This window comes from Peribacillus sp. YIM B13477 (assembly GCF_042787955.1).
Classification (GTDB): Bacteria; Bacillota; Bacilli; order Bacillales; family DSM-1321; genus Peribacillus; species Peribacillus frigoritolerans.
Map to the genome: position 1 here is coordinate 518,300 of NZ_JBHZPD010000002.1, position 115,343 is coordinate 633,642.

At 41.2% G+C, this 115,343-nt stretch carries 118 protein-coding genes, 2 pseudogenes and 1 riboswitch (1 of these 121 cut by a window edge); of the genes and pseudogenes, 44 read left to right on the plus strand and 76 right to left on the minus strand.

Annotated features, from left to right (window positions below; all coding sequences use genetic code 11):
• Positions 1–304 precede the first annotated feature (304 nt).
• The 5 genes and pseudogenes from ACFX4H_RS09225 to ACFX4H_RS09245 all read right to left on the minus strand — a co-directional run.
• Positions 305–515 (minus strand): annotated as a pseudogene (locus ACFX4H_RS09225) (transposase); the annotation flags it as partial.
• Positions 516–726: 211 nt separating this feature from the next.
• Positions 727–1,929 carry an FAD-dependent monooxygenase gene (locus tag ACFX4H_RS09230; protein WP_377435018.1) on the minus strand — a complete coding sequence of 401 codons (1,203 nt, stop codon included), beginning with the start codon at positions 1,927–1,929 and terminating at the stop codon, positions 727–729.
• Positions 1,930–2,052: 123 nt separating this feature from the next.
• Positions 2,053–3,165 (minus strand): cupin domain-containing protein, encoded by a 1,113-nt coding sequence (locus ACFX4H_RS09235; protein ID WP_241636765.1) that lies wholly within the window; start codon positions 3,163–3,165, stop codon positions 2,053–2,055.
• Positions 3,166–3,195: 30 nt separating this feature from the next.
• Positions 3,196–3,687 (minus strand): DinB family protein, encoded by a 492-nt coding sequence (locus tag ACFX4H_RS09240; RefSeq protein ID WP_377435020.1) that lies wholly within the window; start codon positions 3,685–3,687, stop codon positions 3,196–3,198.
• 1 nt (position 3,688) lies between these two features.
• Positions 3,689–4,636: a fumarylacetoacetate hydrolase family protein gene (locus tag ACFX4H_RS09245; protein ID WP_377435022.1), complete on the minus strand. Its 948-nt coding sequence runs from the start codon at positions 4,634–4,636 to the stop codon at positions 3,689–3,691.
• Between the two features lie 381 nt (positions 4,637–5,017).
• Between ACFX4H_RS09245 and ACFX4H_RS09250 the strand changes: the two genes are divergently transcribed.
• Positions 5,018–5,776 carry an IclR family transcriptional regulator gene (locus tag ACFX4H_RS09250; RefSeq protein WP_063577066.1) on the plus strand — a complete coding sequence of 253 codons (759 nt, stop codon included), beginning with the start codon at positions 5,018–5,020 and terminating at the stop codon, positions 5,774–5,776.
• Positions 5,777–5,830: 54 nt separating this feature from the next.
• Here the strand turns inward: ACFX4H_RS09250 and ACFX4H_RS09255 are convergent, their stop codons facing one another.
• The 8 genes from ACFX4H_RS09255 to argC form a co-directional block, all read right to left on the minus strand.
• The gene (locus ACFX4H_RS09255; RefSeq protein WP_034314546.1) at positions 5,831–6,010 is read right to left on the minus strand and encodes a YjzC family protein; all 180 of its coding nucleotides are present in this window, start codon (positions 6,008–6,010) and stop codon (positions 5,831–5,833) included.
• A gap of 647 nt (positions 6,011–6,657) precedes the next feature.
• The gene (gene argF, locus ACFX4H_RS09260) at positions 6,658–7,617 is read right to left on the minus strand and encodes an ornithine carbamoyltransferase (RefSeq protein ID WP_048686903.1); all 960 of its coding nucleotides are present in this window, start codon (positions 7,615–7,617) and stop codon (positions 6,658–6,660) included.
• On the minus strand, positions 7,614–10,733 hold the full coding sequence (locus tag ACFX4H_RS09265; protein ID WP_377435025.1) for a carbamoyl-phosphate synthase (glutamine-hydrolyzing) large subunit: 3,120 nt from the start codon (positions 10,731–10,733) through the stop codon (positions 7,614–7,616). Before ACFX4H_RS09265 ends, argF begins: the two co-directional genes overlap by 4 nt.
• Positions 10,726–11,808, minus strand: coding sequence for a carbamoyl phosphate synthase small subunit (locus tag ACFX4H_RS09270; protein WP_095391871.1), 1,083 nt, complete (start codon positions 11,806–11,808; stop codon positions 10,726–10,728). Before ACFX4H_RS09270 ends, ACFX4H_RS09265 begins: the two co-directional genes overlap by 8 nt.
• An 81-nt stretch (positions 11,809–11,889) precedes the next feature.
• Entirely contained in the window at positions 11,890–13,041 is a 1,152-nt protein-coding gene (locus tag ACFX4H_RS09275) for an acetylornithine transaminase (protein WP_377435027.1), read from the minus strand.
• A complete protein-coding gene (gene argB / locus ACFX4H_RS09280; protein ID WP_063591834.1) occupies positions 13,038–13,811 on the minus strand; it encodes an acetylglutamate kinase in 774 nt (257 codons plus the stop codon). Before argB ends, ACFX4H_RS09275 begins: the two co-directional genes overlap by 4 nt.
• A gap of 12 nt (positions 13,812–13,823) precedes the next feature.
• Positions 13,824–15,056 carry a bifunctional ornithine acetyltransferase/N-acetylglutamate synthase gene (argJ, locus tag ACFX4H_RS09285; protein WP_063591835.1) on the minus strand — a complete coding sequence of 411 codons (1,233 nt, stop codon included), beginning with the start codon at positions 15,054–15,056 and terminating at the stop codon, positions 13,824–13,826.
• A 16-nt stretch (positions 15,057–15,072) separates the two neighbouring features.
• Positions 15,073–16,110, minus strand: coding sequence for an N-acetyl-gamma-glutamyl-phosphate reductase (argC, locus tag ACFX4H_RS09290; RefSeq protein WP_063591836.1), 1,038 nt, complete (start codon positions 16,108–16,110; stop codon positions 15,073–15,075).
• Between the two features lie 234 nt (positions 16,111–16,344).
• Here argC and ACFX4H_RS09295 point away from each other — a divergent pair, with 234 nt between their 5' ends.
• Positions 16,345–17,034: a Crp/Fnr family transcriptional regulator gene (locus ACFX4H_RS09295; RefSeq protein WP_034314560.1), complete on the plus strand. Its 690-nt coding sequence runs from the start codon at positions 16,345–16,347 to the stop codon at positions 17,032–17,034.
• 237 nt (positions 17,035–17,271) lie between these two features.
• Here ACFX4H_RS09295 and moaA read toward each other — a convergent pair whose 3' ends face one another.
• From moaA to ACFX4H_RS09310, 3 genes are all read right to left on the minus strand, one after another.
• The gene (gene moaA, locus ACFX4H_RS09300) at positions 17,272–18,285 is read right to left on the minus strand and encodes a GTP 3',8-cyclase MoaA (protein ID WP_241636775.1); all 1,014 of its coding nucleotides are present in this window, start codon (positions 18,283–18,285) and stop codon (positions 17,272–17,274) included.
• Positions 18,286–18,392: 107 nt separating this feature from the next.
• Positions 18,393–18,701, minus strand: a complete 309-nt coding sequence (locus ACFX4H_RS09305; RefSeq protein ID WP_377435030.1) for a metal-sulfur cluster assembly factor — start codon at positions 18,699–18,701, stop codon at positions 18,393–18,395.
• An 88-nt stretch (positions 18,702–18,789) separates the two neighbouring features.
• Entirely contained in the window at positions 18,790–19,578 is a 789-nt protein-coding gene (locus ACFX4H_RS09310) for an alpha/beta fold hydrolase (protein WP_328137047.1), read from the minus strand.
• 216 nt (positions 19,579–19,794) lie between these two features.
• On the opposite strand from ACFX4H_RS09310, the gene ACFX4H_RS09315 reads away from it, so the two are divergent.
• From ACFX4H_RS09315 to ACFX4H_RS09325, 3 genes are all read left to right on the plus strand, one after another.
• On the plus strand, positions 19,795–20,610 hold the full coding sequence (locus ACFX4H_RS09315) for a Cof-type HAD-IIB family hydrolase (protein WP_034314568.1): 816 nt from the start codon (positions 19,795–19,797) through the stop codon (positions 20,608–20,610).
• 103 nt (positions 20,611–20,713) lie between these two features.
• A complete protein-coding gene (locus ACFX4H_RS09320; RefSeq protein WP_164468789.1) occupies positions 20,714–20,866 on the plus strand; it encodes a hypothetical protein in 153 nt (50 codons plus the stop codon).
• Positions 20,866–21,057, plus strand: a complete 192-nt coding sequence (locus ACFX4H_RS09325; RefSeq protein ID WP_034314570.1) for a DUF3813 domain-containing protein — start codon at positions 20,866–20,868, stop codon at positions 21,055–21,057. The genes ACFX4H_RS09320 and ACFX4H_RS09325 overlap by 1 nt, the downstream gene beginning before the upstream one ends.
• Positions 21,058–21,106: 49 nt before the next feature.
• On the opposite strand, the pseudogene ACFX4H_RS09330 reads toward ACFX4H_RS09325, so the two are convergent.
• Together ACFX4H_RS09330 and ACFX4H_RS09335 are read right to left on the minus strand one after the other, a co-directional pair.
• A pseudogene (locus ACFX4H_RS09330) lies at positions 21,107–21,355 on the minus strand (KGG domain-containing protein); the annotation flags it as partial.
• Between the two features lie 136 nt (positions 21,356–21,491).
• A complete protein-coding gene (locus ACFX4H_RS09335) occupies positions 21,492–22,334 on the minus strand; it encodes a YitT family protein (protein ID WP_034314573.1) in 843 nt (280 codons plus the stop codon).
• Positions 22,335–22,490: 156 nt separating this feature from the next.
• On the opposite strand from ACFX4H_RS09335, the gene ACFX4H_RS09340 reads away from it, so the two are divergent.
• The 5 genes from ACFX4H_RS09340 (at position 22,491) to ACFX4H_RS09360 (ending at position 26,178) form a co-directional block, all read left to right on the plus strand.
• On the plus strand, positions 22,491–23,357 hold the full coding sequence (locus ACFX4H_RS09340) for a DegV family protein (RefSeq protein ID WP_377435033.1): 867 nt from the start codon (positions 22,491–22,493) through the stop codon (positions 23,355–23,357).
• 68 nt (positions 23,358–23,425) lie between these two features.
• Complete coding sequence (locus ACFX4H_RS09345) at positions 23,426–23,557, plus strand: DUF3941 domain-containing protein (RefSeq protein ID WP_082196697.1); 132 nt, start codon at positions 23,426–23,428, stop codon at positions 23,555–23,557.
• A 104-nt stretch (positions 23,558–23,661) separates the two neighbouring features.
• On the plus strand, positions 23,662–24,153 hold the full coding sequence (locus tag ACFX4H_RS09350; RefSeq protein ID WP_034314577.1) for a YajQ family cyclic di-GMP-binding protein: 492 nt from the start codon (positions 23,662–23,664) through the stop codon (positions 24,151–24,153).
• 221 nt (positions 24,154–24,374) lie between these two features.
• A complete protein-coding gene (locus ACFX4H_RS09355; RefSeq protein ID WP_377435035.1) occupies positions 24,375–25,268 on the plus strand; it encodes an SDR family oxidoreductase in 894 nt (297 codons plus the stop codon).
• A gap of 130 nt (positions 25,269–25,398) precedes the next feature.
• Positions 25,399–26,178 carry an MBL fold metallo-hydrolase gene (locus tag ACFX4H_RS09360; protein ID WP_377435295.1) on the plus strand — a complete coding sequence of 260 codons (780 nt, stop codon included), beginning with the start codon at positions 25,399–25,401 and terminating at the stop codon, positions 26,176–26,178.
• Between the two features lie 37 nt (positions 26,179–26,215).
• Here ACFX4H_RS09360 and ACFX4H_RS09365 read toward each other — a convergent pair whose 3' ends face one another.
• The 4 genes from ACFX4H_RS09365 to ACFX4H_RS09380 all read right to left on the minus strand — a co-directional run bounded on the left by ACFX4H_RS09365 (position 26,216) and on the right by ACFX4H_RS09380 (position 32,265).
• Positions 26,216–27,259, minus strand: a complete 1,044-nt coding sequence (locus tag ACFX4H_RS09365; RefSeq protein ID WP_034314582.1) for a LacI family DNA-binding transcriptional regulator — start codon at positions 27,257–27,259, stop codon at positions 26,216–26,218.
• Positions 27,260–27,587: 328 nt separating this feature from the next.
• The gene (locus tag ACFX4H_RS09370) at positions 27,588–29,237 is read right to left on the minus strand and encodes a glycoside hydrolase family 13 protein (RefSeq protein ID WP_034314585.1); all 1,650 of its coding nucleotides are present in this window, start codon (positions 29,235–29,237) and stop codon (positions 27,588–27,590) included.
• A 79-nt stretch (positions 29,238–29,316) separates the two neighbouring features.
• Positions 29,317–30,852 carry an alpha-amylase family glycosyl hydrolase gene (locus ACFX4H_RS09375; RefSeq protein WP_377435037.1) on the minus strand — a complete coding sequence of 512 codons (1,536 nt, stop codon included), beginning with the start codon at positions 30,850–30,852 and terminating at the stop codon, positions 29,317–29,319.
• A 150-nt stretch (positions 30,853–31,002) separates the two neighbouring features.
• Complete coding sequence (locus ACFX4H_RS09380; RefSeq protein ID WP_237752155.1) at positions 31,003–32,265, minus strand: extracellular solute-binding protein; 1,263 nt, start codon at positions 32,263–32,265, stop codon at positions 31,003–31,005.
• A 355-nt stretch (positions 32,266–32,620) separates the two neighbouring features.
• On the opposite strand from ACFX4H_RS09380, the gene ACFX4H_RS09385 reads away from it, so the two are divergent.
• Positions 32,621–34,372, plus strand: a complete 1,752-nt coding sequence (locus ACFX4H_RS09385; protein WP_034314594.1) for a glycoside hydrolase family 13 protein — start codon at positions 32,621–32,623, stop codon at positions 34,370–34,372.
• 43 nt (positions 34,373–34,415) lie between these two features.
• Here ACFX4H_RS09385 and asnB read toward each other — a convergent pair whose 3' ends face one another.
• Positions 34,416–36,263, minus strand: coding sequence for an asparagine synthase (glutamine-hydrolyzing) (asnB, locus tag ACFX4H_RS09390; RefSeq protein ID WP_377435039.1), 1,848 nt, complete (start codon positions 36,261–36,263; stop codon positions 34,416–34,418).
• Between the two features lie 284 nt (positions 36,264–36,547).
• On the opposite strand from asnB, the gene ACFX4H_RS09395 reads away from it, so the two are divergent.
• Positions 36,548–37,114 carry a DUF2777 domain-containing protein gene (locus tag ACFX4H_RS09395; protein WP_063591845.1) on the plus strand — a complete coding sequence of 189 codons (567 nt, stop codon included), beginning with the start codon at positions 36,548–36,550 and terminating at the stop codon, positions 37,112–37,114.
• Positions 37,115–37,171: 57 nt separating this feature from the next.
• Here ACFX4H_RS09395 and ACFX4H_RS09400 read toward each other — a convergent pair whose 3' ends face one another.
• From ACFX4H_RS09400 to ACFX4H_RS09415, 4 genes are all read right to left on the minus strand, one after another.
• Positions 37,172–37,516: a YisL family protein gene (locus tag ACFX4H_RS09400; RefSeq protein ID WP_377435041.1), complete on the minus strand. Its 345-nt coding sequence runs from the start codon at positions 37,514–37,516 to the stop codon at positions 37,172–37,174.
• Positions 37,517–37,622: 106 nt separating this feature from the next.
• The gene (locus tag ACFX4H_RS09405) at positions 37,623–38,831 is read right to left on the minus strand and encodes a DUF418 domain-containing protein (protein WP_377435043.1); all 1,209 of its coding nucleotides are present in this window, start codon (positions 38,829–38,831) and stop codon (positions 37,623–37,625) included.
• A 40-nt stretch (positions 38,832–38,871) separates the two neighbouring features.
• Positions 38,872–40,146, minus strand: a complete 1,275-nt coding sequence (locus ACFX4H_RS09410) for an MFS transporter (protein ID WP_249597021.1) — start codon at positions 40,144–40,146, stop codon at positions 38,872–38,874.
• 282 nt (positions 40,147–40,428) lie between these two features.
• Positions 40,429–42,021, minus strand: a complete 1,593-nt coding sequence (locus ACFX4H_RS09415; protein ID WP_377435045.1) for a long-chain-fatty-acid--CoA ligase — start codon at positions 42,019–42,021, stop codon at positions 40,429–40,431.
• A gap of 223 nt (positions 42,022–42,244) precedes the next feature.
• Between ACFX4H_RS09415 and ACFX4H_RS09420 the strand changes: the two genes are divergently transcribed.
• The 6 genes from ACFX4H_RS09420 to ACFX4H_RS09445 all read left to right on the plus strand — a co-directional run bounded on the left by ACFX4H_RS09420 (position 42,245) and on the right by ACFX4H_RS09445 (position 44,210).
• Positions 42,245–42,466 (plus strand): spore germination protein, encoded by a 222-nt coding sequence (locus ACFX4H_RS09420; protein ID WP_034315507.1) that lies wholly within the window; start codon positions 42,245–42,247, stop codon positions 42,464–42,466.
• A gap of 21 nt (positions 42,467–42,487) precedes the next feature.
• The gene (locus ACFX4H_RS09425) at positions 42,488–42,694 is read left to right on the plus strand and encodes a spore germination protein GerPB (RefSeq protein WP_034314608.1); all 207 of its coding nucleotides are present in this window, start codon (positions 42,488–42,490) and stop codon (positions 42,692–42,694) included.
• Positions 42,695–42,776: 82 nt separating this feature from the next.
• Positions 42,777–43,388 (plus strand): spore germination protein GerPC, encoded by a 612-nt coding sequence (gerPC, locus tag ACFX4H_RS09430; protein WP_249597019.1) that lies wholly within the window; start codon positions 42,777–42,779, stop codon positions 43,386–43,388.
• Entirely contained in the window at positions 43,378–43,557 is a 180-nt protein-coding gene (locus ACFX4H_RS09435; protein WP_063591851.1) for a hypothetical protein, read from the plus strand. The genes gerPC and ACFX4H_RS09435 overlap by 11 nt, the downstream gene beginning before the upstream one ends.
• Positions 43,558–43,562: 5 nt before the next feature.
• Positions 43,563–43,970, plus strand: coding sequence for a spore germination protein GerPE (locus ACFX4H_RS09440; RefSeq protein ID WP_034314612.1), 408 nt, complete (start codon positions 43,563–43,565; stop codon positions 43,968–43,970).
• Between the two features lie 21 nt (positions 43,971–43,991).
• Complete coding sequence (locus ACFX4H_RS09445; RefSeq protein ID WP_034314616.1) at positions 43,992–44,210, plus strand: spore germination protein; 219 nt, start codon at positions 43,992–43,994, stop codon at positions 44,208–44,210.
• Positions 44,211–44,256: 46 nt separating this feature from the next.
• Here ACFX4H_RS09445 and trpB read toward each other — a convergent pair whose 3' ends face one another.
• From trpB to ACFX4H_RS09470, 5 genes are all read right to left on the minus strand, one after another.
• Positions 44,257–45,420 (minus strand): tryptophan synthase subunit beta, encoded by a 1,164-nt coding sequence (gene trpB / locus ACFX4H_RS09450; protein ID WP_063591852.1) that lies wholly within the window; start codon positions 45,418–45,420, stop codon positions 44,257–44,259.
• 129 nt (positions 45,421–45,549) lie between these two features.
• Entirely contained in the window at positions 45,550–49,284 is a 3,735-nt protein-coding gene (gene addA, locus ACFX4H_RS09455; protein WP_377435047.1) for a helicase-exonuclease AddAB subunit AddA, read from the minus strand.
• The gene (addB, locus tag ACFX4H_RS09460; RefSeq protein WP_377435049.1) at positions 49,277–52,774 is read right to left on the minus strand and encodes a helicase-exonuclease AddAB subunit AddB; all 3,498 of its coding nucleotides are present in this window, start codon (positions 52,772–52,774) and stop codon (positions 49,277–49,279) included. Before addB ends, addA begins: the two co-directional genes overlap by 8 nt.
• A gap of 188 nt (positions 52,775–52,962) precedes the next feature.
• Positions 52,963–53,526 (minus strand): signal peptidase I, encoded by a 564-nt coding sequence (gene lepB, locus ACFX4H_RS09465; RefSeq protein WP_034314624.1) that lies wholly within the window; start codon positions 53,524–53,526, stop codon positions 52,963–52,965.
• A gap of 33 nt (positions 53,527–53,559) precedes the next feature.
• Positions 53,560–54,174 (minus strand): TVP38/TMEM64 family protein, encoded by a 615-nt coding sequence (locus ACFX4H_RS09470; protein ID WP_034314626.1) that lies wholly within the window; start codon positions 54,172–54,174, stop codon positions 53,560–53,562.
• A 288-nt stretch (positions 54,175–54,462) separates the two neighbouring features.
• On the opposite strand from ACFX4H_RS09470, the gene ACFX4H_RS09475 reads away from it, so the two are divergent.
• Entirely contained in the window at positions 54,463–54,831 is a 369-nt protein-coding gene (locus ACFX4H_RS09475; RefSeq protein WP_034314629.1) for a YhjD family protein, read from the plus strand.
• A 530-nt stretch (positions 54,832–55,361) separates the two neighbouring features.
• Here ACFX4H_RS09475 and ACFX4H_RS09480 read toward each other — a convergent pair.
• Positions 55,362–55,595 (minus strand): hypothetical protein, encoded by a 234-nt coding sequence (locus ACFX4H_RS09480; RefSeq protein WP_241636793.1) that lies wholly within the window; start codon positions 55,593–55,595, stop codon positions 55,362–55,364.
• Positions 55,596–56,427: 832 nt separating this feature from the next.
• Between ACFX4H_RS09480 and ACFX4H_RS09485 the strand changes: the two genes are divergently transcribed.
• Both ACFX4H_RS09485 and ACFX4H_RS09490 read left to right on the plus strand, forming a co-directional pair.
• Positions 56,428–57,267, plus strand: a complete 840-nt coding sequence (locus ACFX4H_RS09485) for a ComEC/Rec2 family competence protein (RefSeq protein ID WP_034314634.1) — start codon at positions 56,428–56,430, stop codon at positions 57,265–57,267.
• Complete coding sequence (locus ACFX4H_RS09490) at positions 57,268–57,486, plus strand: DUF3006 domain-containing protein (RefSeq protein WP_057275817.1); 219 nt, start codon at positions 57,268–57,270, stop codon at positions 57,484–57,486.
• A 93-nt stretch (positions 57,487–57,579) separates the two neighbouring features.
• Here the strand turns inward: ACFX4H_RS09490 and ACFX4H_RS09495 are convergent, their stop codons facing one another.
• Positions 57,580–58,143: a competence protein ComK gene (locus ACFX4H_RS09495; RefSeq protein ID WP_034314639.1), complete on the minus strand. Its 564-nt coding sequence runs from the start codon at positions 58,141–58,143 to the stop codon at positions 57,580–57,582.
• Between the two features lie 315 nt (positions 58,144–58,458).
• Here ACFX4H_RS09495 and ACFX4H_RS09500 point away from each other — a divergent pair, with 315 nt between their 5' ends.
• Positions 58,459–58,695 carry an IDEAL domain-containing protein gene (locus tag ACFX4H_RS09500; RefSeq protein ID WP_048680068.1) on the plus strand — a complete coding sequence of 79 codons (237 nt, stop codon included), beginning with the start codon at positions 58,459–58,461 and terminating at the stop codon, positions 58,693–58,695.
• A 53-nt stretch (positions 58,696–58,748) separates the two neighbouring features.
• Here ACFX4H_RS09500 and ACFX4H_RS09505 read toward each other — a convergent pair whose 3' ends face one another.
• The 7 genes from ACFX4H_RS09505 to ACFX4H_RS09535 all read right to left on the minus strand — a co-directional run bounded on the left by ACFX4H_RS09505 (position 58,749) and on the right by ACFX4H_RS09535 (position 66,294).
• A complete protein-coding gene (locus ACFX4H_RS09505) occupies positions 58,749–59,558 on the minus strand; it encodes a YitT family protein (protein WP_048677994.1) in 810 nt (269 codons plus the stop codon).
• A gap of 142 nt (positions 59,559–59,700) precedes the next feature.
• A complete protein-coding gene (locus ACFX4H_RS09510) occupies positions 59,701–60,966 on the minus strand; it encodes a M48 family metallopeptidase (RefSeq protein WP_048677995.1) in 1,266 nt (421 codons plus the stop codon).
• A gap of 247 nt (positions 60,967–61,213) precedes the next feature.
• Positions 61,214–61,915: a LuxR C-terminal-related transcriptional regulator gene (locus ACFX4H_RS09515; RefSeq protein WP_377435051.1), complete on the minus strand. Its 702-nt coding sequence runs from the start codon at positions 61,913–61,915 to the stop codon at positions 61,214–61,216.
• A gap of 187 nt (positions 61,916–62,102) precedes the next feature.
• Positions 62,103–62,630 carry an HD domain-containing protein gene (locus ACFX4H_RS09520; RefSeq protein WP_034314654.1) on the minus strand — a complete coding sequence of 176 codons (528 nt, stop codon included), beginning with the start codon at positions 62,628–62,630 and terminating at the stop codon, positions 62,103–62,105.
• A gap of 175 nt (positions 62,631–62,805) precedes the next feature.
• Positions 62,806–64,350, minus strand: coding sequence for a fatty acid--CoA ligase family protein (locus ACFX4H_RS09525; protein WP_377435053.1), 1,545 nt, complete (start codon positions 64,348–64,350; stop codon positions 62,806–62,808).
• Between the two features lie 178 nt (positions 64,351–64,528).
• On the minus strand, positions 64,529–65,518 hold the full coding sequence (gene lplA / locus ACFX4H_RS09530) for a lipoate--protein ligase (RefSeq protein WP_377435054.1): 990 nt from the start codon (positions 65,516–65,518) through the stop codon (positions 64,529–64,531).
• Positions 65,519–65,559: 41 nt separating this feature from the next.
• Positions 65,560–66,294 (minus strand): MBL fold metallo-hydrolase, encoded by a 735-nt coding sequence (locus ACFX4H_RS09535; RefSeq protein ID WP_377435056.1) that lies wholly within the window; start codon positions 66,292–66,294, stop codon positions 65,560–65,562.
• A 172-nt stretch (positions 66,295–66,466) separates the two neighbouring features.
• Here ACFX4H_RS09535 and yhfH point away from each other — a divergent pair, with 172 nt between their 5' ends.
• Positions 66,467–66,595: a protein YhfH gene (gene yhfH / locus ACFX4H_RS09540; protein WP_065310849.1), complete on the plus strand. Its 129-nt coding sequence runs from the start codon at positions 66,467–66,469 to the stop codon at positions 66,593–66,595.
• Between the two features lie 158 nt (positions 66,596–66,753).
• Here the strand turns inward: yhfH and ACFX4H_RS09545 are convergent, their stop codons facing one another.
• The 3 genes from ACFX4H_RS09545 to hemE all read right to left on the minus strand — a co-directional run bounded on the left by ACFX4H_RS09545 (position 66,754) and on the right by hemE (position 69,649).
• On the minus strand, positions 66,754–67,329 hold the full coding sequence (locus ACFX4H_RS09545) for a TetR/AcrR family transcriptional regulator (protein ID WP_034314661.1): 576 nt from the start codon (positions 67,327–67,329) through the stop codon (positions 66,754–66,756).
• A 262-nt stretch (positions 67,330–67,591) separates the two neighbouring features.
• Positions 67,592–68,527 carry a ferrochelatase gene (gene hemH / locus ACFX4H_RS09550; RefSeq protein WP_034314663.1) on the minus strand — a complete coding sequence of 312 codons (936 nt, stop codon included), beginning with the start codon at positions 68,525–68,527 and terminating at the stop codon, positions 67,592–67,594.
• A 78-nt stretch (positions 68,528–68,605) separates the two neighbouring features.
• Positions 68,606–69,649, minus strand: a complete 1,044-nt coding sequence (gene hemE / locus ACFX4H_RS09555) for a uroporphyrinogen decarboxylase (protein ID WP_377435058.1) — start codon at positions 69,647–69,649, stop codon at positions 68,606–68,608.
• Between the two features lie 252 nt (positions 69,650–69,901).
• Here hemE and ACFX4H_RS09560 point away from each other — a divergent pair, with 252 nt between their 5' ends.
• Complete coding sequence (locus ACFX4H_RS09560; RefSeq protein WP_034314668.1) at positions 69,902–70,417, plus strand: antibiotic biosynthesis monooxygenase family protein; 516 nt, start codon at positions 69,902–69,904, stop codon at positions 70,415–70,417.
• A gap of 169 nt (positions 70,418–70,586) precedes the next feature.
• Here ACFX4H_RS09560 and ACFX4H_RS09565 read toward each other — a convergent pair whose 3' ends face one another.
• Positions 70,587–71,213, minus strand: coding sequence for a phosphatase PAP2 family protein (locus ACFX4H_RS09565; protein ID WP_377435059.1), 627 nt, complete (start codon positions 71,211–71,213; stop codon positions 70,587–70,589).
• 94 nt (positions 71,214–71,307) lie between these two features.
• Between ACFX4H_RS09565 and ACFX4H_RS09570 the strand changes: the two genes are divergently transcribed.
• Entirely contained in the window at positions 71,308–72,522 is a 1,215-nt protein-coding gene (locus tag ACFX4H_RS09570) for a M20 family metallopeptidase (RefSeq protein ID WP_377435061.1), read from the plus strand.
• Positions 72,523–72,548: 26 nt separating this feature from the next.
• Here ACFX4H_RS09570 and ACFX4H_RS09575 read toward each other — a convergent pair whose 3' ends face one another.
• The 3 genes from ACFX4H_RS09575 to ACFX4H_RS09585 form a co-directional block, all read right to left on the minus strand.
• Entirely contained in the window at positions 72,549–73,253 is a 705-nt protein-coding gene (locus ACFX4H_RS09575; RefSeq protein WP_377435296.1) for an EcsC family protein, read from the minus strand.
• Positions 73,254–73,838: 585 nt separating this feature from the next.
• Positions 73,839–75,047, minus strand: coding sequence for an ABC transporter permease (locus ACFX4H_RS09580; protein WP_034314673.1), 1,209 nt, complete (start codon positions 75,045–75,047; stop codon positions 73,839–73,841).
• Positions 75,040–75,783, minus strand: coding sequence for an ABC transporter ATP-binding protein (locus ACFX4H_RS09585; protein ID WP_034314676.1), 744 nt, complete (start codon positions 75,781–75,783; stop codon positions 75,040–75,042). Before ACFX4H_RS09585 ends, ACFX4H_RS09580 begins: the two co-directional genes overlap by 8 nt.
• Positions 75,784–76,441: 658 nt before the next feature.
• Between ACFX4H_RS09585 and ACFX4H_RS09590 the strand changes: the two genes are divergently transcribed.
• From ACFX4H_RS09590 to ACFX4H_RS09600, 3 genes are all read left to right on the plus strand, one after another.
• Complete coding sequence (locus ACFX4H_RS09590; RefSeq protein WP_377435063.1) at positions 76,442–76,864, plus strand: HIT family protein; 423 nt, start codon at positions 76,442–76,444, stop codon at positions 76,862–76,864.
• A 221-nt stretch (positions 76,865–77,085) separates the two neighbouring features.
• Positions 77,086–78,189, plus strand: a complete 1,104-nt coding sequence (serC, locus tag ACFX4H_RS09595) for a 3-phosphoserine/phosphohydroxythreonine transaminase (protein ID WP_034314681.1) — start codon at positions 77,086–77,088, stop codon at positions 78,187–78,189.
• A 126-nt stretch (positions 78,190–78,315) separates the two neighbouring features.
• Positions 78,316–78,834 (plus strand): tryptophan transporter, encoded by a 519-nt coding sequence (locus ACFX4H_RS09600; RefSeq protein ID WP_034314684.1) that lies wholly within the window; start codon positions 78,316–78,318, stop codon positions 78,832–78,834.
• A 97-nt stretch (positions 78,835–78,931) separates the two neighbouring features.
• Here the strand turns inward: ACFX4H_RS09600 and yhzF are convergent, their stop codons facing one another.
• A complete protein-coding gene (gene yhzF / locus ACFX4H_RS26830; RefSeq protein ID WP_034314687.1) occupies positions 78,932–79,111 on the minus strand; it encodes a membrane protein YhzF in 180 nt (59 codons plus the stop codon).
• A 310-nt stretch (positions 79,112–79,421) separates the two neighbouring features.
• On the opposite strand from yhzF, the gene ACFX4H_RS09605 reads away from it, so the two are divergent.
• Positions 79,422–79,787: a YtxH domain-containing protein gene (locus tag ACFX4H_RS09605; protein ID WP_034314689.1), complete on the plus strand. Its 366-nt coding sequence runs from the start codon at positions 79,422–79,424 to the stop codon at positions 79,785–79,787.
• A 182-nt stretch (positions 79,788–79,969) separates the two neighbouring features.
• A complete protein-coding gene (locus tag ACFX4H_RS09610; RefSeq protein ID WP_034314691.1) occupies positions 79,970–80,548 on the plus strand; it encodes an HTH-type transcriptional regulator Hpr in 579 nt (192 codons plus the stop codon).
• A gap of 2 nt (positions 80,549–80,550) precedes the next feature.
• Here the strand turns inward: ACFX4H_RS09610 and ACFX4H_RS09615 are convergent, their stop codons facing one another.
• Positions 80,551–80,877 carry a DUF1878 family protein gene (locus ACFX4H_RS09615; RefSeq protein ID WP_053534080.1) on the minus strand — a complete coding sequence of 109 codons (327 nt, stop codon included), beginning with the start codon at positions 80,875–80,877 and terminating at the stop codon, positions 80,551–80,553.
• 385 nt (positions 80,878–81,262) lie between these two features.
• Between ACFX4H_RS09615 and ACFX4H_RS09620 the strand changes: the two genes are divergently transcribed.
• Complete coding sequence (locus ACFX4H_RS09620; protein ID WP_377307421.1) at positions 81,263–81,649, plus strand: DUF3267 domain-containing protein; 387 nt, start codon at positions 81,263–81,265, stop codon at positions 81,647–81,649.
• A 108-nt stretch (positions 81,650–81,757) separates the two neighbouring features.
• Complete coding sequence (locus tag ACFX4H_RS09625) at positions 81,758–81,940, plus strand: hypothetical protein (protein ID WP_034314696.1); 183 nt, start codon at positions 81,758–81,760, stop codon at positions 81,938–81,940.
• Between the two features lie 111 nt (positions 81,941–82,051).
• Here ACFX4H_RS09625 and ACFX4H_RS09630 read toward each other — a convergent pair whose 3' ends face one another.
• Complete coding sequence (locus tag ACFX4H_RS09630; RefSeq protein WP_034314699.1) at positions 82,052–82,135, minus strand: YjcZ family sporulation protein; 84 nt, start codon at positions 82,133–82,135, stop codon at positions 82,052–82,054.
• Between the two features lie 185 nt (positions 82,136–82,320).
• Positions 82,321–82,404, minus strand: coding sequence for a YjcZ family sporulation protein (locus ACFX4H_RS09635; protein ID WP_034314701.1), 84 nt, complete (start codon positions 82,402–82,404; stop codon positions 82,321–82,323).
• A gap of 200 nt (positions 82,405–82,604) precedes the next feature.
• On the opposite strand from ACFX4H_RS09635, the gene ACFX4H_RS09640 reads away from it, so the two are divergent.
• Positions 82,605–83,471 (plus strand): peptidylprolyl isomerase, encoded by an 867-nt coding sequence (locus ACFX4H_RS09640; protein ID WP_034314704.1) that lies wholly within the window; start codon positions 82,605–82,607, stop codon positions 83,469–83,471.
• Between the two features lie 54 nt (positions 83,472–83,525).
• Here ACFX4H_RS09640 and ACFX4H_RS09645 read toward each other — a convergent pair whose 3' ends face one another.
• The 8 genes from ACFX4H_RS09645 to cysK all read right to left on the minus strand — a co-directional run bounded on the left by ACFX4H_RS09645 (position 83,526) and on the right by cysK (position 92,550).
• Positions 83,526–83,708 carry a sporulation YhaL family protein gene (locus tag ACFX4H_RS09645; RefSeq protein ID WP_312008979.1) on the minus strand — a complete coding sequence of 61 codons (183 nt, stop codon included), beginning with the start codon at positions 83,706–83,708 and terminating at the stop codon, positions 83,526–83,528.
• A 99-nt stretch (positions 83,709–83,807) separates the two neighbouring features.
• Positions 83,808–84,746 (minus strand): 3'-5' exoribonuclease YhaM, encoded by a 939-nt coding sequence (gene yhaM, locus ACFX4H_RS09650; RefSeq protein WP_241636804.1) that lies wholly within the window; start codon positions 84,744–84,746, stop codon positions 83,808–83,810.
• Between the two features lie 180 nt (positions 84,747–84,926).
• Positions 84,927–85,625: a (2Fe-2S)-binding protein gene (locus ACFX4H_RS09655; protein ID WP_377435065.1), complete on the minus strand. Its 699-nt coding sequence runs from the start codon at positions 85,623–85,625 to the stop codon at positions 84,927–84,929.
• Positions 85,618–86,442, minus strand: a complete 825-nt coding sequence (locus tag ACFX4H_RS09660; protein WP_034314715.1) for an ABC transporter ATP-binding protein — start codon at positions 86,440–86,442, stop codon at positions 85,618–85,620. The genes ACFX4H_RS09655 and ACFX4H_RS09660 overlap by 8 nt, the downstream gene beginning before the upstream one ends.
• A gap of 312 nt (positions 86,443–86,754) precedes the next feature.
• A complete protein-coding gene (locus tag ACFX4H_RS09665) occupies positions 86,755–87,168 on the minus strand; it encodes a hypothetical protein (protein WP_063591872.1) in 414 nt (137 codons plus the stop codon).
• 35 nt (positions 87,169–87,203) lie between these two features.
• On the minus strand, positions 87,204–90,224 hold the full coding sequence (locus tag ACFX4H_RS09670) for an ATP-binding protein (protein ID WP_377435067.1): 3,021 nt from the start codon (positions 90,222–90,224) through the stop codon (positions 87,204–87,206).
• 21 nt (positions 90,225–90,245) lie between these two features.
• Positions 90,246–91,448 carry a metallophosphoesterase family protein gene (locus ACFX4H_RS09675; RefSeq protein WP_377435297.1) on the minus strand — a complete coding sequence of 401 codons (1,203 nt, stop codon included), beginning with the start codon at positions 91,446–91,448 and terminating at the stop codon, positions 90,246–90,248.
• A gap of 178 nt (positions 91,449–91,626) precedes the next feature.
• Entirely contained in the window at positions 91,627–92,550 is a 924-nt protein-coding gene (gene cysK / locus ACFX4H_RS09680) for a cysteine synthase A (protein WP_034314721.1), read from the minus strand.
• Between the two features lie 309 nt (positions 92,551–92,859).
• On the opposite strand from cysK, the gene ACFX4H_RS09685 reads away from it, so the two are divergent.
• Positions 92,860–93,048 (plus strand): YhzD family protein, encoded by a 189-nt coding sequence (locus ACFX4H_RS09685; RefSeq protein ID WP_048677954.1) that lies wholly within the window; start codon positions 92,860–92,862, stop codon positions 93,046–93,048.
• A gap of 98 nt (positions 93,049–93,146) precedes the next feature.
• Here ACFX4H_RS09685 and ACFX4H_RS09690 read toward each other — a convergent pair whose 3' ends face one another.
• Positions 93,147–93,944, minus strand: a complete 798-nt coding sequence (locus ACFX4H_RS09690) for an enoyl-CoA hydratase (protein ID WP_034314728.1) — start codon at positions 93,942–93,944, stop codon at positions 93,147–93,149.
• A 93-nt stretch (positions 93,945–94,037) separates the two neighbouring features.
• The gene (locus ACFX4H_RS09695; protein ID WP_377435069.1) at positions 94,038–95,654 is read right to left on the minus strand and encodes a long-chain fatty acid--CoA ligase; all 1,617 of its coding nucleotides are present in this window, start codon (positions 95,652–95,654) and stop codon (positions 94,038–94,040) included.
• A gap of 248 nt (positions 95,655–95,902) precedes the next feature.
• On the opposite strand from ACFX4H_RS09695, the gene ACFX4H_RS09700 reads away from it, so the two are divergent.
• Together ACFX4H_RS09700 and ACFX4H_RS09705 are read left to right on the plus strand one after the other, a co-directional pair.
• Entirely contained in the window at positions 95,903–96,088 is a 186-nt protein-coding gene (locus tag ACFX4H_RS09700) for a hypothetical protein (RefSeq protein WP_377435070.1), read from the plus strand.
• A 104-nt stretch (positions 96,089–96,192) separates the two neighbouring features.
• Positions 96,193–97,071 carry a dimethylarginine dimethylaminohydrolase family protein gene (locus ACFX4H_RS09705; protein ID WP_249597002.1) on the plus strand — a complete coding sequence of 293 codons (879 nt, stop codon included), beginning with the start codon at positions 96,193–96,195 and terminating at the stop codon, positions 97,069–97,071.
• A gap of 195 nt (positions 97,072–97,266) precedes the next feature.
• Here ACFX4H_RS09705 and ACFX4H_RS09710 read toward each other — a convergent pair whose 3' ends face one another.
• The 9 genes from ACFX4H_RS09710 to ACFX4H_RS09750 all read right to left on the minus strand — a co-directional run bounded on the left by ACFX4H_RS09710 (position 97,267) and on the right by ACFX4H_RS09750 (position 103,455).
• Positions 97,267–97,662 (minus strand): hypothetical protein, encoded by a 396-nt coding sequence (locus ACFX4H_RS09710; protein ID WP_241636810.1) that lies wholly within the window; start codon positions 97,660–97,662, stop codon positions 97,267–97,269.
• 170 nt (positions 97,663–97,832) lie between these two features.
• Positions 97,833–98,477: a HoxN/HupN/NixA family nickel/cobalt transporter gene (locus ACFX4H_RS09715; protein WP_249597001.1), complete on the minus strand. Its 645-nt coding sequence runs from the start codon at positions 98,475–98,477 to the stop codon at positions 97,833–97,835.
• A gap of 20 nt (positions 98,478–98,497) precedes the next feature.
• The gene (locus ACFX4H_RS09720; protein WP_241636812.1) at positions 98,498–99,313 is read right to left on the minus strand and encodes an urease accessory protein UreD; all 816 of its coding nucleotides are present in this window, start codon (positions 99,311–99,313) and stop codon (positions 98,498–98,500) included.
• The gene (gene ureG, locus ACFX4H_RS09725) at positions 99,310–99,927 is read right to left on the minus strand and encodes an urease accessory protein UreG (protein ID WP_377435072.1); all 618 of its coding nucleotides are present in this window, start codon (positions 99,925–99,927) and stop codon (positions 99,310–99,312) included. Before ureG ends, ACFX4H_RS09720 begins: the two co-directional genes overlap by 4 nt.
• 48 nt (positions 99,928–99,975) lie before the next feature.
• Positions 99,976–100,662 (minus strand): urease accessory protein UreF, encoded by a 687-nt coding sequence (locus tag ACFX4H_RS09730; protein ID WP_176526321.1) that lies wholly within the window; start codon positions 100,660–100,662, stop codon positions 99,976–99,978.
• Complete coding sequence (gene ureE, locus ACFX4H_RS09735) at positions 100,655–101,101, minus strand: urease accessory protein UreE (RefSeq protein WP_098185191.1); 447 nt, start codon at positions 101,099–101,101, stop codon at positions 100,655–100,657. Before ureE ends, ACFX4H_RS09730 begins: the two co-directional genes overlap by 8 nt.
• Before the next feature lie 9 nt (positions 101,102–101,110).
• Complete coding sequence (gene ureC / locus ACFX4H_RS09740) at positions 101,111–102,820, minus strand: urease subunit alpha (protein WP_137017056.1); 1,710 nt, start codon at positions 102,818–102,820, stop codon at positions 101,111–101,113.
• Positions 102,821–102,824: 4 nt separating this feature from the next.
• Positions 102,825–103,139 carry an urease subunit beta gene (locus ACFX4H_RS09745; RefSeq protein ID WP_063577125.1) on the minus strand — a complete coding sequence of 105 codons (315 nt, stop codon included), beginning with the start codon at positions 103,137–103,139 and terminating at the stop codon, positions 102,825–102,827.
• A 13-nt stretch (positions 103,140–103,152) separates the two neighbouring features.
• Complete coding sequence (locus ACFX4H_RS09750; RefSeq protein ID WP_048687392.1) at positions 103,153–103,455, minus strand: urease subunit gamma; 303 nt, start codon at positions 103,453–103,455, stop codon at positions 103,153–103,155.
• 290 nt (positions 103,456–103,745) lie between these two features.
• On the opposite strand from ACFX4H_RS09750, the gene ACFX4H_RS09755 reads away from it, so the two are divergent.
• Positions 103,746–104,195 (plus strand): DinB family protein, encoded by a 450-nt coding sequence (locus tag ACFX4H_RS09755; RefSeq protein WP_377435075.1) that lies wholly within the window; start codon positions 103,746–103,748, stop codon positions 104,193–104,195.
• 294 nt (positions 104,196–104,489) lie between these two features.
• Here ACFX4H_RS09755 and ACFX4H_RS09760 read toward each other — a convergent pair whose 3' ends face one another.
• The 4 genes from ACFX4H_RS09760 to ACFX4H_RS09775 form a co-directional block, all read right to left on the minus strand.
• Positions 104,490–104,762 carry a transcriptional regulator SplA domain-containing protein gene (locus ACFX4H_RS09760; protein ID WP_222620128.1) on the minus strand — a complete coding sequence of 91 codons (273 nt, stop codon included), beginning with the start codon at positions 104,760–104,762 and terminating at the stop codon, positions 104,490–104,492.
• Between the two features lie 114 nt (positions 104,763–104,876).
• A complete protein-coding gene (locus ACFX4H_RS09765; protein ID WP_034315523.1) occupies positions 104,877–105,743 on the minus strand; it encodes a Cof-type HAD-IIB family hydrolase in 867 nt (288 codons plus the stop codon).
• A gap of 146 nt (positions 105,744–105,889) precedes the next feature.
• A complete protein-coding gene (locus ACFX4H_RS09770) occupies positions 105,890–106,246 on the minus strand; it encodes a YlbF/YmcA family competence regulator (protein ID WP_034314741.1) in 357 nt (118 codons plus the stop codon).
• Between the two features lie 73 nt (positions 106,247–106,319).
• Complete coding sequence (locus tag ACFX4H_RS09775; RefSeq protein WP_377435077.1) at positions 106,320–107,459, minus strand: DUF445 domain-containing protein; 1,140 nt, start codon at positions 107,457–107,459, stop codon at positions 106,320–106,322.
• A 136-nt stretch (positions 107,460–107,595) separates the two neighbouring features.
• On the opposite strand from ACFX4H_RS09775, the gene ACFX4H_RS09780 reads away from it, so the two are divergent.
• The 6 genes from ACFX4H_RS09780 to ACFX4H_RS09805 all read left to right on the plus strand — a co-directional run bounded on the left by ACFX4H_RS09780 (position 107,596) and on the right by ACFX4H_RS09805 (position 113,149).
• Positions 107,596–108,957, plus strand: coding sequence for a YheC/YheD family endospore coat-associated protein (locus ACFX4H_RS09780; RefSeq protein WP_377435079.1), 1,362 nt, complete (start codon positions 107,596–107,598; stop codon positions 108,955–108,957).
• A gap of 16 nt (positions 108,958–108,973) precedes the next feature.
• The gene (locus ACFX4H_RS09785; RefSeq protein WP_063591879.1) at positions 108,974–110,044 is read left to right on the plus strand and encodes a YheC/YheD family endospore coat-associated protein; all 1,071 of its coding nucleotides are present in this window, start codon (positions 108,974–108,976) and stop codon (positions 110,042–110,044) included.
• A gap of 3 nt (positions 110,045–110,047) precedes the next feature.
• Entirely contained in the window at positions 110,048–111,415 is a 1,368-nt protein-coding gene (locus ACFX4H_RS09790) for a YheC/YheD family endospore coat-associated protein (RefSeq protein ID WP_063591880.1), read from the plus strand.
• Positions 111,412–112,608: a YheC/YheD family endospore coat-associated protein gene (locus ACFX4H_RS09795; RefSeq protein WP_241636821.1), complete on the plus strand. Its 1,197-nt coding sequence runs from the start codon at positions 111,412–111,414 to the stop codon at positions 112,606–112,608. The genes ACFX4H_RS09790 and ACFX4H_RS09795 overlap by 4 nt, the downstream gene beginning before the upstream one ends.
• A 63-nt stretch (positions 112,609–112,671) precedes the next feature.
• Positions 112,672–112,875, plus strand: a complete 204-nt coding sequence (locus ACFX4H_RS09800; protein WP_034314751.1) for a YheE family protein — start codon at positions 112,672–112,674, stop codon at positions 112,873–112,875.
• 85 nt (positions 112,876–112,960) lie between these two features.
• On the plus strand, positions 112,961–113,149 hold the full coding sequence (locus ACFX4H_RS09805; RefSeq protein WP_034314753.1) for a hypothetical protein: 189 nt from the start codon (positions 112,961–112,963) through the stop codon (positions 113,147–113,149).
• 64 nt (positions 113,150–113,213) lie between these two features.
• Here the strand turns inward: ACFX4H_RS09805 and ACFX4H_RS09810 are convergent, their stop codons facing one another.
• Positions 113,214–114,038 (minus strand): MBL fold metallo-hydrolase, encoded by an 825-nt coding sequence (locus ACFX4H_RS09810; RefSeq protein ID WP_323602078.1) that lies wholly within the window; start codon positions 114,036–114,038, stop codon positions 113,214–113,216.
• A 283-nt stretch (positions 114,039–114,321) separates the two neighbouring features.
• Positions 114,322–114,426: riboswitch (SAM riboswitch) on the plus strand.
• Positions 114,427–114,495: 69 nt separating this feature from the next.
• Between ACFX4H_RS09810 and ACFX4H_RS09815 the strand changes: the two genes are divergently transcribed.
• A protein-coding gene (locus ACFX4H_RS09815) for a methionine ABC transporter ATP-binding protein (RefSeq protein WP_048687407.1) crosses the window boundary here: on the plus strand, positions 114,496–115,343 show its 5' portion. 169 nt of this gene lie beyond the right edge of the window; only the first 848 of its 1,017 coding nucleotides appear in the window; the start codon lies at positions 114,496–114,498; its stop codon lies beyond the right edge, outside the window.

Below are 115,343 nucleotides of genomic sequence, written 5' to 3' on the forward strand. Positions count from 1 at the left end.
TATACTTCTAATTCTCCCCATGTAAAGGAAAGTTATAAGAAATGCAGTAGTTTGGAAAATAAACGGAAAAAGCCTTTCTTCCATATAGAAGAAAGGCTCAGACTGTACAAATTTGGACGTTGATTGGAACGTAGGGCACTCGCTTTCCGCGGGCGGTCCGCCCTCGGCGCACTTACGCCTGTGGGGTCTCCCTTGGACTCGCTATTCCCGCAGGAGTCTCGCACACCCGCTCCAATCGACTATGTTTAAAATTTCAGATAGAACTCCTTTTGCCTACAGTCTTTTTTGTTTTAAAATAGAACTATTAAAACTTGAGGTGATGAGGATCCATCTTCTTTAAATTAATGGCAGCGAAAGTAAGCATCGCTTGCATCGACAATTTTTCAGGGTCCCCTTAAAGTAGTCCAACGCATACCATGCTTTTCTTTTGCATCTGCGAATACACGCTCAATCGTTTCTTTGCGTTTCGCATATATAGGTTTTACATCTTGATGATGACGCAGATGATCCACTTGGACATGGAAAGGTACTAATATGGCTTATCATAATGGCTCGAGAGCCCAAATCTCTTATCCTTTGGTCAAAATTTCAAGGGAATTTTAAAAGGGGTTCGGAATTTTTTAATTCCGAACCCCTTTTGCCTACAAACTGAGCCTTTCTTCATATAGAAGAAAGGCAGACCCATTTGTAACATGGATACATTCCTTTATGGATGAAACAAAATGGTTATGCTTTCACGGCCGTTTTATTGTAACCATGAAATTCATCGACGAATTGGAAATCCCTATCCGTCCGACCTGCAAGGATCGTATCTCGGAGCAGAATGCCTGCATCGGTCGTATTGTGGATGATTTCCCCCCACATTCTTGCACTTGTTTGAACATTAGCCGTACGTGGAATGCGTTCCTCCTGGTATTCCAAAAATGCCTGTTCAATGTCATTCCCATGCTTATGGAGCATATCAGACAAATAAGCTGCATCTTCTAAAGCCTGGCAAGCGCCTTGTGCCAAGTATTGAAGCATCGGATGTGCCGCATCGCCCATAAGCGTAATTCTTCCTTTTGTCCAATTATCAATTGGTAAACGGTCATACATCGGCCAACGGCGTTGTCTTTGAATGAATGAAATCGCATTCTGAACAAGCTCACAAGTTCCGGCAAATACACGGTCCATTTCTTCCGGTTTTCCCCATTGATCTGTTTTTTCGTTTTCTTCCGTATATTGAGAACTTTTGAAAACCACTACTTGGTTATAAAGTTCTCCCCTTCTAACCGGATATTGAACAAGATGAAGGTCTGGCCCAATCCACATGTATACATCATCTAAATCCCCATGGCTCGTAACCTCCTCCATCGGGATCGCTCCCCTGTATGCAACATATTGAGAGCAGACCGGCTGATCTTCCACAAAAAGTTTCCGTGCCTTGGACCATAATCCATCGGCTCCAACGACAGCAGTTCCTGAATGTTGGGACCCGTTGGCAGAAGTAACCGTCACTTCACCTTCATACTCTACTGTCTCAATAATGGTTTGATTCGTGACCAGTTCGATATACGGGTTCTTTTCACAGGCTTCAGCCAATACTTTATGCAAATCGGAACGATGCAAAACAACATACGGAGCTCCATATCTTTCTTTATAAACATCACCTAAATCCAAAGCGGAAAGCTCTTTTCCGGAAAAGGCGTCCATCAGCACCAATCTTTTTGGAAATACTGCAATATCATTGATTTTATCCATGACACCTAAACGCTGCAATACGTTGGTGGCATTTGCTGCAAGCTGAATCCCTGCACCAATTTCCCCAAATTCGGGAGCTTGTTCTAGAACTTTTACATACTGTTTTGTTTCTGCGATTCCTAAAGCAGTTGCCAATCCGCCAATTCCCCCACCGATAACGATGAATGGTTTTTTTTCTGTGTTCATCATCAATTCCCCCTATATTATTTGCTTTTAGCCAAATTGCGGATCACTACCATAGTAAGCGTTTTCATTCGAATGGCATTCATCTATTCACTAGTATCTTAGCTGAAGATTCCAAACCGATTATTTTCAAACCAAAACAGGCTTGAATTCACTTTCAACCTTTTGATACCCATTGTTTGTGTCTAATGCTTGTTGCTGTTCCAAATCGAATCTTTCCATTATTGGTATGTCGTTTACCGAGAATAAGTAAGAATCCGCTTCTGCAACGTGCTCATGCCATGCCCAATTCGGAACGACGAAATAATCTCCCTTGGACCAGTCAAAACGCACTCCATTAATGACCGTATATCCTGATCCTTGGTGCACTTGATAAATCGTGGAATGGGTATGGCGATGGGCTTTCGTATGGAAACCTTTAGGAAGTTTCTGCATCCATGCCCCCATCGTCGGATTGGCCGTCTGGCCATTTGATGGATTGATATATTCCACGGCAAAACCTTCATATGGATCCGGTTCGAAATTCATCAATCCTTCTATCGCTGCTTTGGTGCCCTTCCACTTGTAGTTGGCAAGCGGTGCCACTTGTGAATAACGGTCGGATACTGGACGAACCATTCCGCCTTGATAACGGAGCTCTGAAAAATTATCCGGCCGCTTAGGCGTTTCAATCCGATCTGGATATGGTTCAAAGAAAGTGCCGCCTATGGAATAGATGGTTGGGATATCAAGGGCATCCATCCAAATCATTGGTTTTTCCCCAACATGTCCATGACCATGCCATAAGTTTTTGGGCGTGATCAAAAAATCGCCTTCTTCCATGAAGATCCTCTCTCCCTGCACGATGGAGTATGCACCTTCACCATCCGTAATGAAACGAAGTGCACTTTGGGAATGACGGTGGGAAGGGGCCACTTCACCTGGCAACAGTAGCTGGACCGCTGCATAAAGCGTTTGTGTTGTCGAAGCCCATCCCCAAGGCTGGCGATAAGTAAGGCCAGGGTTTTGAAAATAAATCGCCCTGCGCTCCCCGCCTCGGTCAGGTGTGAAGATTTCAGCCGCTTCCATCAATTTTTTTGTCAAAAGCTCTTCTTTCCATAAATAAGCATGCGCATGGGGTTTAGGTTCATGGTCCATCAGAGCGGGAATGGCTTCCCACAGCGGCCCAAGGTTATACTGCTGAATATCCTTTGTAAAATCTTTTACGATTGTACTATTCATGTATTCCGATTTTTCAGCCATATTAATCCCTACTTTCTTTTTTATCTTGCCTCAATGGATTTTAGAAAGATTTCGCTTAATTTGATCATAATGTCCTAAAACATGCTCATCGATGAAGTGATCGACTATATAAGAAACTGGTTTGTTTCCGAATTTAGCGAAATTCCGGTGTGGCGATTCTTTGGATAGTGTTTCTTCATCTAAATTCCCGAGACCGCTCTCCACTTTATATTTAAGCTCCTCCACTTGCTTCATGACATCATCCACAGCAAGTTTGTCAGTATCGGTAACCGCCGCCAATCGGGCTGGATCTTGCAATCCACGCCCCCATCCGGCTCCAGGCATCGCTATTACAGTTTCCACTTCACCTAACCAATAAGGAATGGCTTCAGCTAAATGGGAAAGTATCTGCATGATTGACCATTCATCCTCTGCCGGTTTAAATCGGATCGTTTCTTCCGGTAGGTTTGCCGTTGTCTCAAGAATATGGTCGATGGATTGTTGCACTGATTGGATTGATGTCCCGATTTCCTGATAAGCCATTTTATTCTCCCTCCCCGACACGTCTCACACGGTTTTCAAGATAACCTATTTTGTCGATTTCGATTTTGACAACGTCACCATCTTTCAAGAACACTTGTGGATCACGGGCTACTCCTACCCCACCCGGTGTTCCTGTTAGTACGATATCACCTGGTTCAAGAGTCATTAAGTTCGATAGGAATTCAACTAGATACTTCACATCGAATACGAAGTTGGAAGTATTCGTTTTTTGGCGTTCTTCACCATTTACCGTTAATCGGACATTCAAGCCCGATGGATCGGACAGTTCATCGGAAGTGACTAACCAAGGCCCCATCGGAGCACTTCCTTCAACCGTTTTCCCTTGTAGCCACTCAAGTGTACGCCGTTGGATATCACGGTAAGTGACATCATTCGCAATTGTATAACCAGCTACATAATCAAGAGCCTCTTCTTTTGAAACATTACGTGCCCTTTGTCCGACAACAAAAGCGAATTCCGCTTCATAATCCAGTTGTTCCGAGATTGGGAAAAACGGTATATCATCCTGGGGACCGATAACTGTATTGGCGAACTTTGCGAATACTACAGGGAATGGCGGCAGTTCACGGCCCATTTCAGCTATGTGTTCACGGTAATTATGGCCGACACAAATAATTTTGCTTGGCTTTTGGACAGGGGCATCAAGCTTTATATTTTCAATTTCATGTACCAATTGATGTCTGAAGGAATCACGATTGTTAATAGCGTAGTCCGCAGCCTTTTGCGCGATGGAAAGGCTTTCATTCCCTCCCTGTAAAAACTCCTCCATTGTTGCAGGGACATAAGCGTCAGCAATTTGTTCACTGCGAAGTTTCCCTTCGCTTTCAAGTAGCGCTTGATAGGCATAGTTCAAGTCAACGACTACATTTTCCGGGTAAATTGCACCGATGCGTTTAAATCCTTGAATGCTGAACGTTACTAATTTCATATTCATTCTCCTTTATTAATCTGGATTTTTTTAAAACCTCTTTTTGATGCCAACATCCTAATTCTGTTGGATTTGCTTCGCAAACCAGAATTTGAATGACATACACCTTATTTATTTCACTTATAGATAACATTGTTCACTATTTATATAAATGATAACTTAATTTTCGGAATATTGTCAAGAAAGTATTGCAAATTTTTGTGCAAATGTTATCATCTACACCATTATCAGTACTGCGGAATCAAAAAGTTCATTATTCATTTAATAGGAACGTATATTGATAGCTTCAAGCAGATGGCGGTTTTTCTGCTGATTTTCATGTATATTTTACATATTCTGATATACTAGACCTAAATTAAAACAGATTAGGGAGATTGATTTATGGAAATCGTAAAATCCGGTTCGACGATTCAATCATTACAAATAGGGATGAGCATCATAGATTTACTTGCTTCCCACAGAACTCCTTTAAGATTCTCTGATATTCAGGAATTAACGGAGATAACGAAAAGTAACCTCTATAAGTATTTGAATACTTTGACTCAACTAGAGTTACTATATCGCGATAAGACAACCGGTATGTATCACCTTGGGAGCAAATTGATTCAATACGGAATGGCAGCGATAGGAAATGAGGATATAACGAGCAGAATAACTCCTTATTTACAGGAAATCAGTCACCATACTTCCTGCACGGTCCTTTTTTCCGTTTGGACATATGATGGACCAATCACGGCAAAAATATGGAATTCCAATCAAAACTTAAACATTGGGGCACAGTTAGGTACACGACTTCCGCCATCATCCTCTTCCGGAAAGGTATTCACTGTATTTCAGGATCCTTCCTTGACGGCGGAATGGATTGAAAAAGATCGTAATGTTACGGGCTCGTTCCTTAATGAAACGAATGAATATGATGAAATTCGGACATACAAAATAGCTTTTGCCAAAGAGCCTCTTGTACCATCCGTTTCCTCCATGTCCATTCCGGTTTTTAATTATAATTCGGAATTGTTGGGAGCAATCACTGCCGTTGGGTTCACCGAAAACATTCCTGATCATTATGAAGATTCTTTAAGCGTCTATTTAAGGAAAAGCTGTTTGGAAATCTCGAATATATTCGGTTATTCCGCTGAATAGAAAAAAAGCAGGAAGAAGGATGGCGACCATTCCTTTTTCCTGCTTTTTGATGTTTCATGGCTTTCGCTTATAGGTCCATATCCGATTATGATTGGATGTTTCAGGAAAAGAATCCCCTGCATCCAGCTTTACCATTTTCGGATTCACTACCGTGCTGCCCGTTTCACCGATTTCTACGTATGTCCCATTATTCGGTGCCTTCTGACCTGGCTTAAATTGACGATTTTGCCCCATAGATTTCACCCCTTTACATGCTTTCCCTGTTATTATTACCAGGTTCCTACCTTTCATGTCAGAAAAATTAGGAACATACAGGAAATTCGGCTGAATTAAAAAGCGTCTGTTCTCTGAGCAGACGTCTTTTTAAGTTTTTAAAAATTGACCGTCGATTGGAACGTAGGGCACTCGCTTTCCGGGGCGGTCCGCCCTCGGCGCCATTGCGACTACGGAGTCTCCCTTGGACGCGCTTTTCCCGCAGGAATCTCGAGCACCCGCTCCAATTAACTTTGTTTTAACATTAAGGATAGAGCCTTTTACCTGCAGTCTTTTTTGTTTTAATATAGATGGATTAAAACTCGAGGTATAGGGATGCTTTTCTAACCATGGTTCTATTTTAGCAAGATCAATTTGAAATGATTACTTTAGATCAACTGGTACCATAGAACCATTTGTTTCGTAAAAGTAAAATGAAGGCAACAATTAGTGTCTTTTTCATTTAAACTTGATGGGAGATATGTTTTAGAGGTAGAGTGCCCAAGTATTGATCCAGTTATTATTCTCTAACTGCTACAAATAAAATCAAAAAGGTTTCGGAATGAGACCATTCCGAAACCTTTTTTTCTACAAACTGAGTGACTGATCTCTGAGGTAAGCTTTTTTGGTTAAGACATTAAGTCCACAAGGACCGCCTTTTGGGCATGAAGGCGATTTCCGGCTTGGTGGAAAACGACGGAATTAGGACCATCGATGACTTCAGCCGTAACCTCTTCCTCCCGATGTGCAGGCAGGCAATGCATGAATAAATAATCTTCTTTAGCAAGTTTTACTAGCTCACCATTAATTTGATAATCTTTAAAAGCTTCTAAGCGGATACCATTCTCGATTTCCTGCCCCATGGAAGTCCAAACATCCGAATAGACGATATCCGCATCCTTTATGGCCTCCGAAGCTGAGGTTGTCACCAAAATTTCACTGCCAGTCTCTTCTGCCACTTTTTTAGCATAGGCGACGACCTTTTCATCAGGTTTGTAGGCGTCAGGACACCCAATGGAAAAATCCATTCCCATTTTTGCACAGCCTACCATCAATGAATTCGCAACATTATTGCCATCACCGATATAACTCATCTTCAAGCCTTTTAACTGCCCTTTTATCTCGATGATCGTCAAGAAGTCTGCAAGTACCTGACAAGGATGTGCAAGATCTGTTAACCCATTGATGACTGGGATAGAAGCATTTTCTGACAATTCCAGGATTTTTTCATGCTCGAAGGTACGAATCATGATGCCATCAATGTATTCAGAAAGAACTTTTGCAGTATCGGAAATTGTTTCACCACGTCCAATTTGCAAGTCATTGCCACTTAGGAACAAAGCGTGCCCGCCAAGTTGCATCATGCCCACTTCAAAAGAAACACGGGTACGGGTAGAAGATTTTTCAAAGATCATCCCCAGCGTTTTCCCTTTTAAAGGCGTATATTCTTCACCTGCTTGCAATTTGCCTTTAATGGTCTGCGCTAGCTTTAACAAATCTGCAATTGCCGTTGGTGTGGACTCTTTCATGGTCAAAAAATCTTTTCCATTTAAAATCTTAGCTTGTGTCGGTGCCGTCATTGAACTCATACGTGTGACACTCCTTTCGAATATGGTATAAGCCATTCCTGAAGAGAGGTAACCCCTGGATCGGCATTCTCCACCGATTGCAGATAGGCCTTGAACGTCTCTTCTTCCGTAAAAGCAAGCAGTCGGTATTTCGCTGCAAGTAACCTTAGCTGCTTATCTTCCTCCGTTGTTCCATATGCCAAAACGACCGCCGCATTTCCTTCATTTAACCATTCATTAAAATCTGAATTCCCCAATGTCAAACCTGCTTCTTTGATTTGCACTAACAGGTCTTCACTTAATTGAACTGATTCTGATTGATAAACGCCTGTGGTATGATTAGCTTTTTGAGCATGGAACACTTTTGTCAATGCTTCATTTACCGTTTCCCCGATGGCGATTCCTTCACCTGTTGATTTCATTTCCGGACCTACCTTCGAATCAAGTCCGCTTAGTGCAAAAGTAGAGAATACGGGATATTTGACAACTGCATATGGAATTTCATCCATTAAGCCCGTTTTTTCGAAAGCATTCGACAATGAATATTTCCCAAGCAATATTTTTGTCGCTATTTGCACCAAAGCTACATCGGTCACTTTACTGATGATTGGGATTGTTCGACTTGCACGAGGATTCACTTCCAATACGTATACACTATTTCCTTCGATCACGAATTGGATGTTCATAAGACCTTTATAACCAAGTTCACTAACTAGTTTTTTAGCATAAAGAGTCATTTTATCTTTAATATCATCCGTTAAGGATTGAGCTGGCAATAAGGCCATGCTATCTCCTGAATGGACGCCTGCTTTTTCTATATGTTCGGCAATGATGGGAATATAAACATCATTTCCATCAGCAATCAAATCGATTTCGGCTTCCTTCCCTGGAATATAGGAATCGATCAACACGGGATAGACTAGTGCCGTTCCATTAGCGATTCTATTCAACAAGCTTTCTTTGGAGCCGATGATTTCCATTCCCTGGCCGCCAATTACATAGGATGGGCGTAAGAGTACCGGAAAGCCGATGGCCTCTGCCCGGGAAATTAATTGTTCTTCTCCATTAGCCATTGAACCTGGTACATGGGGGATATCCAGTTTTTGAAGAAGCTGATAAAAACGATCACGATCTTCTAATTGATCAAGCGTGTCGAAGGATGTCCCCAACAAATTGACACCGTATTCTTCCAGGCCTTTAGCAAGGTTTATCGCAGTCTGCCCGCCAAATTGGACGATAACATCTTTTATGTCTTCCGCTTCTATTACATTAAGAACATATTCAAGGGTCAACGGTTCGAAATAAAGGCGATCTGCTGTCGCAAAATCCGTGCTTACCGTTTCCGGATTATTATTGATCATGATCGTTTCAACATTTTCATCCTGGAGTGCATAAACACCGTGAACTGAACAGTAATCAAACTCTATTCCCTGCCCGATGCGGATCGGGCCGCTGCCAATCATCAAGACTTTCTTTTTATCCGTTTTTTGCTGTTCGTTCTCACCAAAATATGTTGAATAGTGATAGTTTGTATGTGATTCGAACTCGGCTGCACATGTATCAACCGTTTTGTAGACCGCCGTAACACTTAGTGATTTCCTGTGTGCCCTCAACTCCATCTCATTTACTTTCCATACGGAAGCAAGATAGCGGTCTGAAAAGCCCTTTTCCTTGTATGACTGAAGTTCTTCCCTTGTTACATGATCGATTGCCTTAGCTTCAATCTCCATTTCGCTTTGGATCAATGAAGCAAAGGATTTAAGGAAGAAATAATCTATGGCTGTCGCTTCATGAATTTCTTCAATCGTCACGCCTTTTCTGAGCATTTCAAAAATGACAAAGATTCGTTCATCCGATTTTTCGGCAAGCTTTCCCCAAAGTTCAGGAACGGTTTTATTTTTCAGTGATGATAGCTGCAGCCCAATCGTTTTCAATTCCAAAGAATCGACGGCCTTTTGGACTCCCCCCTCAAAGCTGCGGTGTAAAGCCATGACTTCACCAGTTGCCTTCATCTGTGTTCCCAATTTGCGGTCGGCGGTCGTGAATTTATCGAATGGCCACCTCGGGAACTTCACCGCTACATAGTCAAGCGCAGGTTCGAAGCTTGAATATGTGCTTTTCGTTACAGGATTGATGAGCTCCGATAAATCGTAGCCGACAGCGAGCTTTGCCGCTATGCGGGCTATGGGATAACCTGTTGCTTTTGAAGCTAGTGCCGATGAACGGCTGACGCGCGGGTTCACTTCTATTAAATAATATTGCTTGCTATTCGGATCAAGTGCAAATTGAATGTTACATCCGCCTATGATCCCTAAAGCAGAGATGATTTTAATGGATGCGGCACGCAGCATCTGAAACTCATCGTCCGATAAAGTCTGTGATGGTGCCACGACGATCGAATCACCTGTATGGATCCCTACCGGATCGATATTTTCCATATTACAGATAGTGATGCACGTATTGTTGCCATCTCGCATAACCTCATATTCGACTTCCTTAAAACCAGCTATGCTCCTTTCAATCAAGCATTGTGTAATTGGGCTTTCTTGCAGTCCGCCCCGTACAAGTTCCTTAAAGGTTTCCGGTGAATCGGCAATACCGCCGCCAGTTCCGCCGAGTGTATAAGCGGGACGAACGATGATGGGGAAACCGATTTTGTCAGCAAAAGCCAGCGCTTCTTCAAGAGTATGGACAATTGTACTGTCGGGAACGGGTTCACCTATTTCAAACATCAACTCACGGAACAGCTCACGATCCTCCCCTTTTTTGATGGAGTCGATCGGAGTTCCCAATAATTTGACCTTATATTTTTCAAGTATTCCAGCATCATCCAACTGATAAGCTAGGTTCAATCCTGTTTGACCGCCTAATGTAGCTAGCAGGCCATCCGGCTTTTCTTTGGAAATGATCTTTTCCAGTACATCAACCGTTAAAGGTTCGAAATAAACAGCATCCGCATTCATATCATCAGTCATGATCGTTGCCGGATTGTTATTGACCAGTATGACTTTATACCCTTCTTCCTTTAAAGCGAGGCAGGCCTGTGTACCTGCATAATCGAATTCGGCGGCCTGCCCGATGACAATCGGCCCCGAACCAATCACTAAAATGGTCTGTATCGTGTCGTCCTTAGGCATAAGCTTTTTCTCTCCCGCTATAATCATTTATCATTTGTACAAAGTCTTTGAATAGTAATGAACTCTCGATAGGTCCTGGATTTGCCTCTGGGTGGTACTGGGTAGTGAAGATTGGCAAGTCTTCATGCATGAGTCCCTCAACCGTGTTATCATTCACGTTTCTGAATCTCACTTGAAGCGATGTTCCTTGCAAGCTCGGTTCATCAACCTCATAACTATGATTCTGCGAACTCATATACACCTGTTTCGTTTTCAAATCGACCACGGGCTGATTCGCACCACGATGTCCAAACAGCATTTTTTTTGTATTTCCACCTAAGGCAAGGGCCGTTAATTGATGACCGAGGCAGATGCCCATCGTTGGAAAACTCGTAATGATCTTTTTTATGTTTCCTAAAAGGTATTCAAGCTGTTTTGGATCCCCAGGCCCATTTGAAAGCAAAATACCATCTGGCTTCAAGTCCTTGATTTGCTCGAATTCCGTATCGAATGGGACGACAGAGACTCGGCAGCCTTGAGCGACCAATGAATCCAAGATTGATTTTTTATAGCCGAAATCCATCATCACAACGTGCTTGCCGCCTTCACCAAATTTCTCGACAACCTTTGTGGATACCTCAGCTACATGTGCTGATAAACCATTCAGGCTGGGTACGACAGTGTATTTTTCATCAGCTGTGATGACTGCCTGCATGGAACCTTCCTGTCTTATATTCTTAACGACCGCTCTTGTGTCCACATGGCTTAAAAGAGGAATGTTCCACTTGTCTAAATATTCACCAATTGAATATTTAGCCTGATAATGGGAATGGCTCATATTTCCTTCATATACAATCACACCGGCAACATGCGGCTTTTTACTTTCAAAATCATGTTCATTGATTCCGTAATTTCCGATTAGTGGGTATGTGAAGATGACAATCTGGTCCTTATATGAAGGATCTGTCAACACTTCTTGATATCCGGTCATTCCTGTAAAAAAGACAATCTCTCCAACGATTGTTTTTTCAGTCGATGTAGTAAGCAGTTCCCCTTCAAAAACGGAACCATTCTCTAAATGTAGATAGCTTTTCATGATTTTCACCTCTTTAGATGATGTATATTTATATATACAATAGCATAATTATTCATTTTATTCTATAAAAATTCAATTAATTTAGACAGTTTGTTTTATTGCCAATACTTTTTTAATTTTATTTATCGCCGTATCGATCTCAGATTCGGAAACAGTCAGGGATGGAAGTAAACGAAGTACTTTAGGACCTGCACTCAATACAAGTAAGCCCTCTTCTTGCAATTCCATTAAAAACACTTGAACATCTTGTTTACATTCAATTCCGACCATCATTCCCAGACCGCGAATCTCTTTCACTTCTTCGATGCCTTTCAATGCTTTTGCCAATTCGCTCTCAAGGTATTCCGCCTTTTTAACGGTTTCTTTTAAAAACCCTGATTGGAAAATTTCCTTTAATACAGCTTCGGCTGCTGAGACACTAACTGGATTCCCTCCAAAAGTGGATCCATGACTTCCAGGGTCAAAGAATACAGACAACTCTTCCTTCCCAATCATCGCCCCGATTGGCAGGCCATTTCCCAACCCCTTTGCCGAAGTGATGATGTCCGGCAGGATATTGAAATGCTGGAATGCAAATGGCTTTCCTGTACGTCCTATCCCAGTCTGAATTTCATCTATGATAAGGAGAGCTCCGTGTTCTTGGCATTTAGTTTGAATCGCGTCCAGATATGATTGCTGTACAACATGGATGCCGCCTTCTCCTTGAACGATTTCAATCATTACAGCTGCCGTATTTTCATCGATGGCCGCTTTCATGGCATCATGATCATTAAATGGAACATATTCGAACGAAGCTAGCATCGGTCCGAAACCAGTCTTGATTTTTTCCTGTCCCGTTGCAGCCATCGTTGCAAACGTACGGCCATGGAAAGACTGCTGACACGTGACAATCTTGCTTTTCCCGGTAGCTTTACGTGCTAGTTTTATGGCTGCCTCATTCGTCTCGGCACCGCTGTTGGCAAAGAACACCTGACTTAAACCAGAGGCATCAGCCAGCATTTTTGCTGTCCGTTCCTGTATGGAACTTTGAAACATGTTCGATACATGCCAATATTTATTAAGTTGTTCCGTCACGGCCATTTTTACCAACTCATGACAATGTCCAAGATTCAAAACCCCGATTCCGGATGTGAAATCCAGATACTCTTTACCTGTTTCACTCGTAATCTTCAATCCTGACGCTTTTCTTGGCTCAATGTCCCACCTAGCGTATGTAGGAAATAAAGAACTCATTGAAATACCCCTTCTTCCTGAAGAAATTTTGTACCGATGAATTGTCCGCCTTGATAAAAATGATCTTTCCCACTAACGATCATCACTTCTTCAATCCCTTTATTCAGCACCGACAAGGCTGTATTGACTTTCGGGATCATTCCGCCATGGATACTTCCATCCATGATCAAATTCTTCGTTTCCGTTTCATTCAATTTCTCAATGATCTGCCCATTCTTCAAGACCCCTTGAACATCGGTCACAAATAAACACATGTCAGCCGATAGTGCCTTAGCTACAGACCCGGCAGCCATATCGGCATTCACATTTAGTTTATTGCCCTCTTCGGTGGATGAGATGGGCGTCAATACCGGACAATAGCCTTTTTCGAATAAAAGTCCGAATAATTCCGTATTGACTTGTTGTATTTCTCCAACAGCCCCAAGTTTCTGTTCATCGATATAATCACCTGTGAGAATTCCGCCGTCCGAGCCATTTAAACCGAGTGCCTTGATGCCATGGGCTTCCAATTTATGAACGAGGCTTCGGTTCGATTTTCCTGCCAGCATAAGTTCCACAATTTCCAGCACTTCTGTGGTCGTTTTTCTTAACCCATCTTCAAATACTGGTTCAATTTCAAATTTTTCAAGCATTGTATTTATATCAGGTCCGCCCCCATGCACAAAGACAATATGGTATCCGCGGTTTTGTAACTCTTTAATACTATTGAAAAACGACTCCGATAACTCATTGATGATGCTGCCGCCGCACTTTATGACTAATATGTTCATACTTTTCACCTCTTACGAACGATAGCTTCCGTTTATTTTCACATAATCATAGGTTAAATCGCAGCCCCATGCCGTGCCTGATTCATTACCATCTTTCAAATAAACATGAATGATGATACTTTCATTTTCCAAGTATGCTTTGGCTTCTTCCTCAGAAAACATAATCGGCTCACCGTCTTTAAGTACGACGATATCACCAAAAACGATCGTTGTTTGATCCGGATTGAATCCCACTCCGCTTCTTCCCATTGCAGCTATGATTCGTCCCCAGTTTGCATCCGCTCCAAAAGCTGCCGTTTTCACAAGATTTGAACCGACGATCGTCTTCGCCATCATCTGTGAATCTTGTTTCGTATGCATGCCATGAACATTCACTTCTATCAGTTTAGTCGCACCTTCTCCGTCTTTCGCAATTTGTTTGGCGAGGTTTTCGGAAGTTTGTTTTAATAATTCCAGGAAGATGGACCATTCTGGATGGTCAGGTGTCAAAGGTTCATTGTTCGCTTCTCCATTCGCGAGCACTAACACCATGTCGTTCGTTGAACAGTCGCCATCAACCGTGATTTGATTGAATGTATCATTGGTAATCGAGGATAATGCTTGCTGTAAATCATGTGGTTCAATGACGGCATCCGTCGTAATGAAACCTAGCATTGTGGCCATGTTCGGATGAATCATTCCCGAACCCTTGGCAGCACCGCCCATTTTCACGGTTTTACCGTCGATGATTGTTTCATAACCACAACTCTTCGTTACAATATCCGTTGTTAAAATGGCGGTACCGAAAGCTTCAGCAGCTTCAGGTGTATTTTCTGGCTGCAATGCCTCTATGCCGTTTCTTACTTTCTCCATTTCCATGAATTCCCCAATGACTCCCGTTGAAGCCACTGCAAATGAATGGTCCTCCAAACCGAACTTTTGAGCCGCAAGCTTCCTCATTTCATTTGCATCTTTTAAACCTTGTTCACCTGTACAAGCATTCGCACAAGCACTATTCACTACAATGCCGTGAAGTTTTCCAGTAACGGCAATACTGTCTTTCGTTACATTGATTGGAGCGGCTTGAACGACATTTTGTGTATAAACGGCCGCGGCTGATGCTGGGACATCGGTATAAATGATGCCAACGTCCTTTTTAGAATAGCGTAATCCTGCATGGACACCTGACGCTTTGAACCCTTGGGGCATTAAAATGTTTCCTTCTTGAATTTGTTTGATTTCTTCAACTGGCTGTAGTGTATTCATTGGTTCCCTCCATAGTTTACGGATATAACGGACTGTTCCATAGTCCTGCCGTTTCTTCTAGTCCCATTAATATATTTGCATTTTGAATGGCCTGCCCTGCGGCACCCTTCACTAAATTATCAATAACCGAAACCACCGTTACCTTACCTGTTCTTTCATCATAATCGACGCCAATGTCGCAAAAGTTCGATCCGTATACTTGTTTCGTGGATGGAAAGCGATCAAGGGGCTGTACCCGGACAAATGGGTGTCTCTCGTAAACCGTTTCGTACAAATCCTTTAATTCAACATTTGAGGTTTCCCGATTTACCTTTATATACATCGTTGCCATAATCCCTCTTGTCATTGGGACAAGATGGGTATTGAAGGAAATGGGCTGTAAACCTGATGACCATCGCCCAAGCTGTTGCTCGATTTCCGGTATGTGTTGATGTTGATTCACCTTATATATCTTAAAGTTCTCATTCATTTCACTAAAATGGGTGACTGCGGAAGGTGATTTACCCGCTCCTGAAACCCCGGATTTTGCATCGATGATCACATCGGCATCCGCTCCGGCCAATCCTTCAGTGAATAAAGGGGCGAGACCTAATAGTGATGCGGTTGGGTAGCACCCAGGATTTGCAATGATCTTCGCTTTTTTTATAGCTCCGGCATTCCATTCAGCCAATCCGTATACGGCTTTTTCAATAATATGCTGAGGCGCTGCCGGCTTTTTATACCAGTTTTCGTATTCACCTGGAGTTTGAAGCCTAAGGTCTCCTGATAGGTCGATCACTTTAATGTCCAGGTCAGAAAATTCCGAAATCAATTGCGATGAAACGCCCGAAGGAGTTGCAAGAAATACAATATCTGATTTTTTTGCAATCGCTTCCGGGTCGATTTCTTCTAATGTATCTTTCATATGCATTAAATGTGCATTTTCTTCATATAAATTTCGACCAAATTGGGATGAAGTATGCAATGATTTTATTTTAAATTGCGGATGATTATTCAAAAACCTTATTAGTTCCATTCCTCCATAACCCGTTGCACCTACTATTGATACGTTCATAAAACCATCTCCTATAATTTCAGGTCCCTCTGTCAATCTTTGATTCTATTATTATAAGACTGAATAAAAATAAAATCAAATGTATTTTTATAAAATTATAAACATAAATTTTAAATGAAATATTATCCAACGAAATTCCTAGAATTATCCAAAGCTGTTGACTACTAGGGTTTTTTCCGTTTAAATCAAAGGTAGTAATTGAGTAATGACGGTTTCTGAAAGGTGGTCATATGCATGAATGAATTATCGTTATCCAATCGGATGCAAGCAATTTTAGATAATAAACAACAAATTAAACATATGGAAAAAGGGCGCTACCTTTTTCATGAGAGCACCCCAGCAAGTGACTTGTATTACATTATAAATGGGAAAGTAGAAGTGAGTAAGGTTGTTCCCGACGGTCGAGAATTAACTATACGCATTAGTTCGGAGAATGATTTGGTTGGGGAGACAGTCTTATTTTCTCAAAATCCTAAATATATGATGAATGCAAAAATGATGGAAGATGGTACTGTCGCGGTTATTTCCAAAGAAGCATTAGAAGAAAAAATCGCCTCCGATAGCCATCTCGCAGTCGAGATGATGACATGGTTATCCGCTCAAAACCGTAAAAATCAGGCTAAATTCCGCGATATGCTCCTGCACGGTAAGAAAGGTGCATTTTACTCCACCCTCATCCGTTTATCAAATAGCTATGGCACTGAAGCGGAAGACGGCAAAGTTATCAATCTTCCCTTTACAAACCAAGAACTCGCCAACTTTTGCGGCACATCCCGCGAAGTAGTCAATCGAATGCTCGCTCAATTAAGGAAAAACAATGTCATCTCCATTAAAAAGGGCCGCATTACGATTCTTGACTTTGACTATTTGAAACAGGAAATCGACTGTGAAAACTGTCCAATAGAAATCTGTACAATCGATTGAATCCTTTTCCATAAAAAGCAGCAATACATAAAGCCCTAATATCTTAATAATGAATGGAATTTATTTCAGACTAATCCATCCCTAGGACCATTGAATCATTTTCATTACCTGTATCCTAAATAAAAATGCATAAAAAAAGTATAAACATGGATTCCCCATTGACCGGCATCAGGTCCTGACAACTATACAAAAAAGGGATGGCATAGCTGCCATCCCTTAATTTTTCATTCAGACGAATTATCCGCCAATGAATGACATTTCGATTTTTTCCTGTTTCTTCACCGTTCCCGCTGCACGCTCATCCGAATAGCGGTCGTCCCTACGGTTCCAAAGTGAAATGATGAACCCTGTCAATTCTTCATCGGTCATGTCGGAACGGAGCAATGACTTCAAGTCATGTCCCTTTCCATTAAACAGGCATGTATATAAACTTCCATTAGCAGAAAGACGTGAACGTGTACAACTTGAACAAAAAGACTCGGAAACCGAGGTAATGAAGCCTACTTCTGCAGTAGTACCCTTATAGCGGAAGCGTTTTGCGACCTCTCCAAAATAATCTTCTTCAACTGGTTCGAGATCGAATTCGGTTTGGAGCATTGCAAGCAGTTCTTTTTTCGTAATGACATTCTTTAACTGCCAGCCATTTGTATGTCCGACATCCATGAATTCTATATAGCGTAATTGAAGGCCCTCATCTTTACAAAATCGGGCCATCGGCAGGATTTGAGATTCATTGGTTTCTTTTTTGACTACCATATTCACTTTAACGCCAAGCCCTGCTTCTTTAGCAGCAGCGATGCCTTCTATTACGGGCTTTATGCCGATATCCCTGCCGTTCATCTTCTTGAAAAGATCGTCATCGAGGCTGTCCAAGCTGATATTCACCCTCTGCAAACCAGCTTCCTTCAAATTTACGGCATGTTTTTTCAAGAAGACCCCATTCGTGGTCAGTCCAATATCTTCAATACCTTCAATTTTAACGAGATTTGAAATCAGAGTGCTAAGATCTCTTCGGAGTAATGGTTCCCCGCCAGTCAACCTTAGTTTTTTTACCCCTAAGCCTGCGAAGATTTTAGAAAGCCTTACAATTTCCTCATAAGATAATAGCTCACTTTTAGGCAGGAACTGAAAATTCTCGTGAAAAATTTCAGCAGGCATGCAATACTGGCAGCGAAAGTTACAGCGATCTATGACTGAAATCCTTAAATCCCTTAGTGGCCTGTCCAATGAATCTTTAATTTGACTGTTCAATTAACCACTCCTAGCCGAAAGTATTAGAAAAAAACCAGACCATAAAAAGTGGCTCCTTGAATGGGTTCACTTTTTTTGACTGGCTTTTCATTTCTATTACAGAGTTATTATTTGATACCTAATGCAATTTTAGCATATCTGGACATTTTGTCTTTCGTCCATGGCGGACTCCAGACTAACTTCACGTCCGTTTCCTTGACCTCGGGGATATCTTCCAGAACCAATTTAACTTGATCGACGATCGTCCCAGCCATCGGACAGCCCATTGCTGTCAATGTCATCGTAACGGTGGTCAGACCTTCCTCATCCATATCCACATCATATACCAAGCCTAAATTAACGATATCTATACCAAGCTCAGGGTCAATGACCTGCTCCAAAGCTCCAAGAATAATGTCTTTTGTATCTTGATCCACTTCACTCACTCCTTTTATGGAAAATCTCTAGTTTGTCGCTTTCATCATTATGTCCGTATAAGCATCATAACAGATTTCGAGTGAGTACTTAAGCATTTTGCACAGCAGACAGTAAATGTTTCGCGAACCAGTCCGCTGTCTTAAGCACTCCTTCTCTGCTGACCTTATGCCCAGCCTTAGGGTCAAGGATAAAATCAATTTTTTCATCCGCCTTGCCATACCCTGCTTTGACCCCCTCATAAAAACGGTATGCATGCTGATAAGGTACAACCGGATCTTTGGCACCATGCCAAAAAAGAAGCGGTCGGTCGCAAAGCTTATCCTGATTTAGACTCAAATCAAATGGCTTGAGCTGTTCAATCACTTTCGCAACTTCCTCATCAGTAACAGGGAAATCAACTTTCCTTTTCTTAATCTCCTCCATTTGGAGCTCTGCATACGCGACATATGATGGGTTCCCCATTAAACTGACTCCGGCGGAAATCCATTCATATGCAGCCAGAGCCCCATTAGTAACTATTCCCCCCATTGAAGTACCTGCCACGCCAATTCTGTCGGGATCAATCAATTTTCGGGAGAATAAATCATCCTTCAGCAAAGATAAATCCTGGATTGTTTGTAAAACCATTTCCCAAAAACGGGGCATCATTTGAGAATCACTTAAACCGGCTTCCCTTTCCCCATGATGAATCACATCGGGTAGAAGCACACGAAACCCCTTTTCAGCCAATAAATAAGCATAGTGCAGATTGTGTTCTTTTGCACTTTGAAAACCATGTATAAAAATAATAAGCGGCAATTCCTGATTGAAAGTGGTTTGTTTCCCTAAGTGCAAGACAGGAATTTGTCCAATTAGTTCTTTTTCAATTATTATCAAGTTAACCCCTCCGAATAATTTGTTCCGGTCTTTTCAATCCATTATCAAAATGGAATTCATTACCTTTAAATCTGAGCTTCGCTTTAATTATCATAATCCTGAATATAGTAATATCATACAGGAATGCATAAAGAATGAAAAAGATTTACATTTACTTTAAAATAGGCTTAACAATATTTGCATATAATGAAATCAAAAAGAACAGAAGGTGTGTACATGACTGAGAAACATTTAATCGTATTGGATCTTGATGGCACTTTACTTACAGATAACAAAACAATTTCTTCAAGGACTAAAAAAACACTCCTAAAACTTAAAGAAGATGGACACGAGGTTATGATCGCCACCGGGCGCCCCTTTCGCTCAAGTGAACTTTATTACCGGGAACTGGGGCTGACTACACCAATCGTTAATTTCAATGGCGCTTTCGTCCATCACCCATTACATACTAGCTGGGGGGTATACCACTCTCCATTGGATATAAATGTTGCGAAAGAAATTGTCGAAGCGTGTGATCAGTTTACATATCATAACATCATCGCTGAAGTCCGGGATGAAGTTTATGTCCATTATCATGATGAAAAGTTGATGAACATGTTCAATCTAGGAAATCCGATCATGAAGACAGGTGATTTACGCAATTACCTTCAGGATTCCCCAACTTCGATGCTGATTCACACAGATAGTGAATTCGTAGGGCAGATTCGCCAGCATCTATCCGATGTCCATGCAGAATTGGTCGATCACCGCCGCTGGGCAGAGCCTTTTCATATCATCGAAATAATAAAAAGCGGGTTAAGTAAAGCCGTAGGGCTAAAACGCGTATCCAACTATCTGGAAATTCCTCAAAACAGGATAATCGCTTTCGGTGATGAAGATAATGATTTGGAAATGCTCGAATATGCGGGAACCGGGGTGGCCATGGGAAATGCGATCTCACCAGTAAAAACGGTAGCAAATACGACGACATTGACGAATGAAGAAGATGGTATAGCCGTCTTCCTCGAAGAAAAATTCAATTTGAAAGCCTAATTCGTCATTTTTTACCTTCATAATATTCAACTTTCAAGCCAAACTAATATGGACAACAGATCTATTCCGTTGTCGACAACGCTCAGAATCGGAGGAGATAAGAATGGGTAAAAGCAGTAAATCTAAACGATTTGTACAGCAGGGCAAAGAAAGTGTTGCCAGGCATGCCGAAAAAATCCCTTATCACACTACGTTTGAAGAGGCAGAAAAAGACAGGTTAAGAATTATGTCTGAACAAAGCTATGGTGGCTTCTAATGGGAAACAAATTATTCCAAAAGGCTAGGGAATTTGTTGAAGAAGCTCTCCACTCTGAGCATGACGGTGACCAGCATAAGACAGAGGAAATCGCTAAAAACGCTCTTTCATCAGCCTTTGCCAATACGAACGAGGCTGAAAAAGAACAATTGCGAGAACTCCAGCAAGAGCTGGAAAATCACTCTAAATAATGTGAAAGCCTCCAGGGATTCCTGGAGGCTTACGCTTTGTTTTTCATCAATTGTTATTTCGTGCCTTACCGCCTTTTTCACCGATCTCCTTATAAAAATCTTCACCATGGGAATCAGCAGTGGCTTCCCCGCCCTTTTGTCCAATTTCCTGATAGAATTCCTTATCATGATTATCCGAAGTGGCTTCTCCACCCTTTTGCCCAATTTCCCGGTAAAAATCCTTGTCGTGATTTTTAGAAGTGGCTTCCCCGCCTTTACGGCCTGCTTCCTGCCTGCTCATTTTTTCGTCGTTAGCCATTTTAATCACTCCTTCATAAGGTTTTAAATCGGCGCTACAGTATTAGAATTAGCCGTTTTGTACAGGCAATAAACTTAAAACGCCGAAATACCTCCTTTGGTAATAGAAGTGTAATGGCCTTGATTTTTCATTAATATCATTCCCTGCGGAAAGTCCCAACAATTCCTGACGTTTCTATGATGTTTGTGAATGCGTGTGGATCCACTTCCTTGATGATCTTTTCAAGGTCATACAGTTCATACCTTGTTATGACAATCAATAACATTTCCTTAGTTTCGTTAGTGAATGCACCTTTAGCGGGAACCCTTGTAATTCCGCGAACTAATTTAGCATGGATTGCCTGTTTAAGCTCTTCGCTTTTCTTTGTAATGATCATGGCCGTAAGCTTTTCATGACGTGTATGTATCGCGTCCACGACACGGGTCGATGTATAAAGGGTAACAAGTGTATACAAAGCTTTTTCCGGTCCATAAACAGCACCTGCCGTTACAATGATCACGCCATTCAGCAGAAATAAATAAGTCCCTACAGGTTTATCCTTCTTCCGTGAAAGAAGCATGGCGATAATATCCATTCCGCCAGTCGATGCACCGTATTTCAAGGTGATCCCCACACCAACTGCAGCTATGACTCCGCCAAATACCGCATTCAATAATATGTCAGGTGACCAGCGTGTAATCGGGATGATTTCCATAAAAAAGGACATCAAGGCAACGCTGAGGAAACTATAAAAAGTGAAAGACTTTCCTACCTTTCGCCAAGCAATGATCGTTACTGGAATGTTCAATAAAAGCAAGAGAATACCTGTCGATACATTAATAGGAGCAAAAGATCCAATCATCCTCGATAGAAGCTGGGCCACTCCGGTAAATCCGCTTGCATATACGTTTGCCGGTATTAGAAAAAAGTTCATTGCGATGGCATTAAGCAATGCCCCGACCACAACTATGATAATTTTCTTCATTTCACCACTGTACATCCTAAAAACCTCCATTTCACCCTTATTCTATTATCTTTTTACCCTTAATTATTTATTCTATTTACGTAGAGATTGAATTTTTACCGTTACGTGCTACACTAAAAAGTAGAGTGACCACTCATTTTCTAAAAATTGCAAAAAGAAAGCAGGTGTATTATGGCTATCACAATTCTTGCAGATAGTGCATGTGATTTGCCGTTGTCTTTCTATAAGGAAAACAATGTTTCATTAATCCCTTTACAAGTCCATCTTGACGGGGAAACTTATGAAGATTTACTTACCATTAATTCTCACGAAGTCTATCAGGCGATGCTTGAAGGAAAAGCCCCGAAAACATCGCAAGCTTCTCCAGAATACTTTATAGAACTTTTCACACAGTTTGCCAAAGAGAAAAAACAAGGGATATATATCGCCTTTTCCTCTGAGTTATCAGGAACATATCAAACGGCAGTCATGATTCTTAATCAGGTGAAGGAAGAGTACCCTGACCTTGACATTGAAATCGTCAATACGAAATGCGCTTCGATGGGCGTCGGTTTGATTGTAAAGAAGGCAGCCGATCTGGCAGCAAACGGTGCCACTAAAGAAGAAATCCTGGCTGCCATAGAATTCCAAACCCGGCATATGGAGCATCTGTTCACTGTAGATAACCTTGAATATCTGGCACGTGGCGGCCGCATCTCCAAGACATCTGCCCTTGTTGGCGGTTTATTAAACATTAAACCGTTATTGCATGTCGAAGACGGGAAGCTTGTTCCGCTTGAAAAGATACGCGGCAAAAAGAAATTGATCAAACGTGTAATCGAATTAATGCACGAAAGAGGCAAAAACTTAACTACCCAAACGATTGCCATCATTCATGGTGATGATGAAGCAACGGCCCTGGAATGGAAGGAAGCCATCCAAAATGAATTCGGGACGACCGACTTCATGATCCATACAATTGGCTCCGTCATCGGTGCACATGCCGGCCCTGGCACAATTGCCCTCTTCTTCTTAAACGATACCCCTGAGAAATCATAAACATACATACTCCCTTCCATAATTGTGAACAATATATATTGATCAGATAATGGAAGGGAGTTTTCACTATGTCCAAAACAACCGATGACAATAAAAGGCCAAAAGATAACCAAGCGAGAAATGCTGAAAAAAATATCGCATATCAGGAAAACCTTACTGCAGGTAAGCACTCCTATTCGAAGAAAACGGACCATAAATGAAGCGTGGGGCTTGTCCCCTCGCTTTTTTAATTATCGTTTAGATAGTTGTCTTCCTATCATACTTTCTCTATAATAAAGGAAATAAACCCTGCTGGAGGTAAGTGATGGCAAAGGAAAATTCATTTGATATTGTTTCGAAAGTAGACTTTTCAGAGGTAACGAATGCAGTTACCATGGCTATGAAGGAAATACAGACACGCTATGATTTTAAAGGGAGCATAAGCAGCATCACCATTGATAAAGAAGACTTGGTTTTAGTATCCGACGATGAATATAAGCTCGAACAGCTGAAGGATGTTCTCATCAGTAAACTCATTAAACGTGACGTACCCGTCAAGAACCTGGATTATGGCAAATTGGAAGGAGCTTCTGGCGGGACCGTTCGCCAACGGGCCAAGTTAATTCAAGGCATCGATAAGGAGCAAGCAAAAAAGATCAATACCATCATTAAAAATAGCGGCCTTAAAGTGAAAAGCCAGATCCAGGATGATCAAATCCGGGTTACCGGTAAGAACCGGGATGATTTACAAGGAATCATTTCTGCGATTCGGGGCGCTGATCTGTCCATTGATGTACAATTCTTAAATTATCGCTAATTATGAAGGCCTCACCTGCTTTGGGTGGGCCTTTTTTCATTTGTTTCAACTGCCCCCATCAGCGCTCATCCTCCTCTTTTTCTTATGAATCGCCTTCATGGAACATGGAAAGACTAGTCATGTTCCCTTCAGTTAAAACACATAAACCAAAACTTTTATGGGTATTTTTTCCATGTTTTCTTTTTCCTAAAAGAAGGAATAGAAAAAGCGTAGATCATTAAATGGGAGGCGTTTATATCTTGACTAATCAAAACCAAAATCAAAACAAACAAGGATTTCCACCTCAACATCAGCAGCATCAACCTGGATTGGAAACAAAAATGGAACCGAACCCGGATTCAGTTAATGCTGCCTACAAAGGAAGCGGCAAATTAATAGGTAAAACGGCAATCATAACGGGAGGAGACAGCGGAATCGGAAAATCAGTTGCCATTTACTACGCTAAAGAAGGAGCGAATGTGACAGTTGCATACTTGGATGAACACGAGGATGCCAAAGCGACAAAAGAATTGATCGAAAAAGAAGGCCAGAAATGTTTACTCATTTCCGGTGATATCGGTGATGAAGCCTTCTGCCAGGAAGTCGTCAAAAAAACGGTTGATGAATTTGGCGGTTTGGACATTCTAGTCAACAACGCCGGAGAACAGCATGTGCAGACAAGTATCCTGGACATTTCAGCTGAACAATTGGAAAAAACGTTCCGCACGAATATTTTCTCGATGTTCCACTTAACTAAAGCTGCATTGAAGCACTTAAAAAAAGGAAGCAGCATCATTAATACAACCTCTATCACAGCCTATCAGGGCAACCCAAAACTAATCGATTACTCTTCAACTAAAGGTGCAATACTTGCATTTACAAGAGCCCTGTCGAACTCCATTTCAAAAGATGGCATCCGAGTGAATGGTGTTGCGCCTGGACCGATCTGGACACCGTTGATTCCTGCCTCATTCGGCGAGGAGGATGTTGCCAAATTCGGACAGGATACTCCAATGGGCCGTGCAGGTCAGCCTGAGGAATTGGCACCAGCCTATGTATATTTGGCAAGTGATGATTCATCCTATGTCAGCGGACAAGTCATCCATGTAAACGGCGGGACCGTTGTTAACGGATAAGGCCTTACCTTTTCTCCAAAAGCAGTGGATTTCATAAATTGAAATCCACTGCTTTTACTCTTTCAGGCAGGATATTTCCGGTTAACGCGGAATTTATGACTTGGAAGGAGTGGAGTCATTTTTGAAAAATATTGTAGATCCATGGTTCACCGTTCAGGGATTGGACTCAAAAACGTTTGCAATCAGTGAATATGGTCATTGGGAGAAAGTTCATTCCTTTTTATTACTTGGTGAGACCCGGGCTGCGTTAATCGACACAGGATTAGGCATCGATTCGATTAAGCGGATTACAGACCAGCTTACCGATCTTCCGATCATCGTTCTGACCACACACGTTCATGCGGATCATATTGGCGGTCACGGTGATTATGAAACGATTTATGTTCATGGTGATGATGCCAATTGGCTGATTAACGGCATTGAAGGTTTGCCCTTGGAACAAATAAGAAAGAACATGGCCCGGGATATCACATTACCCATTCCCGATTCATTCAATCCTGATACATACAAGCCATACCAGGGGTACCCCGATAGGCTTTTATCGGATGGGGACACGATTGATCTTGGAAACCGAAGTTTAAGCATTTATCATACACCTGGTCATTCGCCTGGCCACATTTCAATTTTGGATGATGAAACAGGTTATTTATTTACTGGCGACCTGCTTTATTCAGATACTCCCGTTTATGCATTTTATCCCTCGACAAGCCCTGAAGACCTTGTTAATTCGTTAGAAAAAATCGCAAAGATCAAGGCAGTCTCCAAAATCTATGGCGGTCACAACCAACTAGGCCTCGAACCAAAGATCCTTGAAGAAGTCCTTGCAGCCATTCAATATCTTAAAGAGAATCATTTGGTCAGACACGAAACGGGTATACATGCATTCAAAAGTTTCAGCGTACATTTCTAGATAAAAAAGGCATTGCTTTTACGCAATGCCCTCTCGTTCAATAAGTCATGGCCATTGCACCTTGCTTGATCGATCTGCAGGAATGCCTTTCCACGAAATGATGTGGAATGATGGTCCCGGCAGGAGCATCTCCAGTCTGCAGCATATGAATGATGCCCTTAGCGGCCTGATATCCCAAATCAAAAATATTAATATCTACGGAGGTCAGGGCTGGTAATGACAGTTCAGAGAAAAGAACGTTATTGAAGCTGACGATTGACATTTCTTCAGGAGTGCGCACGCCCATTTCGCGAAGTGAATGCACGATGCCAAGTGCCATGAGATCATCACTGACCACCAAAGCGGTAGGTGGTTCATCGATGGATAGTAACCTTTTTGCAGCGGCTTGTCCCCCTTCATGCAAAAAATCTTCATGCAGGGTATATTCCATCCTTCGATCGATTCCAGCCCTCTCCAATGCCCGTTCATATCCTGATAAGCGATCAATGGTCATCATGAGGGATTCATCCCCTCCGATGAATCCAACCCTTTCATGTCCTAGCTTTATGAGGTAATCCGTTGCCTGTTCGGCAGCCAAGACATTATCGTTATCAACATATGTTATCTCTTCGATGTAATCATAGGGTTTCCCAATGATCACAAATGGAAAATCCCTTTCCCTCAAATAGGTCAGAATGTGATCGTTCATCCTTGAATACATCAGGATTATTCCATCCACCATCCCCCCCTGCACCATATTAACTACTCCTTCGTAGATTTCATCTTCTGTTTTTCCCGTGCTTAACAACAGGGAATAATGGTTTTCCTGAGCTCCCTCACTTAGACCCTGGAGGATCGTAGGAAAAAAGGGATTTTGATAATAATCATTTGACGAACTTGGCATTACCAAGCCAATGATCCTGGTCGATTGATTGGCAAGACTACGTGCAATGAAGTTTGGATGGTATCCTAATTTAGTCATCGCCTTACGTACCCTTACCTTTGTTTTTTCACTTATTCGAGGATTATTTGCAATCACTCGAGAAACTGTTGAAGGAGCAACATTCGCTAGCTGTGCCACATCTTTTATTGTGATGGCCATGCATTTCCCCTCTCCTTTCTTAGCCTTTATTGACTTCATTTAAAAAAGGTGAATACCAATAAACACTTCTCTAATATTTGTTTTATATTTATACATTTTGTATGTATTCATAATACACTCAGTTCAATAGTTATATCCATACTTTTTTTAATGTTTGTTTAATTTTTCAGAAAATACTTACTTTTCCGTTTTTTTCATCTGAATTTAAAATTCAAAAAGAAGCTGATGGATGATCAGCTTCTTGAAAAACGACAGGTCTATTGGAAATTAAGAAGTCAGACGACTAACTACATAGGTTTTAGGCTAATTTCCAATCAAGTCCATAGAATCAATAACGATAAATCCTCGTTTCATATGGACGTAAGTCAATAAGGGGCACCTCAGGACAATCCTCATAATTAGCAAGCAAAAGTTCCATTTCCCCCCAATAAGAAAGGTCGATTTGATGGTGATTCATACTAAAGTTACATACTACCATAACTGAATTATCATTCATGTTTCTTGTATAAATATAAAGTTCAGGATGATCTTCCCATAATAACTCATATTCCCCATAAACAAGGACCTGATGTTTTTTTCGAAGTTCAATCATCTTTTTATAAAAATGATAAATGGATGACGGGTCATTTTTCTGCTGTTCTACATTAATGGCGCGATAATTTGGATTAACCCTCATCCAAGGGGTTCCATGAGTGAATCCGCCATTTTCAAGATCATTCCATTGCATCGGTGTTCGTGAATTATCACGGCCGCTATGCCATATAATGTTCATGATCTCATCATGAGGCCGACCTTTCGAGGTCTCTATCCTATAAAAGTTTTTCATTCCGACATCATCATAATCATCAATCGAATCAAATTGGACATTTGTCATGCCAATTTCCTGACCTTGATAAATAAAAGGTGTCCCTTGCATGAAAAAGTAAAGGGCCCCTATCATTTTTGCGCTTTCCAACCAATATTGATGATCATTTCCCCAGGTGGATACACTTCTCGGCTGGTCATGATTTTCAAAAAACAAAGCATTCCATCCTTTGTTTTTCAGCCCCTTTTGCCATTTGGTCATCGTTCGCTTTAATCCTTGAACATCAACAGCGTGATTCTGTCCCCTATTCCAAAGACCAAGATGTTCAAATTGAAAGATCATATTGAACTTCCCATTCGATTCCCCGACCCATTCTTCCGCCTGCTCTATCCTGACGCCATTGGCCTCACCGACGGTCATGATATCATACTTAGAGAAAGTCTCTTCTTTCAACTCCTGAAGGTAATCCAGAATCCCATCCTGATTGGTATGCATTTCAAACGCAGGTACATACTGATGCCAATATGGATTGGGCATATCCGGAAGGCCTTCACGCTTATGAATATGCGTGATTGCATCAATCCGGAAGCCATCGATTCCCTTATCGAGCCACCAATTGACCATTTCATATAATGCCTTTCGCACATCAGTGTTTTTCCAGTTTAAGTCTGGCTGCTTTTCGGCAAATAGATGTAAATAGTATTGATTGGTCCTTTCATCGAATTTCCAGGCACTTCCGGAAAAGATGCTTTCCCAATTATTAGGCTCACGGCCGTCCTGCCCATCCCTCCAAATATACCAATCCCGTTTCGGATTATCGCGGGAAGAACGTGACTCGACGAACCAGGGGTGCTCATCACTTGTATGATTCAAAACAAGGTCGAGTATCACCTTCATCCCACGCCCGTGAACATCTTTCAATAACAGATCAATATCTTCGATTGAACCGAATTCATCGGAAACTGCTTGATAATCACTAATATCATAGCCATTATCCGCATTGGGCGATTTATAAAAAGGACAAATCCAAATGACATCTATCCCTAATTCCTGCAGATAGTCGAGCTTTGAAATCAAACCTTTTATGTCTCCGACCCCATCACCATTACTATCCATGAAACTGCGCGGGTAAATTTGATAACAAACCGCTTCTTTCCACCAGGTCTTATTCATGCTGTAACCTCCCGATCCTGTTTTCCACAAAGCCTTAGGGACAATGTTTGGCGGTTACCGACAATCGAGAGGTATATGATTATTTTGGTTGATTCCGTTTTGAACGTTTAATAACCAAAGCAATGAATATACCAAAAATGAGAAGAACCAATCCTATGACTAACAGGTAAGGAATATTAATAATCGACTTAGGTGACAGCGTATAGACTTCAGTCGTCTCCCTGTCGATTACGATAGAGTAGCTGTTGTCCTTACTGCGGACCAGATCCCCATTCAGCATACCTCTCAACTCTTTATTGCTTTCAAGTTCCTTATCATCAAGGTTTATCGTTTGAGTTTCAGTCGTATTGTTCATGGCGACGACGATCGTTTCATCACCATACACACGCTTGAATACCGAAGCTCCGCCTTCTTCATATAAAAGCTCCATATCCCCTTTTACCAATGCTGGGTACATGTCTCTGAGATCAGAAAGCTTCGTTATATATTCCACCAATTCCTGTTCTGTCTTAAAATTCATCAACTTATGATTATCCGGGGCAATATCGCCATTTAAGGCAATTTCCGATCCATAAAATACGATAGGCACCCCTGGCATCGTATACAGATACGACAGAGCCATTCTCCATCTGGAGCCTGGATTTTCGTTATGATCGGCTGCATCCTTTGTAAAACGGGGCATTCCCTGTGTGTCCATGAACAATGCCTGATGGGCATTGCCCCCTAATTCATCTTCGCTTTTCGCAAACGCATTAAAAACAGGTTTCAATTCCTTATCGGGCGCAGCAAATGCTTCACGTAGCTCAGCATTCTGCGGATAAGCCATAAAAGCATCGATACCCGTCTCCTTGTAGCTTGAGATCAATTCCGCATCACCTTGAACATCGCCGATTGTATAGAAATTTGATTTTTCAGATTTGACTGCATCCACAAATTCCTTCCAAAAATCTTTTGCTACGTATTGGACTTTATTTATACGGTATCCATCAATATCAGTTTCCGTTATCCACCATTTGGCAGCGTCAAGTAAATATTTCCTTGTTTCCTCATTATCTTGATTCAAATCGGGAAGACCATCAACCCACCCTGTTTCCAAATCCGTTTGGCTACCGTCCTTGGAAATCTTTTTTTCTTCATGGAACCAATCTTGTTTTTTTGGATCGGTCAGCCACGCGGATTCAGGCCCCACATTATTTGCTTGAAAATCAATGATCACCTTCATATCGCGTTCATGTGCCTCATTCACGAGTTTTTTAAACTCTTCCATTGTCCCATAGTGTTTATCCGTTTTATAAAAATCGGCCACCCAATCGCCATGATAGCCATTTGCATCATTAGCGAAAATCGGTGAAAGGATGATAGCGGTATAACCCATATCTTTTAAATAATTCAGTTTCTTCGTGACACCTTCGAAATCCCCGCCATTAAACGTGGAAGGGTCATTCACGTTCGCATCTCCATTATTTTGGGTATCCCCATCGAAAAATCTGTCGACCAATAATGAATATACGATTTCATCCTTCCAAGTTCGTTGTTCTTTTTCAGCTGCTCCTACTGGAATGGCGTAAAAAAGAAGCAGCGGAATTAAAGCGAGTGATAACGCCCTTTTTCTCATATCCGTTCTCCTCCTAGCTATCTCTTTACGCCTTTAAGATTAGCCTTTTGCCCCCTTAACGTCAAATCCAATTTATAAAAAACTTTACACTTAAGGGACAAACTGGGGATACTGGTTATGGTTACTGAATTGGAAAAGAGCCGAACACGGTTAACGTTCTTTTTTTATCTTCTTGACCGCTTTATCCAAAGCCCTTTTTGGTTTTGCTTTTTGAGTGGTCATTTCATCCATGGCTGAATTCATCGGTCCCCATACTTTATTCATTTCCGGAATATTCGGCACTGGTTCAGCGTATTGTAATTGTATGCTTAAGGCTTGTGCCCTTTCATTTTCTTTGATTGCGGCTTTGTTTTTAATTGATTTATTAGGTGGGATTTCCCCTGTTAAATCAAAACGCTTCATTGCATTATCATCATTAGTCAAATATTCAACTAACTTCGTAGACCAATAAGGGTGTTTTGTGAATGCTGTTACATGCCAGCCTTTGATTTCCATGAACGTTTTCATTGGCTGACCATTGGGCAATTCTGGCATGGGGGCAATTCCTGTATCCTTTCGCTCGGTAAATGAGTTCCCGTCACTCATGATAGAAGCCAATTTCCCTTGTAAAAACAACTTCTCGATTCCTGCCTTGCCGCCTTTAGGAATCAAACCCGCCCTATACCATTTTTGGATGTACGCAGCCCCTTTTATGGAACCCTTATTATTCAAACCAATGTCGGAAGGGTCTAACTTTCCATTCTTATCTTTAAATATATAACCCCCCATTCCAGCCATTACTCCATACGAATCATGGAAATCATTCCACTTGGCATAGTAACCATGCACGTTACGCTTTCTTAATTCCTTCGTCATTTTATAAAGGTCATTCATCGTCTCGGGAGCCTTAGCCATCAATTTTTTATTATAAATGAAGACGGAGGTGGTTACGGACTTTGGCAATCCAAAAACCTTATCTTGATACATCTCCCCCCTAATTGAAGGTTCAATGAATGCATTCAATACCTCATCTTTCACCTTCACTTCCTGAATTAAGCCTTCCTTCACGATTTGCCCGACTTTCTCATGGGAAAAAGTTACGACATCCGGTGCCTTTCCATTTCCGATTGGCCCATCTCGACGAAGTCGTTCATACATCCCGGTAGCCATTTCAAGCTCTTCATGCTCAACTTTGATTCCATATTCTTTTTCAAAGGCTTCAATCACCGGCTTTAGGGCCTCCGCTTTACCTTCTTCCTCCCAAATGATCAATTTTTCCGGCTTCGCTTCATTGCTGGCTTCGTCTTCTTTTTTCTTATCTTCTTTCACTGCTTTATTTTTATTTTCTAAATCTGAACTGGATCCGCAAGCACTTACACTAACAATCAATAATATGGACATGAACAAATGAAAAATCAGCTTCTTCACTTTCATTCTCCTTTTTGCAATGTTTATTCTATCATGTCCAAAAGCACCAAATAATACTGTTTTTCAGTTCAGTACTTCAAATAAAGCCAATTGATGAAAGCGATACCAAAGCTATTGTTATCATTATATGAACGGCTTTGATTTTTACAACATTTTCCTTGGCGTATTTATTTCCTTGTAGTGATGAACAATTTTTGTTATTTTTTAGTTAATAAGTGCTTCTTTCAATTGAAATTGGGTATATAACCAAAATGAATAAGCACTTTACCTGGCTTAGTACCACTTCATAGAGACCCTCCTCGTAACAGCCGGAAGTTTCCTTTTTCACAGTCCCAAAACCTATAGAATCGGAGTGGTTTTCATGGAATTTTCATCCATACACCATAGACCTAATGACAATTACGGCTATCCTATCAACACTGAAACCCTACATATCCGCCTACGCACGAAAAAACAAGATATCTCCTCAGTTGGATTGATTTTTGGGGATCCTTACATTTCAAATAGTGGTCAATGGCAGTACGAGGAACTTCCCATGAGTCTGTCGGGCAGCGATACCCGTTATGATTACTGGCATATCCATGTGAAGCCTCCCTACCGAAGAATTCGATATGGGTTCAAGGTATCGGCAGAAGAAGAATGCTCCATTTACACGGAAAAGGGCTTCTTCAAAGAGCCTCCCCGAGATCCCGGATGCTATTTCGCGATTCCCTATCTCCATCAAAATGAAGTTTTCGGGGCACCGGAATGGGTCAAAGATACAATTTGGTACCAAATTTTCCCTGAACGATTCGCGAACGGAAACCCCGCCAACGACCCCAAAGGTGTGAAACCCTGGGGAAGTGAAGACCCGGCGGTGGATAATTTTTTTGGCGGGGACTTCGAAGGAATCATTGAACATTTGGATTACCTTGAGAATCTCGGCATCAACGGAATCTATTTCACGCCAATCTTCCATGCCTACTCCAATCATAAATACGATACGATTGATTATCGGAGTATCGATCCGCAATTCGGAACGAAGGAAACATTGAAAACACTAATAGCCGAATGCCATAAACGGAATATACGGGTCATGCTGGATGCCGTTTTTAACCATAGCGGCTACTATTTCCCCCCTTTCCAGGATTTACTCGAAAAAGGGGAGAAATCGAAATATAAGGATTGGTTCCACCCTCACAGCTTCCCTCTTAAGGGAGGGGAAAGGCCCAATTATGAAACATTCGGTTTTTTTGAATCGATGCCAAAATTGAATACGGCAAATCCGGAGGTGAAAGAATATCTGCTCGAAGTCTCGGCTTATTGGATCAAGGAGTTCGATATAGACGCCTGGCGGCTCGATGTGGCAAATGAAGTTGATCAGCCATTCTGGCGTGAATTTCGAACAACGGTGAAAAATATAAAGCCTGACCTTTATATTCTTGGGGAAATTTGGCATGACTCCATGCCATGGCTTCGCGGCGATCAGTTCGATGCCGTCATGAATTACCCTTTCACCAACCAAGTCTTTCGCCTGGTCGCTTCACAAACCATCAATGCACGCGAGTTCACTGAAGAAATGACAGCCATCTATCACAGTTATCCAACCAATGTTTTTGACGTGACATTCAACCTTCTTGGAAGCCATGATACACCGCGGATTTTCACGGATTGCGGGGAAGATCTAGCTAGAGCCAAGCTCATTCACGCAATCCTGCTGACATTCAATGGCAGCCCTTGTATTTATTATGGAGATGAAATCGGCTTAACCGGCGGCATGGATCCAGGATGCCGAAAATGCATGGTCTGGGAAGAAGAAAAACAAAACACCGAGCTACTCAATGAAATTAAGGCATTGATCCACTTGCGAAAAGAAGAACGGTTACTTGCCAATGACGGAGAGTTTAAATTCCTTGATACAGCCGGAAACGAAAATATCGTGGCTTACCAAAAGTATAATGAAAAACGTTCTGTCGTGATCCTCATCAATCCGACCGATGTCAAGCAATCCTTTACCCTTCCTGTTGATTTGAAAGGACGTACACTAACGGATTTAAGAACAAAGGAAACCACACAAGTTGGCAAATTTGAATTGGGTGGTTATCAATATAAAATTCTCGCAATCAATCATTAGGCAAATGGAAACGGGGCGTTGATAATCATCCGCCCCGTTTTTTTCACTCGATTATTTGGATGTCATATTCTTTGAACCATACATGGGTCTGTGCCAAATGCGCGAGCAATTGTGGCCCTGACATCAATTGGCCGAACCATGGCACTTTAAAAGCCGCACCCTTGGAATCTACTATATCGGTTAGCTTCTGTTTATCGAAAAATTCATGCAGGATCGAATTATTATCCGTCAGTAAGTCTTTCAACCACGCCTGCACACTGTCTGTATATATAGGGTTATGGGTTTTGGGATATGGACTTTTTTTACGATACAATACTTCATCCGGTAATAGCCCCTCCAAAGCCTTCCTGAGAATACCCTTTTCACGGTTGCCTTCCATTTTCATTTCCCAAGGAATGTTCCATGCATATTCAACAAGGCGATGATCGGCAAATGGCACGCGCACCTCTAGACTTGCCCCCATACTCATCCGGTCCTTCCGGTCAAGGAGCGTCGTCATGAACCATAATAAATTCACATAGAAAAGCTCTCTCCGCTTTGCCGCTATACCGCTTTCCCCTTCCAATTTAGGCGTTTCGGCAAGGGTGGCCAAATAAGCTTCCTGGGCATATTCCTCCAGCTTCAATTTCTCGCGCCATCCCGTTTTCAATAAAGATACCCGCTCATCCGTAGATCTCATCCATGGAAAACCAGCTCGATTCAAATCATCCTCACGGTGAAACCAAGGATAACCTCCAAAAATTTCGTCCGCACATTCGCCGGACAGGCCTACGACAAAATCCCGCTTGATTTCCTTACAAAACCAAAGTAAAGAAGAATCGACATCCGCCATGCCTGGGAGGTCCCTTACAAGGACAGCTTCCGTTAAATAATTTGTCAGCTGCTCTTGAGAGATGACCGATGAATGGTGAACCGTGTTAAAACTATCCGACATCTTTTTAATCCAATACCCATCGGAGTTTGGCTGAAAATCATTTGCCTTGAAATAACGCTCATTATCCTCATAATCAATGGAATACGTATGAAGCTGGCCTTTCCCTTCTTTTTGATAGGCATTTGCAGCAATGGCCGTAATTGCGCTTGAGTCAAGCCCTCCTGATAAGAAGGTACAAAGCGGAACATCAGATACAAGTTGCCGCGTCACTGCATCTTCGACAAGGAAGCGAACCTTCTCGGCCGTCTCGTCAAGCGTATCCCGATGTTCTTCGCTTTTCACATTCCAATATCTCCAAATCCGGAGGCCTTTCCTTGATAAAGTAAGCGCATGGGCAGGCCTTAATTCCTGGATATCATGAAATACGCCTGAACCTGGCTTCCGGGATGGACCAACACCAAAAACTTCAGACAACCCTTCGCGGTCAATCTCCGTTTTAACATCCGGATGGGCCAGAATCGCCTTCAGCTCCGATCCGAAAATGAACCCGCCGTCCCTTTCCGCATAAAAGAATGGTTTTACCCCCATGCGATCTCTTCCGATGAATAATTTCTGTTCCTTTTCATCCCAAATCGCAAACGCAAAAATCCCATTGAACAAGTCAATGCATTTTTCTTTCCATTCTATATAAGAAGTTAGCAAAACTTCTGTATCAGAATGACCGTTAAAGGAATATCCTTTTAATAATAGCTGTTTACGAATATCCTCGGTGTTATATAGCTCACCATTATAACAAAGCGTATATCTGCCGTTTTCATGATTTTTCGTCATCGGCTGTTTTCCGCCTTCCGCATCGACAACCGTTAACCGTTTATGACCAAAGGCAACATGGGCTTCGCTCCAAACATTATCTTCGTCAGGCCCCCGCTTTGCCAACGTTTTTGTCATGTTTTCCAGCGTTTTCGTTTTTGTCCGTAAATCTTTTTGAAAATGCACCCAGCCTGTTATCCCACACATTTTACACTTCATCCTTTCTATCCGGACTATCAAAAATATATTGGCTCCCTGTCTTAAAAAGATTTACAGTCCCTAAGTATCGCTCAGCATCATTCCGTAGGGCCACCTGCCAACAACGCCCGGCGTCGTTAATGAATTGTTGAGCAAAGCATCCCGTGTTAAACATAGCCTATGCAAAGACGGAAAGATGGTTATTTGTCCATAATATTTTAAAATATACAGTTATATTTTCATTGGATTTTGACTAAAAAGTAGGTGAGGATTCCACTATTGGAGGTATATGTATGAGTCAGCAACAACGAACTAAGTTAATGAATAGGCAAACAAGAGCTTTTACCGAAGGAACAGTGGAAAATATCAATCAACAATGGATTTTTTTCGATGATGAAACAGATGAGGCCTGCTCCATTGAAGACCACGTTAACAGCATCATCGAAGTGTACAGGGGCGGGCGCTGGCAGCAAGGAGTAATTGAAGAAGAGGGAAAGATCCTGCTTCATCGGGAAATCACCTTCTTAAGGGAAAATGAGCCCATTCGGATACGCAAAAAACTGCTCTACTCTTTTGAACGTTTATTGGAAGAATTGAACGATGATTCCTTTTTCCAATTTGTAACGACATTGAATTCACTTGATTTTTCTATTTATGATTGTATATATAGCTATAACCAGCTCACTTTTTTAAGGGCCGTCCCAAACCAGTCCGGCGTGAATTTCTTCACCTTTGATAACGAGAGCCAAATTTGTCTCGTTCAGCACCATTTTTCTTACGGGAAAAAGGATCATGATCGTTTTGAATTCACCCTGAACACCGGAAAAAGGATCGTCATTGAGAAAGTGAATTCACAATAACGGGTAAAAGAAAACGGGTAAATGAGATTTCCTCATTTACCCGTCTTTAATTCTGTATTAAAAAAAGTCCATTCCTTGTGGCAGTGAAAATCCTAAATAAAGGACGAATACAAGCGCTACGATGAACAATATCCACATGGCACCTGTGCTTTTTCTTTTTTTCGTACGGACCAGCACCATTTCCATCGCCGCAATCACGATGATTCCAACGATCATTTTTACTGCGTAAGCACCAAAATCAGTGATCAACATGCCGCCAGTAAGAAAAATCAATAGATAGAACAACCGTGTTATCATATGTAGCAATTTCGCTTTCGGGTTTGCACCTTTAAGCATCGAATATGTGACAAAGAAAAGAATGATTCCGATAACCCAAGCTGTAATATGCATATGTGTAGTCATTTTTTTGCCCCCTCGTTCAGTTTCCATTTCATCATATCATAGGCTTTTACAAAAAAACAAAACTAAGTATCCACCTGAATGGGTAAAACCAACAATTTAATGAACATCATTTACATTTCTTCTTAACTGGTCCCTCCCTGCGCAAGACCGGCTTTTTACCATACGTAAAAAAACGCCATATATATTCAACCGGTCCGTATTCATAAAGGCCCATCCACAATAAGGAAAGCAGGATTTGCAGGCAAAACAGGGCTATTAGAAAAACAAATCCTGTCGTATATGAGACTGATCCATATAAACCAAGGCCATATGAATAAAAAATGCCCGTACATACCATCGATTGGAACAAGTAATTGCTCATCGACATCCTTCCGATATACGAAAGCGGATGTAACAGGCAGGAAGCCCCTGCACGTTCCGCCAAAAGCGTGATTGCCGTGATATAAAAAATCGTAAGTAACGGTCCTCCCAAATAATCCTGGACGAATATCGTTCCAAAATGGTATACCGTCACATATGGCAGCATCTTAATTGACATGCCCAATAGCAAGCTTACGATCGATATCGCTTTCAATTGTCGTTTATATTGGGTTGGATTTTGGAGAAAGCCATGTTTTGCCACGCCTGCTCCCATTAAAAAAAACGGAAAAATCGATAAAAAAAGGATAATGGCATTTAATGGGTTGTTCACCATATACCAATCCAACGCCCTTTGACTCATCAGTTCCGTAAATGTACCAGATTGATAAACTTCCAAAGACTGTTTCATCATCGCCGAATCAGTCGTGATCGCCATCCCTTCCTTATCAAAAGTGCCCATTATAAGAAATAGAGAACCCAATATTGCAAAAGGCAGGACATAACAAACCGAGCCAAGCAGAATTAAATTCCGGCCCTTCATCTTATAAAAAAACAAAAGTGCAAACCCAAATACAGCATAATTAATGAGGATGTCCCCATGCCAGATGAAGAAAGCATGAATACAGCCCAGTATCAGCAGGAAACTTAGCCTTTTCATATATAGTAACGGAAATGAAATACCCTTTTCTTCACTCCTTACTGCCAAAATGATTGCCCCGAAACCGAACAGAAAGGCAAATAACGGATAAAAGCTGGCCTGTGCGACTATATCACTGAATCTGTACAAAATCCCATCCCATCCTCCTGCCCACCGCTTTGCACCATCTATGTACAAGAGCGGGGAGTGGAAAGAAGGCATATTCACTAAAAAAATCCCTAAAATGGCTAATCCACGTAAAATATCGATGCTTACGATCCGTTTACTTTCCTGCAATGGTACCATTGCGCCCTTCATAGGTACACCCTCTTTCATTCATACAGATTTAACATCTTTTCTATATCTCCATTGCATCACCTTTAACTTTCGTGACCGCTTTGTGCTTTTTTATCAGTATGACAAACAAGCTGCCCAATAAGCAAAAGATTCCTGCAAGGAAGAATGCCCATGTATAGGAGTTGAATATTTTGAAGATAAGCCCTCCACCGTACGCCGCCACTGCTGCACCCACCTGATGGGCCGCGAATATCCACCCGTATACGATCCCGCTTTTCTCCATGCCAAATACTTGCCTTGAAATGCTTATGGTCGGAGGAACGGTCGCTATCCAATCCAAGCCATAGAAAACGGAAAAGATAATCAATAGACCGACAGAACCTTCATTTAATGCAAAAGGAAGTAATACGAGGGAAGCCCCCCTTAGAGCGTAATACCAAAACAACAGCCAACGGTTATCAAAACGATCTGATAGCCATCCGGATACAGTCGTACCAATCAAATCAAAGATTCCCATGAAAGATAGCAGTGATGCTGCCGTCACAACCGGTAAACCAAAACTAATGCAGTAAGAAATGAAATGTGTCCCGATCAACCCGCTCGTTGAAAGTCCGCATATAAAAAAGCTACCTGCCAATAACCAGAATTCCTTCACTTTCACTGCTTCAATCAACGATTGAAAAGCCATGGCGATGGGATTCTTATTTTGGACTGTAACAGCCTCCTGCTTTTCCTCTTCCAATCCATATGGAAGAGTGCCGACTTCCTTCGGATTGTTTTTCATGAATAAAAGGATGATTGCCAGCATGATCAAGCTAAGGACCAAAATTAATCCAATCGCCCATCTCCACGAATAACTCTCAATGATGATGGCTAAAACCGGAAGTAAAATGAGCTGGCCCGTGGCCGTACTTGCCGTAAGTATCCCGACCGCCAGCCCCCGCCTCTTCTCGAACCAACGATTTGCCACATATGGGCTCAATACCGTTAAAAACACTCCAGAACCCAATCCAATGATAATTCCCCAAATTAAAATGAGCTGCCACTCATGCTGCATGAAAAAAGTGAGGAGAATCCCTGCCAATAAAGTGGACATGGCCGATACCATCATTTTCTTCAAGCCAAGCACTTCAATTAGGGCGGCCATGAACGGACCCGATAATCCATAAAGAAAAAGACTTATGGCAAAGGCTAAAGAAATGACGGACCGGTCCCACCCGAACTCATTTTCAAATGGTACGATGTATACTCCCGATGATGACCTAACGATACCGGCTACAATAATCGAGAAGAATGTTATGATTAAAATAACCCAGCTATAATGAATACGTTTCAATGCTCTCCCCCACAATCCAAAACTGTTAAAATCAACATAATGAAAAAAGAAAAATTATAATAATTTGAAATATTTTATAATAGTAACACTTTATCTTTAAACAGGAAGCTTTTTATCGAAACAAATTCCAATGTTCCTGAATGACCTTCTTCCCTTATCCAACAATGGCATGAGTTACTGCGGCTATTTACGAATGGAAACATATCAGTGTCCACCTCAGGAAACCGTTTTAAACGGCAACAGAAAAAAACGCTGATCATTTCTGAACAGCGTTAGCGAACTTCAATTAACGAATCTGCCTGTTTTCCCCTTAGATTCCCAATAATCATTACGAAGATGGATTTTTTGTATTTTCCCCGATGCCGTTTTTGGAAGCTCATCGACGAACGACACACTGGTAACTGATTTAAAATGAGCTAATTTTTCCCGTGTGAAGGCCTTTATATCATCCTCCGTTAATTCCACGCCCATTTTTGGCACGACGAAGGCATGCGGTGTCTCTCCCCACTTTTCATGTGGAACGGCAATGACTGCCGCTTCAAGAATGTCCGGATGTTCGTAGAGTATTCCTTCCACTTCTATTGAAGAGATATTTTCTCCGCCACTAATGATTATATCCTTTTTGCGGTCTACTATATCCACATTCCCGTTTTCATCGATTGTGGCCATATCCCCTGTATGCAGCCATCCATTTATCAGTGTCTGGCTGGTCGCTTCTTCATTTTTCCAATAACCTAACATCACTCCATGGCTGCGGACGATAAGCTCGCCGATATCCACGCCATCATGGGCAACTTCCTCACCATCGCCATAGATAACCTTTACCTCACTGCCTATGATGGGATATCCGGCTTTCGCCTTCATTCTGTATTTTTCTTTTTCCGGAAGATCATCGAATTCAGAACGAATCAGCGATATCAGACTGACAGGTGTTGATTCCGTCATTCCGTAAATTTGAATGAACTCCCAGCCTAACTCTTTTTCCACCCTTGTAACGAATGCAGGAGGCGGAGCGGAGCCTGCAACGACGATTCGGACATCCTGCTCGATATTCGGAACATTCCGTTCATAATATTGGAACAGTGAATTCAGAACCGTCGGTGCCATATGCATGATGGAAACCTTATGCTTTTGCAGTGCATCAAATATCATTTCTGGGCTGGTTTTCCTCAAACAAACTTGAGTGGCACCATTTGCCGTATAATAAAATGGCGCCCCCCACCCATTCACGTGGAACATCGGCAGTACGTGCAAATATGTATCGCGGTCATTGACCCTGAAATGATGCATCGCACCCAGGGCATGTAAATAGTTGTTGCGGTGAGTCAGCATCACCCCTTTGGGATTTCCTGTGGTCCCGCTCGTATAAAGAAGGCTCGAAACATCATTTTCATCCACTGACTCCCGGTTAAAGCACTTGTTATCATAACGTTCCAGCCAATGGTTGTAATCGGTTTCATTTATCTCTTCATCTTTATAATGAACGATTATGTGCTCCACCGATTCAAGTTCGTCCCTGACAGGGGAAATAAGATGATACAATTCCCGATCTACGAAAAGGACCTTGGACTCGCTATGGTTCAAAATGAAAACATAATCTGCAGGCTTCAAACGGATATTCAAGGGAACGATTACTGCCCCAATTTGAAATACCCCATAAAAGCCTTCAAGCATTTCAATTGAGTTAGGTGCCAAATATGCCACCTTGTCACCCTTTTTGACACCGAGATCCCTTAAACCATTTGAAAGCTGGTTTACACGGCCATTCAGCTCTAAGTATGTTAAAACCTTGTCATCTCCAATGATGGCTTTCTTATCGCCATATAGTAAGGCTGCTCGATCTAAGAAATGCGATAATACTAATGGTACATTCATTTCCTCACCTCTAATTTTATTTGAAAATTCTGAATTAGCATCATATTACCATATCTGTTTCCAACATTCCAACAATATCCGCCGTTGTTATATAACAATATATTAATAGGCAGATGAATCACATCAATCATGAGTCAACATACAATACATTGAAACTCCCTTCAGTGATAGGCTCATGGCCTTAAATTCAGGGGAAAACCAGAATAAAAAAAGGGTGATTTTCTTGCCGGCCATCGTAGGAATCGTTCAAGTCATCAACGTCGGTAGCAGTGGAATTGTCCATATTGGTGACGTCTTTAAAATTAGTCCCTATTCCACCTCAAAAACGTTTGCAGGTGCTGGCTCGTTTAATACGGGTGAATCCATATCCCTTTATAATGCCTATAGCACCACGAATACAAATGATACTGATGGTGTTGATCAGCCACTGGTCCTAAATCTCTAATGTTTTAAGAAAGGAGTCAGCATGATCTTCAATATTCACCAGACCATACAAATCAATATGATAAAAATTGAAAGCATCGCCAATTCATCCGTTTTTCAAATAGGCAGTGCAGGGGTGATTAAGCCATATTCCACATTGGCCAATACCGGTGGATTCACAGAGCCTGCTCCCGAAATTGAAGCCGATGTAACCCCATTAGCCAGTTTCGTCCCATTTACGCCCTCCTAGTTCATAGGCATTCACCTACATCCTACTTTTTCATATACTGTCTTATATGAAATCAACTTATTGTGAAGGTGGGTGTTGAATCGTGACTCAGGATCTCTATTCATATTCCATACAAATGCAGCGTTTTCTTGAAGCCCAGGATAAACGGATCATGAAACTTGAACACGAACTCAAACGCCTGACAGATGAACTTGCCGAGCTGAAAAATAAACCGCCAATCCATGTAGATAAAATTGAATATAAATTCGATCAGTTAAAAGTCGAATCTTTAGATGGAACATTGAATATCGGTTTAAATCCAACTGACCTTAACAACATTGATGAATTTGCCGTCAACAACCAACCCATTCAACCTGCACCTAACCTATTTCCAGGAAGGGAAATCGTCGTCCAGGAAATTCACAATGATATACTTTCTGACTTGGAAAATATGATTCACGATGCGGAAAACCAACTGAAAACATCATTGGAACCCTCATATCATGACTTCATTAAACAGGACGTCGAACGCCAGCTTCATCAACGTATCAATATGTATTTCGATAATCTTTCTTACGCGGAACGTGCACCGCAGCAACGGGATAATGTCAAGGAAATGATCAGGGAGAAGGTGAAATCCGATATTCAAACTGCATTATTCCAATTCATTACCCATTCACAAGCCGAGACAGGAGGAAATCCAAATGGAGTTTAATGTAACCAATCACCAGCTTTGTGTAGGAGATATTAAAATTACCGGTGTATCAAGCTCTGCTTTATTTCTCATAGGGGATGTACAAACGGTCCAACTATCCTCAGCATTCGATACCCCGCCGGAATCCCTTATCATAGGGCCATTCGTGCCGCTTTCTCCAGAAGGATAAAAAATATGTTTTCAAGAATATCAAAAGTAAAATCTATAGTATCAGACACGGTATCGTTCAGCTCCGCCATGCAAATCGGGGATACCTCATATATTGACGGGAATTCCCTGGCTTTAGCCGTTCAAAAGAAAAGTGAAACTTTCCACTCAGTCGATATTCATTTCGAAGACTATGACATTTTTAAGAAACCATTTTATATCCCAAGATTGAATGAACCAGTCATATCAAGTTTTTCAAATCCGAATCCCTTCATACGGGTCGGCAATATCAATATAATCGGGGTATCGGCCTCATCTGTGGTTGGTGTGGGGAACGTAGGCCATGCACGTATGGAATCAAGAGTGAAGCATATTCGGGAAGTGCCTAAAGAAAACGAAGAGACGCCAATCGAGGATTCAACCAACAACACTTAAACTTTTAAAGGAGGGGTTCATATGCCTGCCATTATCGGCCCGGTCCAAGTATTTAATGTCGCGCAAGGAAACCTGTTATTCGGTGATTGCGCCGTCATTTCCCCTAAGTCTTCCTCCAAATCGGTTACTGGATCCGGTTCAGGGAACACGGCTGCAATCGTCTTTACGGCCAATGGCCTGAATGGAAGCAATGTCCTGGATATCAATGGAGTTGACCAGCCCATTACGGGGAATAATTAGTCAAAGAAAAAAGCCTCCCATCTCCAGGGAGGCTTTTAATTTCGACCTATTTTTCTAACATGTTGAATACTTGCTCGACATCTTTGTCTCCCCTGCCTGATAAATTAACGATCAGTATATCATCCCTTGTTAACTCTTTAGCGAGCTTCATGGCGTGAGCTAGGGCATGTGAGCTTTCGAGAGCCGGAATGATTCCCTCTGTTTTGGATAATACCTGAAAAGCCTCAAGAGCTTCTTCCCCTTTTACCGTCACATACTCCGCTCGTCCGCTTTCTTTCAAAAAACTATGCTCGGGCCCCACGCTCGGGTAATCCAAACCTGCAGCTATAGAGAATGTCGGTTTTGGTTCTCCTTGTTCATCCACTAACGTTAAACTTTTGAATCCATGCAATACTGCCGGGACACCTTGCGAAATACTTGGGGCTTCAATTGGCTCTACACCAATTAAACGGACATTATCTTCATCAATATAATGAGCAAAAGCACCGATCGCATTACTTCCCCCTCCTGCACAAGCAATGATGGCAGTTGGCAGTTTTCCTTCCTTTTCAAGGATTTGGCGTTTTGATTCTTCACTTATGATTGATTGGAAATGTTTAACGATCGTTGGATATGGGTGTGGCCCCACTGCTGAACCAAGCAAGTAGAAAGTATTTTCATAGTTTTGCACCAAGTCATTCAATGCCTCATCAACAGCATCCTTCAATCGACCCTGTCCCTTTTCGACCGCTACGACTTTTGCCCCCAGCAATTCCATCCGAAAGACATTCAATGCCTGCCTCTCCGTATCCAGCTTACCCATATAGATCACACACTCCATGCCAAACATCGCACATGCTGTCGCAGTCGCCACACCATGCTGTCCTGCTCCTGTTTCTGCGATGATGCGTTTAGCACCCCTTCGTTTAGCGAGCAGGATTTGTCCGATCGCATTATTAATTTTATGAGCACCTGTATGATTCAGATCTTCACGCTTCAAGTATATTTTTGCCCCGCCAACCTTTTCCGTTAAATTCTTTGCAAGTGTTAACGGGTTTTCGCGTCCGACATATTCTTTCAGATAATATCGGAACTCCTCAATGAATTCCGGGTCATCCTTATATTTCAGGAATTCCGTTTCTAAAATATCCATAACTTCCTGAAGTTCACCCGGTATAAAGCTTCCACCGAACTCACCAAAGTATCCCTTGCTCTTGATCTCACTCGTCATACTCTTCTCTACTCCTTTAAAAAGGTATTTTTCTCAACTAGTATATAGTAAGCATTTACACTTTTTCAAACTATTCTGTTTATTTAACCAAAAAGAAGCGTCCCACATCAATGGGACACTCCTTCTCTCTTATACTTCCAATAAATGCGAGCCGTCAAAGAAAAACAAGTAACGGCCGGTTACCTTCTTATTCATTATTCCTTCAACAGCCCTCGTATAAAGCTGAAGCTGCATCTGGTATCGATCGGCAAGAATCCCTTTAGCCCCTTCGTACCCGCTTGCAAAACGGCCGGTGATCGTATCCGTTTTATAGTCGAGAAGCACAAGACCTTGTTCATCCTCAAAGATACAATCAATCACCCCTTGGATAAGGACTTCTTCATCTCCAGCTGTCCAATCGCTGTAAGCTTCCTTTGCAGGCAGCGACATCGTAAATGGCACTTCACGGCGAATGCTTTGGGCCCTCTGCATTCTTTTGCCGATTTCACTATCGAAGAAATCGACGATCGTCTCCGGATCCACAGCTTCTTTCTGTTCCTCCGTCAACAGCTCACGTTGAATCAGATCAATGATCAGTTGCTGAATCGATTGAATGGTAATCTCTTTAGATAAATCAATATGCTGCATGACTAAATGTGTAATCGTACCCCTTTCAGCAGGAGTCAGTGACTTTTCTTGCATGAAAGTCGGCCGCTTCGTGATAGGCCGCTTAAATTTACGCAACAGCTCTGTGGAGCTTTGCTCGTCCTTGAGTTCATATTGACGTTTTAATTCAGAAACGGATTGCTTGGAACGATACACCGTCGCCTCATGCTCGGGGTACTCCCATTCCAACTGCTCCTTGATATCATCATAAAACTCGGAAACGATGCCGACCTTCTCCGATTTCTGGACATGTTCAAGCATTTGCTCTTGAACCAGTGCCTCTTCCTCATCCAGAACAGCAAGCTCTTCACTTGGAATGACGGAAATGGACCAATTCGATGGATGCGACTCCATTTCCAGGCCAAGACCTGCAGTACCAAGAGAATCCCGATGTCGGACAAGGGATGGACCAATCCAATCAAGATAACTTTTTGCACCTGCCCGTACATAGTCCTTCAATAGCCAATCTCCATGTGCCGCATTACTTTCCCAGTTCTGCTGCGTTTTTTCTGCATCATTGATACTGGCAATCAAATAAAGCTTTTCCTTAGCCCTTGTTAGCGCCACGTAGAGGACACGCATCTCCTCGGCAATTAATTCAAGCTGCTTTTTTTTCTTAAAAGCCAATTGAGGGAGGGATGGATAAGTTATCCGTAATTCGGAATTCACATACTTTGCCGCAAAGCCATAATCTTTATCCAGTAAATAGGACTTTCGTAAATCCATCATATTGAATTGCTTGGAAAGACCGGCAATGAACACGATCGGGAACTCAAGCCCCTTTGACGAGTGAATTGTCATCAGCCGGACTACATCTTCCTGTTCTCCTAAAGCCCGAGCTGCCCCTAAATCATCTCCACGTTCTTGCATCCTTTCTATGAACCGCAAGAAACGGAACAGACCGCGGAAAGAACTTGCTTCATATTGCCTTGCCCTGTCATATAGCGCTCGTAAATTGGCCTGACGCTGTTTGCCGCCCGGCATCCCACCTGCAAAATCATAAAACTGCGTTTCGCGGTATAGGAGCCAGATCAGATCTGATAATGCCTCCTGCCTGGCAAGCTTCCGCCACTTCACTAGTTTTTTATAAAATGCAGAGGCTTTTTCATAAAGCCCCGGATGTTCTTCAGGGTCACTCTTTCTGTAAAAATCAGCTAGTGCTTCGTAATAGCTTCCTGTATGGAATAAACGCACCTTTGACATCTCTTCTTCATCCAACCCGACGATAGGTGAACGGAGAACGGAAGCCAATGGGATATCCTGTTGCGGATTATCAATCACCTTCAATAGGGATATCATGATGGCCACTTCGGTCGCTTCAAAATACCCCGTGGATAAATTAGCATATACTGGAATTCCCTGCTTTTTAAATTCCTCCATGATTTGCGGTGCCCATGGCATCGAACGAAGAAGAATGACCATGTCCCGATAAGTGGCAGATCGGTACCTTTTGGTTTTCGTATCATATATCCGATGCTTTTCGCTTATAGCCTTTTTAATGAGCTTGGCCATCTGCCTTGCTTCGAGCTGCGCTTTTTCAAGCTCCTCAGCCTCAAATCCGCCATCATTTCCTTCCATTTCCGAATGAGCTTCAGGATCGGCTGCTCCATCAATTAAATGGAGTTCGATCGGGTATGGATTGTCTTCGGGATATGGGGCACCTTTTTTCAATTGGGCATCTTCATCATAATCAATCTCACCGACTGTAATGCCCATCAACTGTTGAAACAAGAAATTGGTCCCATCAAGAACTTCCTTTCGGCTCCGGAAATTGCGGTTTAAATCAATTTTCAGCCCGGAATTAACACCGTCATGGGTAAATCGTGTGTATTTTCCAAGGAAGAGATTCGGTTCTGCAAGCCTGAACCGGTAAATGGACTGCTTGACATCGCCTACCATGAAAAGATTCCCATCATATTCTCCGTCAGCCGTCACCAATTTTAAGATCGATTCCTGAACCAGGTTCGTGTCCTGGTATTCATCCACTAATACCTCTTTGAACTGGTTCCTGTATTCGATGGCTGCCGCTGAAGGTTTTCGTTCGCCATCCACCGTTTCCCCTGTCAAAATTTGAAGACAATAATGTTCCAAATCGGCGAAATCCACCAAGTTCTTTTCTGCTTTTGCAGCAAAGAATCTTTCGTCAAACCGTTTAACAAGCATTACAAGTGTATCGACATAACCCTTAAGCTCCCTTATATCCCGCAGGTAGCTTTCCGGTTTCCGGGAAAATAACTCTTCCTGTAACGATTTGATGATCTTCTTGGCCTTATCCCGGTACTTGGTAGCCTCATCAGCCACTTCCTTGATAAAATCTGCACCGGTAAGGCGTTTTGCCGTCCCGAATTTCACGTTTTGGATTTCCTCATAAAGTGCATTCCAGGATTGGTCCTTCACTTCCGAAAGTTTAGCAACCAGTGCAAGATCGGCTAGATAGTTCTCAGCCCTTGGAGCCGGCCCCCCAGGGATTTTTGTCAACGCAAGCGAGCGTTCCAATAAATCCCTGGCCGTGTCCAATTGTAAACCTATATCGAACTTCAATGAATCGATAAACGAAAGATCATCAATCCCATCATCACCTGCCAGCTCATACATGCTGGCGGCACCATCGAGCCATCGGTCCGGGTTTGGATTCGATTGCGAAAAATCATGCAGCGACCGAACGATATTCTGAAGTGCATCATCATTTCGATCGCTTGTGAAAGCATCGACCAAATTAAAGAACTCTTCGTTATCACTTTGGCCATACTGCTCCTCGAAAAGCTCTTCCATCACTTCATCACGGAGCAGCTGGATCTCCGTTGAATCTGCAATCCGGAAGCCCGGGTCGATATCCGTCAGATAATAATACTTCCTGATCACCTCTAGACAAAACGAATGGAGTGTGGAAATCGAAGCACGATTAATCAAGCTCAACTGCTTACGTAAATGCTGTGAATGCGGATTATCATCGATCGCTTTTTCTAATGCCTCACTTACCCGATGGCGCATTTCGGCGGCCGAGGCATTGGTGAATGTAACCACGAGCAGTTCATCAACATCGATTGGATCTTCTTCTGAAATGACTTTTTGAATGATCCGATTGACCAGTACCGCTGTTTTCCCTGAACCCGCAGCGGCCGCAACCAGGATGTCCTGATCTTTAGCCCATATTGCCTTCCATTGATCTTCCGTCCAAGTCACGTCTCCTGGCAGAGCAGGAATTTTCGTTTTACTCATCGCTCTCCCCCTCTCCCCTTAATAGCTCAAGAACGTCATTTTGTTTCTTCTGTGCCAAATTCCTGAATTGGTTCTCCTCCAATGACTGGTCGAATTGGCATACAGATTTAAAGGAACAGAAGGTACACGGCGTTTTTTCCTTTAATTTGTATGGAGTAATATCCACATCACCATTGACCATTCGATCTCCAGCCTCCTGATAAATACGGCGCACATGATGATTCAGAAGCGAAAACTCCTCCCTGCTGGCAACTTTGGAAGCCGCCAGGAGCGATCCGTCCTTTTTAAATCCAGCTGGAATGATATCCGACTTACCCGAATTTTCAATATCAAGCGAGGTATCCATCAACTGAATGACATTTGATTGGTCCAGTACAAGTCCATTCATTTTAAAGCTTTTATAAATTTCTTCTTCAATTTTATCCAAACTGAGCATTCCCTTTGATTTGACAACGGGATTATGCACATGAAAATACAAAACTCCGGCTGGAATCGCTTCTTTTCCAATCAGCGACTTGGAATGGGTGACAACGATATCTAGGTATGTCAACATTTGCAGCGCTAGTCCATAATATACTTCACTCATGTTCAGTTCCTTTTCACTCGACTTATAATCGAGCACACGCAAATAGACACCCTCATCTTCTTCCGCTTTATCAACGCGGTCGATCCGCCCGATCAATTCCATCTTCGTACCGTTTTTCAATGTGAAAGAAAGTGGCGGCAGCTCGCCATTTTTTCCGAATCCAAGTTCTAATCCGATCGGAGCAAAACCGCTCGCCTTTGCATGTTCACTTAATACGATCGAGGCACGTCCAATCACGTGTTCGAGTTTCCTGCGTAAATAGTGATGGCGGTTCGTACTTAACAAAATCTGGTTTTGGAGTTTAGGAGCAAGTCTCTCCACAGCAATTCTGGCCAGCTCCAAGCATTGTTCCGGGGTCAATGTAGACCAAGGAATATCATGTTCCTTCAAGTAATCGGAAATCATTTTCAACGCTCCATGGAACATCTCGCCTATATCCGGGGCATCCAAACGGAAAATCTGCCTTTCCCTCAATTTCAAGCCATGAGCCGCATAATGGGAAAACGGGCAGCTATTGAACATTTCCATCCTGGATACACTCGTAAGAATGCTCTCACCGTATAATTGCTTACTTGTTTCCTCAGTTAATCTCTTTGTCCTATTTTGATAAAAAAGGCTCGATAAAACCTTAGTTGCTGAAGGACCGGCCATTTCATCATCAATAATGGCATTATATACATCCCACCATAGTGAATGGATTGGATAGTTCCTTTTCTTCAGCTGCAATTGGGCAGCCAGGTACGAAAGGGCCACATCATGATTCGCTGCATATTTCACCTGTTCCTCTGCAGACAGATCGGACGGATCGTTCATATAATACACATCGGAAACGTTAGGCAATACGTCCCTTACCCGTTTCAAATAGGATGAAGGTAAAAGCGCCTTCCCTTCCTCATCGGCAAGCGGATATGATAAATAAAGGGCCTCGGCAGGCGTAGTGAATGCTTTGTATGCTGTGAACTCCTCATCCAGCAGGCGCACCTTCGAACTTGGGGCAACATCAAGTCCACCAGCCAGCAGCACATCACGATCACTATCTGAAAATATCCCGTCAGATACTGCTTTTCCCGGCAGAACCCCTTCGTTCAATCCGATAACAAAAGCTGTCTTCACATCATCCAGGCGGGATAAATCTAGATTAGCGACTAATACTTGGTCAATTGCCGGCGGTACCAAAGAAAATTCAAGAGACTCCAGACCAGCTTCAATGATTACCGCAAACTGTTTCATGGAAAGCTCTTCCCCGCTCAGCAGTTCAACGAATTGGTCCAATAGGTCGACAACCGCATTCCATGTTTGCTCATGCTCTCTTGCCGATACCAAATCACCTGCTTCTTCTGCCTCCAGTTTCAGCTTTTCCAATTTTTCCGGTATATGCAATTCTTCAAGATATAGATAAAGGGCTTCACACAATTCCCTGCCATTAGCAGCCTTTTTAGCCCGTTTTGAGAGCCTCAAGATGGGCTCGGTAAATAATTGCTTCATTTCATTCAACTCTTGCTCAAGCATCATTTCCTTATCCGTTTGGTTCCGGTCCTCGAGTTCCAGACCGCGGAAGCGCCGGTAGGTCCAACGATCTTTGGACGTCCACCCGCTTCCTTTAATGCCGCGGGCCAGCACATAGTTTTCCAGCTTATCTACCTGTTCACGCATCCGGTCGTGGTTTTTTTGCAACGGAAATAGAAGCTCCGTCTTGATTGCACGAAATACCGGTTCATAACGCCAATAGCCATTGATGATCTCCAAAGTCGAACGAATCAGTTCAATCAGAGGATGATTCAGCATCGTCCGTTTGGAATCGACGAACAAGGGAATTTGATAATCCCGAAAAACGGTTTGTAAAATATCTGCGTATGCTTCCCCGTTACGGACTAAAATCGCAATGTCACGGAAACGATGCTGTTTCTGTCTGACCAGCGACAAGATATCCCGGGCAACTCCTTCAATCTCAGCTCTGCGGTTAACTGCCTGGGCGATCGTTACATCAGGTGACTGCTCAAACGTTCGTGCAGGACGTAAGGAAAAATAAGTTTCCAGATGATTCAGCCCTGGACTCTTTCCAAACCTTTCCGATCTTTTTAAGATTCGATCTTCTGAAATCGATATGCCATTCCTCAACCCAGCCTGATATAGGTGATGATAAAGGTTTCCCGTTTGCCTGAACAATTGCAAATCATCCGGAGCATATTGCCTGTAGGGCTGATCTAACGTCAGCGAGATCGTTACACTCCTGCACAGCTTCATCATTTCTTCAACAATCAATAATTCCTGAGGAGTCAAACTATAAAAACCATCGATATATATATCCGCATTCCTTATATATGAAGACTCTGACATTTTTTCGATCAGCAAAGTGAAATAATCTTCGGAGTCTAAATATTTATTGACCATTTCATCCTCAAAAGCCTGATAGACCAATTCAAGATCATGCAGTTTATCCTGAATGCCGCTGCCGGCCTGTGAGGTTTCAGCCAAATAGTTTTGAATGTCATCAGGTTGGATGCAATACTGCTTGAACTCAGCCAGCATTAGCTCCATCTGTGCAATGAACCCCTGCTTATCAGCAGATCGACTGAACATCTTTAACTCTTCCTTTTTATCATCCATGATCTTCCGTATCAGCATATTAACGCCCACACTGTCAAGATGCAGCCGGCTCATCCCCCCGGTTTCCTGAAGAACGCGCCAAGCAAGCCTGCTAAAACTGAAAACCTGTGTCCGGATCATTCCAGCAAGGCCTGGTGTTTTAATTAATTTATATTCAGATAGAAACGTCATCTGATCAGGAACGAGGTAGATAATTGGATTTCCTTCGGGATCTTCTGCCAATTTAGAGCGGATTTCGTCCAATATATTCGAAGTTTTCCCTGTACCCGATCTTCCCAGTAAAAAACGGAGTGACATCTCTTTTCCCCCTTACAACATAATATCTAGATCCATCATACCAGAAATACTTTCGTCTTTATGACTAGGTTTCTGTTTCCAATTAGATTTACTTTCTATTATTTTACCGTTTCCCTTTAAAAAACACCAATCGTACGTTCGCGTTTCCCCCAAAAGAAAAAGCCCGCATCTTACTCGGGCTTCCACGATCACTCACCTGTAAACTTAAAATTGAAATCATTGACCGGCCAATATCGAACATCCACTTTACCGACAACATTTTCTACCGGTATATAACCAAAGTGACGGCTGTCAGCACTTTCAAGACGATTATCACCCATGACAAAAAGCTTGCCCTCCGGAACTTTGGTCATATCCGTCAATTCTTTTAATGTAAAATCACCTGTAAAATCCTGTCCTGGGAAACCTTCCTTGAATTTCTCAAGATAAGGCTCATCCACTTTCTCACCATTTACGTAAAGCCAATCATCTTTATAACGAATACGGTCACCTGCAACCCCTATAACCCGCTTAACATAATCTTCTTGTGAATTCGCATGAAAAACAATAATGTCAAAACGGTTGATATCATGAATCTGGTAATTGATTTTATTCACGACAAGTTTATTTCCATCTTCAAGGGTCGGCTGCATCGACTTTCCTTCAACATCATAGCTTGAAAAGAGAAATGTACGGATTAAGATGTAAATAACAAAAGCTATCATCGCTGGTTTTATCCAATCGGATAAAGAATTCTTGTTTGTTTTTTCCATCTAGTTCAACCCCTACTGCATTTATATATTAATTTATTGCCCTTCTTCTCTCTTCATGCTTTTATTTAACCGGACTTCCAGCCTTTTCCCCACATACCATAGGATAAAGATGACGATTCCGATAATGATCGTTCGCACAGGTTTATGAATCAATGATACTAAATCGTAACCTACGAAGCTGATCGTAAAAATCATCACCGCCTTCCCTCCAACTACTGCGAGTCCATATTGCAGGGTACTGACTTTTGAAAGTCCTGCCACGATATTAACGATAGCCGAAGGTGTAAAAGGGAAGCAGAGCAATATGAACAAAGGACCGAATCCATGGCTCTCAACCCATACCATCAACCTCTGCACCTGTTTATGTCTTTGCAAAAATCGGAAAAACCTCATTTGACCATATCTTCTAATAATCCAAAAGATCAAAAAGGACCCCGCTACCGCACCAATCCAAGAAAATAAAAACCCCCACCAGAGACCAAATGCCGTTGCATTGGCAAGCACGAACACCACTAAGGGCAAAAAAGGCAAAAAAGCTTCCAGCATCGGCAGTAAGATTCCGGGAATTGGACCGAATGAGCGATATTGCTGAATAAGTGCCGATATATGATCAAGTGTAAACCACTCACGTATAGTATCCAAATCCATAATTATCTCCCTCGACATGCTGCCATCAAAGCAGCATAAACTTATTAAAAACCGTTTATTTTAGATATATCACTTTCCCCCGAAATTGCAAGAATTATTATCCATATATCTTCATACTTTCCCTATCTCCGGAAAACATAATCTTATTAACGAATATTTCTAGATTTATCAAAACTGCTTGCATAACCACTGAAAATACATTAGGATAAAAGCGGAACAAGTGTTCCTATTTTTACAGGATATACATATTAGTATTAAAAACGCGCTATTTAGAAAGGGGCGGTCATGATGACCCGCATTCCAGAAGGTGACCGAAATATGATTGAAAAAGCCATCTACCTCCCTATGGTTATTACAGTCTTAAACCGGGATCTCAAGGTCATCGAAATTAGTCCGTTTAAATTAAAAAGGCCCTATTCGGAGCTGGTCGAACATATTTTAAAAGTGGTTCAAGACGAACTTGCCGAGGTACGGCGCTATTTGCGCAAAGAGAATATTAAAGTTAGTGAAATCAAACGCGATGAATCCTTCACGATGTATTGTTTTTTATATAAAGGATACGAGGAACATCATAATTATTTCAATCCCCGCCTTCGCAACAAAACCGAAGACTTGTTATGTTATTACTTTTTCGAAAAAAAACCCTCAAGGGATTAACGGGTTAAAAGGGAGCCTTCCGGAAGGATACAAATTCCCTTGGAAGTAAAAAGGTTGACCATAAGGGAGTCTTTCATGATCAAGATCGATTAGACTCACTTACCTCCATTCCCCCTGTTTGAACATTCCATAACATCATAATGTTCAAACCAAGGCATAACCTATGTAATCAAGTGCATACGAATATCCTTTTAACATTTTAGTGTTAAGTCTCTTTAAATGAAGGTTAATTACATGCTCCATGACAAAGGTTGGAGTGGCACCCGTTATGATCGACTCATCATATTGAAGAAAAGGATAGGAAAACAGTCAGCTTCGACAAATCGATGTAAAAGTAACCAATATCATGATCCGCCGCAGAATGTAACACGTATTCATGATTTGCCCTGATCGATTGCCGTCAACCATTCCCTGCATCGAAAGAATGGAAATTCCTTTAGGACGATGGGACGCTTAAAAAGCCCATGTTATCCTTTGTTGGATCAAGCTCTCGCATGTCGGATGAAATGTCTGCCATGGATTTCAGATAGTTAATATCTTCTTCCAAAAATACCTTTTACATTTAACTGCGTTACTTCAAGTTCCCTTGTAATGGCATCCTTCATTAAAAGTTTGCTGTATGCATAGCATCGCCTTTGTTCTTGGTGATTAAACGGCAGAATGTCGAAGCTGCATCCTTCTGGTATATTCCCCTCTTCCCTATTAAAGGAACCGAGGACTGCAATAGCCGCTTCTCCACTGCTTGTTACACAAGCCGTTTGCACAATTCCCTGCTCACTGATTAAGGCAACAGTTTCGACGAAATTGTCCTTTAACGATTAAAAGGTCTGGCCCGTGTGTTCATTATTAAGCGACATTTAATTTCCATTCATCTATTATAACTATACGTCTAAACTATCATTTTAGTGTCAGTACAACGTTATTAGGAAAGATGTTAATTGCATATCCATACCTAGTATTATCTACTAGTAACAACCTCTTTATATTAAATGTATAAAGCAAAAAGAACTTTCAGAAAAACAAAACCATTTGTGAAACACTGAACAAAAGATACATCATCGATGTCTATTATATTATGTATTAAGGAGTCAATCATAAGGAAACTTATTCTCATCCCTAATGTCTTATGATAACCATGCAATATTTTATTTGCATGGTTTAATTTGTAGCCAAAAGGGTTCCTATCTAAATTTTAAACCAAAGTTGGTTGGAACGAAAGGTGCAAACACGCCAAGGAGGCTCACGGACCGACCGCGGAAAGCGTGTGCCTGGGGGGTAATCAACGTTTAAATTGGACAATTCCTAAAAACAGTAAACAATCTCTTTAACAAATATTTTGTTGGTAATCCTAACTTTCTCCGGGAGCCTGCTCCTTTAATATATGCCAACTTCACACTCTTTTCTGAGAGAAATAGATTTTTTACTTTAAAATAATGACATTACATTTTCATTCAAGAGATTAATCATAAATACCCAGGGTCATTTTCCCTAACCTAAATCCAGACAACACCCTCCTTTTTTTACCACAAATAAAAATCATGTCCATATTCCCATTTTTCCGGTTATACATGGTAAATTATTAACTGGAGGGGAAAAATGAAGAAAATAAATATTCTGCTGGTGGCTGTTCTTGTTTTGTCTTTATTCACTGGACTTAAAACAACTGAGGCAGCCTCAAATGTAAAGGTACATTTCATCAACGTTGGACAAGGAGATTCTATCCTGATACAAACCGGTAATGAAAACGTTTTAATTGATGGCGGCGGTAAAGGAAAGGGTGACGAGGTTGTTGCCTACCTAAAAAAACAAAAGGTAAAAACACTTACTGCATTAGTTTCCACTCACCCAGATGCGGATCATGTTGGCGGTCTTGCTCATGTGATTAAATCGCTTAGTGTAAAATCTGTGTATGCCCCTAAAGTTTCACATACTACCCAGGCATACAAAGACTTTTTAACGGCCGTCAAGAAGAAGAAGCTTACAATAAAAAAAGCGAAGTCGGGCGTGGAAATCAACACTAAAGCAAAGGATAATTCCCTTAAATTCATTGGACCTGTTAAGGACTATGCTAAGTCTGACTTAAATAATTGGAGTGCTGTCCTGTTGCTTAAACACGGCAAAAAAACATTCTTGTTTACAGGTGATGCCGAAGAAAAAGCAGAGAAGGATATGCTGGCTAAAAAACTGGTACCAAGTGTGGATGTACTTAAAGTAGGCCATCATGGTGCAAAAACATCGACAAGTTCAGCTTTCATCAACAAAACAAAACCGAAATATGCTGTAATCAGTGTAGGGAAAAATGGCTATGGGCACCCTACTTCCACTGTTATAAAACGGTTGAATTCAGTGAAAGCCAAAACTTATCGAACAGATAAATCAGGTAACATTATTTTTACTTCTACAGGTCAGAAAATTACTGTAAAGACGGTGAAATAATTGGTACAAGGAATTATAGATCGCTTCGAAGGAAAGATCGCTGTCGTGGAAATCGATGGTGGTGACATGAAGGATTTCCCTAAGAGTGCTCTTCCCAAGGGAGCAAAAGTAGGAGATATGCTGATAATCGATGGTGATACCATCACCATTTCCAAAGAAGGAACTGAAAAATTAAGAAAAGAAATTGACGATTTAATGGATGAATTATTTGAAGATTGATTCCAGGGCCCTTCTTTAATAAGAAGGGCTAGCTTTAAATTTGAATATTCCCCCGTTCGATTATTCTTCTCTGATTTTCCCCTGAACCCCCTCTTATCGCGGTATATACTTTGAGATTACCTCTGAAGCCTTGACTCCATTAGCATCAGTGAACAGATAAAAGGATTTCCTCTTTGTTTCCTCAATCCTCTGGATCAATTTCGTTTTTAAAAATGAGGTCCGGTGCAGCTGGTTTTCGAAAGAGCTGCATGACACTGCTATATCGATGGTTTGTCTATTCCTGAATGTGATGGTTGTATGTTTGGAATCCAGACGCTCATAGGATACCACATGTTCATGTGATAACCAGATGCATTGAGGACGTAACGGAGATGTAGTTGGAAAGAAGAATATCGAACTGGTCGGATCAATCGCGATCGGTGCTTTATGTGTGATGTTTATGAGCTGTTTCGTGCCTTGCTTGCGTCCTTCATAACTTGATCCGAAGAACTCGCAGCTTTTCTTTATTATTTCCATAGGTTTAAACGGGGAGATGAACTCGTCCTCCATTTCAACGATACGGGCATATATTTTACTGCCGTAATTAATTGGCGCAACCATTAGTGTATGTGGCGTGATTTCATATTCCTCGATGATTCCCTGATTGTTTTCCTTCATTTTTAATCCACCTCTTCCTCATTGCTAAACATCACTATCACCTTCCAAAGCTTATATTCTTAATTGCTTGTACCCTTCCATTCCTGTCCAAGAAGAGTGAAGGGGGATAGTAAATGTATGTTAAATTACTCACTATAATAGCATAACCCTTAAACATAAAAAGCAAGTTCACAAAAAATTTAAAATTCTTTTATATAGTGGCTTTTTCGTCATCTAAACGACACATTCTCTATCATAATTTAAATTTTTTAAATTTTCAGTTGATTTTATCCGCTCAAATCCATATAATAATAAAAAGGGTCAGGGGTGGTAACTTTGAAAAATGAAAAATCTTATTCAGAGTCAGTGAAGTCCTTATCAATGAGCGAAATGAAAAACGATGCCGTGGTTCAGGAAATGTTAATTGATATGATTATTCAGGAAGCCGTCCTTACTACCAAAAAGAATCTCCTTGCAAAACAGATCGATGATGCCTTGGATATGAAAAACAAACCTTTATTCTTAAAACTAAGTTCTGAAATGAACGTTTTACTAAAACAATTTGGAAATTAACATTCATGATCAAAAAAGCCTCCCATAATGTCGGGAGGCTTTTCTCATTATCATCACTCTTTATGAAACATACCCATGACCTCGGCAGTTTCGGTTATATTAACAAAAGCATTCGGATCCACTTCTTTTATCATCGTTTTTACATCGGTTAACTGATAACGTGTAATGACTGTCATCATTACTTTGCTCTTTTCTCCTGAATATGCACCTTCTCCATCCATGACTGTAATTCCACGATATAGGTTGGTCAGGAGCTTCGTTTTCATTTCGTCACTCTTTTTGGTAACGATCATCAATGTTAATTTGATGTGATTGGAATGGATCGTATCGATCACCTTTCCTGCTGCATAAATGGAAATCAGCGTATATAATGCGGCATCCCAACCGAAGATGAAGCCTGAGATTACCACCACAACAGCATTCATCACCGAAAGCAATGTACCAAGCGGAAAGTCGCTCTTCTTAGCCAATAGCATGGCAATGATATCAAAGCCGCCCGAAGACCCCGAAGCGCGAAAGACGATGCCTATACCGATTCCCGATATGATTCCGCCAAATAAAGAAGACAAAATCGGTTCAGTTGAAATACCGTGAACTGGAATGAGGTATAAACTGATGGAAATCACGACAACTGATAATATTGTATAGGTGATAAAGCGTCTCCCTAATTTCAGGTAACCAAGAATCAGCAATGGCAGGTTCATCAGAAAATTCAATATCCCTGTATTGACTGGGGTGATGATTCCGAACATGATCGCAAGTCCACTAAGTCCGCTGCTTAAAATTAAATGTGGTATCAAAAATAAGTTGTAGGCTACTGCCACAAGCACTGAGCCTACAGTGATGAAAAGTACATTATACATATCCGATCTCCTTAAAACGAACTGGGAATTTAATTTATTATAGTAGAGAACCTAAGCTTTTTAAAATTAATAGTTTTTTCTGAAAACGACTACAAACTTCCACTTTCCGAAGAAAAAAAGCCAGCTGGTTTTCAGCTGGCTTTCAATCACCCTTTGTATCTGCATTTTCAACCGTTGAAATCCGTTCGAGCATGGTCGGATGGGAATACCGCAGCCATTTAACCAGGAATGGCGGGTTGACCTGACTCAAACCCGACCTCGTGAGTTCCTGGAAAGTCGTGATTGCTGATTCTTTGTCCCCGGTCATTTCAATGGCATAACGGTCAGCCCTTGTTTCTTGATATCTGGAAACATAATTGGACAGCGGACTCGAAGCAAAGAGCAGCACGGACGTTATCAAGAGAAATAATGGAAGAGATGATATGCTGTCAACCGAACGGACCTTTAACTGATGGCCCCAGCGACCAATGATAAAATTCATAATTTTCGAAGTCAGCCACAAACCGATTAATGTCAGTCCTAAATAACCTGCAATCCCTATATAAATGTGCTTTTCCACATAATGAGCCATTTCATGTGCCATGATAAAAAGGATTTCATCTTCCTTCAGTTTGTTCAGGGTCGTATCCCAAAGAACTATTCTTGAGTTGGAACCTATGCCGGTCACATATGCATTCAAGGCATTTGTCTTTTCCGCCATATTTACTTCATACACGTGTTCTGCCGGAATCTCAGCCTGTGAGGCTAGTGCCAATATTTCCGTTTCCAGCTCTTTATTTTTGAGAGGATAGAATTCATTGTACAGCGGATCGATCAATACAGGCTGAACGAACATCAGGAACAAGGAAAAAGGAATGGACAACATCCAAGCATAGAGCCACCACTTCTTAACACTTTTCTTCATTAACCAATATAAAACGGAAACGATGATGAACATCATCCCAAAATTCACCCAGAATTCGATGACTCCATCCTTCATCCACGAGGTGAAACTTTGTGTACTTATGTGGTAACTCTTGCTCATCCGATATCCAATGAAACTGATTGGAAATAGAGCCAGGTATGAAATGACGGAAAGCCAGAATAAGTAAATGCCCGTTCTAATCGCTTTCCGTCTTGAGACTGCCATTGACGATTTTTCAAATGCCTTTGAAAAACCGAATAATAATATGAAGAAATACAGAAGCCATTCATATGGCGTCGATACGAAAAAAATAAAATTCCGCAGTCCTGAATACTCTTCACTAAGCTTTAGTTCCCTTGCATTCAGGAATGTTGCAGGATCTGCTGCCGTTCCACGCAAAGCTTCGGGAATGGTCGTATCCGCTCCATAAAAAATATACCAATACATCGCTGCTGCATAAAGGATATATAATATAATCGCTCTTCCAGCCCATTTTCTAACCATGATGCCCCCTCCTTAAAACGAATCTCCCTCTTAATAGTTTAATCCAAAATGGACAGGTTAGAACCGGATTTCCCTTATTATTCACTTCTTACAATTCCCATCATTTTGTTGAATATTTCACAGAATACTCCATCAGTCAAACATGCACTTCCGGGATGGGAGGCAAAATATGTTTATGCAGAAACATTAAAAAAACGGAGGGATGGGAGTTTTAAGGCATCGACGAACTTATTCCTTTGCCTAATTGCTAAGATGAAAATCGTTTCATCAAAGGGAGTTTGATTTGTAATGAATGAGCCCGATGAACGGAACGGCTGGCATGATTGGTCATCCCTTCCATCCCGCTATTTTGCAAACCATACAAAAGTGCCATAAGCTCCGGTCGATTATTAACATTCAGTTTTCTGTAAATACGGCTTATATAGTTTTTTACCGTGCCGATCGACAGAAAAAGTTTTTTGGAAAACTCGCGTTTAGAAAAAGCCCCCAATTTTCCGATTGCCTTTTCCAAAGTTACTGGTGATCTTTCAACATCCCACTCCAGCCTTTTCATTAAAATTGATTTGAATGAGGCAGGATAAACGATCTGACCGTTGGCACATTGACGGATTGTCGATAACACTTGTTTCATTCCGCCATCCTGTAACACATAACCTGCTGCACCATGGCCTATTGCTTCGATAAGATAGTGATTTTCCGAATAGTCAGTAAAAACGACAAAAGGAGTGGATGGGCGTTTTTCCTTAAGGACTTGCATGACTTCCTGTCCATACTTCCCTGATGAGCGGGCATCAATAAGAATGACATCTGGAATGACTGATGTATGATCAGAATCAAGAAAGTCCATTTCATTTCCAGTCATCCCCATGACCTTAATGTCACCTTCTTGTTCGATGATTCCCTCAATTCCTCCCTGACCACCATATATCATTAGCTTAATCGACTTCATGACCTCACCTGTTACTTTCTTTATTTGTTATTAATCCGATAGTTTTTTATAATTGTTCGCCATGGAATAGTTCTAATGGTCTATATTTTACATCATTAATTCACCTGTTAACAAATTTAAACTGTAAAAATACTTTTAATAATTGTGTTCCTCCTGACAATAAAAAAGGCTATCAACCCGTTTGACTTCAGGATGATAGCCTTTTTCTTTGTTCCTCATCTATGAGCGTATCAAGTTTCATGATGCTTTCCTTTGCCCGGGGAAAATCAATTTTGCGATAATGGTGTTTTCCGCCTTCTTCTTCATCTTTTTCGTCGGCCCATTTGACGACTTGCTGAAGCGGTGTACGAATAATATCATTCGAAGGTAAGAACGAATCGGTATGAAATAAAATGGCGAGGGAAATGGTCTTTGCCTTGATCGGGTTTTCTCCCAAGCGGATTAACAGTTTATGTGCTCGTTCGGCACCTTTGATGGGGTGAATATCATTTTGTTTATAAAGATCATAATCCCATTTACCATTGCGATACCAGGTGAAATGACCCATATCATGCAATAGCCCGGCTTTAGCGGCAATATCAGGGTCGACATTATATTCATTTGCTAAGTGAAACGCATGGTATGCTACCGCAATCGCATGTGCCAGACCTGAACGGTTCAAGTATTTTTGAGCAATGGGATGTGTAAAAATATCCAAAAGTTTTACATCTCTCATCTAACCCCTCCTTACAATATTGTGGAAATTTTTAATGACAATCATAACTCTTTTCGAAACAAGAATCAAGGTTTTAAGATTTTTCAATATATTTTATGCAACCTCATACACTTTGGTTGTACAAAAAAGGACCATTGCCAGTTATAGGCAATGATCTCCTCATGATCAATGTAATTCAGTTTTGCAGTACATGGTTTTTCAAGGAACGCCGTAAAATTTTACCAGTCGCATTTTTTGGAAGTTCATCCAAAAACTCAATTTTTGCCGGCACCTTATATTTGGCCAAGTGTTCCATGCAATGGGCAAGCAGCTCTTCCTCGGTCAATGCATTGTTTTTCTTTACCACAAAGCATTTAACCACTTCCCCCTGATTGGGATCGGGAACGCCAATGGCTGCTGCCTCAACTACTTCAGGATGAGCATACAAAACCTCCTCCACTTCACGCGGATAGACATTATAGCCACCGACGATGATAAGCTCCTTTTTACGATCTACAATGAAAAAGTAGCCTTCATCATCCATCCTGGCTAAATCGCCTGTATATAACCAGCCATTTTTCAAGACAGCGGCTGATTCTTCAGGCATTTTATAATAACCTTTCATTACATTCGGACCCCTGACAATCAATTCTCCTACACCATTGATCGGCACTTCTTCTCCAAGCTCATTGACCACTTTGTTTTCCACCCTAAGGATGGATGTTCCGATGGAACCCGCCTTCCTTGGACGGTCCAAAGGATTGAAGCAGGTAACAGGGGAAGCTTCGGATAAGCCATATCCTTCTGAAACCCTAACATTAAATTTCCGCTCGAATGATTCAAGCAGGGACACTGGCATGGCGGATCCGCCAGATATGCATATCTGCAAAGACTTCAAAGCATCCTCTTTCGCATCTGGATATTGAAAAAGAAAGTTATACATCGTAGGCACACCAGCAAAAACGGTTGCATCATATTTTTTGATTTGCCTGAATATTTCCTTTGGACTGAATTGCGGGACAATTAAGAGCGTACCTCCGCTTATCAACGGGGCATTCACAACTACCGTTAAACTGAAAACATGGAACATTGGCAATGTCGTAATGACACGGTCACTTTCCGTGATATTTAAATATTCACCAATATCATGTGCATTAGAGTAGATATTGGTATGTGTGAGCATGGCCCCCTTTGGTTTCCCCGTTGTCCCGGAAGTATAAAGTATGATTGCCGTATCTTCAGGATCCAGTTCAGGACCTTTAAAGCCTTCATCCCCTGATTCGACCATTTTTGTAAACGATTTCATTTTATTGCAGATGTTAAATTCACTACTATCCCCACTATGCAGCTGCGTTTCACAAATTACATATTGTTCTACGCTTGAAAGGATAGGGTTCATTTTTTCCAGTAAGGGTAAAAGCTTATCCAATGCCACAACAACCTTTACATCGCCATTATTCAGGATATAACCAATCTCGTCAGGTGTGTATATTGGATTGACGGGAATTACGGTCGCCCCTGCTCGCATAGCTCCATACAATGAAATGATGAAATGTGGAGAGTTGCCTAATAACAGCGCAATGTTATCACCTTTTGAAACACCAAGCCTATGTAATTCGTCTGCGAACTTCGTAACGGCTTTATCCAATTCCCCATATGAAGTGGATTGATCCAAAAAGTAATATGCTGGCTTATCCGCCTTTTTTAAAGCCATTTGATGAAGCTGTTCAGATAAATTCATCTTTCTCCCTCCCCTGCAAATAGCATGAATGAATGGTCATTCATTTTTATGGTGAACTAAATACATTTTTATTATATTAAAAGAATGCAATCACAGCAACCATTTTATCCATATTCAAGCAATTACTGTCATTATTAGTCACAAAAGCCGTCCTATTAAGTCGGGACGGCTTTTAGGCTTAATATATTAAAGCCAATATTTCTTCTTTTGTTACATTGCCAAAATAATGACGAACATCGATTTCATCCAGTACTCTGCTGATTGCTTCCTTTTCATAGCGTGTTCCATTAAGCTTTCGTTCAATGTCCGCAACCTCTCCGACCCCGAAGAAATCACCGTAGATCTTGCAGTTTTCAATGATTCCCCTGTTCACTTCAAGGCGGATATCAACAGATCCCACAGGAAATCTATGTGAGTTTTGCAAGTTGAATTTAGGTGATTTTCCGTAATTCCACTCCCAATTTTGATACCTATCTTCCGAGATTTCGTGAATTTTCTCCCAATCCGTTTCTGTTAAAACATACTCTGTAACCTTTCCGGTATCTTTGAAAATATTTTGCAGAAGGAATGAACGGAATTCTTCAACAGACATCGGTTCTTTTAGGAAATCGGCGATATTACCGACACGGCTTCTTATCGATTTAATCCCTTTGGACTCGATTTTATCTTTTTTCACTTTTAAAGCGGATACAATGTGATCCATTTCTGATTGAAACAGCAATGTCCCATGACTGAACATTCTGCCCTTCGTTGAAAACATTGCGTTTCCCGAAATTTTCTTTCCTTCAGCCAGAATATCGTTACGACCGCTCAATTCAGCATGTATTCCTAGTTTCTCGAGCGTTTCCACGACAGGCTGGGTGAATTTCTTGAAGTTATGGAAACTATCCCCATCGTCTTTCGTAATGAAACTGAAATTGAGATTCCCTAGGTCATGATAAACCGCTCCACCCCCGGAAAGGCGGCGAACAACTGTAATGCCCTTTTCATCTACATAATCGGAATTGATTTCTTCGATCGTATTTTGATTTCTGCCTATGATGATTGAAGGTCGATTAATGTAAAATAAAAGATAGGTTTCATCTATGTTTAAATGTTTAAGCGCATATTCTTCGATGGCCAGGTTAATTCTTGGATCTGTAATTCCCTTATTATCAATAAAAAGCACAGTTGTTCCTCCTTGTAGACTTCATATCACTGATGTTTCATTTATAGTTGGAACTCGAGATTGGTTTTGGCTACAGCTATTTCCCTTTTGAATACCTCGGATGCTTCTTTTTTCAGTTGATCGAGATTCCCATAATGAGGGAGGTGAGTTAACAGCAAAAGCTGGACGTCAGCCTTTTCTGCCAGCAGGCCCGCTTCCCTTGCCGTCATATGCCCCGCCTTTGAACCATCCATATCACTGTAAAAGTTACTTTCACATAATAAAACATTTGCGTCTTTAGCGAAATCTGCAAGCTCATCCATATATGAACTGTCACCTGTGTAAACTATCGAATGATTTTCAGCTTCAATCCTCATTGCAAAACAAGGGACTGGATGTTTTGTTTTCATGAACGTAAATTTACACGGTCCAATGGTTAAGGGGTGATCAGCAGAGATGGCTATCCCCTTTGTCACGTCTTTATATGTTAACTTACCAAATTCGACTTCGTCCAAATTATGACCATATATAGGAATCGTCCTTTTTTCGCTGCCCAATATCTGTTGTATGAACGCAGCGTGCTGCAGGACACCAATATCCGCTACATGATCAGGATGATAGTGGGATAATACAACTGCACCAAGATCCTCCGGCTTCATATGGTTCTGAAGCTGTGATAGGACACCGCTGCCACAATCAAGCAGAATGCGAAAATCTTCATATTCAAGCAAATAGCCGGAACTTGCCTCATTTTTAGCTGGATAACCGCCCCAGCACCCAATTACGGTGATTTTCATGCTTAGGCACTCCTTTTTTCTCTCAATGACTTCCCCATTAATATAAACTATTCTTGCCCTTATTTCACCTTTTTTACTTATGTTATAAAACATTCATTGACATATCAAATCTGTTATAATACAATAAAACCATAGAAAAGCGAATAATAAAAAAATTCAGGAGATGATGTTCATGATTCAAAGTAGCGTTGAGTTCTTTAAAAATCTGCCACCGAAACAATGCACGGAATGCGGAAAAAAAATTGAAGAACAGCACGAATGTTATGGAAACCACTGTGATCATTGCCTTTCTGGAGAGTAGTAGTCTTTGTGATTCACCATCCTATCCCAAATAGCAGGATGAATTCATAGATGTTTCGGTTTCGCAGCTGAAAAAAAACCAATAAAAAAAGAGATACCGATGATCGGTATCTCTTTTTTTATTGGGGTTCATTGCCTTTCAGCAAAAAAATAGAATGATCACGTAACGGATAATCCTTTGAACAAATATATTTTAAATAGTTCAGCAATTTCCTCTTTCTCTAATGGGGCATGGTTCCTTTCCCAATCAAAGATCAGGGCAAGGTACATCTTTAGCATAAGGAAAGCTGTTATCTCCGGATCGCAAGGTTGTATGTCGCCCTTATCAATCGCTATTTTCAGTTTTTCCTTAATGTAGGATACAATGGCTTCTTCCATTTCATTAACCATTTCCTGAACGGCCGGCGTACCAATTTCCCGCTCTTCCTGAAGAAGTTTTAATGATAATTGATGTTCCTGCCTGAACTCCAGAATTCGATAAACGGCCCGATGCAGGTTTTCAAAAAAGGAGAGTTGGTCATCCAAAGATTGTTCCGCCTCATATTTCATTTCCTCTATCATCCGCTGAACGATTTCTTTAAACAGCTCTTCTTTATTTTTATAAAAGGTATAAATGGTCCCTTTTCCCACATTGGCAATTTTAGCGACTTGATCCATCGTCGTTGCCTTATAGCCAAAAAGTGAAAACGACTTGGTCGCAGCTTCCAAAATTAATTTTTTACGATCAACAGACATTTCCCACCTCAATCCTGACCAGACGGACAAAACAGTCATTATGTTCGATATCATACCAAAAATTTTCAGTCTTTTCAATTATATTTTCAATTTCCAAGAGAAACAATGGCCATCCCCGTTACTGGACAGCCACTTTTCGAAAATACATATTTATTTAAATCTGCAAGGCCAAAGGCAGCGTCGCTTTTCCAGTGAATAACATAACTAAAATTTGCAGAGCACATGGCAAGCATGGTTAAACTAATTCTCTCCTATTGACTGATCACTTTTCCTGTAATCTGTTTAAAATGATCGTGGCCAAAGCATCGATGAATTCAGGTTTAACATTGGGCATATCCGGCCTATAGTAGCCTGCACCAATCTCTTCCGTCACAACCTTACATTCATAATCGTTATCATAAAGGACTTCAAGGTGCTCGGCAACAAAGCCAACAGGAATATAAATGAAAGCTTTATAACCTTTTGCTTGATGAAGATCTCTGGTTAAATCCTGTACATCGGGTCCCAACCATGGTTCAGGAGTTTGTCCAGCGCTTTGCCAGCCTACTGCATAATTGGTAACCCCTGCACCTTCGGCAATCATGTCTGCCGTTTCTTTCAGTTGATTTGGATACGGATCTCCCGATTGCAAGATTTTTTCCGGGAGGCTATGTGCCGACACAATCAAAGCGAAATTATCGCGTTCTTCCGAGGTCATTTTCCCAATCACTTCTTTTACCTGGTCTACCCAATATTGGATGAATTTTGGCTCATCATACCAGCTTTCAACGGAAGTGATGGTCAGGTCCCCCAATTTAGCGGCTTCATCCTGGGCACGTCCATTATAAGACTTCACGCTGAATGTTGAAAAATGCGGTGCCAATACGATACTGACCGCTTCTTTGATTCCATCTTCATGCATTTGTTTCACAGCGTCTTCAACAAAAGGTTCAATATGCTTCAGGCCAAGATATGCCTTGAATTCAACTTCCTCCTGAACGGAATTCAATTTCTTTTCAAGCGCTTCAGCTTGTCCTGCCGTTATTTTTGCAAGCGGGGATAATCCCCCGATCGCTTCATATCTGCCTTTTAGGTCGGCAATCAATTCGTCGCTTGGACGTCTCCCATGACGAATATGTGTATAATACCTTTCAATATCCTCTTCAGTGTATGGAGTACCATAAGCCATGACTAAAAGGCCCATTTTTTTTCTTGACATGAAGTTACACCTCTTTTAAAGATTTCGTTCTTTTATTGTGCATCCAATTAAGGAGTTTTAGCAAATGGTTCGCTCACCTTACTTCATTTTTGATGAATATTCATGAATGAAAGCGGTCAAGCTCTTCAGTGTTTCCGGATTTACGGAAGGGAAAACCCCATGACCAAGGTTAAAGATGTAGCCGTCCTGCTCCATGCCCTGATCGAGGATCCTTTTCGTCCGTTCTTCTATAACATCCCATGATGATAATAGCAGGGCAGGATCTAGATTACCTTGTACCGTTTTCTGGATTCCCATTTGTCTTGCTTCTGTAATTGGCAGTCTCCAATCAAGCCCGACTACATCAATCGGAAGATCATTCCACTCAAGTGCCAAGTGACTTGCGCCGACCCCGAACATGATTAGCGGTACATTTTCTTCACGCAATGATGAAAAGATACGAGTCATGATCGGCTTGATGAATACGCGGTAATCTTCAACATTCAAAGCACCCACCCAGGAATCAAAGATTTGGATGGCTTTAACGCCGGCTTTGATTTGCGACTTGACATAGACGATGATCATATCCGCTAACTTATCCATTAATGCAAACCAGGCCTTTGGCTCAGAATACATGAAAGCTTTCGTCTTATTGTAGTTTTTGGAGGGGCCGCCTTCAATCATGTATGAAGCAATGGTGAAAGGAGCCCCGGAGAAACCGATCAAAGGAACGGACAATTGCTCCGTGGTCAATAATTTAATCGTGTCCAACACATATGGGATGTCTTTCTCTGGGTTCAATTCACCTAATTTTTCAACATCTGTCACCGATTGGATCGGATTGGCTATGACTGGACCGATTCCGGACTTAATCTCAACATCGACACCAATGGCTGGTAGCGGTGTCATTATATCTTTATATAAAATCGCAGCGTCTACATCATATTGCTCAACTGGCAATCTAGTTACATAAGCGCATAATTCCGGCTGATGAGTAATTTCAAAAAGTGAGTACTTCTCTTTCAATTTACGGTATTCCGGCTGTGAACGGCCAGCCTGACGCATATACCAAACAGGTACATGATCCGTTTTCTCTCCTCTTGCAGCTTTTAAAAATGTATCATTCGTAATTTCCTTAGACATTAATATCCACCTTTCAAGCAATCACGTTTCTATTTTTATTCATTACCTTCATAGAATATCAGAAGGATGTTGAATTTCAAATCGAATCTCCTTAAACTATAGCTTTTTCTATAATATATTTGTCAAAAAATCGACTTTTATATATGTATCTTACCGGTTTACCAGCTTAATGGTTAGTTTGGAAATGGTAAAAGCACTATTCATTGGGTAAAATGGGTATACAGGTACTATATAGAAATTGGAGGGGAATTTATGAATGTATTCATCACATCAGGTACTTATGATTTTTTGAAATTAAAAAAAGATAAACACCCGAATGAAAAAATATTACTTATGCAGAACGCTCAAAACACAGTACTTTTACATGAAACTACAGGTAAAACGCTCTTCAGCTCGCCACGAAAGTATGAGGTAGTCGATGGGAAGGGAACTCTTCAAGATCATGGATATGTGGTCATGAACAATATCCCTGTCAGTGAGGAAGGACGGCCGGTATTTGAACACCGTTTTAAAAACAGGGCCGGATTCATTGAAAATGAACCAGGCTTCGTTGCCCTTCGTATCCTGCGTCCAATCAACTCTGAAACATATGTAATCTTAACGATTTGGGAAAAACAATCGGACTTTATGAACTGGAAGAAATCCAGTTCATTCCAGCAGGCGCATAACAGTGACTCCAAACCTCCTGTTACGAATTCCAGCCAGAAGATGTTTTCAGGTGAAGCCTTTGTAACACAGTATACATTGGTGAAAGATTCTGAGGAATAGACTATTTACTGCTTAATAAGAGGCCCATCCTAAAGGATGGGCCCCTTCATAGTAATGCAGAACGTTATTTGGACGCTAAAAGTCATATAAACCTATAACAATCCGACAAATTCCTTCTTTATTTCCGGGGAAATGCAACCGATATTTACATATATTTCATCAGAATCCTTTACTCAAAGCATCTAGATCCCAGGAATTTATACAATTTAAACAAGATTAAACTATATGCCGTCCCTAATGCAAAACCTGCCAAGATATCAGTTGGAAAGTGAACTTTCATAACGATCCTGCTGACACCAATTAGCAGGACGAGACAAAAGAAACCGATTCCCACTGCCCATTTCAATGAGTTTCCTTTAATTTCACTCATGATTAAATAAGCAACCATACTGAAGAAAATAAGGCCCACCATTGCGTGGGCACTTGGAAAACTGAAGCCGGAGGTCTCCATCAAATGATTTTCAGGGCGCACTCTTTTAACATGATTTTTTATCCACCCATTTAATACATCCCCCCCGGCAATCCCTATAGAAAAGACGGCCATGGTCCAATAATCCTTCTTCATTATCCACAAATATAGAACACATAGTAAGCTACCAAAACCAATGAACATGGATTTTCCAAGATAGGTAAAGGATTTAAAGAAAGTGAACGAAAAAGTATTTTTACCTACGGAAAAGAGTTCCGCAATATATGTATCGAATGCTAAAGATTTCTCACTCTGGACTTCATTCATCAAAAAAAAGAATAGCAACAAGCAAAGCGAAACCATAGCAATCCAGGAATATTTATTCATTATATATCTCTCTCCTCAAGGTATTTAATTCACTTTGGATCATTCAGAATATGATATACTATTTACAATTAATCCAATCATTGGGAGGTGCAAAATGATACAGCGATTACACGATCTTCTGGATGGCTCATATGAAGAAATGGTTTCCATCAGGCGTTACCTTCATCAACATCCCGAGCTTTCTTTTCAAGAAACCCAAACGGCAGCCTTCATCGCTGAATATTATGAAAAACATGGAATCGAACACCGGACGAATGTAGGCGGAAATGGTGTTATCGCCAAGGTCACAGGCAGTAAGCCTGGTAAAACCGTAGCATTGCGCGCTGATTTCGACGCCTTACCCATTCAAGATGAAAAAGAAGTTCACTATAAATCTTCCGTACCCGGGGTCATGCATGCGTGTGGACACGATGGCCATACAGCGACACTCCTTGTCCTTGCTAAAAACCTGAATGAACTGAAGGGTGAGCTCGAAGGTGAATATATATTTATCCACCAGCATGCTGAAGAATATGCTCCAGGGGGTGCCAAACCGATGATTGAGGCTGGCTGCCTTGATGGGGTGGATGTAATTTTCGGCACCCATTTATGGGCGACGGCCCCAACCGGAACAGTCCAATACGCTTATGGACCCCTTATGGCCGCTGCTGACCGTTTTGAAATCACCATTCAAGGGCAGGGCGGACATGGAGCCCAGCCGCATAAAACCCGTGATGCAATCGTAGTCGGCTCTCAGCTCGTCATGGCCCTGCAGCAAATCGTAAGCCGCCGCCTAAACCCAATAGATTCTGCAGTCATTACCGTCGGTTCCTTTGTAGCAGATAATGCCTTTAACGTCATTGCAGATAAGGCTAAAATAATCGGGACCGTCCGCACATTCAAGGAAGATGTCCGTTCATTCATTAGCGAAGAAATGGAGCGGATTGTTAAAGGAACCTGCATAGCTGCGGACTGCACCTATGAATATCAATACTTTCAAGGTTATCCAGCTGTTATTCCGCATGTTGAGGAAACTAAATTCCTCATCGAAAGCACTGAGTCCGTCAAGGAAGTTTTGATTACAGAGGAAATTGACCCGGATATGACAGGTGAAGATTTTTCTTATTATTTACAAAATGTAAAAGGTACATTCTTCTTTACGGGAGCAAGGCCAAAAAATGAACATACATATCCACATCATCACCCTTTGTTTGACATTGATGAAAAGGCGATGCTCATTGCTGCCAAAATATTAGGCACTGCAGCGGTGACCTATCACAATAAGGAACAATCATCTAAAAAAGTGAATGAACCTATATTGCGAAAATGATAAAGGGACGGGTTTTCCCCCGTCCCTTACTGTTTAAGAAATCTGATTCGGTAACAATGGACAGCCGTTTCCCCAAGATGTTCCAACAAATGATGGTTGGCATATCCACCGACAGCTGCCCCAATACCTGGAACGAGCTGGAACATTTTAATGACATCGATGTGATCGCGATATTCCTGCTGAAATTCCTGCCAGTCTATTTCCGGCCACTTCCCTGAATCCCATTCCTCTATTACCCGTAATGTTTCCAATTTCTTCTCCTCGCTTGAAAATGCCATCTGGAAGATATGGAGAATGAATAAACGTTCCTCATATTTATTTGGATCGAAACCGTATATACGGGATAGTTCGAATAATAATTTCATCTTGATGCTAAGCAGTAATGGGAAATCAGCCAATCCAATTAAAAGCCCTGCGGCTCCGGTTCCCACACCTTCTATAACGGCCGTTTTCCGATATGCCGCCACAGTTTCCGCAACCCACTCTTCTTTTTGCTGCAAGGTTAGTAGCACTACATTTTTTTCTTTAGACATATATTTAGAACCTGATAATACGGCCTCTATCATCCCTTTAATACTATCAGTAATTACTTTGTGCACTCGGTCTGGAATATAACTATTCAATTTGATTTGCGCCTTTTTGGACATCCGCTCAAGCCTGCCGGATTTCTTGGCTACTTTCTTTTTCCATGATACTAGTTCAGATAATGCCTTTTGTTCATATTCATCCATCATTCAACACCTCCGTTAAATATGTATATACCCCCTATGAGGCTTTTAGTTTCAATTTTTATTTCTTAAAAGAATAAAATACCTAAAACGTTTTTTGGGGGTTGTAAAAGTATCCAATGTTGTTTTCCACTCCAGACTGGTCTATTTCGAACCAAATTTTAGAATAGGTGACCCTTGTTGTTTTTACTGTAATCCTTAATGGATGGAAGAAATTTGCGACACCCCTGCCGAAAAACTGGCTAGCCGGGACCCCACAGACGCTTGCGTCAAGGAGGCTTGGCAGACAGTCGGCGGAAAGGGAGTGAATTTCTGAAATCAACTGAAATGTAATTTAAGAAAAAACCGTAAGTTAGACCCATCCCGAACCGGATTTTAGACTGGTTAATCCTTGATGTTTTTTTACTGTAATCCTTAATGGATGGAAGAAATTTGCGACACTCCTGCCGAAAAACTGGCTAGCCGAGACCCCACAGGCGCTTGCGTCGAGGAGGCTTGGCAGACAGTCGGCGGAAAGGGAGCGAATTTCTGAAATCAACTAAAACCTTAATAAAGAAAAAGCTGATTTTATGAAAAATCAGCTTCAGCTTAAAAGTTTTTTATTTTCTTTGTTGCATAAATTTTAAAGCCGATTATGAAAACAAGACCCATTGCCAAGGCGGCTAAAGCGGACATCCATTCCCCTTTCACTAGCAGGACCAAACTGAAGACAAGGTCCTCAAATAATAGGAAATAGGAAATTAGTTTTATTACTGCAGATTCTCTCATTTTTGCTGGCAATGGATACAATGAGACCCATACTTTCCACTCATGTGCCTTCCAAACCGGCAGCAGTTGCAGGGCTGTCATGAATAAGAACATGAACGTAACAATCAAATGTGCAAATATGTTAGTGAATACACTTAAAATCACGGATCCCATGATCGTTAAACGAAAACAAAGTCCCACATAATCATTGGATCGCAGAAGGGTACGGGCGTAAAGATAGGTATAAGTTGACTTATCACCATACGGAATGAGTGCTAATAGCCAGTCCATCCATTTCCTTCTCGCTACCTTCCCTTTCAAATGAGGAACATCAGTAAACATGTTCGCCATTCGATAGAAGGAATTCATCCGTTTGTTTTCCAGTTCCACCAGCCGTTCCCACTTTAACACGAATCCTTTAGTCGCGCTTCGGTAATATATGTAAAGTGCTAACAATAATAAGAAGGTTATAAGTGCAAACAGTATATTTGCCCTTGAACAGATAAAATAAAGAATCACGCCATTAAGTAAAAAGCGGATGAGAGAGTCCCAATGGCTCACTGATGTATCCTGATATTTCAATACCAGCCAGCGCATGGTCAAATTCAAAAACTTCAAAATAAGCAAAACGGCCAGGATGATTCCAAGGTCCTTACCTCCTGCACCCGTAACCTTCGCATACATCGGTATCGATGCAATCAGGACAACCAGAAGAATAAAGCCCTGCATGACCCAGCTTAATATCAATGAATTCTTGAAATAACTTCTCAACTTCGTTTCAAGCGGAAGCAGGAATACCGTATCGGGTTCTTTCAAGAAAGTATTTATCGGGCTTCTGGTTACAATGATCGATAAAACAAAGGCCATGATCAATGCAGCAGGGAAATCATTGTTTAACGTCTTCACCCAATCACTGTAATAATAAGCCAACCCACCAAGAACCAAAACCATGACAAAAACAAGATGGCCATTAAAAATATAACGAAGATATTTTTGCGTTTCATTTATATAGCCTAAATATCTTTCCTTCCAGAGATTTTGACTATTCATGACCGATTTCTTCTTTCGTCAATTGGATATATAAATCGTCCAAAGTTGCCCCTGGCATGGAAAATTGTTCACGAAGCTGCTCAAGATTGCCTTTCGCCCGAATCTCCCCATTATGCAGTATGATGAAAGAATCACAATACCTCTCGGCTGTCGCCAGAATGTGTGTAGACATTAAAATTCCCGCTCCGCTCTCTTTCATCTTCCTCATCAAATCAAGCAGGGATTGAATGCCTAGTGGATCAAGACCTACGAAGGGTTCATCGACGATATATAAAGACGGCTGTACTAAAAAGGCGCACATTATCATGACCTTTTGCTTCATTCCCTTTGAAAAATGTGCCGGGAACCATTTAAGCCTTTTCTCCATATGGAATTCCTTTAACAGAACGTCCATCCTTTCTTTAAATGTGGCTTCTGCCAAACCATGTGCCATGGCTGTAAGCTTTAAATGCTCCTCAAGTGTAAGCTCATCATACAAAATGGGCGTTTCTGGAACATAAGTGAATTGTTTTCGATATGTATCCGGGTCCTGAACTAGTGTTTTACCATGAATCGAGACGCTTCCGCCTTTCGGCTCCATGAGTCCGATGATATGTTTAATCGTCGTACTTTTCCCAGCCCCGTTAAGCCCAATTAACCCAACCAGCTCATTTGGCTGAATGTCAAAACTTATTCCTTTTAAAACGGGCGTTTTCGTATATCCGCCCACTAACTGCTTTATTTCCAATAAGGACATATAAACGATCCTTTCTATATAGAGGTTCTTATTTCCATTTTATCAAATTCTCCTGCTTTTATATAGTCGAGTGTTCCGGAACCCAATTTCCATAAATAACTAATTATATTTTTCCTGCTTGATGGCCATCATAATTAAGGAAGAAGGGGTTAGTCATTACGTGTGATTCACATCATATTGTAAATGAGGTGTCAGTTAAAGACGTATTATACTGAAATACCCATTAGGTTTATTACAAATGATTTACATCATATTGTAAATGAGGTGTCAGTTAAAGACGTATAAACTGAATTAAACCAGAAGCTTCATAACAAAAATCGTTTCGAGCAAGGAGATGGTTCTCTTGCACGTAAAAGCAGAAAAATCATTCAATAATTATCAATTATGCTTTAAAAGTTGATGAAACTTTAAAGATATAGGAGATGGTTGCTTTGAATGGAAAATCTCTATTTAGATAATAACCATATTTTACTACAATGTAGATGAGGTGTTTGTCGCAGAGAATTTATGCTAATGCGAATTTTGAAGCAAAACCCCCTTTTTCGACAGGCAGGGTGCAACTTAATGTTGCATCCTGTTTTTATATTTTTCCTTTTCTCAAGGATTCAAGCTATGGTACGATTAACCAAATACATTAACTTTTAAAGGAGCGTTATTCATGAGTGATTGCATTTTTTGCAAAATAATCGATGGGGAAATTCCAAGTAGTAAAGTTTTCGAAAATGAACATGTTTTAGCCTTTCTTGATATCAGTCAAGTAACGAAAGGCCATACGCTGGTAATACCTAAAGTACATAAGGAAAATCTTTATGAGTTGACACCTGAGATTGCCAAGAACCTTTTTGAAGTGGTGCCGGAAATTGCCCGCTCCATGAAGCAGGAATTCCAACCTGTAGGCCTGAACCTTTTAAATAATAACGGTGAAGCTGCAGGGCAGTCCGTTTTCCATTTTCATATGCATTTAATTCCTCGGCATGGGGAAGGTGACGGCTTTGGTGCAGTTTGGAAAACAAATACCAGCGACTATACACCGGATGACCTGAAACAAATCGCTGACTCCATTGCACAGCATCTACAATGAGACTGCAATAGCCTGTGAAGAAGGTTTCTTTCTCCTTTCGTTGCTTGAAAAAATGATCCCGAGTTGGTCCTCACATTAAAGTGCAGGACCTTTTTACTTTGGTCCATCATTAAAAAACGGATTTAAAATTCTAAATTTTCCTCCAATTGAATTTAGTTTTCTGGTAGGATATATGAATAGTCTCAAATACTTTATCACATAGTCGCATAGGAGGAAAAAAATTGAAACGTGCACGTAATTTTAACGCTGGGCCAGCCGCCCTTCCTTTAGAAGTTTTACAAAGAGCCCAAAACGAATGGTTGAATATTGAGGATTCCGGTATGTCTGTCATGGAATTAAGCCATAGAAGTTCCGAATTCGAAAAGATTCATAACCATGCCATTCAATCATTAAAAGATCTTATGGAAATTCCTGAAAATTATGAAGTTCTCCTGCTGCAAGGAGGGGCAAGTCTACAATTTTCCATGATTCCCATGAACATTTTGAAAGATGGAAAAAGGGCAGATTATGTCCTCACTGGTTCTTGGTCGGAAAAAGCATTAAAAGAAGCCAAAAAGGTTGGTGAAACGGCCGTAGTCGCTTCATCCAAAGATGAAAAATATACGTTCATCCCTAAAGTGGAAGATATCAAATTGAATGACGATGCTGCCTATCTTCATATCACAAGCAATAATACGATTTACGGAACACAGTGGAAGGATTTCCCGGAAACAGGCAACATTCCCCTAGTAGCTGATATGTCGAGTGATATTCTCAGCAAAAAGATTGATATTAGTAAATTCGGCATCATCTATGCTGGTGCACAAAAGAATCTAGGTCCGTCGGGAATCACAGTCGTTATCATCCGTAAAGATTTAATAACGGATAATGACAAAATCCCATCCATGATGAACTATTCGATCCATTCGAAAAATAATTCTTTATACAACACTCCTCCGACATTGGCCATTTACTTATTGTCCCTTGTGTTGGATTGGGCAAAAGATCAGGGCGGAGTGGAAAAGATTGCTGAAATCAACGAAGAAAAAGCAAAAGTCATTTACGATGCCATCGACGGCAGTGATGGTTTTTATAAAGGCCATGCCCTACCGGACAGCCGTTCATTAATGAATGTAACGTTCACGCTTCCGTCTGAAGAAGCTGAAGTGCAATTCCTTAAAGAAGTGAAGGAAGCCGGATTCGTAGGACTGAACGGTCACCGTTCCATCGGCGGCTGCAGAGCATCCATCTATAATGCGGTCCCTCTATCCCATTGCCAGGACCTTGCTGATTTCATGAAGAAATTCCAGGAATCGTATAAAGCGAAGGAAGCTCAAACTCATTAATTCAAACAAATATAACTTCTAAAAAAATAGGTCTTATGATATACTATTTTAAACTTCTTGCAACAAGCAATAGTGCATTGTTGAAGAAAAGCTGTTAGTTGAGATGAGAATAGGAGAGATGAGTAAATGAAAACGAAAACCCTTGTGTCACTGTCCCTATTAATCGGGATTGGGGCTGCCCTGCATTTTATCGTACCTGGATTCTTCCTTGGAATGAAACCGGATATGATGCTGTTGATGATGTTTTTGGCGATTACCCTGTTTCCCGCTAAGAAGAATGTATTCATTGTCGCCCTGGCAGCAGGAGCCATCTCTGCCATGACAACTACATTTCCAGCAGGACAGATCCCAAATATCATAGACAAATTGGCAACAGCCTTTCTGTTTTACCTTTTATTCATCAGTCTAAAGAAGTTTTCAACATCCGTTGTCACCGTCAGTATCTTGACTGCCGTTGGAACATTGATTTCCGGCGCTGTCTTCCTTGGTTCGGCTTATTATATCGTTTCCCTTCCAGGGCCTTTCGTTGCACTTTTCGGAGCTGTTGTGCTTCCTGCCGTATTGTTAAATACAGTTGCGATGGTCATCATTTATCCAATTGTGAACGGCATAGTAAGAAAATCAAATATACCCATTAATGCTTAAGCAGCAGGATCATCATACCTAAAAAAGCACCGGACTGTCCGGTGCTTTTTTCCAATCATATGAATCTGGAATTCTAGTCAGAATCATCCTCCAATGGTCAATGAATCAATATCCACATAAACCAAATGAAAAGCAGTAAAACCCCGGGGAGACCCATAGCGAAGGCTCTAGCCTGGAGCACCCTCCTAGGCGGATAGATGCCAGGAGATTTAGCTTGCCTTAGAAAATACCCCATTCCGCACAGGCATACCAGGCCTAATAAAAAAATGATTTTCATTATTAACCCACCAGTGCCATCCAAGTTCCGACAGCTTGTTTTTATTATCTATATGCTGCTCTTCCCTTTATATGAAGCATTATTATTAAAGCTTCAAGTTATTTTTAAATATTATATATTTACTCTCTAAGTTTAAAAAAATATTTTTGTGATATAAAGATAAAATGGTCGATTCTCTTCCATAAGGATGAAAATTATGGTATTTTGATATCAATAGTATTTCTCTCCCTATTTATCATAATTTCCAATTGATGCAGCAGGGATTCAGACCATGGAAAGCGAAAACATATTATAAAATGAGGTGATCCTAATGAAAGCAAAATCATTACTAATTGGCTTTTTGACCGGAACAGTAGTAGCTGGTGCGGCAACCTTACTTTCGACACCAAGTTCAGGTAAAGACCTACGGGCCCGCATCAAGACGAATACCGACGAAATTAAGACTACAATTGATGAATTAAAGGTAAAAATGCAGAATATTAAAGATGACACGATGGAAGCTTCACAAATCAGCAAAGAAACGGTAAAAACATTCATTTCGGATGTACAGGTCGTCATCGAGAACTGGAAGCGGGAAATCGAACCCAATAAGAATGAATTATTGAAGAACGTTCAGGAAATTGAAAATTCATTGAAAGAATTGGAAGCGGCCGCCCCTACTTCTAAAAATAGCTGACATCGTCACACAAACTTGATTCTCCATTTTTCCCAATAAATTACATGATTTATTGGAGAAGAATGGAGAATTCATAAAAAAACTAAAATTTTCTAAAAATTTCGCAAATATTTTTCTTTATTAATTTTTATTTTATTGTCATAATAAATATATAGAATCTTATAAGTAGGTGAGCCCATAATATGCAGAATAAAAATTATTCTATGAAAGAAGCAATGATTTTTAGTCAACGAATTGCACAATTAAGCAAAGCATTATGGAAATCGATTGAAAAAGATTGGCAGCAATGGATCAAGCCCTATGATTTAAACATCAATGAGCACCATATTCTTTGGATTGCTTACCATCTTAATGGATCTTCCATTTCAGATGTTGCAAAATTTGGGGTCATGCATGTTTCTACCGCATTTAACTTTTCAAAAAAATTAGAGGAACGCGGATACTTAACATTTTCAAAAAAGGAAAATGACAAAAGGAATACGTATATAGAGATCACAGCGGAAGGTGAAAAAATTCTCCTTGATTTAATGGAGACATACGACCCAAGTAAGAACTCCGCTTTCTCGGGTGCACTTCCATTGCGTGAGCTTTATGGCAAGTTTCCGGATATGATTGAAATGATGGCGATCATCCGAAATATATACGGTGAAGACTTCATGCAAATCTTTGAACGATCCTTCGATAACATCGATCAGGAGTTTACGGACGTGGAGGGTAAAATCACAAAAAAAAAGATAGAGAAAGAAACTGAGCCAGTTTAATCTCATACTCTATCCATTTCCTTCATGAATGATACATATAAACCTTGTGAGATGCATGCATCAATGCATTCCTTTGTAGTTATTTTTGGATTAACCTTTCTTTCAAATTGATTAAAAAGCGGTCGAAAGTTCATATACCCTTCCGCTTTTTCTATTTCATAGCGTTTGCTCAAGATATCACATGTTTCCAATAATTCTTCCGCTTCCTTCTTCGTGAAATTTTTTTCCACAAATAGATAGTCCAACTTGGCCTCCGGATTGCGTATAAGGTTTAATAAAAGCCGTTGATGAAAACGGAGTATTTCCATTTCTTCATTTATATTTTTCATACATCACTAATCCCCATTCAATCATTCAATTTAACATAAAAGACTTATAACCAATTTTTGATTTTTCCCATTCGGTAATCCGCCTGATCCCCATTTCAAAACCTGCCCATTGCAAGCTTACTCACCAAAGTGATTTCATCTTAAACATAATCCAAGAATTCCATTGCTTTTTCCACCCATTCATCGTAATGTATGTAAGTATATTCAACAGCTTTGGAGGGCTGATTTCGAAATGAATTCGTGGAAAACAATTGACGTGGCAAAACAATATGGGAATTGCCGTCTGCTCTTTTTTTCAGTTTTTACTATATTGATGTCTTTTGTTCTGATCTATACATTATTAAGTGTCTTTTCAACCCATGTTATTTTGTATGGCGATCAAACAATGGTATTTTTTAGCCTATTGCTCTTATTATATCCTGTTCACAAACTATTACACTATTTACCTTTACGATTATTATGTAAAAAAGTGAAAACTTCATGGTCCTTGAAGTGGAACCTGGTGTTGACATGCAGAGTCAATGTGCATGTTCCGATTCGAAAGCATCTTTATCTCTTGACCCTTGTGTTGCCTTTCGTCATTATGTCTGCCACATTGATTGGTTGTGCCCTCAGTTTTCCGCATTACATCCATTATTTCACTATTTTGTTATCCCTGCACACCGGCTTATGCGTATCGGATTTTATTTATATAAAAAACCTTGTTGGTTCCCCAAGGCATTCTTTTATCGAGGAACACCTCGAAGGATACGATATACTTATTCAAAAGTGATTCCTTATTCATTCATAATGATGACTGCTAAGATTTTTAGGTATCTTTTTTCATTATAATTTGGTATCGTATTTATACATGATGTTTTGCAAGGAGGGATTTTAGGTTTTGATCTCGTTCTGGTTTATTATTTTTGCTATTTTGATCCTTTATAATATTAATAGAATGACAAACTCTTTATGCATTCAAAAGGAAATTGCTGAAGACCGGCAGCCTAAAGTATTCAGGACCATTAATGTATTAATTACTATTATGTTATTATCCTCCTATATTGAAATTTTGTATACGTAGAGATGAGCAACAAATGATGTCCATCATTTGTTACATACATTGGTGATACCCGGAGCATTATCCACATAAAGAAAAAGGGCGAAGCAATAGCTTCGCCTTTTGTTTATGGTTTTATAACCAAGAAGCCCCAATGATGACTAACAGGATGAAAAGAACGACAATTAGAGCAAAGCCTCCACCTATTCCTCCAGACATTGATCTTCCTCCTTTCCATTCTTAAGTAAGAATAATTTAATGCACACTCTTATATCCGCCAAAAGGAATCCATTCCTTTCATAGCTTGAAAATCACTTAAATCTTTTTTGTTGAGCGGCTACCCTATCCTATTCAACTCCATGGCAAAAGGAGTGGGCTCTTTCCATTAGTAATTTTGCAGCCGATTAGCAATAGGCTGCTCCTACAATTATTAATAAAATGAATAACACCACTAACAAAGCGAAGCCTCCGTTAAATCCATTACCCATTATGCTACCCCCTTTTGTTGTCCTCGATTTATCATATGTAATGGATTAATATCCGGGTAGGCGTACACCCATTTTTCAAAAAAATCTTATTCATGCACCAATATATTATTTTTTGTAAAGTAACCAGAATATGTTATAGTTAATTTTGTGGAAATACGAAAAAATAGCAAACCAGAAACTTATAACTAGGAGTTGTTTTTATGAAGAAGTGGGCATTATCAATTGCTGTTACTGCAGGGCTGATCGGACTTACAGCATGCAACAGCGACAAGGAAGCAGTCGTGGAAACTAAAGCGGGGGATATAACCAAAGAAGAATTTTATAATGTAATGAAAGACCGTTATGGTGAAACCGTTCTTCAAGAACTTGTTTATGAAAAAGTTCTTTCTGAAAAATATACAGTAACGGATAAAGAAGTTAAAGCTAAAACGGACGAACTTAAAGCGCAAATGGGTGAAAATTTCGAAACGGCCCTGGCCTCTTCCGGATATAAGAGCGAAGCTGATCTTAAACGTGCACTTAAAATCGGCATGCTTCAAGAAAAAGCAGCCGTTGCCGATATAAAAGTTAAAGAAGCTGATGTGAAAAAAGCTTATGAAGACTATAAACCACAAATCAAAGCGAGACATATTCTCGTGGAAGACGAAAAAACGGCCAATGAAGTTAAAGCTAAATTGGACAAAGGTGAAGACTTTGCCAAACTTGCCAAAGAATATTCAACGGACACAGGCACAGCTGAAAAAGGCGGGGAGCTAGGCTGGTTCGGACAAGGTGAAATGGTTCCTGCATTTGAAGAGCAAGCTTACAAAATGAAGAAAGATGAAATCAGCAAGCCGATTAAATCCGATTATGGCTACCACATCATCCAACTTCTTGATACAAAAGAAAAAGAATCATACAAAGATATGAAAAAAGATCTTGAATATGATTTGAAAGTCGCTCAAATTGACCAAACTAAAGTTCAGGACATTCTGAATTCAGAAGTCAAAAAGGCGGACGTGAAGATTAAAGATAAAGATTTAAAAGATGCCATCACTTCTGGTGACGCAGCCAAAGCTGAAAAATAATTAAATAGTAAAAAGCGACAGGACTTTACCTGTCGCTTTTTTTCATCATTCGGGCTATGCTCCCTGATTTATATCCTTTTTACGCCTCTCACGCTCTTCTTCCATGCGTTCAATGTATTTCTGACCTTCCTTTTCAATCCAAGCATCATCTATGAGGCGATCCTGCCTAGCTGTCCAAATTGACATGATTGCACTGACAATTATTCCAATAAACACGAACCAGATCCAAATTGGCATGTCCATTCCCTCCCAAAAAATCTACTATTCATTTACTAGAGAATATGCTCGAACAAAAAAAATATGCTTCTTTCTCCATCGAGAAAGAAGCATATTTCATTAAAATGTCGGTTTATAGAATGAACGATTATCGAGCGCGAAGACTCTTTCCGTAAATTCACCCGGCTTCACTTTTTCCAAGGCGCGGTCCATCATATTTATCTTGGCATCCATATTATCAATATAATGCAGCACTTCCGCTTCCCTAACCATCGGCGGCTTGGGACTGCCCCACTCAGCTTTACCATGGTGGCTTAAAATCAAGTGCTTGAGAATCATGATTTCTTCCGCGTCAATGCCCAATTCCTCTGCAGCTTTACCGACTTCATTCACCATGATGGTGATATGTCCCAACAAGTTCCCTTCCACTGTATAAACAGTCGAAACAGGTCCAGATAACTCATGCACCTTTCCAAGGTCATGCAGAATGACCCCTGCATACAAAAGATCCTTATTGAGGGAAGGATATAGGGTTGAAATGGCCTTAGCCAGCCCTAGCATCGATACAACATGATAGGCCAGTCCCGACATATACTCATGATGGTTCTTGGTGGCAGCCGGGAACGTCAGGAATTCATTCTGATATTTTTTAATGAGATGCCTAGTCACCCTTTGGATATTCGGATTCCTCATTTCAAAAATGTATTGAGTGATGGTTTCCATCATTTCTTCCTGACTTAAAGGCGCCGTTTGAATTAAATCGGCTTTCGTGACCCCGTCAGTATCTGAAGTAATTCTAATATTACGGATTTTCAATTGGCTGCGTCCTCGATAATTCTGGACTTCCCCTTGGACTTTCACTGTTGCTTCCGCACAGTATGTTTTCTCATCAGCCTCGGAAACATCCCATAGCTTTGCCTCTATCTCCCCGGTTTTATCGCACAAAATCAATGTTAAAAACGGCTTTCCATTACTTGCCACCGCTTTTGTACTCGTTTTAATGTACATATATATATCTACTACTTCACCAATTCCGTAGTGTATGATCCCATTTCCCATGCGACTGCCTCCGTTCAATTAAATATCAACATTATAACATACCAATCTCGTTAGTGCGTTTAGTTTTCGTTAATAAGTGATAGACATTGGACAGGAAAAGCCAAAGCTTTGCCGTCTCTTATCACTCCACAAGAAAACCAGGCTTGACCCCAAGCCTGGCTCTCTCCAATCAAATCTATTTCAACAGTTTTTGTTCGGACAATACGCGCACTTCTCCTGGCCATCAATTCGGTAATATAAACAGCATGTCACCCGTTTATAATGGTTCATGGACTCCGGAACACTTTTTTCCCCAATGAATCGTTTAAAGGGGGAACGCGTTTCAATATTCAGCCATACTTCATCTTCAAGAAGCATTTCAATGTCCTTTTCAACTCGCGTCTTTATATCAGTTTGCTTCAATAACTCACTATACATCCATACCGTATAGCTCCAAATATTTTCCCAAAGTACTAGTTTCGATATTTTAGCAGTTCCGGAAAAGAAGCGAATGGCATCAGCACCAAAGCTGTTCAATATGGAATGGAGGGCAGAAGGGCTTTCCTTTTCCGTGACATGGCTCCAACTGTTGGTTTTCAGCAAAAAATTCGGGAGCCAATGCTCATCTTCCGGATCATCCAAAACACCAAAGTCCTGAAGTGTGCCTTCCCAAATAAGCCGATGTTTACTTAACATGTACAATTGTGCCGTGACAAAAAAAGCATAGCGTCTGAACCACATTGAAATGGCTATCCTTGACGTTTCCGCCCCAGTCCGGGCTTGTGCATACTGAATAAGCTCATCAGCATGATTGAAGGTCTTGGAAACTTTGGCTTCATCTCGAAAGGATATCCGGTATCCCTGAAGTTCTTTTTCAATGGATGGTGTAAGGTTATGCATTGGCCAGCGCTTTTATCTGAGTTTGTGCGTAGCGCCCTTTACCAAACGGGACGCACATGGGACTGCCAAAAATTGGATCAAAGGATATTTGACATTCCATGCTGAATACATGCTTTACCAATTCAGGCGTGATGATATCCTCTGGCCGTCCTTGAGCATGTATCGCCCCATTTTTAAGTGCCACCAGATTATCCGCATAACGGCAAGCTAAATTCAAATCATGAAGCACCATCACGATCGTTCGGTTCTCAAACTCATTCAAGTCGAACAATAAGTCCAAAATCTCGATTTGATGGGTCATATCAAGATATGTAGTCGGTTCATCCAACAAAATGACATCCGTATCCTGAGCAAGCGTCATGGCTATCCATGCCCGTTGCTTCTGCCCTCCCGATAATTCATCGACTGCCTGATCCTTTAAATCGGTCAGATTCGTTGCTTCAATCGCCTTTTGAACTTTTTCTTCATCCACGGAACTCCACTGTTTCAACCAACTTTGATAAGGGTATCTTCCTTGTTTAACAAGTTGATAGACGGTAAGCCCTTCAGGAGCAACCGGGGATTGCGGAAGAATCGCCATCTTTCTCGCTACATCCTTCGATGGCATGGTTGAGATCGCTTTGCCTTCGAGCAAGACCGAGCCGGATTGAGGTTTTAACAATCGGGCTACAGACCTAAGAAGTGTTGATTTTCCACATCCATTAGCACCGATGAATACGGTGATCTCCCCTTTGGGTATTTCTATATTCATATCATTTATTATTAATTTATCACCATAACCGAGCGATAAAGACTGAGTGTTAATAGCTGGTCGCATTAAAATACTCCCCTTTTAGTCTAATAATACCATTTTAATGAAAATGATTCTCACTGTCAATCTTAAAAAGGAATATAAACCATAACTCCATGTCCCATTCCTCTTAAATGATTCATTAAAGTGAATGCTCCTTTAAAGATATGAAGCTTCCTTTGGAAACATTAATCTAAAAAAACCAGCACATTATACTTTCATTCATCACTGCCTGTAGCTTCCGAACGATAGTCCATTCTCCCCCTCTGCGAATTACTATCGGAATTTTCAAACTCCATTTAACGGAAAATAAAAAGAGCCCTCCATATGGAGAGCCTTTTAACCGACAAGCAGGCGATTTGTACAATGTTCCAGGGATTCATCCCTAATGAAGGTAAATAAATCGTGATCGATAAAAGGAATTATTCCTTTTGCAATATTCCATGCATTGACCTCTATTTGATAAAGGATTTCTGATTTTCCTGTACGGTGCAGCTCCTCACTAAGCACAGCAAGATCGGGGTCTAATGCGTGCCCCATCTCATGTGTAAGAATCACCCATGTATATTCCTCAAGCCTTGAAAGCGAGCCTAGGGAGCGTTCACACTGAATTTCAATATCTCTCTCATATAAAGTGATGCTATGACCTACGGCAGAATATTTTCCCCCAACACATCGTTTACCTGGAAACTCCTTTTCGATGATTAACTCCAAAGAAGAATCATGGCGGCTTACAAACTCATTCCTATTCAATGACTTCACTCTCTTTATCTATAGTTTAATACCCATTATATTTCGGGGATGATCAAATCATTCATATTTTGGCGCAATACGGGGCTGGATAGACGAATCACTTGATTTTCACTAAAGTGCTCCATTATATATCGGTGGCATGTAAAAAATAAGATTTGCCGCTTTTCCGAAACTTTTTTCAATAACTCAAGCATCCGTTTTGTCCTTTCCGCATCAAAATTGACGAAACTATCATCAATGATGAGAGGGAATGAATCATTTTCAAAAGTATGATCAGCAAGTGCGAGCCTTAAGGAAACATAAATTTGCTCAGCTGTCCCGCGGCTGACCTCTTCAACCCTGAAACTCAAACCATCACTGCGCTGTACCAAAATCCCTTCTCCCGACTGATCAAGGATGATTTTCCGATAGTTTCCATTCGTTAAGAAGGAAAAATGCCGCTCGGCATCAGCGATCACCTTCGGCAGGCGCTCCCTTTTATATCGGTCCAATGTTTTATTCAATAAGCTTTTGGCTATTGCCAATTTCGCCCATTCCTTCGCCTCTTCGTTAAAAGCAGCTTTTTCTTCATGAAAACGATGAAGTAAATCATCATAAATCCCTGAAACTTCAAGCTGTTTTATCTTATGCTTCGCATCCGCCCGCTTCTCTAACAAAAGGGATTTCACCTTTACAGAATCCTTCCGTTTCTGTTCTAAATTTTCTAATGTATAAGTATTGATCCCCTGTTTTAAATAAGATTGGATTTGATCAGGCAGCATTCTGGATTGTCCAATTTGAATGGTAATCAAATCAAGCTGCTTTTGTAAGGTGATTTTCTTTTCGGACAATGCAGCGACATGCCTGAATTCTTCCTCGTCCTTGACCTTCGCTAACTTAAAAAGCATTTCCATTTCTGCATCAAGATAGCCATTTTCCATCGTCAGCTGCTCGATTTCGTTCGTCAAACGACTTCTTTCCTGCATCCATTGCGTTAACTGAACGGAGAATTCAACCGCTATATTCAACTCCCGTTTCAATTGGCCAATCGCTTCCCTCCATGTGGATGTTTCAAAATCAAGGCTATTTGCAAAATGAAATAAAGCCTTTGATTTACCCTCAAATTCTGCCTGGAGAAAATCATGCCTCTTGATTGTTTCATATTTCCTATCAACGGCTTCCTTCCATTTCTCAAGAAGTTCAAATACAGATTCAAGATTGATTTCCATTCCAGGATAAGACAGACCCCAACCGCTTAAGATGTTCCTCAATTCTTTATCCAACCTGTCCCTGCTAGCTTCCCAATCGGCATACTCCTGAATCGTCGATTCAAACGCTTCCTCCCTTTCTTCATATTTGAAACTTTCACTTTCAAAGCGCCTTTGGAGACGATGGTCCAGTTCAAGCAGCCTCCCCATCGACTCTCCTTCACTTCCTTTATTGGTTTCTCTCCCAATTGCAGCCCTTTTCCTTTTCATCTCATCCAATTGCCTGATATACCCGGACGATATATCATCACCTTTAAAGAGATACCTGGAAACCGCAAACAGAACAGCTACGGCTAGAAGTATCACACCCAACAAAATCTGTTCACTGAAATAACTTCCGATTGCACCTAAACATAGTAGCACTATTAAACTGCCATTCATGATATGTGAACGTTTGCGATTATCCGCTTCCTTCTTCCTCTGTAATCCCAATTGCTTTTCAAGTTCAAGTATTTGTTCATCAAGAATAAGGGATTGTGCTGCTTCAAATTCGATGTTATTCTGCTTGTTGTATAAGGACTCCAGCTCGATTCTTTTTTCATCTGGCAGTAACTGGGCCTTTATCTCCTTCAAGCGGGCTTCTGTCGTTTCCAGACTTCCCTTTTGCAGTTCATATTTCTCATCGAGCTGTTTTTTATCATTTTGGAGCTGATGCTTTTCCCTTTCGGCCCTTTTCACCTTTTCCTTCATGAATGTACTGATATCCAGTTTTCTTATTTCCTCATCAGAAACATCCAAGAATAATTCCTGCTTCACCTTTTCGATATTCTTTTCTTCCAACAGCCTTTCGTGTTCCGCTTTTTTAATATCCAGCTCGAGCTTCTCCAACAATGTTCCTTGATCGATTGCATGTTCAATTTGCTCTTTATGCTCCTTGATGAAAGGATTGATTTCGATTTCCGTGAGTTTCCCCTCAAGTTTGTCCATTTTCTCAGTCAATGCCGCAAGTTGGGCTTTCATGGGGATTCCAACTGCCTGTAGCTGTTCAAGTCTTTTTAAGCCATCAACAGGAAAATTCACATCCGGAATTTTACTTATTTCAGCCTCTAGTTCCCCCTGTTCTTCAACCAAGGGTTTAATTCGCAAAAAAGCACTTACGTTAACAAGATTTTCTTCAATCTCTTGAATGCCTTCCGTGACTTTAGAGAGATCCTCCTTAAGTTTTGCTTCTTCCTGAAGTAATGCCGTATATGACCGCTGTTCTTCTTCAGATGCTTTCACCTTTTTCTGCAATTCCTTAAGTTCTTTCATTTTCACATTCAGTAAAGGTTTTTGGCCTGATGGCTTGAACCTTGAATCGAGCTCTTTTTGCAATTTCGTTTCGGCTTCAAGAAGTTTATCATTCCCGATCAGCCCGGCTGAAAGCAGATATTTACTCATCGTACCTTCACTTAGTGTATGTAATCCCTGCAGGCCTTGAAGGTCGAAAGAAAAAATGGCTTGGTAATAGTTTTTATCAACGCCATGAAGAATCTCATTCAATTCTTCCTCGCCGCCGACCCTTCCATCCTCGAAGGTCAATTTCACATCACCAGTAGCTTTTCCCTTCACACGTTCAATAACGATTTCCCCGTCTTTTTTTGTTATAAGGCTGAGCCTTCCCCCATATTTGGCATGCATTTTGGGCTCGTAACGCGGTTCGTTTTGAACCTTTGTCGGAAAACCAAATAGCATACTATGAATGAAGGACATGATGGTTGACTTGCCCGATTCATTTTCCCCAAAGAAAATCTGCAGCTGTCCCAATTCAGGAAAACGCTGATTTTCCAGTTTGCCGTAACCATAAACATGGAGGTCTTTAATAATCAAATCCGTTCCTCCTCCCTACACTCATTTATTCGCTTCAAAAATGTGCAAAAGCCATCTTTCCGCTTCACCCAACAGTTCGATCTGCTCTTCCGGCTCTATTGAATCGAGAAACCTTCTTGCTCCCTGATGAATGTATAGCGGGGCAAGAGCAGCCTCCGTATCATCAAATTCAGAAGCAAGCCTGGATACCTCAGCCAGAAATGGCGATATACTTTCATTTGACCTATTCATAGGAATGGACTGGATGAGTTTGATTTTATACACCCAGACAAATGATTCCCCTTGGTCCCCTTCCTGCAAAATCCGGGTCAATTCTTCAAGATACTCCCCGGTAGCTCCTGCTGCATCACCTGCATCCAGCTTCAACTCCAAAAGAAAGCTTCTCCCATCGAAACCCTTCCGTTCAATTACTTCCTTGCATTGCTTGAACAGGGCATCAAATCCACCTTCTGCGGATCGTTCAATTGTTTCGCTTTCCCATATTACCTCAGAGGTTTCAATAAAAGAATGGTGCTTCATGTCCCCATCGAATTCTATAAGCATGCACCCTTTGACGCCTGACTCCTTTCTGTTCCTGCCTTGAATATTTCCTGGGTATATCACAAGCGGATCTTCCGAAACAACCTGATGTTTATGAATATGGCCTAATGCCCAGTAATCGAAATCTTTGGCAGCAAGTTCCTTCAATGAAAAAGGGGCGTACGGGCTATGTTCGGAATTGCCTTCCAAATTCCCATGAAGCAAACCAATATGATAATCGGCCCCTTCAGCTTTTATGTAGGTTTCGATCATTCTCTCCCTTACTTGACGGCGCGGATAACTGAATCCATAAAGATGGACAGTCGTCCCATCGATTTTTTCAAACCGTTTCACTTCGGTTTGCCCTGAAAATACATGGACATTTTCAGGCAGCTCCACAGTAATCCATGAGCCGCTAAGATGATCATGGTTACCATGAATGATATAGGCAGGGATCTGATGCTGCTGGAGTTTTTCCATTTCGGTCCGAAAGCGGACCTGTGTCCTGAGACTCCGATTTTCCCCATCAAATAGATCCCCCGATAACACGATAAAGTCAACCTGACGGGTAATTGCCTCATTAATGATAGTTTGAAAAGCTTTAAACGGACTTTCCCTTAATTCCTTTAATATAGATGATGGCATATCCTTCAACCCTGAAAAGGGACTATCCAGATGGAGATCTGCCGCATGAATGAACTTCACACCGCTCAAAAGTGTCACCTCGATTTCTTTCAATATTTCATATTCAATTTTAACATAAGCAGAACATACTTTCCCATACATTATTATTTTAATACGTCATCATGCAGTATGGGCAAATTCAACAGGAAAAAGACCGAATGGCGAACATTGTTTCATTCACGGCATCCGGTCTTTTTCATCAATTAAAGATATCCATACTTAAATAGCGTTCACCATTATCCGGTGCAATGCATAATACTCGTTTTCCACTTCCAAGACGACGGGCTTCCTGCAGGGCAGTCCAGACAGAGGCACCTCCTGAAGGCCCAATCAATATCCCTTCCTTCGAAGCCATATCCTTCATGGTGGAAATCGCATCTTCATCAGCCGCTTGAACGATTTCATCAAATACCTCTGTATTTAAGATGCTAGGGATAAAACCAGGGCTCGTACCCACTAACTTGTGGGGACCAGGCTTTCCTCCGGAAAGGACTGGGGAACCCTTAGGCTCGACAACGACAACCCTTAAATCCGGCAGATGTTCTTTCAAGGCTTCACCTGTACCGGTTATCGTTCCTCCCGTTCCAGCAGTAGCGACAAAAACATCCAGGTCTCCATCCATCTGATCCAGAATCTCGACTGCTGTCGTCACTCTGTGAATATCAGGATTGGCTTGGTTTTCGAATTGCTGCGGAATAAAGCTATTAGGAATCTCTGCTGCGAGCTCCTCGGCTTTACGAATGGCTCCCGGCATCCGCTCTGATGCAGGGGTGAGGACAACTTCCGCTCCGTATGCCTTTAATATATTGATTCTTTCTTTCGACATATTATCCGGCATGACCATAATCGCCCGATACCCCTTAGCCGCGGCATTCATGGCAAGCCCAATACCTGTATTCCCTGATGTTGGTTCTATGATCGTAGCCCCGGCTTGAATGATACCATCCAATTCTGCCTGCCTAATTAAATTGAAGGCAGCCCGATCTTTTACACTGCGGCTCGGATTGAAATACTCAAGTTTCACGAATACCTCAGCGTCATCCTCCGCTGTTAAATGATTAATCCTAACAACAGGTGTATCTCCTATCAATTCAGTGATATTATTAACGATTTTTACCGTCATTCAAAAAAACCCCCTTCGATCCATACACTTCCAACATGCACTTTCACTCAAGTTTATTATATCATTTATGATTTTTCATTTAAAAGAGAGAATTCCTCTAGTATAAATAGGTTTTGTTTTCATTCTTTCCAAGCTTGAAGGAAAAAAACGAGAAGTTAGTTCCATATAGTTACTTTTCCAAGATATTCAGCTATGTATCAATATTCCTTGTCTTAATAGATTCACTCACATAACAATAGTCAAAATTGACAGATAATGATAAAATTTTTATAACAGTTGATAACAATTTTGATAAGGGAGTTTTTGAAAATGAGCAGAATATACAAATTAACCGTTTTTGAACCGTCAGGGGAAAAACTATTGGATGAATCATTTACAGCCGAGAATGATGAACAAGCAAAAGAATTGGGGCAAAATCTATTGAAGGAAAAAAACTATCAAGATCAAACACATCGCTGTACATCGCCTTCAGGCGCTTTATTGCTTTTTCATCGCTGATTGAAAATGGAAGCGCAATCACTAAAAATATGATCAAGTTTTCCATACTTTCCTTATATAAAAAAAGGCCGTCACTGGAAAGTGACGGCCTTTCTTATTCATTTTCCAATGAAGTTCGGTTTCCTTTTTTCCACGAACGCTTTTATTCCCTCTTGGTGATCCGCTGTTTGGCGCATTTTCATCTGAGCAGCTTTTTCAATCTCAAGCATCTTAATTAATAGCGGGCGATTTTTTTCACTAAGGATCTTTTTCGTTTTAATCATGGCCTGCACCGGACTTTGCAGCCAAGATTGCACTTTTTTCTCTACCGCATGTTCCAAGGTTCCGTCTGCCACTTCATGAATGAGGCCCTTTTCTTTTGCTTCAAGCGCTGTAAGCACTTTACCTTCCCAGATCAATTCTTTCGCACCCACTTCACCAAGACGGCGTTCAAGGAAGAAGTGTCCGCCGCCATCAGGGATCAATCCAATCCCGATGAAATTCATCGCAACCTTACTTTCCGAATCGGCAATAAGATGATCCGTTGCAAGAGCTATACTCAACCCTAGCCCTGCAGCTGCACCATGAATGGCACTGATGGTCAATTTAGGCATGAAGTATAGGGTGGTCACCAATTCACTGATTCCATCCATCAGCTCATCGAAAGCGTTTTCTTTTCCAGGCGAGAGCATCATCTTAATGTCACCACCAGCGGAAAACGCTTTCCCATTCCCTTTTAAAATGACGACGTCCACTTCATCATTCTCGCTCACTTCCTTCAGGGCATTAATGAAATCATGCAGCATTTTCGGATTTAGAGAATTCATTGCCTCTGGACGGTTCATTGCAACAGTGGCCGTCCTGTCCGAATATGTGACTAAAACCGTGCCTGCAGGTGATGTCGATTCAATACTCAATTTATTTCCTCCTCTTTCGTTCTATGAATCTATTATATATTCATCAACCATTATGAGAATAGGGTGAAAAGTTATAATTAAGCAAATATTCCATTATTTATTGATATATTTATCCTGAAGCTGATCACGCAATGCCCTTTTCAAAAACTTCCCAACGCCGGTTTTTGGGATTTCATCCAAAAAGACCACTTCATCCGGCAGCCACCATTTTGCAAACTGCGGTTTTAAAAATTCGATGATGTCTTCCTGGGACACTTGTCCCTTGTATGCCTCCTTCAAGACAACACAGGCGATCGGCCGTTCCTGCCACTTTTCGTGAGGCACTGCAATTACCGCCGCCTCAAAGATTCCTTCATGGGCCATTAAGGCATTCTCTATATCAACGGAAGATATCCATTCACCGCCGCTTTTAATCAAATCTTTAGTCCGGTCAACGATTTTCACGAATCCTTCTCCATCAATCGTGACTACATCTCCTGTATAAAGCCAGCCATCTTTAAACGTATCCCCTGACCGCTCATCCTTAAAATACTCATTGGCAATCCAAGGACCCCTAATCAGCAATTCTCCCATTTCTTTTCCATCAGGCTTCACTTCGCCATCCTTACCGATCACTTTAATTTCTATCATAGGCGAGACAAGGCCCTGCTTGGCCTTCAACTCATAAAGTTCTTCTTCAGGGAGGTCTTCCTGATAACTTTTGGGTTTCGATATAAATACGAGCGGGCTTGTTTCAGTCATTCCATATGCATGCAGGAATGGTATCCCATACTTTTGTTCAAAGGTTTTAATCATGCTTTTCGGAGCAGCCGACCCTCCGCATAAAACGGCACGAATACTGCTCGTATCATGGCTGCCTTCTTCCAGCTCCTTCAATAAGCCCAGCCATATCGTCGGAACCCCTGCTGCGATAGTAACCTTCTCCGTCTCTATAAGCTCCGCCAAAATCTTTGGGGTGAAATAGGGTCCTGGCAAAACCATCTTCGTTCCAAACCAAACACTGGCAAAAGGCAAGCCCCAGGCATTCACGTGAAACATCGGCACGACAGGAAGGGCCACATCACGCTCACTTATTGCTGTAGAATCGGCAAGCCCCAGTGCAATCGCATGCAGTAAAATTCCGCGATGCGAATAAACCACACCTTTGGGGTTCCCGGTCGTGGCGGACGTATAACATATGCCGGCAGGTGCATTTTCATCCAAGGTTTGGATGAATGGCTGTTTCGGATTTCCTTCGGCTAATAATTTTTCATAATGATAAATAGGTGAAAGGGTCGTTTCAGGCAGCTCATCTTTATCCGACATAATGATATACCCTTCCACTGTCGTTAACTCATCTTTAATTGCTTCCAAAAGGGGGATGACATCCGGATCTATCAATAATAATCGATCCTCCGCACTATTGACGATATAAGAAACATGTTGAGGGGACAAACGCATATTGATTGTATGTAAGACAGCACCATGACAAGGAATCGCAAAATAAGCTTCTAAATGCCGATGATGGTTCCAGGCAAGCGTTCCAATACGGTCACCTGTTTGAATACCGAATTTTTCAAGATTACTGGTCAGCCTTCTTGTACGCTCAGCAATCTCAGCATATGTAAATGTGTGAATGCCACCATCCGTACGCGAAACTACCTCTTTCTTCGGAAAATATTTTTCAGCTCTCTCAATGATTTGAGTCATGATCAATGGAGTATCCATCATTACAATCTCCCCCTTATATTAAAAGCATGCTCATTATATATTCGACCAGAAAAAAAATAATCCTTTTTCCCTAGGTACCTTTTATGATTATTTTGAATCTGGCTATATTTTGATGATATTTTCAAATCAGTTTGACGGCAAAAAGCGGATTCAGAAAGGGAGCGGATTTCTGAAATCAACTGAAAGGTAATTCAAGAAAAAACGTAGGCCGGACTCATCCCGAAAAATTTCAGATTAGGTTATTCTTCATGTTTTTTTCTTTAATCCTTAATGGATGGAAGAAATTTGCGACACTCCTGCCGAATTACTGGCTGGCCGAGACCCCAAAGGCGCTTGCGTCAAGGAGGCTTGGCAGACAGTCAGCGGAAAGGGAGCGGATTTCTGAAATCAAGCAGAAACATTTATTAAGAGCGGAATCTGAAAAGTTTTTTTAAACCATCTAATTCAAGTGGTGCAGTTCCATGACAATTTTTTATGTTTCTTTCTAGAAAAAAGAGGAAATAGTAAAGATACAATTATATTTAGAGGGAGCTCATTTATGGTAAATAAAATAAACGAAGAACTAGAAGCTTATTGTGCGAGTGAATATTCAAAGCTATCACGGGTAATTGTTTGTGAACCTCATTATATGGAGATCAGGGAGATCATTAACGAAACACAAAAAGAGTTCCAAGAAGAAAATATCGATCAAGCACTCGCCTTGGAGCAGCACGCACAATTTACAAAGGCTCTAGAACATGAAGGGATTGAAGTCATAAAACTTCCGCCTCAATTTACATATCCGGAACAAGTCTTTACGAGAGATATCGGTTTCACTCTTGGCGAAACCGTTTACGTAGCTGAGTTGGCAACAGGTATCAGGCAGGGTGAAGAACAAATATTGAAATCCTGGCTCGAAACGAATGGTATTTCATATTTCAACCTCCTAAAAAATCATATTGAGGGCGGGGATGTCCTTATTGACGGAAAAACCATCTATATTGGAATCAGTGAAAGAACGGATGAAACATCCGTCAAGCATCTTCAATCCTTATTACCGGAATACGAGGTCATTGCGGTTCCTTTCATTGAAACATTCCTTCATTTAGACTGTGTTTTCAATATCATATCACCGACAGAGGCGCTTATTTTTCCAGAGTCCTTTACAAAAAAAGAGATGGATTTATTAGCTTCACGTTATGACATGATTGAAGTGACGAAAGAAGAACAATTCACTTTAGGTACCAACGTTCTTTCGATTGGGAATAAAAAATTATTCAGTCTACCCTGTAATAAACAGGTAAATAGTCAGCTTCGTGAACGCGGATATGAAGTCATTGAAGTTGATATAAGCGAAATCATCAAGTCCGGTGGCTCTTTCCGTTGTTGCACCATGCCACTATTGAGGACAACAAAAAAGAAGACTGATTCAGCCTGAGCAGAATGAAAGAAACCGGACTTGTATGGAAGTCCGGTTTCTTTCACCTTATTGTTGTCAAACATTAATTTTCAATGGAATTTGCGACCACCCCTTAGGCTGGCTGCATTATATAACTCTGATGATAGTCGGGCACATGAGAGTTCAAAAAATGCTTGTCTGGAAGTTTTTGAAAGTAAGGATCTCCTCTATACATCAATTAAGCAGTCTTAATATAATTTCAGAATCCTTTCTATTTAACTGTACATACTGGCTATGTTCATCCTTTGTCAATTCTACAATATTTTCATCAGTATTTACCCAAGCATAATATACGGAAATTCCACCTTCGTTTTTCTCATCATTAAAATAAAAGATGAAGTCCGCCTTAGGATGATCCTTCTCCAGCGCGAATTCTTCCCAATCGGCATTCTTTATTATTTCTTTGGTTTTTTCTGTTTTCCCCAATTCTATCTTTTCTTTATATGCTTCGAATTTGTAGTGTTTACCTTCATATTTTTGAACGGAAATATGTTCTTGCTTTGTTGTGCAACCTGAAGCCAACGTTATTGATATTAAGCAAAGTCCTACCAGGGGCGCTTTCCTTTTCATTACATGTCATCTCCTCATACCCAAATGGATTAATTATCCAATAACTATCATTATACTAGTCCTCGCAAAAGAGTAATAGGATTGTTTGTCTATTTAGTAACAGTAAAAAACCCTCAAGTTTATAACTTGAAGGTTTTTTAACCTTTATCCCTTGGGCATATGTCTTGCATTCAACCAAACCATACAGAAAATAGTTCCTCGTTGATGCCGAGATTGTACATATAATAGATTCCGAAAAGCGTGCTTATCACACCTGTCAATCGGATGAGTGAGTGATTGACTTTTTTGGAGGAAGAGCTTGTGACAAAGGTGATGCTTAAAATCGTAGTGAACAGAAGCATGCCCATACAAGTACCTACACCAAATATGATAATGTAGATTGCCCCCTGCCACGCTGCATCTATCGTACTTAAAGTAAGAAGGACCATTGCAGCACTGCCTGCAAGTCCGTGGACAATTCCCACTAACATCGATTTCAGATATGTAGCCCGGCCTGTATGGTCATGCCGCTTCGTTTGCTTCCAAGAAAAAATCGTCGTGATACCTAAATATACCAGCATGATTCCCACAAGAAATTCCAATGACATTGCCCAAGCTTCCGGAATTTCGTTTTTCAAAAGGATTAGGATGACACCGAACACCAAAAGAGTAAGTGTATGACCGATTCCCCAAAATACGCCTGCAAGTGAAGATTTCCATATTTTCTTGCTTTGGCTCGCAATCGTAGAAACGGCAATGATATGATCGGGTTCCAGAGCATGCTTAATGCCTAATACAAATCCAATCGCTAAAACAAGCAATAAACTCATTTCCATAATACACCGCCTTCCCTTTACTAATATTTACGATAAAAAATCGGATCCTCCCGAAGGATCCTCCTTCGGAAGAGATCCTCACAAACTGAAAATACCTTTTCTATATGTTGAGTTTGATTTGCCAATACCCGCAGCATCAGACCACGTATTGGCAGCCGGGAAAAACCTATTCTAACTTTACTTCCTAACGGGGAAAGCATTTCATCGAGTTCGGTAATGAATGCCCCATCCACCTCATGATATATCAATAATAGCGAGCCAAAATGACTATATCCTTCCAATAATAGTACAGAGTCTATCTCGTCTGAAGGATTCAGAAACAAGTGGTCCATTAACAGCCTTTTACCATCTAAAAACACGTTCGTTTTGGAGCGGATCCAATCATATGTGAATGCCCCCCTACTCTCTGACCATCCTGGTGTAAATATATCAGTCATCAACAATCCCGCTCCGCTTTCCATATGTATCGTCGTATCCTGAATATATCGAGCAGATTCATAGGCAATTACGGGGTCCTGCACATAGGTAAGGAAACTTTCCTTTTTTAGTACTAACTCGGTTTTCTGCACTGCCGGCTCATCCATCGTCTTGTATATCTTTGTCGCAGACTGCGTCGTCAATGTTATTGTTGCCCCTTCTTCCAAACAAAAAAGCTGATGGTACTTGTCACCACCTACATAGCCTCCTCCAACATGAATGAGAAAATAGGTAGGTGAAAGTTCATCAAAAAACACAGGACGGGACAATTTGAATGCCCCGTCATAATAAGTATCACTCACTATCGTTCGAGCATTTTTCAGTTCCGCATTTAAGCGAATGCTGCCTGTCCAACTCACTGCTCAAGACCCACTAGAAACGCCTCTGACTTTATCCAGTTCACGACATCAGTCAAACCCTTTTCTTCTTTTAAGTTAGTAAAAAAGAAAGGTTTATCCCCTCGGGTCGTTAATGTATCCCTCTCCATCACTTCCAGGCTTGCTCCTACATACGGGGCCAAGTCCGTTTTATTAATGATGAATAAATCCGATTTAATCATACCCTGGCCACCTTTCCGGGGGATTTTCTCCCCTTGTGCGACATCAATGATATAGATTGAAAAGTCAACGAGTTCAGGGCTGAAGCTCGCCGCTAAATTATCACCGCCGCTCTCCACAAAAATCAAATCCAGTTCCGGATGGAGTTCCATCAACTCATCAATGGCTGCAAAATTCATCGAGGCGTCCTCACGTATCGCTGTATGTGGACAGCCGCCAGTTTCCACACCAATGATACGATTTTCAGGAAGTACGCCATTTTTCATTAAAAACAGCGCATCTTCTTTGGTATATATATCATTCGTTACAACTGCCATGCTGAAGTCATTTTCCATTACCCGTGTCAACTTCTCGACAAGCATTGTTTTTCCGGCACCAACCGGGCCGCCTACTCCTATTTTGACTACTTGTTTCATCTATTATCGATTTACCTCTTTAAGGCAAACCTTTCACCTCTTTTCTGGTTAACTCATAAATAGTCTTACATGTAAATTCTCATGCCTCATTTGGGCGATTTCCAATCCCGGGAGTGTCCGTCCGAGTTCATCCTCCGGAAGTCCTTTAATGAATGCAACGGCTGTCTGGATGACCTCATGTGACCATAGTAACAAGGATTGTCCAGCTGTCTGACCCAAAGGGATTCCTCTTACTGCATTTTGGATAAGCGAGGACACAGCTGCATACAAACAGGCATGAATGGCCATTTCTACGGTAAGGTTCAGTTTGGTACAAACAAGCGCAAATACAATGGCCGGATGTCCATAGCATTGTTTTCCTTGGATTTTCTTCAAGTATGCCAATAACTCTTCGGATGGATATAAGTTCGAGCATAGTTTAGCCATCTGCTGTCCAATTCTTTTCGAGGCTTCCCTGGATTCCCGGGCGGAACATGCGGCATAAAGCAACTCATCCAGATCCCATATTTTTTCAACCCTTTGACTACTTACGAATTCATATGCAAGCCGGCACCCCAGTCCATCTGTATAGGTTAAAGATTTAGAAATGTATACCTTCAAAAACGCCTTTAAAGAAGTTGCATCATGTACCTTCCCTTCTTGAATGTAAGTCTCCATCCCGAATGAATGGGAGAACGAACCAGAAGGAAAATTGGAATCACAAAGCTGGATCAACGGAAACAAACGTTCAATCATGTGAATGTCCGATATGACGGAATGCCTGCTTCACCTTCCTCTTTTCACGACGAAACGGTATATCAAGTTCCATTAAAAGCTCTTCCACCAGGTAATCATATTGAACAAGCATTTCATCCCCATCAAACTGGGCGGGTAAGTGGCGATTTCCCAATTGATGCGCAATATCGCCCATCTGCCCTAGAGTTGTAGGCAAGATCGTCAAAATATCGTCATCTATCGTATGGATCACGATCATATTATTCTCATCCATATAAAGGATGTCGCCATCCATCAAATCCTTGTTTTCTTTAAGGCGTATCCCAATTTCATTTCCATGATCCGTTTTAACCCTTAGTATCCGTTTTCTTAATGCATCGCTTTCCAGATAAATCTTTTCCATATGTTTTGCTTTTTTTTCAATAAACTCTATATTTCCCAATACTTCTTCAACTATCATGTCATCACCTCAGAATAAAAAGTATCGTTGCGCCATCGGCAGGATTTCCGCTGGCTCACACGTAATTAAATCACCGTCCACCGTCACTTCATATGTTTGCGGATCAACTTCTATGACGGGGGTCTCCCCGTTTAACTTCATATCTTTTTTTGTAAGATTGCGAATATTCGAGACAGTCTTCACTATTTTTTTCAAACCCAGGTCATCATGAATTCCCGCTTCATATGACGCTTTTGATAGGAACGTAATCGACGTACTCTCAACGGCCTTTCCAAAACTTGCAAACATCGGGCGGTATAACACCGGCTGAGGAGTTGGAATAGAAGCATTCGGATCGCCCATCATACTGTGCGCGATCATGCCTCCTTTTAGAATCATGTCCGGTTTAACCCCGAAAAAGGCAGGATCCCATAGCACCAAGTCAGCGAATTTCCCTTCTTCCACAGATCCGACGACATCAGAAATCCCATGTGTAATTGCAGGATTTATCGTATATTTGGCAATATAACGCTTAACGCGAAAATTGTCTCCTTCCCCTGTATCCTCCAGCATTTTGCCACGCTGCTTTTTCATCTTATCGGCCGTCTGCCATGTTCGCAGAATAACTTCTCCTACCCGCCCCATCGCTTGGGAATCGGAGCTGATCATGCTAAAGACGCCCAGGTCATGAAGAATGTCTTCAGCTGCAATGGTCTCTTTTCTTATTCGGGAATCAGCAAAAGCGATATCTTCCGGAACGGATGGATCCAAATGATGGCATACCATCAGCATATCCAAATGCTCTTCCAACGTATTGATGGTGTATGGACGGGTAGGGTTCGTCGAGGACGGGAGAATATTCGGATAACTAGCCGCCTTGATGATATCAGGGGCATGCCCCCCGCCCGCTCCTTCAGTATGATATGTATGAATGACACGGCCGTCGATCGCTCTGATTGTATCCTCGACGAAACCACCTTCATTAAGCGTGTCGGAATGAATCGCCACTTGAACATCGTATTCGTCAGCCACCATTAAACTAGTATCGATGGCTGCAGCCGTCGTACCCCAATCTTCATGTAACTTCAGCCCGATGGCACCAGCCTCTATTTGCTCAGCAAGCGGTTCTTTGGCAGAGGAATTGCCTTTACCCAAAAAACCGAGATTCATGGGGAAATGATCTGCTGCTTCGAGCATTTTATGTATATTCCAAGCTCCCGGAGTACACGTCGTGGCGTTCGTTCCCGTTGCAGGTCCGGTTCCCCCACCGATCATTGTCGTGATTCCGCTTGACAGTGCAGTCTCTATTTGCTGCGGGGCAATGAAATGGATGTGGGCATCAATACCACCAGCTGTAACGATCTTTCCTTCAGCTGCAATTATTTCAGTAGCTGCTCCTATCACCATTGTCACCCCATCCATCAATAGGGGATTTCCCGCTTTTCCTATAGCTGCAATATTTCCATCCTTCACGCCAACGTCCGCTTTATAAATGCCTGTATAATCGATGATGATCGCGTTGGTGAAAACTAGATCCATCACCTCATCTCTTGAAGCGGTTGGATGTTGCCCCATACCATCACGGATCACTTTACCACCGCCAAATTTCACTTCATCCCCATACTTTGTAAAATCCTTTTCCACTTCTATGAAAAGCTCGGTATCTGCCAATCTAATTAAATCCCCTGTTGTCGGACCAAACATGTCGGCATATTGCTTACGTGACATTTCATGACTCATATTTTCACTCCTTATCAAGCGGACCATTCGTTTTATTACTTAATCCATAAACTTCCCTCTTGCCGCTGAATGGGACCAGTTCGATTTCCTTCGCATCGCCCGGCTCAAAACGGACAGCTGTACCAGCAGGAATGTTAAGCCTTTTCCCAAAAGCATTCTCACGAATGAACTCCAGTCCAAGATTCACTTCATAAAAGTGAAAGTGTGAGCCAATCTGTATCGGACGGTCTCCCCTGTTGATGACCGTTATGACCGTTGAGATCTTTCCCTCGTTACATACGACCGGTTCTTTTTTCAAGATATATTCACCTGGTATCATGGCCTCCTCCTCCTTACTGAATCGGATTATGAACAGTCACAAGCTTTGTACCGTCCGGAAACGTTGCCTCAACTTGAATATCATGAATAATCTCAGGAATTCCATCCATAACATCTTCACTTGAAAGAATAGTCCTGCCAAATTGCATCAGTTCCGATACTGATTTCCCATCCCTGGCCCCTTCGACTATTTCATAGGTAATTAAGGCAATGGATTCCGGATAGTTCAATTTCAAGCCGCGATCTTTTCTCCTTCTTGCCAAATCTGCCGCCACTACAACCATTAACTTTTCCTGTTCCCTTGCTGTTAAACGCATACCCTCTCTCCTTTTGCCAAACTATGCCGTTAAAATACCTACCCCTTTAGTTCGGCTGCAACTCTTTCAATGCGCCGTTTCAATCAATTACCATTATCCGACCCAACATTCCGTACCTTAACTTTACATATTAATGTAAGCTTACCTAACATTACTTTAATTATAATAAACTATCTGACAATTACAACCCTTAAAATGAAATAAATTGTAAATTGATAATATTGAAATATCCTTGCTATAATTTTCATGAGTAGCGGTAAGTAATACAAGATTGAAAGGGGAATGTAAGAATGAATTATGTTAAAAATCAACTGACAGCCATGCGCAGCAATCTTTTAAAAGAAATTGAGGGAATCAATCCAGAGTTCATGGATGTACAGCCTGAAGGTTTTAATAATACAATCCATTGGCACATTGGACATGTACTTTCTGCAGCGGAAAAATTTTTATTGAACTCCAGCAGCAATTTGCCAGAGAATTACGGGCAGCTATTCGGATATGGTTCAAAACCTGTCGACTGGACCGGAGATGTACCTACCGTTGAAGTATTAAAGCAACAGTTGCATGAACAACTTGATCGACTTCTTGAAATTCCGGAAGAACGATTGACCGAAAAAACAGCACAACCTTTCAACGGAATGGAAACAGTGGGAGAATTCATTAATTTTGTAGTCTTGCACGAAACCAATCATATAGGACAAATTCACGCAATGAAACTATTCATACAATCCAGAAACTGAGATTAACAAACTGTCGCTTTGTTTTTATTGAAATGGGAGTGGCAGTTCTTTTATTTAGGACGAAAAATTACAGTTTTGGTGCGTTTGCACGTCGTTTGGAGCATATGCTCGTGAGTTTTTAGCTTTTACTCATAAAATTCTAGCGTTACTCGGTAATTCGGAGCGTTTACTCGTGAGTTTTAAGCTTTTACTCGTGAGTTTGCAGCAAACACTTGTGAATAAAATTAAAAAAGGCCCCCGCTTTTTATAGCGTGGGCTTTCGTCTGTTCACCCGTAAAGCTGAGTAAACGCCTCTCAAGTCATCTGGTCCTGGTTATCCATATAATCACTGTATGCTTTTTCAGCTGAGGCTTCCGAAGTGAACAAAGCATCATCATCCTCGATCGTATGAAATGTATCGTTCAGGAACAAGGCAACTGCATTGGGATCTTTGGGGTGCGGAACAATTTCCGCTGCCCTGATATTCGAAACTGTAGGGACATGGGGATTATTATAAATCACAAACACCTCGTCACCGACCTGTACTTCTTTTGCATTGATTACACCCATTGAATTCTTCCTTTCCATTACTGATTTTCCTTTAGTTTATGGAAAGAAACTTATAATTATTTATGAAAGATGACAGACCTCGCAAGCGGCGTTATCTGAATGGGGCCCCTTCAACAGAAGGAGCCCCGCCATTCACTTAAGCATATTCATTTTTTGTAAAAATTCGATTGGATGCTGTTTCCGGAAAAACTCCCTAAGCATATAGGCAACACCATCTTGATCATTGGAGCGCGTCACCCATTTTGCCACTTTCCGTACTTCCTCATCCGCATTGCCCATGGCAACTCCCAGACCAGAACCGGCAATCATATCCATATCATCCAATCCATCGCCAATCGAGACGATCTCCGTTCTTTTCACCTTTAAATGGTCCGCTAAATACAATACACCACTCCATTTAGATACACCCTTCGGAACGATTGTCAGTTTATGTCCTGGGTGTAAGACTGCATCCACCTCAGGGAACATTTCCTTTATCAATTTCAACATATCATTTCGAGCATTTTTTTCTGGAAATATAATGTCCATCTTCGTCGGGGCCATCGGCTGATCAATAAGCTCCTCACTGATATCATCCACATAATTTTGAGCATAAATATTTTGGTCATTCAAATACATAACCGATTTACCAAGCAAATTCTCCGGGAGGTTCACCCGATTGCCCAGCGAGTATTTTTCATGAATGAGCAATATTTGGCACGTGGTCTTTTCAAGCATTTGCACGAGCTCTGCAGTCAGTTCTTCTGATATTCTTTTTACCATTATCGGCTTTTCCATGGAAGCTCCGACAAAGGCTCCTTGCTGAGCAACGATCATCGGATTTATTTTTAGGGCTTTGGCCACTTTTTTTGCTGAGTGATAGTTTCTTGACGTCACAAGTGCAACATGGACGCCTTTTTGGTGAACATAATCTATTGCTTCTTTAGTCGATTTATTTAAACGCCCATTCGACTGGAGCAATGTCCCGTCGATATTGACCGCAAGTAGTCGATATACCATGCTGATCTCTCCCATCTGTTGTATCCTCTTTCAAAATTTATGACTAAAATTTCGAGAATAGAACAAATAGTGGTTCACGACCCTTGCACTTGTGCTTTCAGGGAACAAAAAACCCCCAACCATTATAGAAGGGAGTCTCCAACTGCTTATTGCTGTTGTTCAGGCAAGCCATATAAATCTTCAAGCGGCTTCATGATAATTTTATTTAGGTCTGCGATGACCATGCTCATCCGTTGTTCAGCTTCCATCAATTGTGAAATGGTTGGGTTTTGTTGGACAAGCTGTACCGTCTTTTGTGCTTGCTCAACCTCTTCCGGTGCAATCTCCTGTCCCATCATTTGCTTTTGCTGCAATGACATTTGCAGATTACGGAAGTTTTCAAACATTCCTTTTGTTGCTTCATCAGAATTCACCAGATCATATAAGCGTTGCAAATCGGCATATTCATTACTTGCCCTAATCGCCTTTTCCATTTCATACGCTGCATCATATACGTTACTCATTTATTTCCCCTCCCGGTAATCATTGTATTCCTACACCTTTTCCACTATAACAAATCCGATTGAGAATTACACGTCATCCTATTAAAACAGTTACGAAACCTTGAAATAAACCGATGATTCCACCAAGCAATGCCCCAAGGTATGTGATCATCGATAATTCCTTCTTAGTGATGGAAACGACCATTTCCTCAAGTCGGGACACCGAAAAGGACGAAACCTGTTCTTCCACGATATCGTCCAAATGCAGTTTTTGGAATAGCGGCTGGAAATGATTGATTACGTACTCGGCACCTTTTTCCACAAAAATCGGAACGCCCTTTTCCACAATGGTGTCCGAGAAATCGGCAGTCAATTCTCGAACCGGCTTATTCAGGATCGAAGCGACAGGCAGCATTACAGCCGTTTTTTCGGTAATCCATTGTTTTATCGTTTCTCTCCCGATCATTCCCTCGATTTTCTCTATATCCCATTTCTCGAGATTTTTCCACTCTTTCACCAATATCACTGACAATATATCAATCGTTCGCGATTGTTCAAAAAATTTAATGATTTCCGGCTGAATCTTATCAATTAACTTTTCGTTTCCAATGAACATCTGAAATAAATTGATCAGCTTGCCCCGTTCCTTGAAAAAATCATCCAACATGTCTTCAAGACGGCGTTTGCCTTCCGCACTGTCAAAATATTCTTTTCCCTTTTTCACGATGAAACGTGACAAATCAGGAATCGAGTCGAGGGCTTTTTGCTGAAGGTGCGGAGGGACGATATCTTTCAAGCTCTTGCTCATGTTCTCTTCCGACCATATTTCATATTTACCAAGAATGAATGTTTGTAATCGCTGTTCTAGCGTAAATGAAGAATTCTTCATTCCCAATTGATCAAGTAATTGAGCAGTACTTTTTTGTGTGGACAATGCTTTCTTTACTTCTGCCTGGACGAAAATTTTCATATTCTGTATAGAGGCATCATTAATGACTTTACTTTGAATGCTCTCTGGTGTGATTAAATGATCGACCACCAATTTGCCTAATTGTTTAGCTAACTCATCCTGCCGCTTCGGAATCAACCCTGGTGTCAACGGCAGCTGCTTCCCAAAAATATGGATTGGCTTATACGGTCTGAATAGCATTCTGATAGCCAATAAATTAGTGAAGCCACCTATTACTGCACCAACGACGACCATAAACAGTATCTTTAGCCAAAACTCACCCATGAAATTTCTCCTTTTATTGCTTGAAATAAAGGCTTTATGACACCTTCTAATTAAAAAATCATAGAATGTGTTATCCACATTTGCCCATCATTTAATTATTAAAGGATATCAAACTTAGTGCAAACGGGGAATTATTATGAATCTTAACCATCAGAAAGTTTACATTACGGTAAATCCCGCAGAGACTAGAAAGAAGGCGCTATTGTTTATCGAAGAAAAATTATTTGAGGAATGGGACCTTCAATTTGGAGAACCCGTATCGATAATGGCTGGATGCCGTTCCGTCCCGGTACTTGTCCAGCCATTCCCGTCATCCCAGCCTACATTGAAACTTTCATATGATATGAACCAAATTTTATCCTTGCCCGTTTTTTCCGATCCAATCTCCGTCTCATACCATGCGGATGAAAGATCAATTAAAATAGGCCCATTCTTCGCTTCACTCATGAACCAGACTCCCTTGCAAGACGGGTCATTCGGCGAGATGGAAAAATTTTATCAGGAAATGAAATCATATTGTAATCAGCAAGGCATTCCCTTCTATTTAGTTAAACTGCAGTCTCTTCAAGATGGGGTTGTGGAAGGCTACCTGCCAGGGCAAGGTGGCTGGAAAGCCTTGCCCCTCCCCATCCCTGATGTATTTTATAACCGGATACATTCGCGCAAACTTGAGCAATCGCCTTCTTTCAAGATGTTTAAAACTGAACTGGAGGAACGGTCGATTCCGATGTTCAACGGAAGGTTCCTCTCCAAACATGATGTACACGAACTACTGATCTTAGAGGATGAGCTATTGCCAAATTTACCAGAGACGATACTGTTCAACGAAAAGGAAACTTTCTTGACATTTATAGAAAAGCATTCGGTAATCTACTTTAAACCCACATCAGGCAGCCAAGGCAGGAATATTTGCAGATTAACGCAAGTAGCTGGAAATTGGAAAATCGAGCAATCCGGACATCTCCAGAATGTACATTTTGCTGATACGGATGAAAAGTTGTTTGAAACCTTAAAAAATTTTTCCAGAAAACGATCCTTCATTCTTCAAAAAGGGATTTCCCTATTCGAAACCGATCAGAGAAAGGTTGATTTCCGCATACTGCTTCACCGGAACGAACAGCTTGAATGGAAAGTTACATCAATGGTTGCCCGGATTGGGGACCCTGGTACTATTGTTTCCAATCTTGCACAAGGCGGATTGATGAAAAATGGGCCCGATTTTCTAAAAGAAGCATTTGAACTTCAGGACGCCAGCCGCATATATCAAAAGCTCGTACGGCTGGCTAAAACCACTGCACAGGCTTTAGTCGAAAATCTTGACGATTCATTCGGTGAGCTAGGGATCGATTTAGCACTGGATACCGATACCCATCCATGGATCATCGAAGTGAATTCAAAACCTTCGAAAAAATTTCAAGGCAACTATGAAACCTTTCGTCCATCAGTAAAATCAATCATAGATTTCATGCTTGCCCTTAACCGCGAAAACCATCCATAAAAGGAGTTGCTAGCACGTGTTAATAGGATTAATGGCCGCGTCGGATACTCATGAAAACAACTACTTCACCGAAATAGCCAAAACCGCTCAATCATTTAATATGAAAGTTTGCAAATTCTCACCGGAAAATATTGATATGGATCTGAAAAAAGTGAGGGGCGAGCGTTTTGATGCCGAGAACGAAACTTGGATCGCGACATCTTTTGATTTACCTAATTTTGTATATGATCGCTGTTTTCACGGTTTAGTCCGTGAGTCAACGGAAACGCGACACAAAATCGAGTGGTTAAAAGATAACTCGAATTTCTTAGGACTGGGCCTTCCTGGTAAGTGGGAAGTGTACCAAATCCTAAAAAACCATCCACACCTACAGGCATTTTTTCCAGAAACCGTACAAGTGACGACACCTGAAGATATTATAGGACATTTGGAACGCCTGGATAAAATCATCATCAAACCTGAATTCGGTGCAGGTGGTACAGGAATCTATCTCCTTTCAAAAACCGAAGACGGGACTTTGGTTTCCATGACGAAAAAGGGCACCAAATATGACCGCTCATTCTCCTCCAAATCTCAGCTTAACAAATGGCTGCAGCATTTATTAAATCGATACCGTTATCTTTGCCAGCCATATTTAGAACTTTGCACCCAAAATAATGAGCCATTCGATTTACGGATTTTACTTCAAAAAAACGAGAAGAATCAATGGATGGAACGGGGCCGCGGAATTCGTACGGGACAAAAAGACGGAATTACTTCAAATCTTGCCACAGGCGGGGAAGCCATTTCATTGGATAACTTCAACAAAAGAAACCCGGAAACGATTTCGATTGCTGTCGAACAAAAGATTCATCATATCCTTCGCACCCTGCCCGTTGAAACCGAAGCTGTCTTTGAAAGATTATTCGAGTTGGGAATTGATCTAGGCATCGATAAAAAAGGCCAAATATGGATAATGGACATTAACTCGAAGCCTGGTAGGAAAATCATTCAGGCACTACAGCCGGAGACCATGAAAGATATTCATCGAGCACCGTTTCAGTATAGCCAGTATTTAGCCGAACAGCTTCAGAAAGCAGGTGAATAGGAAGTGAGAAAGACTTATCCTGCCGAAATTGCCGCTATCCCTGGCAATGTTCTCTACTACCCTTCAGAGCTTGGAGATTTGGCAGAGATTGAATTAATTTATTTCGGACGGCATTCATGTCCTGCCATCGTCAAACAAAACCCGGCCGTCAATCAAAAAATCGTGCTATCGAAAAGTCTTGCGGAATCTCTACTATTCGATCATACCGATATTCCCCTTCATTTATTCATATACGGCAAGAGCATCCATATCGGACCGCTTGTCGGAATCTTTTCCTCAGGCTTCACGGGCATTTCGAACAAACCTTTAGGGGAGAGATCTGAATTTTTCGCAAAGCTCCTTTCGCTTAGCAAGACCACAGGCTGTATTCCCTTTGTTTTTGGAGAGAATGTAATCAATTGGGATGAGGAGACAATCAAAGGCTATGTATTTGATAAAGATGACTGGAACATTTATGAATTTCCTTTTCCTAATGTCATCTATGACCGGCTACCAAATCGGTTGACGGAAAACCGTGATGGACCTAAAGAAGTGAAGCAGAAATTCCAAAAAATATATACCATACCATGGTATAACCCCGGATTTTTCAATAAATGGGATGTAAATGAAAGGTTATGCGCAGATGAGCGGGCACTGCCTTATTTGCCGGAAACGTATCCATTTCAATCCATATCCGTGGTGGAAACCCTTCTTTCCCATTACCGGCAAGTTTATATAAAGCCCATTCACGGCAGCCTCGGTCTAGGGATTCACCAAATTCTTTATGATAAGCATGAGAATGTTTACTATTGCCGCTATACAAACGAAGCAAAAGAAAATAAACTGCAACGGTTTTCGACATTGGAATCCATCGTTAAACACATTTTTCACGACCGCCCGCTCGAGAATCTGATCGTGCAGCAGGGCATCCCATTAATTCGATCTGAAAAACGTCCAGTGGATTTCCGGGTCCATACGAACAAGGACAGTAATGGAAAATGGCAGGTGACCGCGATTGCCGCAAAAATCGCCGGCGCCGGCAGCGTCACGACCCATATTAAAAGCGGGGGTGTCATCAAAACGGTTGCCGAACTGTTTGGAGATGACGATGTGGCGACAGAAGTCGAAGGAAAGCTATCGGAAGCCGCACTGATTTTAAGTGACAGTATAGAAAAGAACTTGGACGGCATCATCGCAGAAATAGGATTTGATTTTGGATTGGATAAAAAAGGGCAGGTTTGGATGTTTGAAGCCAATTCCAAGCCTGGACGTTCCATCTTCTCCCATCCAAAACTCAAGGATTTCGAATTGCTGACCAGAAAGCTAAGCCTTGATTATGCCATTTATCTTACGGAACAGACGATTACAAAATCAATCAGAGTGCCGCAATGAACATTTATTATGATATCCCCACTGAAAATTGGCACCACACTCATGAGAATGCGGAACTTTTCGCCGGCTCTGCCGAAGAAGAAATCAGCTATAAAAAGAACCATTCGAATCAACCGCTAATTCCAATCACAATATTTCCGGGTAACCGGATGCTTACCATCGGAATTTTAACTGTTTCCAATCCCAAAAAGGAATCAGGTTTGGGTGGAAACCTGACCCTTTTTCGGGACTTATCATTATATTTATTGCAACATGGAATATTGGCGTATGTATTCACAGGAAATGCCCTTCATTCCGAGTCGATGAAAGGGTATCTTTTTTCCTCCATTTCAAACAAGTGGATTGAATGTAAGGTGCCCTTCCCTGACATCGTCTATAACCGTATCCCCTGGAGGAGCTATGAGGCGTCAGAGGAATTCCAACATCTTATCACACATTTTAAAGATTACCGAATGACTCTATTCAACCCCTGTTTTATAGATAAATATGTGATGTTCGAGGCATTAACTGAAGATGGATCCCTCACCAACCACCTTCCGCCCACCATGGTCTTACGAAACAGCGGTTGCCTTGATTCTTTCCTGGAGACATACAGGCATATATACCTTAAGCCATGCAAAGGAAGCCAAGGGAAGGGCATTTATACCATTATCAAAAATGATGATGATACCCTATTGTTCAATAGCTTAAAGCATAGTGAGTCCTTCCCTGATTTTGCTTCCTTCTGGGATACAAAAAAAAGGGATTTATTAAAAAGGAGCTATCTTGCTCAACAGGCGATCATACCAAAAAAACTCTTTGGACATCGTTATGATTACCGGATTCTCGTCCATTATGAAAAAGGTTTTTATAAAGTGACCGGCAAAGCGGTAAGGATGTCGCAAACTCAGGAAATCACCACCCACACTCCCCGAGGCGGAAAGCTTTTTCCTTATCAGGACATTAAATCAAAAAACCTGGATCTAAAATTAGCGAATATTGCCCAAAAATGCGGAGAGATACTTTCAAAAAAGATCGGGTTTCTCGGAGAGTTTTCCATTGATATAGGGGAAGACGAATCGGGCTCGCTTTTCATATACGAAGTGAACTCAAAGCCGATGCAATTCGATGAAGAAGAAATTGAAACAAACAGGCTTTTGCATTTAAAAAATCTTTTCATTGAATTAACTTTTCCCAACCTGAAAAGAAAATAACACCTCCAGCTGCCGTTTTCCATTATAATCGAATGAGAAACAGTATATATGGAGGTAATACATATGATCACTCATTTTCAATGGGAACCATTGCATAAGAATCTGCCAGGATGGAAAATTTCCTTTTATTTCAACAAGCAGGCAGTCAAAGCCTTGTATCATAAAGATGGATCCATCGAGTGGACAGCCAATCCGCCTTCCGAAACAGATGAAACTAAACTCAAAAGCATGATACATGATCTAATGATCTTCCATGTATATGAATGAAACCCCTTTACATTCATGAAATCGCTTAACAGAATAAAAAAAACTCCTTTGCCTAAACTAAAGAAAAGGCTAGGAGGGATTTCTTTTGGATAAAGAAAAAATGACATTTTTGAAGGATACCGAATATGATGGCAAGGACTCCGTTTACCTGGATATCGACCGTATCATCAATGAAGGAATGGCGGGCGGAAATGTGTATGAAGTCGCTAACCTTCAGAACATCGAAGAAGCACATGATTTTTATGATGAAACAGATCCCAATGTCAATAAATGAATAATGTGGGCTCTCTTATGGAGAGCTCTCTTTCATATCAGTCAGACCGTTAAACGGATAGCATTCAAATAGTCCCATTCTCCCTCGCACTTAAAATATTTTCGTTTAATATCGATGTAATGATATGCTCTGAATCCCATTCATGCCCAGATATCTCGATAAGGGGATAGCGATTCGGTAAAACGACCTGCTGGATTTCATGAACGGTCAGCCCTTGAGAATGCAAGCGTAAAATTTCCCCTTGGAGGTTTTCCAGATAATCCAGTTTTTTTCGAAACATCTCCTTCCCATCAGGAACATGCCCAGCATGACAGCAAAACACTTCCCCGAAGTCATATTGAAGCAATCTTTTTATGGAACCGATGATCACCGGGACGGACTCTTCCCGTAAGACAAGCTTTGTTTTTGGGGTTACGAAAAGGTCTCCTGAAAAAAGCACGCCATTATTGTGATTCAAATACACCATATGGTCCTTTGCATGACCTGGGGTAAAAATCGGCTCCCACGTTTGGGTACGGGAATGAATGGCCTTCCCTAGCGGCTCAGCTTTAAAGGCGTCTCTCTTTCCCCAGAAAATTTTGCGATATTCAGGATATTCAGCATCCTTTGCACAAACCTCAACCGACATCGGGTGAATGAAAAGAGGGACCTTTTTATGTTCCTTTATCCAGGCAGCGCCCCCCGTATGGTCTTCATGATAGTGAGTCAGGGCCACTGAGTCGAAGTCTGCGGATTCATAGAATGGAATAAGCTCTTCCAATAAAATCTGTGCGCCAGTATCTATCAATAGGCCATCCGTTAAAAAGACATACACACTCATCCCCCCCTTGTTCCCGCCAGGAGTCCCATGCACGCAAACCACATCATTTATCGTCTTGATCTCTATCATTCGGTTTCCTCCCCATCATTGTACAAAAATAGTTTTACCTTCCTTTTTTTAACTTTACTATAATAAATGTAGTACCACTTTACCTTTTTGACAAGGAAATATTGGAATAAATAGCCTCGATGAAAATGCTGGATTATTGCATAATAGCCCATTTTCCATGAATCGTTTTAACGGACCTTACCAGTTTTAATGACAAAAAAATAAAAGAAACGATTGACATTGCCGGATTTTACAAATAATATAGATTATATTATAAAACTTGAAATATTCTAAAATAATAATTTACTTATCGAGAGTGACGGAGGGATCAGGCCCTGTGATGTCCGGCAACCGCCCTTAGGGAACGGTGCCAATTCCTGCAGAATGATTGCATTCTGAAAGATAAGCCGAGATATGATTTCGCTGCCTCTTTCTGAATGATAGAGGCAGCTTTTTTAATGTTTAAGGGGGAAAGCTCATGATTGAAATCCGTTCAATCCGAAAGGAATACGTCTCGAAGAAAAACCGAGTTATCGGAGTGGATAACGTATCTTTGACCATTCAAACTGGTGAAATATATGGCATTGTCGGCTACAGCGGAGCTGGAAAAAGCTCATTACTCCGCTGCTTGAATTTGCTTGAACGTCCGACAGGTGGAAATATCATTATCGACGGCATTGATTTAACCTCTTTATCTAGCAAAGAGCTTCGTAAACAACGCCAAAAAATCGGAATGATATTCCAGCACTTTTCCCTGGTCAGTTCAAAAACCGTTTATGAAAATGTCGCTTTCGCCTTAAGAGCCGCGCATCGATCGAAGGACGCGACTAAGTTACGTGTATTGGAATTGTTGGAAATCGTAGGGCTCAGCGATAAGAAAGATGTCTATCCTGCACAGCTTAGCGGTGGACAGAAGCAACGGGTCGGCATAGCTCGAGCGTTAGCAAATGAACCCACTGTACTATTATGTGATGAAGCGACTTCAGCCCTTGATCCGACAACTACAAAAGCGATTTTACAGTTATTGAAAAAGATAAGCAGTGAGCTTGGTATCACCATCGTGTTGATTACACATGAAATGGAAGTGGTCAAAGAACTATGCCACCGAGTCGCCGTGATGCAGGATGGCCGGGTAATTGAAGAAGGACCCGTTTATGAAATATTTTCACAGCCCAAACAGGAATTAACGAAGCAATTCATTAGCAGTGTACTGGATTTCGAACTCCCTTCGCACTTGATTGATGAAAGTGAAGGGACGATTATTAAGATCCAATTCGAAGGGCAAACCGCCGGTGAGTCGATTCTTTCGGATACTCTCCAATCCCA

Coding starts and splice junctions, on each gene's coding strand:
- ACFX4H_RS09640 (WP_034314704.1), top strand. CDS start 82,605: ATGAAGAAGTGGGCATTATCAATTGCTGTTACTGCAGGGCTGATCGGA.
- ACFX4H_RS09770 (WP_034314741.1), bottom strand. CDS start 106,246: ATGAGTAACGTATATGATGCAGCGTATGAAATGGAAAAGGCGATTAGG.
- ACFX4H_RS09255 (WP_034314546.1), bottom strand. CDS start 6,010: ATGGGGCAAAATCGTCAATTTAAGCCAGGTCAGAAGGCACCGAATAAT.
- ACFX4H_RS09315 (WP_034314568.1), top strand. CDS start 19,795: ATGACTGAGAAACATTTAATCGTATTGGATCTTGATGGCACTTTACTT.
- hemE (WP_377435058.1), bottom strand. CDS start 69,649: ATGTCTAAGGAAATTACGAATGATACATTTTTAAAAGCTGCAAGAGGA.
- ACFX4H_RS09565 (WP_377435059.1), bottom strand. CDS start 71,213: ATGAATAAATATTCCTGGATTGCTATGGTTTCGCTTTGCTTGTTGCTA.
- ACFX4H_RS09605 (WP_034314689.1), top strand. CDS start 79,422: ATGAAAGCAAAATCATTACTAATTGGCTTTTTGACCGGAACAGTAGTA.
- ACFX4H_RS09780 (WP_377435079.1), top strand. CDS start 107,596: ATGAATCTTAACCATCAGAAAGTTTACATTACGGTAAATCCCGCAGAG.
- ACFX4H_RS09535 (WP_377435056.1), bottom strand. CDS start 66,294: ATGAAAATCACCGTAATTGGGTGCTGGGGCGGTTATCCAGCTAAAAAT.
- ACFX4H_RS09365 (WP_034314582.1), bottom strand. CDS start 27,259: ATGGCCATCACAATAAAAGATGTGGCACAGCTAGCGAATGTTGCTCCT.
- ACFX4H_RS09435 (WP_063591851.1), top strand. CDS start 43,378: ATGGAGTTTAATGTAACCAATCACCAGCTTTGTGTAGGAGATATTAAA.
- ACFX4H_RS09710 (WP_241636810.1), bottom strand. CDS start 97,662: ATGAAAAGGAAAGCGCCCCTGGTAGGACTTTGCTTAATATCAATAACG.
- ACFX4H_RS09695 (WP_377435069.1), bottom strand. CDS start 95,654: ATGATGGATACTCCATTGATCATGACTCAAATCATTGAGAGAGCTGAA.
- ACFX4H_RS09755 (WP_377435075.1), top strand. CDS start 103,746: ATGAATTATGTTAAAAATCAACTGACAGCCATGCGCAGCAATCTTTTA.
- ACFX4H_RS09645 (WP_312008979.1), bottom strand. CDS start 83,708: ATGCCAATTTGGATCTGGTTCGTGTTTATTGGAATAATTGTCAGTGCA.
- ACFX4H_RS09370 (WP_034314585.1), bottom strand. CDS start 29,237: ATGAATAAGACCTGGTGGAAAGAAGCGGTTTGTTATCAAATTTACCCG.
- ACFX4H_RS09395 (WP_063591845.1), top strand. CDS start 36,548: ATGAGTCAGCAACAACGAACTAAGTTAATGAATAGGCAAACAAGAGCT.
- ACFX4H_RS09320 (WP_164468789.1), top strand. CDS start 20,714: ATGGGTAAAAGCAGTAAATCTAAACGATTTGTACAGCAGGGCAAAGAA.
- ACFX4H_RS09750 (WP_048687392.1), bottom strand. CDS start 103,455: ATGCGTTTAACAGCAAGGGAACAGGAAAAGTTAATGGTTGTAGTGGCG.
- ACFX4H_RS09265 (WP_377435025.1), bottom strand. CDS start 10,733: ATGCCTAAGGACGACACGATACAGACCATTTTAGTGATTGGTTCGGGG.
- ACFX4H_RS09795 (WP_241636821.1), top strand. CDS start 111,412: ATGAACATTTATTATGATATCCCCACTGAAAATTGGCACCACACTCAT.
- ACFX4H_RS09340 (WP_377435033.1), top strand. CDS start 22,491: ATGGCTATCACAATTCTTGCAGATAGTGCATGTGATTTGCCGTTGTCT.
- trpB (WP_063591852.1), bottom strand. CDS start 45,420: ATGACGAGTGAGATCAAGAGCAAGGGATACTTTGGTGAGTTCGGTGGA.
- ACFX4H_RS09635 (WP_034314701.1), bottom strand. CDS start 82,404: ATGGGTAATGGATTTAACGGAGGCTTCGCTTTGTTAGTGGTGTTATTC.
- ACFX4H_RS09235 (WP_241636765.1), bottom strand. CDS start 3,165: ATGGCTGAAAAATCGGAATACATGAATAGTACAATCGTAAAAGATTTT.
- ACFX4H_RS09570 (WP_377435061.1), top strand. CDS start 71,308: ATGATACAGCGATTACACGATCTTCTGGATGGCTCATATGAAGAAATG.
- ureE (WP_098185191.1), bottom strand. CDS start 101,101: ATGATAGTTGAAGAAGTATTGGGAAATATAGAGTTTATTGAAAAAAAA.
- ACFX4H_RS09325 (WP_034314570.1), top strand. CDS start 20,866: ATGGGAAACAAATTATTCCAAAAGGCTAGGGAATTTGTTGAAGAAGCT.
- ACFX4H_RS09415 (WP_377435045.1), bottom strand. CDS start 42,021: ATGAATGTACCATTAGTATTATCGCATTTCTTAGATCGAGCAGCCTTA.
- ACFX4H_RS09495 (WP_034314639.1), bottom strand. CDS start 58,143: ATGAAGGAAAACAATCAGGGAATCATCGAGGAATATGAAATCACGCCA.
- ACFX4H_RS09715 (WP_249597001.1), bottom strand. CDS start 98,477: ATGGAAATGAGTTTATTGCTTGTTTTAGCGATTGGATTTGTATTAGGC.
- ACFX4H_RS09705 (WP_249597002.1), top strand. CDS start 96,193: ATGGTAAATAAAATAAACGAAGAACTAGAAGCTTATTGTGCGAGTGAA.
- ACFX4H_RS09475 (WP_034314629.1), top strand. CDS start 54,463: ATGACCCGCATTCCAGAAGGTGACCGAAATATGATTGAAAAAGCCATC.
- ACFX4H_RS09240 (WP_377435020.1), bottom strand. CDS start 3,687: ATGGCTTATCAGGAAATCGGGACATCAATCCAATCAGTGCAACAATCC.
- ACFX4H_RS09560 (WP_034314668.1), top strand. CDS start 69,902: ATGAATGTATTCATCACATCAGGTACTTATGATTTTTTGAAATTAAAA.
- ACFX4H_RS09655 (WP_377435065.1), bottom strand. CDS start 85,625: ATGCATAACCTTACACCATCCATTGAAAAAGAACTTCAGGGATACCGG.
- argJ (WP_063591835.1), bottom strand. CDS start 15,056: ATGAATACACTACAGCCAGTTGAAGAAATCAAACAAATTCAAGAAGGA.
- ACFX4H_RS09515 (WP_377435051.1), bottom strand. CDS start 61,915: ATGAAGTCGATTAAGCTAATGATATATGGTGGTCAGGGAGGAATTGAG.
- argF (WP_048686903.1), bottom strand. CDS start 7,617: ATGAGTTCAATGACGGCACCGACACAAGCTAAGATTTTAAATGGAAAA.
- ACFX4H_RS09245 (WP_377435022.1), bottom strand. CDS start 4,636: ATGAAATTAGTAACGTTCAGCATTCAAGGATTTAAACGCATCGGTGCA.
- ACFX4H_RS09775 (WP_377435077.1), bottom strand. CDS start 107,459: ATGGGTGAGTTTTGGCTAAAGATACTGTTTATGGTCGTCGTTGGTGCA.
- ACFX4H_RS09590 (WP_377435063.1), top strand. CDS start 76,442: ATGAGTGATTGCATTTTTTGCAAAATAATCGATGGGGAAATTCCAAGT.
- ACFX4H_RS09375 (WP_377435037.1), bottom strand. CDS start 30,852: ATGAGAAAAAGGGCGTTATCACTCGCTTTAATTCCGCTGCTTCTTTTT.
- cysK (WP_034314721.1), bottom strand. CDS start 92,550: ATGACGGTAAAAATCGTTAATAATATCACTGAATTGATAGGAGATACA.
- ACFX4H_RS09380 (WP_237752155.1), bottom strand. CDS start 32,265: ATGAAAGTGAAGAAGCTGATTTTTCATTTGTTCATGTCCATATTATTG.
- ACFX4H_RS09630 (WP_034314699.1), bottom strand. CDS start 82,135: ATGTCTGGAGGAATAGGTGGAGGCTTTGCTCTAATTGTCGTTCTTTTC.
- ACFX4H_RS09765 (WP_034315523.1), bottom strand. CDS start 105,743: ATGGTATATCGACTACTTGCGGTCAATATCGACGGGACATTGCTCCAG.
- addB (WP_377435049.1), bottom strand. CDS start 52,774: ATGTCACTCCGTTTTTTACTGGGAAGATCGGGTACAGGGAAAACTTCG.
- addA (WP_377435047.1), bottom strand. CDS start 49,284: ATGAGTAAAACGAAAATTCCTGCTCTGCCAGGAGACGTGACTTGGACG.
- ACFX4H_RS09295 (WP_034314560.1), top strand. CDS start 16,345: ATGAATGAATTATCGTTATCCAATCGGATGCAAGCAATTTTAGATAAT.
- lepB (WP_034314624.1), bottom strand. CDS start 53,526: ATGGAAAAAACAAACAAGAATTCTTTATCCGATTGGATAAAACCAGCG.
- ACFX4H_RS09610 (WP_034314691.1), top strand. CDS start 79,970: ATGCAGAATAAAAATTATTCTATGAAAGAAGCAATGATTTTTAGTCAA.
- ACFX4H_RS09485 (WP_034314634.1), top strand. CDS start 56,428: ATGAAGAAAATAAATATTCTGCTGGTGGCTGTTCTTGTTTTGTCTTTA.
- ACFX4H_RS09270 (WP_095391871.1), bottom strand. CDS start 11,808: ATGAAAAGCTATCTACATTTAGAGAATGGTTCCGTTTTTGAAGGGGAA.
- ACFX4H_RS09600 (WP_034314684.1), top strand. CDS start 78,316: ATGAAAACGAAAACCCTTGTGTCACTGTCCCTATTAATCGGGATTGGG.
- ACFX4H_RS09615 (WP_053534080.1), bottom strand. CDS start 80,877: ATGAAAAATATAAATGAAGAAATGGAAATACTCCGTTTTCATCAACGG.
- yhaM (WP_241636804.1), bottom strand. CDS start 84,746: ATGGGAAATGGGATCATACACTACGGAATTGGTGAAGTAGTAGATATA.
- ACFX4H_RS09385 (WP_034314594.1), top strand. CDS start 32,621: ATGGAATTTTCATCCATACACCATAGACCTAATGACAATTACGGCTAT.
- asnB (WP_377435039.1), bottom strand. CDS start 36,263: ATGTGTGGGATAACAGGCTGGGTGCATTTTCAAAAAGATTTACGGACA.
- ACFX4H_RS09730 (WP_176526321.1), bottom strand. CDS start 100,662: ATGATTGAACGTTTGTTTCCGTTGATCCAGCTTTGTGATTCCAATTTT.
- ACFX4H_RS09620 (WP_377307421.1), top strand. CDS start 81,263: ATGGTATTTTTTAGCCTATTGCTCTTATTATATCCTGTTCACAAACTA.
- ACFX4H_RS09440 (WP_034314612.1), top strand. CDS start 43,563: ATGTTTTCAAGAATATCAAAAGTAAAATCTATAGTATCAGACACGGTA.
- ureG (WP_377435072.1), bottom strand. CDS start 99,927: ATGAAACAAGTAGTCAAAATAGGAGTAGGCGGCCCGGTTGGTGCCGGA.
- ACFX4H_RS09230 (WP_377435018.1), bottom strand. CDS start 1,929: ATGATGAACACAGAAAAAAAACCATTCATCGTTATCGGTGGGGGAATT.
- ACFX4H_RS09470 (WP_034314626.1), bottom strand. CDS start 54,174: ATGGATTTGGATACTATACGTGAGTGGTTTACACTTGATCATATATCG.
- argB (WP_063591834.1), bottom strand. CDS start 13,811: ATGAACATATTAGTCATAAAGTGCGGCGGCAGCATCATCAATGAGTTA.
- ACFX4H_RS09520 (WP_034314654.1), bottom strand. CDS start 62,630: ATGAGAGATGTAAAACTTTTGGATATTTTTACACATCCCATTGCTCAA.
- argC (WP_063591836.1), bottom strand. CDS start 16,110: ATGAACGTATCAATAGTAGGTGCAACGGGTTATGGAGGAATGGAACTA.
- ACFX4H_RS09275 (WP_377435027.1), bottom strand. CDS start 13,041: ATGAGTTCTTTATTTCCTACATACGCTAGGTGGGACATTGAGCCAAGA.
- ACFX4H_RS09810 (WP_323602078.1), bottom strand. CDS start 114,038: ATGATAGAGATCAAGACGATAAATGATGTGGTTTGCGTGCATGGGACT.
- ACFX4H_RS09355 (WP_377435035.1), top strand. CDS start 24,375: ATGGGAGGCGTTTATATCTTGACTAATCAAAACCAAAATCAAAACAAA.
- ACFX4H_RS09660 (WP_034314715.1), bottom strand. CDS start 86,442: ATGCGACCAGCTATTAACACTCAGTCTTTATCGCTCGGTTATGGTGAT.
- ACFX4H_RS09250 (WP_063577066.1), top strand. CDS start 5,018: ATGGAAATCGTAAAATCCGGTTCGACGATTCAATCATTACAAATAGGG.
- ACFX4H_RS09345 (WP_082196697.1), top strand. CDS start 23,426: ATGTCCAAAACAACCGATGACAATAAAAGGCCAAAAGATAACCAAGCG.
- ACFX4H_RS09545 (WP_034314661.1), bottom strand. CDS start 67,329: ATGTCTGTTGATCGTAAAAAATTAATTTTGGAAGCTGCGACCAAGTCG.
- ACFX4H_RS09425 (WP_034314608.1), top strand. CDS start 42,488: ATGATCTTCAATATTCACCAGACCATACAAATCAATATGATAAAAATT.
- ACFX4H_RS09335 (WP_034314573.1), bottom strand. CDS start 22,334: ATGTACAGTGGTGAAATGAAGAAAATTATCATAGTTGTGGTCGGGGCA.
- ACFX4H_RS09745 (WP_063577125.1), bottom strand. CDS start 103,139: ATGATACCAGGTGAATATATCTTGAAAAAAGAACCGGTCGTATGTAAC.
- ACFX4H_RS09575 (WP_377435296.1), bottom strand. CDS start 73,253: ATGGATGAATATGAACAAAAGGCATTATCTGAACTAGTATCATGGAAA.
- hemH (WP_034314663.1), bottom strand. CDS start 68,527: ATGTCAAGAAAAAAAATGGGCCTTTTAGTCATGGCTTATGGTACTCCA.
- ureC (WP_137017056.1), bottom strand. CDS start 102,820: ATGAGTCATGAAATGTCACGTAAGCAATATGCCGACATGTTTGGTCCG.
- ACFX4H_RS09585 (WP_034314676.1), bottom strand. CDS start 75,783: ATGTCCTTATTGGAAATAAAGCAGTTAGTGGGCGGATATACGAAAACG.
- ACFX4H_RS09350 (WP_034314577.1), top strand. CDS start 23,662: ATGGCAAAGGAAAATTCATTTGATATTGTTTCGAAAGTAGACTTTTCA.
- ACFX4H_RS09700 (WP_377435070.1), top strand. CDS start 95,903: ATGTTTTTTTCTTTAATCCTTAATGGATGGAAGAAATTTGCGACACTC.
- yhzF (WP_034314687.1), bottom strand. CDS start 79,111: ATGAAAATCATTTTTTTATTAGGCCTGGTATGCCTGTGCGGAATGGGG.
- ACFX4H_RS09760 (WP_222620128.1), bottom strand. CDS start 104,762: ATGGAAAGGAAGAATTCAATGGGTGTAATCAATGCAAAAGAAGTACAG.
- ACFX4H_RS09800 (WP_034314751.1), top strand. CDS start 112,672: ATGATCACTCATTTTCAATGGGAACCATTGCATAAGAATCTGCCAGGA.
- ACFX4H_RS09505 (WP_048677994.1), bottom strand. CDS start 59,558: ATGTATAATGTACTTTTCATCACTGTAGGCTCAGTGCTTGTGGCAGTA.
- ACFX4H_RS09525 (WP_377435053.1), bottom strand. CDS start 64,350: ATGAATTTATCTGAACAGCTTCATCAAATGGCTTTAAAAAAGGCGGAT.
- ACFX4H_RS09510 (WP_048677995.1), bottom strand. CDS start 60,966: ATGGTTAGAAAATGGGCTGGAAGAGCGATTATATTATATATCCTTTAT.
- ACFX4H_RS09400 (WP_377435041.1), bottom strand. CDS start 37,516: ATGACTACACATATGCATATTACAGCTTGGGTTATCGGAATCATTCTT.
- ACFX4H_RS09580 (WP_034314673.1), bottom strand. CDS start 75,047: ATGAATAGTCAAAATCTCTGGAAGGAAAGATATTTAGGCTATATAAAT.
- ACFX4H_RS09405 (WP_377435043.1), bottom strand. CDS start 38,831: ATGAAGGGCGCAATGGTACCATTGCAGGAAAGTAAACGGATCGTAAGC.
- ACFX4H_RS09445 (WP_034314616.1), top strand. CDS start 43,992: ATGCCTGCCATTATCGGCCCGGTCCAAGTATTTAATGTCGCGCAAGGA.
- ACFX4H_RS09685 (WP_048677954.1), top strand. CDS start 92,860: ATGAGCAGAATATACAAATTAACCGTTTTTGAACCGTCAGGGGAAAAA.
- yhfH (WP_065310849.1), top strand. CDS start 66,467: ATGATTCAAAGTAGCGTTGAGTTCTTTAAAAATCTGCCACCGAAACAA.